The sequence below is a fragment of the Acinetobacter terrae genome (assembly GCF_013004375.1).
GTDB lineage: Bacteria > Pseudomonadota > Gammaproteobacteria > Pseudomonadales > Moraxellaceae > Acinetobacter > Acinetobacter terrae.
The window spans coordinates 57,672-148,653 of the sequence record NZ_JABERI010000002.1; the positions used below are offsets into that span (position 1 = coordinate 57,672).

The window sequence follows — 90,982 nt, forward strand, 5'->3', positions numbered from 1 at the left end:
CTGTTTAATCGCTCAGTGAAAGATTTAACCGAGGCAGACTGGATCGATATCTTGCAATGGCGACACATCGAATCTAAAGAGCAATTATTTGAACAAGTCGCTGTAGGAGACCTACTTCCGCAATTGGTTGCCAATCATCTGTTTGCACAAGGTCAAAGTATCGAGACTCAATCTTCAACCCGCCTGATTCAAGGCACTGAAGGTGTGGATGTCAAATATGCGCATTGCTGCAACCCTGTTCTCGGTGATCCAATTCAAGGACATTTATCGCGTCGTGGATTAATCGTACATCGTGCCCGTTGTCACAACCTTCTACACGAACAACACCAGCATCCAGAAAATATTATGCCTTTGCAGTGGTCCTCTGAAGATACCGATGATATTAGCTTTACCGCCTATTTAAGCATTGATATGGTGATGAATGATGAACAAATTTCCGACCTCATCTACCAATGCCGTAAAGAAAAAACTGGCGTAGAAATGGTGCATAACCATGAAGGGAAAACTTACGTGAATATTGTGGTACATAACCGCAAACAAATTGCTCAAATCATTCGTGATTTACGCATGCATTTTGGTTTCCCGCGCATTACCCGTTTAGCCCAACCGATTAATATTACAGAAGCATCTAAAGCAAGTTAATTCAATCCTATGCAACTTTTTTGAGTGATATACGCTATGATGTATGAAGATGATATAAGGAGAAATCAATGTCCCGCCAAGTAATCCATACGGAAAATGCACCAGCAGCAATTGGTACATATTCTCAAGCGATTTTAGTGGAAAATACACTGTATCTTTCAGGTCAAATTGGCTTAGATCCTTACAGTATGGAATTGGTTGAAGGTATTGAGGCACAAATTCGTCGCGTATTTGATAATTTAAAAGCAGTTTGTGAAGCAGCCGGTGGCTCTTTGGCGGATATCGCAAAACTGAACATTTTCCTCACCGATCTTTCGCATTTCCAGCTGGTGAACCAGATTATGGGCGAATACTTTGCACAACCCTACCCTGCACGCGCAGCATTAGGTGTCGCAAGTCTGCCTAAAGATGCTTTAGTGGAAATGGATGGTGTGGTTATTATTAATAAATAAAATCAAATAGTTAAAAAATTGTCTAAAATACCACCGATCAGGTGGTATTTTTTTATTCAAAAACCCAATGAATAAGAATGATATTTCAAATGAATTTCATTGACAAACGATAATAATTATCAATAATATTACTTATCCTATTTCACTATTGTGGCTAGTTGAAAATGTACGTTTGTTTATGCCGTGGTATTACCGATCAAGATATTAAAGATGCCGTAGCAAATGGCGCTGAAAGCTATCGCGAAATCCGCGACTTACTTGATTTGGGTACCTGCTGTGGCCGCTGTGCGCCAGAAGCGCGCGCCATCATTAGCGAAGAACTTTCAGAAATCGCTGCCCGCATATCAATAGCGGCTTAAATTCTATAGCCATAATAATTAAAGTTTAATGGTCGAAAGATCATCTTCCTCCCCCGCTTATGACTCTAAGCGGGTTTTTCTTATCTATTATTTAATTTAACCTTTAGTCGTTTTGAGTCCGATTTTCATTTGCCGTTCAATAAATTACTCGCCATTATTTTCCGAGTTGTTTAAGATGGTTGTCTAAGATAATTGAAATAATAATTTTTTGATTGCCTGACACATGGTTAAGGCAAAAATTGTTGATGGAGAACTTACAATGAAAGGCAATCGTGATGTGATTAATCAGTTAAATCAGGTGCTTTATCACCAGTTGACTGCCATTAACCAATATTTTCTTCATTCGCGCATGTTTAATCACTGGGGAATTGAGAAACTCGGTTCTGCAGAATACAAAGAATCCATTCGCCAAATGAAAGATGCAGATAAAATCATTGAACGTATTTTATTTCTCGAAGGTCTGCCTAATCTGCAAAATTTAGGCAAGTTGTACATTGGTCAGCATACTGTTGAAGTACTGAATTGTGATGTGCGCAAAGTAAACGAAAATATTGAAGTGATACAAAAAGCTGTCAGCTTAGCTGAGCAGGAAATGGATTATGTGACCCGTGATCTTGTACAGGAAATTCTAGAAAAAGAAGAAGACTATTTGGACTGGACCACGACTCAACTTGATCTTGTGGAAAAAGTCGGTATCGAAAATTACATTCAAAGCCAAATCTAACTCTCTATAAAAAAGCCAGTTAATCAACTGGCTTTTTTAGTTTCAAGCCTTACTTCTCAGAAACCGGTTGTGCCAATGAAGCATAATCCATGTCTACTTTACGTAATATTTTCAACAACCACAGTTGATGTTTGGCTTCTTGCTCATAGCCATTAAAAGCCAGAACTTTGGCATATTTAATCAGATCATATTTGGTCGGATAATTCAGTACCATTTCCCGAATATCTTCTAATTGTTCTGCATTCACTTCACTATATGGATTCATCCGAATCCACTCAATACGCCGGTTAAACTCTTCTAATAGATAAATTTGATCTTGATTGGTGATTTTCTCAGGCATTTGCTCATAACGCATTGATTGATTCAGTTTTGGCACCATCACCGAATAATCTCTGACAATTAAAATCAGTAATACTAAAGAAACCGCATACCCTACCCGCATATAGTTGGGTGAAAGTGTAATGGTTTTAATATTAGCTTGCTGAGATTGAACCAGCCCAATAATAAAACCAAATGGTAACAAGAAATACGCATAGTACTGAGGGAATTCCAGCATTGAATGAATCAACACCGCCCCGATCATTAAAATACCAATCACAGATTCAACCGAATTGACATGCTTATTCAGTTGATAGCCCCAATAGCCAAAATAGGCCAGAAATGGAAGCCCAATAAGTAAGCCATTCCAAAGCACAAAATCCAGAATAAAATTATGTGCACTACGAACCCATACCGGTCCCTGAAAATGCTCACTGACCAGCGTATAAGCGACACTAGTCTGGTTCCAGCCATACCCAAACCATGGACGGTCGATAATGGCATGCAGCATTTGGTTCCAAATGGCTAGACGAGACATATCTCCTGTTGCGCGCGCAATTACATCTTTAGTCTGAGCAATATTTGCATCGGTGATTTGCCCAATTAACTGAGTAACAGCAGGCAATATAAAAATGAAGCCAATGAACAATCCAAACCAAGCTAAAGCGTAATACCATTTTAAGCAGATAAAACCTTTATATTGTTGATAAGCTCCATAAATCAAAATACAGCAACACGCCACCCATGAAGTTCTAGACTGACTTAATGCCAAAGCCAATAACATAATTAAAGAACACAGACAGGTTATCCAGATTTTTAATTTCTGTTTTTCATATAAATACAGACAGCCTAGTAATGACATAACAAAGAAGGTTGCCATATTGTTGGGTTGAGCAAAATTTGCATAGGGACGAACCGCATTTTGCATATTCACCATACCGGGAATATAAGCATCCAGTGTTAACCACTGGCAAATGGCAATAATTCCGGTCAATGTTCCCGTCATTAAAAATACATAGCTTAGTCCAGTAAAAACATCTTCACGATCTATTTTTTCTACCGACAAGTTATAACCAATGACGATGCTCAGCCAAAATCCAAAGACAAATAGCGTACTGGTCAAAGTTTTATCAAAGAAAAATAATTCACCAGCTAAGTATTGAATTAACGGAATAATTGCCAAAAACAATAAAGGCAAACTTAATACAGGCAGTTTAATTTTGTCTTTTAAATAAATTGCAGCTAAGGCAAAAAGGGATAAAAAGGCAAACAGCTCGCCTGTATAAGTGACCCAAGGGCGGTAATGGATAGGGAGGAGCCAACCAAGAGATATAAAAACAGCCGCAATAAGCAATAAGAAAAATTTCATGAATAAATCAGTGAAAATAGAATGGGCATATGATAATAAAAAAGCAGATTAAAAGGTAATCTGCTTTTAAAATGATTCTGAATGAATTAGTGCCAAGGTCTTAAATCAACAATTCCTACCACATCACCCTTATGATCTACAAGTACAGTCATGTCTGCAGCATTTGCTTTCATTGGTAAGAATGCGGTTGCTGGTGGATATTTTGCCAAGATTTTTTCTACATCGGTTTCGTCATTGTACTTCTTTAATAATTCAATTTTTTGTGCCCGTTGTTGCATTTGTTTTTTTGCTTGAACAAAATCAACATAACGTTCTGGACGTTGTGCAAGAGAAATACCACTCAAAACTTCTGCAAACATATCATCATTACGTTGATTAACATTTTTTGCGAAATTGACAGCTACATATTTTGGCTTAAACCACGATACATGTTGAAATGCAGGTTGGGCTTGTTTCAGGTTATCCTGAATAATGTCATTTTTTCGCACTAGCTCAAAACGGTCAACGTTATAAACTAACCATGCTGGGCGACCTTGTTCGATACTATAAATGCCGTAGCAAAGTGCTGCAATTTGAATCGCAATAATAACGGTTAAATCAAATTTAAGCGTTTTTTTGCCTTCTTTATAAACCAATAGACCTAACACTGGCCCAATAATCACATCGACAGTCAGCATCATGAGAAATATTTGCGTCACTCCCACGGCTTTGGCGAGTGGTGAGGAATACCAAATAAAAAATACCAGTCCAATCACCAATAAGGAGATAAAGATGGAAATGGATAAATGGCTGAAGAAAAATTTTAGGCGTTTTGACATTTTTTATATCTACTTCTAATAAATTTCTATTCACAAAAAATTAAAGACTCTTTAATAGAAAATATTTCTATTTGATTCAATAATTCTTTCTGCTCTTCTACTGTTAAAATCTTTTCAGCCGTTTCGTTTATAATTTCGACTATAGTTAATTCAGTATTCTTTAATTTTCGCTGAATACTTACCTGATATTTAATTCTTAGCGCATCAAAGCTCTCGCACTCAAAAGGTATATCCAGCGAAACTTCTTTTACGAAATCATATCTTGATGGAGCTATATTCTCATCTTTTAGGATTTTCCAATTTTCTACAACAATAGCCCCATTCTTATTTTTAAATTTTAACTGTATGGATTGCTCATAAATTTCATTAATACCATTGTGTATAGACATTCAAATTTATCTCATTTGTTTTAAAAAGTTAAATAAAAAAGACTGGCTCACCAGTCTTTTTTATTTAACTTATTATTAACCGCGACAACTTGCTGGCAAGAATTTAACTGGCATTTCTTTACCAGTTTCAGCTGATGGACCACATACCCAACTATTTACTGAGGTATTAAGTGTAGCCTTTGTTAAGGCTGCACTAGCACCCATTGGTGTCATAGTAATCGCTTTACTTGCTGCCCCTTTTAGATCAGATGCACTGGTAGCTGTAACTGTGATTACACCATCTTCATCAGTAGTTACACTTGCTACATATTTAGTCCCTGGAGCTGAGTTTGCATCACCAGTAACACCAATCTCACAGCCAAAACCGTTTTCGTCTGGTAATACTGCAGCAGTTTGATAAGCTTCAGTTACTGCTGTACGACAAGTAGAGCCAGCTAAAACAATCTCAGATACTTTTGCACGAACTGTGTAATCTTGGTAAGCAGGTAGTGCAACAGCAGCCAAAATTCCGATAATCGCGATCACGATCATTAATGAAAACCATTCCATAAGTCACTTTATATGGACATGAATCAAACCATTGAAATATCTTATTTTTCTTAATTTTTCATTTTGTCCATATGGATATTGTTTTAAATAGACAAGTTTTTCCAATTTGTCCATATTAGAAAATGGCTTTTACTCAGTGCGGTAGGACGAATTTTGATAAAGACTGGTTGTGAGATATTTTAAAATTTTGTTAAGCTAAAAACCGGATAAAAAAATCCAGACTCATTTATAAGCCAACTTCTGTATTTCTTCTTTATGTTGACAGATCACATGTCTTGCATGATGCAGAACGCTACATCGAGTCACTTCATCATAGCTAAATTGCATAGGCAAAACTTTTACAGCTGGACGAGGTATTCGTTCGGTTACTTTGAAGTCTTTTAGTTGTTTCATTCTATTATTCCCTCATGGATAAAATCTTCAGCATAGAACAGCATTCTTATTTTCAGATTGCTTTCATCTGCACACAAGGAACCATCACGAAACCAATATAGTTATCTGCTTACGTAACTGCTAATAATTTAGCTTTTATAGTGACAAGCTACTTAAGATATGACATCTCACAAAACCCCAAAAACTGACATTTTTTGTCATTTTATTACATAACTTTACTTTACTGATTTTTAAAATTTTCAATCTCTTAAACAATGTATTGATTTGACATGTAATTATTGGATAATATGCTTTGGCACACTTTGTGCAAACTATAAATTAGCTTACAAAGCTTATAATTAAATTAACAAACATTTGTGGAGAATGTTATGAATGCTCAAAAAGGCTTTACCTTAATCGAGCTGATGATAGTTGTCGCTATTATTGGTATTTTGGCAGCAATTGCGATTCCTGCTTATCAGGATTATACAACTCGGGCTAAAGTTACAGAAGTGATGAATTATGCTGCAGCTGCTAAGTCAGCAGTTAGTGAATGTTTAAGTTCAACAGGTGTTACTACCTCATGTGATACCAATGCTGAAGCTGGATTAGAAGCTGCAACATCTTTGACATCACCATATGTTACAAGTGTTACTGTTGGCACTGGGGGTTCAATTACCGCAGTAGTTAAAGGTACTAATGCTACATCTGGTAATGTTGCTTTGGATGGTGCTAGTCTAGTATTGACTCCCGCTTTGTCAAATGCTGGTGTTGCTTGGACTTGTAAAATATCAAACGTAGCTCTTAATAAATTTGTACCACAAACTTGTCGTTCAACTTAATTGATTTAGTTTGCTAAATTTAATAAAAAATAAAGAGCTATTTATAGCTCTTTATTTTTTAATTTTTAATTTGGGTTTTTCTGTTCATATTAGTTCTAATTTTTATAATGAAGCTCGGCTTCTGGAAATTTTTCTTTTATTAAGTCTAGGGATTTTTAGTGGTTTTGTTAAAAATATAGTTTTTCATAAAATAGAGTATATATTTTTACTGTTCTTTATTTTTTCTATATTTTTTTTAAAGAACCAACCATTTATTTTTTTTGAAATATTATTATTTTACTTATTGTTTAAGGCTTTTTTTGCGCTGAATTATAATTCGAAAATATCAAAAGCTATAATTTTGTTAAGTTTTTTAATTTTTTTGATGTTTCCTGTTTCTATTCTTCATTATCTAAATAGTGGGCTGTATCAAAATTGGTATCCAATGCCATGGAATATTCGTATTTATAACAGTTATTTTTTGATTTTTTCTATTTTTGCTATTTGGTTTTATCTCAAAGAAGATAAATATAAAAATATTTACTTGATTTTTATATTCTTGGCTTTCTTATCTATTCTATTAGATGGTGGCCGTTCAGCTACTTTAGCTTATACAATTTTTATCGTTATAGTTTGTATATTTAATCGTTTAGAACGGTTTAAATTATTGCTTATTTACTGTTCAACATGGTTAGCTTATTTTTCTATTGTCTATTTCTCTAGTCAGTCAGCTTCAACTCTAAGGTCTATAACTAGAGAATCTACAAGCGGACGTTATGAACTGTGGCTAAATGCTTTTCAATGTTGGTTAGAAAACCCAATATTGGGGTGTGGTTTTTACCAATTGGATAAATATCCAAGCTTATCAGCACATCCCCATAATTTATTTGTTCAAATTTTGACTGAAACAGGATTGATTGGATTTATATTTTTAAGTTTTATTATTTTTAAAGTAGTTAAAAATATAAGTTGGAACTTTAAACAAAACTATTTTGTCTTAGCCGCATTGTTTTCAGTAGCTATAGAGCTATCTTTTTCAGGGATTCATATTTACCCTGTGACACAAGTTGCGCTTCTATGGTTATTTGTTTTTCTTCTTAAAAATCCAGAATTCTCTCATGCATCATATTTTAATTATTTGAAAATTAAAAATTCAAAAATAGATAAATTAATTCAATTATTTATTTATTTATTTATATTAATTATATTTATTTACTTATTTATAAATACATCTGTGTTATCAGAAAATTTACCATCTACTCCACCAAGATTTTGGGAATATGGATATCAGTTATTCTAATATAAAATATATGAAAATATTGCTAAGTATCAACTAAAAAGTAAACATGTATTCATTACCAAAACCATTTGAAATCTGCCCAACCCTGCATACGAGCTAGCAATTATTGCACTTTACAAAAAAATAGAAATTACAACTAAACGCGCGATCAAGATTGATTGTCCCGATACTGACCCAAAAAAACTGTTTTATTTTAATGAACTGAAAAAAGAATTAAAAAACAAACATATCGAGATAGAAGCCTTTACCAATTATCAAGCAATAAATGAGCTTAGATGTTTAAATAATAGTATCAAACATTCCCATACTGTAAATGACGAACTAGCTAATTATGCAGGGTGGGAAAAAAACAAACAGCTCTCAGGTTTAAAGGCCGTCCTTATCAGACTAAATCCACTCTGCCAACAGTATTTAGATGAAATACTCAATACTTTTCATAAAAAATATCAAGAATTATCTGATAATGCTGACAACTAATTGTTATTGTCGGGCCAGTATTCAGTGTATAAATTAAATCTTGCTAATCCTAAAAGCCCAATCATCTACTTGATTGAGCCTTTGAACTTTCGATTGCTTAATATACATACTATAGCTAAAATCTAAAGATCGTAGCACAGAAATATTTTTGTAAAATACCATTTTATAAGGTTTCTGGTGTGCTATAAAATTAAGTAATCAGCTATATTACGAACTAGTTTTCTGCCTCAAGTCAAAATTTTCCAGCAACAGAGAATTGCACTTTTCCAGTAGTTTTTCATAATCTTCTTTAAGCTGCTCATAATCTGTTTTAACCGCTTTAGTCTTGCTTTTTGCTTGTTCAATCTGTTGTGCAGGAGAAGGCTCTTCTTGCCCCATTTCCTGCGCAGCTAGCTCAATTTCTTCAACCAATGCAGCATGTCGGCTCTTCTTAATCGAACCCCGTTTACGTCCTGCTTCAAGCGCTACAGTATCATTATTAATCGCAGAACCTTTTGGCAGTGTAGTTGGCCTATTGGCTTTTAAACGCCCTAAAGCGGCATAGTATTCATTTAATGCGCTCATGCTCTAGCTCCCTATATTCACAGTTCGAATTTTTTGAATAGTCTTATTCAACGCCATAATGTCGCTGTCCATCTGCCCGTATAGCAAACTGCCTTGTGCTTGTTTATCTCGGACTCCTTGTATACGCTGAACTGCTTTTTGCATTTTTTCAGTACTGCTAGTATCAAAAACTGCATGGGCACAACTCAGACAGCTCGTAATAGCGGTAAAGGAAATTTTTTCACAAGAATCAGAATTGGTACAGACACCAAAGAGGCTAGGTTTATAGGCAATCTCACCCTTCTTCATGCGCTTAACCGTTTCATCACGGTCTGGAAAGACCTTTAACAATTGCTTGCGGTCTTTTTGCAACTGAAAATACGTTCCTGCACCACCCAGCAAACGGCTAGAAGTATTAATGACCCCTTCTTCAAACTGCGCATAAGAATGCACTAAACGCTGATATTCCAGCTCTTGAATAAATTCTTTTTGACTATCACTGGCTAAAATATTCGGAGAAAATACTGCATTATTTCGGTAATACAAAGTCATCGCTTCGGTTAAATGCTTATATTGAACCGACAGAGAACCTAGTCCGATAATGCCAGAGCGAGCACCATACACCGCCAAAGAACGCCTGAATTGATGTGTACAGATATTCCAGTATTCACCTATTTGACAGTCTTTCTCTTCACGCCAGTTACGGAAACCATCGAATGCTTCTAGCTCTGCTAAATCGCTTTCTTCAATTTTTAATCCATCTCCCAGTGATTGGGAAATGAAGTTTAAATACTTGTTAAAATTTGATTGTATTTTTGTTGGAGCACCTAAAAAATTGGAAATAAAATCTGTTTCACGATCAATATTTCGGTTATTTTTATGTCGCTGCTTTTGTGAATACAAGGTTGGAAATAATGGGTATTCAGCAGGATTAGACAAATCATAATGTGGATTGAGTAAAGCATACATTTCACCAATGCTTTGTGCTGCATTTACACCAAACTGAATATCTTCAAACGTGATCCAATAAGTGGATTTATTACCACCACCATGTAGCTTAGATGTATAACCCATCAACACATGCACACTATGTTCATTGCTTTGAACGGTTTGATAGCAATCATAAGACAGTTGATTCACTTCATTGTCCCGCATGCCCGTGAAGAGGTGAATCCAAAGTTTAGCCATGCCTTGAACGATGGTCATATAGCGAGTGAGGTTGGCATGTTTGTGAATTTGATTATTTTCAAACAGTGTCGTTAAACCCAGTAAATCACGGGCATCGGCAAAACTTATTGCACGTTTTGCACGCTTAAATTCTACAGGCATGAGCGCAAAAGAGGCATCCTGCTGAGTACGTTGGAACCATTGCTTTAAAGCAAGCGTATGCTGATTAAACTCATTCAGTTTTTCCGCCAAACTGTTGATTAGAGCGATATAAATACGCGAAGGAATCAGTTTAGTTTGCGGTCCAACTTTGCTCGACTGCAAACGCAACTGTGCAGCTATTTTTTTTAGATATTCAATGGATTTATACTCATTAAGAGCAGGAATGAGTAATGGATACTGCTGTTGTAAGGCAAAGCAATCAGTTAAAAATGCTTTAATATGGATTGCTTTTTGATAGCTCATGCCAGCATACGCATCATTTACTTTTGATATATAAGCAACATCATCAAATAACTGTTGCAACGTGCAACCATTGCGATAGGCGATGACAGCAAAATGACGCAAAATTGTATGCCGTTGTTCAACACTTTTAATAATCGACTTGCCAGATTTTATATAAAGCAAAGCAAAAATGATTTTTTTCATTTCTGCCCGAATTTGATAGAAGAGAAAATCATCTTCACGCGCATTTTCAAGCCAACTATTAAAATTTAGACGACAATGACACTTAGGTAAATACGGAGAAAGATCCCACACATTATCTGCATAAACTGATAATGTTTCACTGCTCTTCATTCGCGATAATACAAAAGTATTTGGAACAGTTAGCTGATTATTCTGTAGGTTGTACTCATCAGGTAAAAACAGTTCAGCAATACCCAGTGAATACAAATATGAATTAAATGAACTCATTCGATCCACCCCAAATCAATCAATAATTCAAAATGATTCAGCCAATACGTGTCTAAATCACCATTTTCCACTTCTTCCTGAATCGACAAAATGCGATCTTTTAAAGTCTCATAAGTGTTCGACAACTCAGTCAGCACTTCATCAATTCGATGTAAGACAACTCCGAACTGCGACTCCCATTTGATCAAATCAGTCGCTTTTTGTTTGACGTAGCCGAGCAAACTTTTTAGAGATAAAAGCTTGCGCACATCTTCATCATCGGCATGGATTGCATAGTACTGGCAGAACAGGCAATGCTCAAATTGTTGGCAGTTTGGGGCTGGGGCTTGTGTAGTAAAACCCATTGCTTTTTCAGGCTGTAGTATCATGGTAGTGCATGCCCCCACAGGTAAAGTCTGAGCTTCAACAGTTTCATCTAGCATTTGCACAGCAATTCGTTCAATAGTTCGCGTTTTGGCAACTGCAACCTTTCGTAACTCATGAAAGAATTGTGAAATTTGATGACTAGCATCTTTAAATGATGTGCGACTGTAATTCTTGCGAGCTGTATCGAGTGAATGACCCATTTTTTCAGCTTCAAGTAAGAGATCACCATCGCTCAATTCAACATATTGACTGCTTGTATGCTTACGCCACTGTTGTGGCGTAATCCAAATCATTCTTGGGAAAATGCGCTGAAAAAACTTTTTAATTAATTGTAATCTGCCGTAGCTAACAGGTCTCAACTGTTGAATTTCGTTGCGTAACGGAAAGATAAAATCACACGGTTCATCTTGAATATACCATTCACGAAGTTCTAAAATTTGTCTAAAAACAGGCTCAAATTGCACCCCAAATTCAGGCTGAACTTCTTTCCCACCAGCACGACTTTTTGTGCCTGAAAATCTCCGTCCTTGAGTTGAAGGTAGGACTTCCATCGTATCAAGTTGTAACTGCTGGACTGTGTCTAAATTGGCCCCAGTTTGTGCGATAAATAGAAGCATCCCAATAACTAGACCATAGGAGGCGAGTCGCTCTCGCTCCATGTGCCGTTTGTCTTTATTGCGTTGCTGCAATTTATACATCGCTTGATTACGGTTTTCACGTAAACGCTTTCGATGCTCACTATCTTCCTCTAATTCAAAATCAGCCAACATCTTTGATAATGTCGGAATCAAGCTATATTTGGCTAAATAACTCTGCATATCAAACTGGATATGCTGTTTTTCAGTTTGATGATAAAAACCCGAGTAAAAATAGAAGTCTTCTTCATTCACAGATTGAAAATGTGCAGGAAAATCTGCTTCTTGTATCACAATACGATGGATTTCAAGAAAGACATTCAATAAGGTTGCATAAGTTTTTTGATGATCATCTTCGGCTATTGGCAAAACAGGAACATCATAACGCTGAGACTGCACTTGCATCGCTTGACTAACAATATCAATTTCATGACAATCAAATACATATGCTATTAATTTAGCTACATTACGCTGATACTGCTTTGCTGTGTGTGCAGCCAGATTTTCCTCTTCTGTATCGGCAAGCAAAGTGCGATCAACAAGATATTTACAATAGCGACGATAAGCATCGATCACACTGTCTTTATTCGATAAGTCAAAATTTTTCTTTTGACTGTCAATCCAGTCCAAAAAAGCTTTACTTGTGAAGTAAAATAATCCTTTCGATAAGTCTGATCCACCTATTTGCAGCAAATAATCCGTCAAACACTGTAAAAAATAACGCCTTTTTTCATCAAACGATGCAGATAACTCTTGTTCTGATAAAACCTCGCCAGATATTCTTTTACGGTAAAACAGTGTTCCAATATCTAATGTTTTAAAACCAAAAGACGCTGTTTTATCTTTACAGACTAGAACAAGTTGCTCATGTTCAATAATCTGTCTATTTCTATCTGCAATATGCACAAAAATCGGGGAGCGTCTAAAATTCATGACAATTCTCCTACTAAACTGGCAGAAGACATCACGTACTTCATCAAGCTTGATTCATACTCATGCTGAATTTTATTGCGCCATTCTAGTCGTGATTTATAGTTCAAGTACTGTAAAGTGGTACTGATATTGCGATGCCCCATCCTAGCTTGCACATATTCGACAGCTATCATAGCCGAGTGCCCTTCGGGTAAGTGCTGTAACTGGCTTTCCAGTAGATTCATACCAAAGCTGGCACGTAAATCATGGAACTTAAAACTCTGAAATTGCGGATCAATCAGACGAATTTCAGGTAATAATACGACTTTTAAGTAACTGCGTACTGCTTCACCTTCATAGAGTTTAAGCCTTGTCCCAAATGAGTCTGAAGCTTGAATCTTCTCGGTCAGTTCTTGCTGTTCTGCTTTGCTGGTGTAGAAAGGTGTACCAAGCTTGGTGAGAAACACATAATTTTCATCCGAGTCACCATAGTTTGACTTTGCTCTACGCTGACATGCTTGCTCACTATTGATATAAATTTTAAGGTCTTTTGCTAACCAATTCGGAATTAACAACGTGATTGGCTTTTGAAATTTAGTATCAATGCCTGTACCCGCCCCAACTGGCAGACGGATAAAACCCTGACTGTCAGGTTCACGATTAAATAAATATTTAATTCGTAAAGTACAGATTGTTTGTAGGCGAGCACCTGTGAACAATGCCAAATAAAACATCAACTGATATTCTCGTGATGATTTTTGCAGTGCTTTTAATATAACGGCTTGCTCTTCAACGCTGAGTGGACTTAATTCACCACCATCCACAATCGCTTCAGAATTTGGGGCTTTCGCTGGAACATGAATTGCTAGATCATGCGACTTAATAGCCATTTTTCTACGTGCGCCAAATTCATTATCCACAGCAATATATTTATAGACGTCTTGAAATGGAAGTCCATAACATTGATGATCAAGCAAGTCTTCTGTGACAAGAAATCGATAAAAATTCACCACCGCATTAATTCGACCACGCGCAGAACTGGCTGAAATTAGACCTGCATTGGCCTGATCGATAAGGCGAGTACGATATTTAAAAATCGCATTCAGCTGTTTTAGTTTATGAAATTTTAAACAATCGAGCTTTTCATCTTCTAAAAATCGCTGAAAATCAAGCAATTGGTTGGCAATTGAAGCAAATGTTTTAAAATCATACTGCACTGTTTGTTGTAATTTTTTCAGCAGATACAGATTAAAAATTTCCGATGGCTGAGCATCCCCCTGAATAATGATAGGGAATTCTAAAAAGACCTCACCATGCTTTTCGAATTTTGTGTCATTTAAACAACGGGTAACTTCAACCAACTTCAACAACTGAAATTTTGAGACGGTCACAACTTTGGCATTTGACTGGTAGCGTGACTGACCATTTTTAAGTTTAGTGCTCATATGAGCCTCCTGTTTATTAAAAAACAGGCAAAAAGCGACCTTGAGATAGGATTGACAAAAGTGCTCCTATTCATCAAAATACAAATGTCTGGACGCTAATCAAGACATTCATAAAAGCTCATGTTCCCGCATGGGCTTTTATACTTTTTGCCAAATGAAAATAATTACTTTTTATCGATTTACTTTCATACTCCTTCTTTAATACTCTAATTCTGAAGTAAAATTACTCATTGATTGATGTCAATTAAGCAGTTTTTATTAAGAATTTATTAATCTTGAATCTCAATTTCTTTTAAAATTTTTGTTTTGACCCAATTTGAAAAATCTTTCTGTTGCTCAGCAAAAAATAAAAGATCAGCCTCATTTATTCGATTAAAACTTACACTCTTTAATTTTCTTGTATTTTTTTCATATTTTGAATTTATAGCAATTTTTCGCCAATTTGTTTGATCAGCAATTTCATAAGCTAGAGCAAATAAATCATGACCTTCCTCTTTATAAATACACACTTCTTCATTATCAGCAGTAAAAATACGTATTTCATCCATTTCAATTTTTTTATTATCAAATGCAGTAAAGCCAAAAAATATACATACGCCTTTTTTTGAAGTTATGCTGATATTGCCGAAACTTTCTAGAGTATCAGTATGCGATTGATCTAGTAAAATTTCACAGCAAGTCACTCTCCAGCCTGTTTCTGCGTTAAGTTCTTTAACTGACATTGGAGTCATAACACCTTCCAGTTATCGTAATACGATTATTAAGGTATTAAGTTAATATATTTTAATTTTTTTTTCAAGAAGAAATTTAAATTTATAAAGTCGATTTCTTAGTCTTCTTAATTAGATGTAATTTTTAGTATTTTTAAGCTTAAATATCTTTTCTAAATCTCAATTTTTTTTAATTTCAGACGATACAAAAGAATCAGCTCTTACTATGCTGATCAATATATAAGAATAAGAGGAGGTCATAGAAGAGTTATTGGAAGAGGAGAAAATACGTACAAAAGTTTTTTTGCCTATACATATTACTGTAATCAAACAGGAAATCTAACTATTAAAGCTTTTCTAAAATAAATAATAAATGTTAAGTTCTACCTAAATAGCTCTTTATATTCATCTATTCTATAAAATTTTCTCAATCATCGGCATATTCGAATAAGTCCTGCATTGTGCAATCAAAATGTTTACACAGCGTATCTGCAACTGAAAGTTCAATCCTAATAGCACGGTCATAATACAAGCTCGTCAAGGTATTGCGGTTAATGCCAGTCGCATGTGCCACATCACTTAACTTCAAAATTTTGCGCTCACCCATCAAAGCAGACAATCGACATCTAATCATGAAAACCTACAGAATAAATAATTAACCTGCTACAGGTTATTTTAGCTTGATAAATAGCTTTCCACGTGCTAATTTTAACCTACAGAAGGTTATTTTACATGTTAAAAAACAAATTAACATTCTTAAACATCATTATATATTGTTTCTAAGGAAGCTTAGCTATGAATCATTTTTTTTCGCAAAAATTCGCAGTTTCAGAAGAAGTTCGCTCAACAGCCATCGCACTGATCAAAGAGTTTAATATTGACCGTACCTTTAATTTAGCGCTGTTCTTAAATGTAAATCCAAATTTGAATGACCAAGATGCAATTTTAGCGTGGGTCAATCATTTCTCGAAAACCCTACATGATCTCAATGATTTCGGCCTCGTTCGTCGGAACTTTATGAAAAATTTCCCAAAAGTTATGTTTGCTGACTTAAGTGAATAAGCTATAAAAAGGGAGATGACGAACATCTCCCTTAATTTATATTGAGATTACAATTACTGTTTAAGTTCAAATCTTAGAATTAAAACTGGTTAGCATTACTTTTTACCGAATCCAATTTCTCTTTTTTTATAATTCTAAGTATACGAAAAAACATGCCTAACAGAGTTGAACCCTATGCTTTTCAACATCATACGTTGAACCATAACCCCATTCGGCCTTAAGTTCCCCATAATTCAGCTGAGTAGACTGACCACATACATCACAAAGTACATCTGTGATAACTTCGACATGCTATAATTCTTTAATTTCCATATGATTCAGAGTAAATAAATATCCTAAGCTTGATAATTTATTTCAACTGCGCTTGTTTAAATTTTCTATATAAGCCTCGCATTTAGAAAATGAACTAAAATTATATTTTAAAGCAGATATCAATCTGGCCTTTGCATACTCAATATTTTTAATTTCACGCTGCTGAGCAAAGACCTGAATCGCTGGATGTAACTGTTCTGAACAGCTCGCATCATTATTAAAGTATTTTAACATTTTGGTTTCAGCAAAATAAATTGCAGCAAACAATCGTCCATCTTTAAAAACAATAGCCGATGAAGCATCTAAACTGGATACAGACCTACCTTCATAATACAAAGCCTCATTTATTTTCAGTAAATAGCGGACTGAGTAATTTTCAAAATTAGATTGGAATTTTTGATAATCGTGCTTTAACAACTTTTGAAGTTCTGTTTGAATTTTTTGATTCAAAGCAATTTGAGGAACTGATGAAATATCTGAATATTGAACTAAGTCTAAAGCTTGTGTATGAGTAAACGTGGAAAGAAGCAAAAGAAGAGCAAGGTAATATTCATTATTCATATCAAATTTATTATTTTTATGTCCATATAGGCTTACTTATGGATTTTTCATTTTATGTGGACACTTATGGAGTATCAATAAGGGTAAAACCCTTTTGTATAGATTTCATAACATTCTCCACAAATGTTTTTTGTTTATTTATAAGCTTTGTAAAGCTAATTTAGCTTAATTTATAGTTAGCACTAACTGTGCCAAGATCGATTATAATAAAATTAACAGAAAAAACAGCACTTTAAAAAAATAAAATTGTTACAACGTAGTTTTATTGTTTATTTTGGTAAAAAAATGACATTTTTTGTCACTTAGCTACCATTTCCTAGCCCAATATGATTGGCTTATTACTTAATTCATTATGCTGATCCGTTGTTGAGTGCGCATAAAACTCATTTAATACTTCCCCTATGCTAAATACACCTGTCATCACAGCATCTCGATATTGATGTCGTGAAAGTTGCTCAATCATTTTTTGACAAATTTCATCCCAAACTGCTTGTTCCGTTACTTTCCTTATTCCCCGATCAATCACAATTTCTACTTTTCGTTCACATAAATTTAAATATAAAAGTACACCACTATTATATTCCGTATCCCATACCCCTAGTTCAGCGAAGATTTGTTGTGCACGGATACGTGTATTTTGGTTATACGCTTGATTAGCGGGAATACAGCCTTCAATTACGACCTGAATTTCACCCACATGTCCGTGTTCAGCCTCAGTTACAGCTTGGGCAATTACATGTTGATCCTGCTTGGAAAAATAACGTTTAGCCGCAGGCATATAAAGAAAATGCTTTAACCAGCGCTTAAAGCTTGGTTGGTTTACTTCTTCTATTTTAGGTTGCGTGATAATCTCTGTCGTTTCTGTTTTTATTACCATGAGCCTGATGCCCCTCCACCGCCAAAGCCGCCACCGCCGCCACTAAATCCGCCACCCCCACCAAAGCCGCCGCCTCGTCCACCACCGCCTCGACCGGCAGAAGCCAAAAACAGCTGGAAAATGGTTTGTGCAATAGCGGTAATCAATAAAAAGAAAATCCCCCCGCCAATTAATAAACTGGTGACTAATCCTGCACCATTGACCAAACCAGCGACTGTTCCAGCCACCGCCGCCGTCGATGCACTTAGGCCCTTACCGAAAATAAAGGAACCAATAATCCCTGCAATCAAAATAAATAACGCTGTACTAAAGGTTTTTTCTTTGGCTTGTTGTTCATGCAAAGCTTGTTGTTGACGTTCTTTAAGTTCTTCAGCTGCTTTCTGTGCAACTTCGGGATCCATATTTAAAATACGTTCTATTTCAACCAGTCCCGCTTCAATACCTTGTGCATATTGTGCTTGTTTAAAATAAGGTGTGATTTGATTTCGAATAATACGACTTGCCACAATATCAGGGATCACACCTTCCAATCCGTAACCCGTCATAATTTGGATACGACGATCATTCACAGCAATCGCCATCAATAGACCATTATCCTGTTTTGCCGATCCAAGTTGCCATTTTTCAGCAACTCGCATGGCAAAGTCGAAAATATCTTCCTGACCTGTGGTAGGTACAATCACTACACCAATTTGCGCCTTTCCCTGTTCATGCAACTTTAGAATTCGCTGACTGATGGCTTGCTTTTCACTGGCACTTAATAAATTTGCCTGATCAACGACTGGCGCATTTAGCGTGGGTAATCCACGAATAGATTCTCCTTCCGCCATATCATTGGCAATTTGCGGAGATTGAACCGTAGTTTCAGTATTTTCTTGGGGTGCTGTTTGATTTTTAGATGTCTGCTGTTGATCCTTAATGATTTTGCCGACCACTACAGCACCAGTATTCTCATCTGTCGCTGTTGCAACCTCACTCCAAGTCAGGGAACTCATCAGCACACTACAGCCCAATAAAAATACCGTAAGTATTTTTATTGTAGGTGAGATGTATTCTTTATAAGAATCAGACATCAGCAATCCTTATTCAAAAATCAATGAATTAGTCGAAAGATACTTTAGGTGCATTTTGTGCACCTTGCTCTGCACTAAAGTTCGGCTTGGGATTCATCCCAATAACTTTGGCGGTCATCACTTGCGGGAACTGGCGCGAATAAGAGTTAAAGTCTTGGACTGTCGCAATATATCGGTTACGCGCTACTGCAATACGGTTTTCAGTACCTTCAAGTTGTACTTGTAAATCACGGAATTGCTCATTGGCTTTTAAGTCAGGATAATTTTCAGAAACCGCAATTAAACGCGATAATGCACTGGTCATCTGCGCCTGTGCTTCTTGATATTTTTGGAATAAGGCCGGATCTTCCAAGACTTCTTTATCTACTTTTAAGCCTGCGACATTGGCACGTGCTTGAGTGACTTCCGTTAGAACTTTTTCTTCATGTTTGGCATAGCCTTTCACCACATTGACCAAGTTTGGTACAAGGTCTGCACGGCGTTGATATTGATTTTGTACTTCAGACCAAGAGGCTGTCACCGCTTCATCTTTCACCTGTAGCGTGTTATAGCCACAACCGGATAAGGTTAAAGTGCTTACAAGAGCCATAGTGACTAAACTTTTTTTCATTACATTCATATGCCTATATCCTCTATATTTCTTTGTATTTGTTTGAATATTTTTATTGTAAACATATTTGGGCTTAGTTTTGTTTAATTTCAGTACTACAAATCATCCAAATAAAAAAACCCACCGAAGTGGGTTTTTAAATCTCTAACTTCTAAGTTATCGATTAAACATCTAAATATTCAAGGATACCTTCAGCTGCTTCACGACCTTCCCAGATTGCAGTAACCACCAGGTCAGAACCACGAACCATATCACCACCGGCAAAGATTTTCGGATTAGAAGTTTGGAATTTGTATTGTTGCTTTTCAGCTGCAACAACACGACCGGAACCATCCAGACCAATGCTGGCACCAGCAAACCAATCTGCAGGGCTTGCACGGAAACCGAAAGCTAAAAGCACTGCATCAGCAGGTAAAACTTCTTCTGAACCCGGAACTGGTTCTGGGCTACGACGACCACGACTGTCAGGCTCGCCTAATTGTGTAGTGACCACTTTAACGCCAGTGACTTTGCCGTTTTCACCCACAATTTCAATTGGCTGACGGTTGAACATGAAGTCCACACCTTCTTCACGCGCATTTTTCACTTCACGACGTGAACCCGGCATATTTTCTTCATCGCGGCGGTAAGCACATACCACTGATTCTGCACCTTGACGAATTGAAGTACGGTTACAGTCCATCGCAGTGTCACCACCGCCCAGTACAATCACCTTTTTACCTTCAACACTGATGTATTCAGATGCGTCTTTTTCCCAACCTTGAGTGCGGTTCACATTGGCAATCAGGAAATCAAGCGCATCATGAACACCATCCAGGTCTTCACCGGCAAAACCGCCTTTCATGTAGGTGTAAGTTCCCATCCCCATGAACACAGCATCGTAATCAGCAATAAGTTGCTCGATCGTTACATCTGTACCAATTTCAGTATTTAGACGGAATTCAACGCCCATACCTGCAAAAATTTCACGGCGACGCTTCATTACGTCTTTTTCCATCTTGAATTCTGGAATACCGAAAGTCAGCAAACCACCAATTTCAGGACGTTTATCAAATACAACGGGTTTAACACCGTTACGTACCAGAATATCTGCACAGCCTAAACCTGCAGGACCGGCACCAATAATTGCAACTTTTTTATCTGTCCATTTCACATTGGACATATCTGGACGCCAGCCCAAAGCAAAGGCAGTGTCATTGATGTATTTTTCAGCATTACCAATCGTGACCGCACCAAAACCGTCATTTAAGGTACAAGCACCTTCACATAAACGGTCTTGCGGGCATACACGACCACACACTTCTGGCAATGTGTTGGTTTGATGACAAAGTTCAGCTGCCTGGAAAATACGACCTTCAGCAATCAGTTTTAACCAGTTTGGAATGTAGTTATGTACCGGACATTTCCATTCGCAATACGGGTTACCACAACCTAAACAACGGTGCGACTGGTTACTCGCAATTTCCGCTGTAAAAGGTTTATAAATTTCCACAAACTCTGCTTTGCGGACAGTTAGATCTTTTTTCTCTGGATCTTGGCGTGCTACATCCAGGAATTGAAAGTCATTGTTTAGGCGCTCTGCCATGTCTCTCTCCGTGGGCAGGTGCAGGCTGTTTATTTATCAGCTACACCTGCCTATCAAATCTGCAGTAGTGGAATTATTGTGGATCAGCTTTAGTCGTTTTCAAAAGCGTTTGCAAATTAGCAGCTTTTGGTTTTACAAGCCAGAATTTACGGCTGTAAAAATCAAACTCGTTGCGGATCTTGTACGCCCAAGCACTACCTGTCTCTTTAATGTGTTCATCCAAGATACGAAGCAAGAACTCTTGATGTTCTTCCATCACTTCTGTAGAGATACGATTTAACTCGATCAACTCATGGTTATAGTGGTCAACAAAGTCATTATCAAGGTCAAGTACATAAGCAAAACCACCGGTCATACCAGCACCGAAGTTATGACCTACTTTACCCAGTACGGTCACAATACCACCAGTCATATATTCACAACAGTGGTCACCTGCGCCTTCAATCACGGCAAATGCACCCGAGTTACGAACCGCAAAACGTTCGCCTGCAGTACCTGCAGCAAAGATTTTACCGCCAGTTGCACCATACAAGCATGTGTTACCAATGATTGCAGTATTTTGAGTTTGGAACGGCGAACCTTTCGGTGGGAAGATGGAAATACGGCCACCTGCCATACCTTTACCTACGTAATCGTTGGCATCACCTTCAAGTTTGATATGCAAACCACCCGCATTCCAAACACCCAATGACTGACCTGCAGTACCTTTCAAATTCATCACAACAGGATGTGTTTCCATACCCAAGTTGCCATAACGGCGCGCAATTTCACCTGAAATACGTGCACCAATTGAACGGTCACAATTGACCACATTGTAGTTAAACTCACCACTCTTACCCGCTTCAATGGTCGGAAGCATCTCGAGTACCATTTTCTCTGCAAGCAAGCCTTTATCAAATGGCGCATTACCTTGAACTTGGCAATATTGCGCTTTACCTTCAGCAGAAGGATGAGAGGTCAACAATGCACTTAAATCTAGGTGAGCATGTTTATCCGTTTCACCTGGCAATACTTCAAGCAAATCTGTACGACCAATCAAATCTTTCAGGCTTGACACGCCTAAAGCCGCTAACCATTCACGAGTTTCTTCTGCAATAAAGTGGAAGAAGTTAATCAGCATTTCTGGCTCGCCAATATAATGCTCTTGACGTAAATGGTCTTGCTGAGTGGCTACACCAGTTGCACAGTTGTTTAAGTGGCAAATACGCAGGTATTTACAACCCAATGCGATCATTGGAGTAGAACCAAAGCCGAAGCTTTCAGCACCAAGGATAGCTGCTTTAACTACGTCTAGGCCTGTTTTCAAACCACCGTCAGTTTGTACACGTACTTTGCCACGCAGGTCATTTACACGAAGGGCTTGATGCGCTTCAGATAAACCTAACTCCCATGGCGAACCTGCATGGTGAATTGAAGATAATGGAGATGCTGCAGTACCACCATCATAACCTGAAATGGTAATGAAATCGGCATAGGCTTTTGCCACACCAGCAGCAATCGTACCGACACCCGGTTCAGAGACCAGTTTCACCGAAACCATCGCTTGAGGATTGACTTGTTTTAAGTCAAAGATCAATTGTGACAAATCTTCAATTGAGTAAATGTCATGGTGTGGTGGAGGTGAAATAAGAGTCACACCCGGAACTGAATAACGTAAACGTGCAATTAAGCCATTCACTTTACCACCCGGTAACTGACCACCTTCACCCGGTTTCGCACCTTGTGCCACTTTAATCTGCAATACTTCCGCAGAAGTTAGGTACGCTGGTGTAACACCAAAACGACCTGAGGCAATCTGTTTGATTTTCGAGTTACGGATGGTGCCATAACGTGCAGGATCTTCACCGCCCTCACCCGAGTTTGAACGACCACCAATAGTATTCATGGCAATGGCAATCGCTTCATGCGCTTCAGGAGACAACGCACCTAAAGACATCCCGGCAGAGTCGAAACGCGGCAAGATTTCTTCAACGGATTCCACTTGCTCAAGCGCAATTGAATTATCAGTTTTCAGTTTAAATAAATCACGAATCGTGGTAATTGGGCGGTTATTGACCAATTCTGCATATTCTTTAAAGTCAGCATAATCCCCTGATCGTACTGCTTTATGAAGTGAATTGATCACATCCGGGTTAAATGCGTGATATTCCTTATCGAATACAAATTTCAGTAAACCACCCTGATCGATTGGTTTACGTGCTTTCCACGCATTTTCAGCCAATTTTTTAAGATCATTTTCAAGGTCTGCAAATGTTGCACCTTGAATACGGCTTGGCACACCAGTGAAGCATTTATCAACCACTTCATTCGACAAGCCAACGGCTTCGAATAACTGACCACCACGATAAGACGCAACAGTTGAGATACCCATTTTAGAAAGAACTTTGAGCAGGCCTTTCTCAATACCTTTACGGAAGTTAGCTTGGGCATGGATTGGGTCACCCAACAACTCGCCTTTGGCAATCAAGTCATTGATCACGTCATAGGCCAAGTATGGGTAAATCGCAGTGGCACCAAAACCCAGGATCACGGCAAATTGATGTGCATCACGTGCCAAAGCTGTTTCTACAATGATGTTGGCATCAGTACGTAAACCGGCTTGAATCAAGTGATGGTGAACCGCACCTGTTGCCATCAAGGCATTGGCAGGTAAATAACCTTCACGGATTTTCTTATCTGAAAGCACCAGTAAAGTTTTGCCATCACGAACCGCTTGAGCCGCTTCCTCACAGATCCGTGCAATCGCTGCCTGCAAACCTTCGCTTGCCACATAGTTCAAGTCAATGTCAGCAATTTCGTAGCCTTTACGACCCAAAGTACGCATTTGGTGCATTTTTGAGTTTGACAATACAGGGCTTGAAATGATCAGGCGGTCTGCATGTTCAGGGCTTTGTTCAAATACATTTTGCTCACGACCCAAGCAAGTCTCTAAAGACATCACGATCGATTCGCGTAATGGATCGATTGGCGGATTGGTGACTTGCGCGAACTGTTGACGGAAGTAATCGGATACATGACGAACTTGACGAGATAATACTGCCATTGGCGTATCATCCCCCATTGAACCGACTGCTTCCTGACCGCTTTCTGCGATTGGTCGAAGCAACTGATCACGTTCTTCAAACGTCACCATAAACATTTTTTGTGATGCTTTTAAGGCATCGCCTTTTAAGCCTTGATCACATAAATATTCTTCAAGCTCTGGGCTGCCTTGTAGGCGAATTGAGTTTTCACGTAACCATTCACGGTAAGGACGCATTTTTTTCAAATGGTTGCTGACATCTTGAGTATCGAGCAATTTACCAGTGAGGGTATCAATCACCAGGATTTGACCTGGACCAACACGACCTTTAGAAATCACATCTTCAGGTTTATAACCCCAAACACCAATTTCTGATGCAAGCGTGATGTAACCATTTTTAGTAATTACCCAACGTGCAGGACGCAAACCATTACGATCCAGCATACAAATGGCATGACGACCATCTTGAATCACTAGACCTGCAGGACCATCCCATGCTTCCATGTGTTTAGAGTTAAACTCGTAGAATGCACGAAGATCGGCATCTAAAGTTTCAACATTTTGCCAAGCAGGTGGAACCAGCATACGTAGTGCACGGAACAGGTCCATACCACCACCCACCAGAATCTCAAGCATATTATCTAGGCTTGAAGAGTCCGAACCGGTACGGTTTACAATTGGATTGAGCTCAGTTAAACCTGGAAGTAATGGGTTTTCAAATTTTGGCACACGTGCCATTGCCCAGTTGCGGTTTGCAGTAATGGTATTGATTTCACCATTGTGTGCAAGATAACGGAACGGCTGCGCTAAAGGCCAACGTGGTAATGTATTGGTCGAGAAACGCTGATGGAACACCACAATGTGTGATTCCAGACGCGGATCAGCTAAATCTGTATAAAAGTCTGCGATTGCTTCAGGCATCATCAAACCTTTATAGGTGATGACTGTTGAACACAATGTTGTGACATAGAATGAAGAATCATTGCTCAGTAATTGTTCCGCACGACGACGCGCAAGGAATAACTTACGGTTAAATTCAACTTCAGTGACACCCATTGGACAATTGACAATAATTTGTTCAAATGCTGGCATCGATTGAAGTGCAATTTCACCCAAAGCATCGACATTGGTTGGGATCACACGCCAAGCAAGAACTTTTAAGCCTTCAGATTCGATTTCTTTGGCTAAAACCTGTTTTGAATGGGCTGCAATTGCAGGATCAAGATTTAAAAATACAGTACCGACTGCAAACACTTCACTTAAAGTGATGTCACTGAGTTTTTTTGCTTCTTCACGGAAAAATGCTTTTGGCATAGCCAGCAATAAACCACAACCATCCCCTGTCTTGCCATCTGCGGCAATACCACCACGGTGGGTCATACAACTTAAACTATGAATCGCGGTCTTGACCAGATCATGGCTTACATCACCCTGCATATGGGCGATTAAACCGAAACCACAGTTATCTTTAAACTCATCCGGTTGGTATAAACCTTGAGCGGGAGCTACAGTATTAGGCGATGGCATGTGCATAGCGTACCCTTCTTCAACATGGCCCATAAAGCGGGCATCTAACAATCAAATATCTTCTTTGCGATTTAGTCCAATTTACTTACACTCAGATCAAGATTGGGCAGAATCATTTTTCTTCACATACTTAAGATAATCGCATTTCATCTTGCGTGCATGGATCAATTACAAAAAAAATTTACTGATTTTACGCACTCTTTTAAAGCAGGAAAATTCAGCAACTTCGCACAATCATTGAATCTTTTTGCGCCAAAATAGGAACAATAACTCAATTCATGCACCAATAAAGCAAAAATGATGCCAATTAAAGAAAGACAATGCTAAATGTTTTAAATATAGAAATATTAAAGTTTCATCTGCTTCATCTTATTTTCTTGAAACCGTTTTTCGCACTATATTTGTGCATATAGATATTTTTATAACTTAATTTGCTCTATTTTAGTACTCTATTTTTAATTAAATGGATCGCTAATTTCAGTTTCTGCTACTTTATTGCCATTTTTTTTCGGCGCAGACTCAACACCAGAATGAGACTGCTGTACATCCACGACATTACCCTCTTCATCACGACGTGTGACTGTTGTGGTTGTCGTTGCTGCTTTAGGATCAACTACTGGTACAGTCGGTTTGGGTTTAGGTTGAGCCACAAGACTCTCATCAATGCGAGGCAATGGTGCAGACTTTAAATTGACTGCGTATATTTTGCTATTCGACCCCATTTCTTCTGCGCCCATGTCATTGACCAAAGCAGCATAATTTTCAATATCCTGAACTTGAGGTTGAATGGATTTGGGAAACTGGAATGGCAATTGTTGAAGGGCTTGTTTTGCTTGATCGCTATTTCCATAGATGCCATAAAGCAGAACATATTGTTCAATTTGATTTTCACCGCTCAGGCGAATATAGAAAAAGTTCTTACGATCGGACTGTTTTTTTAGAAAACTTCGAATCACATCGTCTTTGGTCGCTCGAAACAGTTCAATCGTGGCCGCATTTTTATTGTCATTAATAAACTTAGTGCCACGAAACTCTGGTTCATAGCTTGCAGTATTGACCACACGCGTAGTCATTTCCAAAGGACGTACTTCTTTCTGAAGTGCACCAAGAAGGTTCGTTGCAGCCACTTTTTCCGGTTGAATTTGCAATTCAGCTTCAGTTTCAGCAGATTTTTCTACTTCTACCAAAGCATCACTGTCTGTAATTGCCCAAAAAACAAGTGCTGCAAACAGACACACCAACCCACACACTAGCCAGATATAGTTTTGAATACGTTGCCATTGTGTACGGATGGTTGCCATGACTTATGCCTTCTCTTGATTCGCCAAAATCGCTTGTTTCATCAATTCCACATCAAATTCTCTGGTAATTACAGCCTGTCCTAAAGATTTCATCAGTACAAGGCGTAACTGTCCATTCAGCACTTTTTTATCATGTGCCATATATGCGAGGAATTCATCAAGTGGAATAGCTGGGCATTTTACGGGTAAATGAGCACGTTGAATGATTTTTTTTGTACGTTCCAAATCTTCAACTGAAATCCAGCCCATACGATGTGACAAGTCAGCCGCCATCACCATACCGGTTGCGACCGCTTCACCGTGTAACCAAACGCCATATCCTAAGTAAGATTCAATCGCATGCCCAAAAGTATGTCCTAAATTAAGTAAAGCGCGCTCACCTTGTTCTTTTTCATCATTGGCAACGATACGTGCTTTATGTGCACATGAACGGTAAACAGCTTCAGCCAGTAACGCTGAATCACGCCCCACCAGGCCATCCATATTTTCTTCGAGCCAAACCAAGAAATCTAGATCGCCCAATAAGGCATATTTAATCACTTCCGCCAAACCTGCTGACAGTTCACGATCAGGCAAAGTGCTTAATTGCGCCATATCTGCCAACACCACTTGTGGCTGCTGGAAAGCACCAATCATGTTTTTACCCAAAGGATGATTAATGCCGGTTTTTCCTCCCACACTCGAATCCACTTGTGAAAGCAGTGTAGTTGGCACTTGAATAAAATACACACCACGTTGAAAACATGCAGATGCAAAGCCAGCCATATCCCCGATCACGCCACCACCCAGAGCTAAAACCGTAGCATCACGATTAAACCCTGCTTCTAATAAAGCATCAAAAATCAAATTTAAATGTTCAATATTTTTATATTTTTCACCATCAGGCAAAATACATGTTGCAACGGTTTTCCCCAAAGCTTCTATTGCAGTCATATAGTGCTCTAAATACAATGGCGCAACCGTGGTATTGGTCACGATCATCACTTGCTTACCTTTGATATAAGGTTCAAGCAAAGATTGCGGATTTAAATCACTACCAATAAAAATAGGATATCGGCGATCGCCGAGTTCAACATGTAAAGTTTGCATGAAATTAAAACCGTTAATTAGACTAAATCTGCTTCTTGAGAAACAATCATATGTAAGATTTTTTGAGCTAAATCACGAGCAGCTCCCTGATTGGTTTCAATAATATAATGCGCAACTTCACGATACAAAGGATCGCGAAGTGCCAATAAATCACGTAACTTTTGTTCAGGATTTTCAACTTGCAATAAAGGACGGTTTTTATCCCGGTAGGTGCGCTGTAATTGAATTTCGACGGGAGTATAGAGATAAACAACGATTCCGCGTTGTTTTAAAAATTCACGATTTGGGGCTTGGGTCACTGCACCACCACCCGTTGCCAGAACCAGTTGTGAACGAGCTGTTAACTCATCGATCACCATTGTTTCACGGTTACGAAATCCCTTTTCACCTTCTTTTTCAAAAATCCAAGGAATTGTCGCCCCTGTTTTCCGTTCAATTTCATGATCACTATCAAGAAACTCACGTCCTAACAGTTCCGCCAAATGTCGACCAACCGTTGTTTTCCCAGCCCCCATTGGCCCTACCAAATAAATATTTGGCAGGGTTTCAAACTCATTGCTTGGCAAGGAGTCACCTATGTGTTTTGTTAAATTCAAAATATATTAATGATTTCTTGAAACACTGTCATTAACAATTCGTGGTGTAACAAAAATCAATAGCTCTCGCTTATTATCAGACTTGATATCTTTACGGAATAAACGACCTACGTAAGGAAGATCCCCTAAGAATGGTACCTTAGTTTGAGCATTACGTGTTTCTTGTTCAAAAATACCACCGAGCACCACAGTCTCTCCATTATCTACCAGGACATTGGTATTGATTTGATTTTTATTAATCGTCAATTGACCGGTCGGTGTCGGATTTCCTGGAGTATCGCTGGTGATGTTGAGTAGCATCTGAACTTTGCCATCAGGTGTAATACTTGGTGTTACATCCAAGCTAAGTACAGCATCAATGAATTCAGTGGTTGAAACTGCATTTGCGCCACCACCTTCTGAGGATTGGTATGGAATCTGTGTACCTGATGAAACTTTAGCCATTTGTTTGTCTGCAGTGAGGACTTTAGGTGTTGAAATCACCTCACCATAACCATCTGCTTGTAATGCAGAAAGTTCTAAATCCAGCATAAAGTCAGATAAGCTGATTAAACCAAAGGCAATACGGCTTGCACCTTGACTAGTTACGCCTAAATCCACATTTAAGTTCTGTGGACGTTGAATCGTATATTTACCGTCATCATCAGGTGTTTTTAAATCCCACAAAGTAGTATCACTACCACCGACCAACAAATCATTATTCTGAGTAATCCCTTGCGACAAGATACCCCACTTCACACCCATCTCTTTACTAAACTCTGTTGAAGCACGAACAATACGGGCTTCAACCATCACTTGTTTAACTGGAATGTCTAGCAAGTCGACCATTTTTCGGACTTTATCAATATTCTGTGCCGTATCATTAATAATCAGTGTATTGGTACGTGCATCAGCGGATATCGTTCCACGTGAGCTTAATAAACTTTCACTAGAATTATTATTGTTACTACTATTCCCAGAATTACCATTACTTGAAGATTTCGTTTGTGTAATCAGTTTTTCAATATCAGCAACCTTTGCATAGCTTAATTGCATATACTCTGTCTGTATTGGCGCCAATTTTACACTTTGCTCTATCGCCTTCGCCTGCTCTTCTTCTGCTTTAATTAATTCCGAAACAGGTGCAATCCAGATTACATTACCATTACGGCGTTTATCTAAATTCTTGGTTTTTAGAATAATATCTAATGCCTGATCCCAAGGTACATCCTTTAAGCGTAAAGTAATATTGCCTTGTACCGTATCAGCAGTCACCATATTGATTTCAGTGAAGTCTGCCAATAATTGAAGCACACGACGTACTTCAATATCCTGAAAATCTAGAGAAATCTTTTTACCGGTATAACTATTCGCTGCTTTCGGTTTAAGCGGATTTTTATCTTCAGGTCGTTTTAAACTGATGGTAAGCTTATTGTCCGCCTGATATGCCATATATTCATAGCTGCCAGAAGTCTGAATGGTAATTACACCATTTCCACCATTATTATTTGCATCAATCGTAGAAACTGGCGTTGCAAAATCATTTACATTTAAACGACGAGCCAAGTGTGCAGGAACTTTACTGCCTAAAGTTCGTACGACAACTTTACTGCCTTGCTGCTGCACATCAATCTGTGTGTTTGTGCCAAGCAAATCAATAACAACCTGCCCTTCACCCTGACCACCACGCTGAAAACCAATATTGGAAATTCCTTGGGTAGATCTTTGCGCAACTACCTGCTGAGGTGCAAATGCATTACCCGCAGCAGAATTAATTTTTAAAATAAAAGTATTGCCTTCTACGCGTGTGGTAAAGGCACCGGCATCCGCTAAATTCACCGTTAAACGTGAACGTTGTGCATCAGAACTTACATCAACAGAACTGGCTTCTTTGGTGGCAACTGCAATGCTATTTTGCTTTAAATTTTGCTGTGCTTTATCAAAATCCAGAATCAGACGTGATGGCTGTTCTAATTGATAGGCTTGCGGCTGTGGAGGCAAGCCGTTAAACATGACACGGATTTCTGTACCCTGACCTGCAACTTGCATAGGCACAATATTGGTAATACTGACTTGTGCATTGGCAACTTGCATTACTGCGATTGCAACAGCACCCATAGAAAATTGACGGAACAAATGGTTCATTGTATTGCCATCCCCAAATATAAAATCTTTCAAACTGTTATTCATTTTTATTCCTTTAAACTTAAGGCGCTGGTCCAATTAATATCAGACTTCTTGGACGCTCTACATATCCTTCCCGTCCATCTGGAATAATTTCCACGAGATCGATTTGTGTTGGCGTGATATTCACCACACGGCCATGATTCACACCCATGTAGCTACCACGTTGTACGCGCTCTATTTCGCCATCTGGGGTTTGAATTAATGCCAGGATCTGCCCAGACTGACTACGCATACTTCCCTTCATATTCAAGGATTCGATGGCATAACTTTCTAAAGGTTGCAGTTGACGTGACAAGTTAGGATAGACACGTTTTCCTGCCATAATTCTCAATTCAGCCGCGAGTGAACTCGGTAAAAAAGGGCTTTTCAGTTGATGGGCTGCATAGTCAAATGTTGGCACAGGTGGGAAAACCGGTGCCGGTTCGATAGGCAATGGCGCTTGATTACGAATACTTGCCATTTGCTCGTTGACCGCATCAATACGAGAATCACACCCTACCAATAACAAGCCTAATACCAGGCTTAAAGTCATTTTTTCTATTTTCATTACTGTGCCCCCCCAGCTGTAGCAGTTGCATTCGCATCTGCTGCTTGAGTATCCGTAGCACCGATATAACGATAGGTTTTGGCTTTCACGTTATAGGTAATTTGAGGAATATCGGTTTTTTTCTCTTTATTTTCCGTACCCGTGATATCAAAATCATGCAAAGTGACAATACGCGGAAGTGCTGCAATACCACTGACAAAAGAACCAAAGGCATGATAATCACCGGTTGCTTCCATAGAAATGGGCTGCTCAATAAAGAACTCTTGCTTAATTTCATTTTCCAAACGAATATTTTTAAATTTCAGACCAGAATTCACGCCACTGACGTTGATATCTTCAACCAATCCGGGAATTTCAGTTTCTTTAGGCAATTGTTCCAGTTGCTGATTAAAATTCGCTTCCATTTCTTGTAACTGCGCTTGCAACTGTTGCAAATTACGCAGCTTGGAATCTTTTTCACGAAATTCATTGAGTAAATTTTGCTCTTGAGCACTGGCATTGGAAATTGCGTCTATTTGACCTTTAATCAGCGCAAAATAACCCAGAATACCAATCATCATCATAATTAAAATCCAACAAGTGATTTTAACCGATAATGGCCAGCTCCCATAGTTATTCATATCCAAGGTATTGAACTGCTGAAGAAACTTATCTAAGGTCATCTTCTTTTTGTGTGTAGCAACACCTTCATTTGGATTTAATTCATCAAATTCATCGAGACTCATTGTGCTGCCCCCACTGTTGAATTAGCTGTATTTTGTGCTGCTTCGGGTGTAGTAGGTTGTGCAATTTCATCCAAGTCAGCAGTAATGACGAATGAACCATAACCTTCTTCAACACGTGGAACTACAGAACTAGGCGCCTTATCTTTCTTCTCTTCAACAGCTAAAAAAGAATTCATAAATGCGTTTCTATACCAGGCTGATGCTTCCAAACTACGCAAGAACTCTGCAACCGTGTTCGGGCTTTCCGCTTTACCTTCAATGGTAAATTTATCCCCTGTACGGACAAATTTGGTAATGTACAAATTACTTGGCGTAACGCGTACCATTTCATCAATCAGGCGAACCGCAATCGGGCGTTGTCCTTGCAACCCTTGAATCAACTTCATGCGCTCAACAATGGCATTACGCTGCGCTTCCAAACCTTCTAGGGATTTCAATTGCACATCAAGGTTTTGATTGGTACTGGTAATCAGTTGATTCGCTTGCTCTTGATCTTCAAGTTTATGGTCATAGTAAAACCATGCCAATGCGACCGCTAAAGCCCCGATTAATGCCACCCCAATACAAATTGTAATAAATTCTTTTTTTCGTTTCTCTCTTAGCTCATCACGCCAAGGGAGCAGGTTAATTCTCGCCATTAATCAAAACTCCTCAATGCCAAACCACATGCCACCATGAGTGAGGAAGCATCATTCTCTATCTTTTTAATATCAATTTGTGGAGAAAAGCCCATTTGTAAAAATGGGTTGGCAATAGTCACACGATAACCAAGTTTTTGTTGGAGTAGCTTCGCGAGCCCCGGAATATTGGCATTACCTCCTGCCAATAAAATATGATCGATCTCATTAAATTGTGAAGATGAGAAAAAGAACTGTAATGATCTTGCTGCTTGTTGAACCACTGCTTCCAAGAAAGGTTCTAAAACTTCAACATCATAATCATCAGGTAATGAACGACTTTTCTTTGCACGGCCGGCTTCTTCAAAAGACAGACCATAGCGATTTTGAATTTCTTGAGTGAGCTGCTTCCCACCAAACACCTGCTCACGCGTATAAATCACCTTATTGTTTTGCATCACAGATAAGGTCGTCATGGTATGACCAATATCTAAAATACCTACAGTATTCACACCCATAGGTAAAGTATCGGAAAACACTTGATATGCATTTTCGATAGCAAAACTTTCAACATCAGCAGTTTTTGGTGTTAAGCCAGCAAGCTCTAAGACTTCAGAACGCGCTTCTACATTTTCAACACGGGTCGCAACCAAAAGCACATTCACCCGATTCGGGTTTGCCAAACGCTCCGGCAACACCTCAAAATCAAGACTCGCTTCATCTAATGGGAAAGGAATATATTGCTCAGCATCCATACGAATTTGAACTTCACGTTCATCGTCCGTCATATCCGCATCCATCTCAATCGTTTTGGTAATCACCATTGAAGTCGGAATTGCAAGTGCTACGGCTGTGGATTGGGTATTTGCCAGATTGAGTGCTCGCTCTAATGCATCCCCTACCGCCTCTGGATTCAATATATTTTTTTCGACAACACTACCTTCAGGTAAAGGCACCAGCGCATAGCTTTCAACCCAATACCTGTTACCGCTTTTAACAGAAAGTTCTAACAACTTAACAGAAGTAGAACTAATATCTACTCCAATTAACCCCTTATTCGGCTTACGATATAACCTGAGCACTATATAATTCCTATTATTTTTTTATCCCCAATAAAAGTAACCTACTAATCAGTGTTGGTCTATAATTTTATACAGATACAATAACGCATCTAACAATCTGTATGTGTAAAGGCTATACTGACCGCCAATTAGTTTGCCATTAGCTCTTATTAAAACTTACTTGTTATGAAAAAGCTATCTCGTTCGGGCCATGTTCATCCATTTTTTTTGATCATAATTATAGCCTTGGTCGCAATTCCGATGGGATTCTATGGCATGTATCTCTATATTGCCCCATCTTTACCTAAAATGACCACTTTAAAAAAGGCGCCGTTATTAAAACCTTTGCAGGTGTATAGTGCTGATAATGAGCTTATTGCAGAGTATGGTGGCAAGTTATCTGTCCCTGTAGAATACAAACAAATTCCAAAACCATTTATCTCTGCCTTCCTTGCAGCGGAGGATTCATCCTTCTTTGAGCATAGCGGTATTAGCTTTAAAGGCTTAGGACGAGCGGTCAGTGAAACCATCACGGGATCAAATGTGCAAACCGGTGGTTCAACCATCACCATGCAGGTGGCAAAAAATTATTATTTAAGCCCTGAACGTACCCTCAAACGCAAACTGACTGAAATTTTCCTTGCGCGTAAAATAGAACAGAATCTAACCAAAGAAGAAATTCTAACTCTCTATGTGAATAAGATTTTCTTGGGAAAAAATGCCTACGGTATTGCTGCAGCAGCGAAAATTTATTACAACAAAAATCTGGATCAGCTGAGTATTGCTCAAATGGCGATGATTTCTGGTCTGCCGAAAGCACCATCTAAATATAATCCTGTAGTCAACCCAACACGCGCGTTGGAACGTCGAAACTGGATTCTTGGACGTATGCTGCAATTGGGTTATATCAACCAGTCACAGTATCAAAAAGCCATTGCTGAACCCGTCAACCTCGATATGCCAGACCGAGGTATTAACAATAAATTCCCATATGTCGGGGAAATGGTACGCTCGGAACTGGTTGAAAAATTTGGTGAACAAGCCATTGATTCTGGTTATAAAGTTTATACAACTGTCGATAGCAAACGCCAAGCCTATGCAGAACAGGCGGTGCAAGAAGGTTTAGAGGCTTACGACCGTCGCCATGGTTGGCGCGGTGCTGAAGCAAACGACAAACCACTTACTGAATTCAGTGCTTATGCAAACACTTATCCCGCAAAAGTTATTAAAGTAAATAGCAATTCCTTTGATGCACTGATGCAAGATGGCTCTACCGTGACTGTGCCTTGGTCAGGGATGTCTTGGGCTTATCCTTATAGAAATGCCAACAGTGTCGGCCCTGCTCCACGTCAAGCTTCTCAAATTGTTAAAGTTAAAGATATTATTCGATTACGTCCCAATGACAACAAAACCTCATGGGCGCTTGTTCAAATCCCCAAGGCTCAAGGTCAACTGATTGCAATCAACCCAAACAACGGTGCCATTGAAGCCGTTGTTGGGGGATATAATTTTTATCAATCTAAATTTAATCGTGCGCTACAAGGCTGGCGCCAACCGGGTTCAACCATTAAACCGTTTGTTTATGCTTTGGCCCTCGAACGTGGCATGACGCCTTATAGCATGGTCAATGACAGCCCCATTACGATTGGCAAATGGTCACCGAAGAACTCGGATGGTCGTTATTTAGGAATGATTCCTTTACGTCGTGCCTTGTACTTATCACGAAATACCGTTTCTGTGCGATTGTTACAAACTGTCGGGATTGAACGTACGCGACAATTATTCATGGATTTTGGTCTACACGAAGATCAAATCCCGCGTAACTACACCATTGCTCTAGGTACACCACAAGTTCTCCCAATTCAAATGGCAACCGGTTATGCAACCTTTGCCAATGGTGGTTACCGCATTCAACCACATTTTATTGATCGTATTGAAGATGCTTATGGCAAAGTCATTTACCAAAGCAATCCAGAATACGCATGTATTTCTTGTATCAATCAAAATGATGCAGAACTGGAATCAGCTGAACCAGTGACTCCAGATGACGAAGTGATTGAAGTCACCAATCAAACCTTGCAAGCAGAAAAAGAACTGGCGCAACTGCAATTAGATGAGTCAAAAAGTCAATATCGCCAAGCACAGCGGATTTTAAAATCCAGCTCTGCTTATGATATGGCCAACATTCTGCGTGATGTAATTCAACAGGGTACAGGTCGTGCAGCACTTAAAATTGGTCGTGGCGATATTGGCGGTAAAACAGGTACCACCAATGATGCTAAAGATGCCTGGTTTGCCGGATTCAATGGCAAGCTAGTGACTGTGGCATGGGTCGGTTTCGACCAACCCACCACACTCGGTCGTCGTGAATATGGTGGTGTTGCAGCTTTACCGATCTGGACCAATTTTATGGGTAATGCCTTAAAAGGCACGCCAGCGGCATGGGTTCATTTCGATAAAAATGCTAAAGCACCGACCAACCACACCCAGACTGTAACTATTGGTGAACCTGTCAGAGAGGATCGCTCTTCTCCACCATTGGCTCGCCCATTGTATCGTCCAGCACCTGTTGCCCCAACACGTGCACCTGAACGTGACTTTGATGACCTGCCTGGAGAAGAAATACAAGCTCCAGATAATGCGGACTCTTCAAATACGCAAAACCAAAATAATAAACCAGATGCACTTGAACGTTTAATTGATGTATTTGAATAAAGTCATAAAAAGCCCTCAAATGAGGGCTTTTTATTTGGCTTATTTCTTTTTAAACAAATAAATTTGGAACTGCCCTTTCAATTCGAATTGCTCATTCTGCTCTAGCGCCTGACGACGTTCTGGCTTGGCTTTATAAGCATACGGCGTCATCGCAATCAGGTTTTTCAAGTCCGCCTGTTGCACAGTAAAAGGCGCATCAACAACACTTTCCTCTACCAATTCAAAGGCATCTGCCAATTGATCAACAAACTTATGCGGTTCATGGGGGGTTACTTCTTCAAACAATGCCTCTCGCATCGCATACAAGTGTTCAGTCGCAGGTGTCACGACCATTAAATATGCATGAGGCTTAAGTACACGTAATATTTCCTGCTTTGGAATAGGACTAAACAAACTGGTACACAAGTCAATCGAAGCATCCAGTACTGGTAAGGTTGCCCCTGTTCCCACCACCCAGGTCACTTTTTTATTCAACTTAGCCGCAACCTGTACTGCATTTTTAGCAATATCCACACCCACACATTGCAGCACTTCAGCTTGCATGGCATTAGTGTAATAGCCTTCACCACAGCCAATATCGAGCAGGTTTTCAATACTTAATTCACGAATTTTTTCGACCACTGCTTTTTGCAAAGGTGCATAGAACCCAGCACTTAAAAATGCACGGCGCGCCTGTACCGATTCCACAGTATCACCCGGGTTTTTACTGTGTTTATGCTGTACCACATGCAAATTGACATAACCCTGTTTTGCCACGTCATAACTGTGGTTATTAGTGCAGTGCCATGTTTTCTCGGTCAGTTTCAGTGCTTCATGACATACAGGACACATCAGCAGATTCATATTTTTCTCCAGTGCCTGAAATCAGGCGTTAAAAAAGCCGGCAGATGTGGGAGCAAATGCCGGCTTTTTCGAATATTTGCTTAACGCAATTTTAAGGTCATTAAGCCTAAAACTACCAGCATAATCGTGATAATCCAGAAACGAATCACCACCTGGGTTTCACGCCAGCCTTTTTTCTCGTAATGGTGATGTAAAGGTGCCATCAGGAATACACGTTTGTTACGCATACGCAGTGAACCAATTTGCAGGAATACAGAAATAGCTTCGACCACAAACACACCGCCCATAATCGCAAAAACGATTTCCTGACGAACCATCACTGCAATCGTCCCCAGCATCGCCCCCAAAGATAATGCACCGACATCACCCATGAATACTTGAGCTGGATGTGCGTTATACCAAAGGAAGGCCAAGCCCGCACCAATCATTGCAGCGCAGATCACCACGAGTTCAGATGAATATTTCACATAAGGCATGTGCAGATAATTGGCAAAACGCACATCACCAGCAAGGTAAGCAAATACACCCAAACCTGCTGCAACAAGGACGATTGGCATAATCGCCAAACCATCCAGACCATCAGTCAAGTTAACGGCATTCGATGCACCGTTAATCACCAGATAAGTAAAGATAATAAAACCAATACCCAGTGGAATGGCTGAAAAAGGAATACTGATGTTTTTAAAGAATGGAATCAACAGATCAAGCATATTCGCAGTATGCACAGGATTGGCCTGTTGAGTCGCAATCACATACAACGCAATACCTGCACCTAACGATCCGACAGAAGTCCAGAAGAATTTTTTCTTCGCAGGCAAGCCGGCATTGTCTTTATAACGGACTTTAATCCAGTCATCTGCCCAGCCTACAGCACCGAAGATCACCATCACCGCAAGTACAATCCAGACATAGGGATTAGATAAATCAGCCCAAAGCAAGGTTGAAATACCAATCGAAAGTAGGATCAATACCCCCCCCATGGTTGGAGTACCCATTTTCTTGGCATGACCTTCAGGAGCAAACGAACTGACTGCTTGGCCATATTTGAGTGCTTGTAGCTTACGGATCATCACCGGACCCAAGACCAGTCCAATGGTCAATGCGGTTAAGACACTGAGCAAAGCACGTAATGTTAAATAACGAACCACCTGGAACGAGCTGTTGTAGCCCGCCAGTTGTTCAAATAGCCATAACAGCATTAAAGTTTCTCCATCAAATCAGCCATCAATGTTTCCATATGGGTATAACGAGAACCTTTGAACAGGAAACTCATGGATTGAGGTTGATGTGTTTCAATTAGACTCAGTAAGAAAGGCAAAGCTTGCTCCTGGGTCAGGAAAGCCTGCATTTTTTTACCATATTGGGTACTGCGCGCGCCTTCTTGAGTGGCAGGTGAAAACTCACCCACAGCCACCACAAAATTGACACCGGTCGCAACCAGATCCCGACCCAACATATAGTGTTGTTGTGCCGCACTTGCCCCCAACTCACCAATATCACCGATCACCATCACTTTCACCCCATCTTGCTGAGCAAGCACTTCAGCTGCTGCACGCATCGAGGTTGGATTGGCATTGTAAGTATCATCAATAAATAAATGGTTTTTAGCGGGAATAAAATTCAAGCGACCTTTGGCACCGGTCGCCTGCTCTAAACCTGTCACAATATCATCCAGAGCAACACCAATCGCGAGTGCAAAAGCAGCCGCGGCAGTGGCGTTTTGAACATTATGTTCACCAGCAAACGGCAGATTCACCTGACGAACACCTTGCGATGTGTTTAATGTGAATGTAGATGATTGCGGATGCAATTCAATTTCTGTGGCAAAAACATCACCATTTTCACCAAAGCTTAATACCTGTTCGGTTTGTACAGCTTGACGAATTGGTTCTGCGAAATCATCTGCAGCAGGAACAATCGAGGTACCGGTTTTGGCAATATGTGCATAAATTTCAGCTTTAGCCCGGCGGATGCCATCGCGTCCGCCAAATTCACCCAAATGCGCAGTACCAATATTAATGATCCCTGCCACATGCGGTTGAACCAGATTTGAAGTGTAATCAATTTCACCCTGATGACTCGCACCGAGTTCCATCACCGCATATTGATGTTCAGCTCGAAGCTCTAACAACATCACCGGCACACCCAAATCATTATTTAAGTTTCCACGAGTAATCAACGTGGGTGCCAAGCGCGATAAAATACTACCGAGCATTTCTTTGGTGGTGGTTTTACCGCTACTGCCGGTCAGTGCAATCACTTTCACTTGTGAGTTTTGTGCGCGGCGATAAGCCCCCAAATGACCAAGGGCTAAACGCGTGTCTTCAACCACGAGTTGACAAATATCTGCATCCACCGGATGACTGACAATGGCAATTTCACAACCATTTTCCGCAACTTGAGCAACAAAATCATGTGCATCAAAGCGTTCACCTTGCAGCGCTAAAAAAGCATCGGCTTTTTCAGCATCACGTGAATCTGTCAAAATCCGTTTAATGTTGCCTTGAGGCACTTTCTCATTCAACCAGTAACCTTGAGTGGTATCCGCAAGCTGCTCAGCTGTCCACGGCTCTAAAGGCACTGTACTGGTAGTCGATGTATGCATTGTTGTTTCCTATTGAGCCGGATAAGCTGAATCTGGGGTGTGATGCTGGGTATCGATGGCCGATTGCACTTCGACCACATCGTCAAACCAATGACGCACGCCGTCAATTTCTTGATAATTTTCATGACCTTTACCGGCAATGACTACAATATCGCCTGCCTGGGCTTTTTGCACGGCAAATTTAATCGCTTCACGGCGGTCATGAATTTCATGCACCGCATGGACTGAAAAATCGATACCCGCTTTCATGTCAGCAAAGATTTGTTCTGGATTTTCGGTACGTGGATTATCTGAGGTAATCAACGCAATATCAGCACCATTGAGTGCCGCTTGAGTCATCAGTGGACGTTTGCCACGATCACGATCGCCACCACAACCAAACACAGCCCATAACTGATTGGATACATGACGTTTTAAGGTTTTCAGCACCTGAATTAAGGCATCAGGAGTATGGGCATAATCCACCACAAATAACCGGTCGGCATCACGGATTACCTGCATACGCCCCGGTGCACCTTTCAATTGCGCTACGGTTGAAATCAGTGTTGCAAGATCAAAACCGGCTTGTTCCGCAGTCACCAAACTTGCCACCAGGTTTTCTACATTAAAATGACCAAGCAATGGACTCTGAACTTCAAACTCACCTTGTTTGGTGATCAATTTAAAGTTTGCGCCATTCAAACTATATTGAATATCTTCAACCTGATAATCCGCAGTTTGCGTGGTTGAATAGGTCAGGATTTTCGGTTGCGCAGGATTGGCTTTTGCAGCATCGATCATGACTTTGGCATGCTCATCATCGATATTGATAATCGCCACTTTTAAACTCGGGAATTTAAATAAGCGCGACTTGGCTTCAGCATAGGCTTCAAGCGTACCGTGATAGTCCAGATGATCACGGCTTAAATTACTATAGGCCGCAATTTCAATATCGCAGCCATTCAAACGACCTTGTTCCAAACCATGGGAACTGGCTTCAATCGTGGCGAATTCTGCACCTTGTTGTGCATAGTCATGCAAGGCATTTTGCAGATGCAATGCATCGAGTGTGGTATGCGAAGATGCTTCAAGGTTCGGTAAAATTCCGTTACCCGTGGTTCCCATTACTGCACATTTTTTTCCTTGCAGCATCAATAACTCAGCAACAAGTCGTGAAATGGTGGTTTTACCATTGGTACCAGTAACCGCAAGAATTCGTGCGGCTTGTACGGGCTGAGTCGCTTGTAAATATTGCTTTTGCCATTGTCCCATCACATGACGGACATTTGGCACCACGACACTATTTTCCAAACCCAAATCGGCTTCACTGACCACAGCCAAGGCACCGTTTGCCAAAGCTGACTGTGCAAACTGCAAGGTTTTTTCAGGCTGAGAAAAACTATTCAGGGCAATAAAAATTTGCCCTGGCTCAACTTTACGACTATCTAAACCAAAGCCACTGAATGGCTTTGTCATCCATCCAGTGATTTTTTCAGCGGTGTAGAGATCTTGAAATGTAATGGACATTCATCACCTATTACTGGATTTTGGGAGTATCTAAAGGTTTATCTAAAGGCACGTTCATTAAACGTAGCGATTCTTGCATTACGCGTGCGAATACAGGGGCGGATACCGTACCCCCATAGTAAGAGCCTTGAGGATTTTCCACCACGACAATCATGGCCAAACGCGGATCACTCACAGGCGCGACACCGGCAAATAAAGCACGATATTCGCTGGTTGAATAACCTTTACGGTCAGCACGTAGCTTATGTGCGGTACCAGTTTTACCGGCCACACGATAGCCCGGAATAGTGGCACGTGTAGCAGTTCCGCCTGGCAATGTCGCTGTTTCCATCATCAACAGCACTTGATCGGCAATTTTTGCATCAACGATTTGCTCACCCTTCGGAGGTTGCTCTAATTTATATAAACTTAAAGGAACCTTGACGCCTTTATTAGCAAGCATGGCATAGGCATCAGCAATTTGCAGCACTGTCGCATTCAGGCCATAACCATAAGCCATGGTTCCCACTTCAGAGACATTCCATTTGCTTGGTGGCAAGATTAAGCCTCCACTTTCACCCGGGAATTTTACTGCTGAACGCTGACCCATTCCTACACGCTTATAAAAAGTAGGTAAGGTGGCATAAGGCAAGGACAATGCAAGTTTAGCAACACCAACGTTAGATGATTTCTGGATGATGCCACCCAAAGTCAGCACACCATAGTTATGGGTATCACGAATGGTATGGTTACCAATACGCATACTTCCCGGTGAAGTATTCACCACTGAATTTGTAGTGTATTTACCACTTTCCAGAGCCATCGCCACAGTCAAGGGTTTCATGGTCGAACCCGGTTCAAATGAATCCACTGCACCACGGTTACGCATGGCATCTTTATTGCCTAAACTTTTTTTATCATTCGGGTTGTAAGATGGCCAACTGGTCATTGCCAGAATTTCACCTGTTTTGATATCTACTGCTATGGCAGTGGCTGAACGGGCATTATTAGCTACTCCGGCAGCAGTCAATTCACGGTACATAATATATTGCAGACGTGAATCAATACTTAAGGTGATATTTTCTCCGGCTTCAACTTCTTTAATCACTTCCGGATCTTTGAAACGATTACCTTTTTTATCCCGTACCACTTGTTGTGCGCCATCATGACCTGATAAAGCAGTATTCATCTGCATTTCCAGACCTTCGATCCCGATCCCTTCACTATTGGTTAAGCCAATAATCTGCGCATTTGGCTGCGGTTGAGGATAGTAACGTTTATAGTTTTTCTCGGTATAAACCGCTTGAAACTCGCGTTTGGCAATCAGTTCAGCTTGCTGCGGTGGAATTTCTTTTTGCAGAACCAGATAACGTGAACGAGGTTTCTCGTTCATTTTCTTTTTCAACTCGGCACGATCAATGCCAACCGCATCGGCAAGTTCGTCCAAGTTTAAGTTTTTATCCGGTAATTGACGTTTTAATTTACGGTTATTTGGATCTTTAGCCAGTTCGGCAGTAATGTCATCGAACTGTTTTTTAGTTTCGAAATAGTCGCGCGGATCAATCACCACTTTCATGACTGGTGTACTAATCGCCAAGGGCACACCATGACGATCATAAATCACGCCACGCATCGCCTTGACTTTTTCGGTTCTTAAAATGTTGGCATTGGCTTTGTTTTGTAAAAAGTCTTTGTTGATGACCTGCACATAAAATGCACGACCCACTAAAGCTAAAAAGCAGAGTAAAACCACACTCCACATCAGATAAAAACGCCACATATCCACGCTAAGGGTGTTTTTATCGGTCACAGACTGCTGTTTTTTACGCACTTGCTTATTTCTCTTGTCCACCATATTACAGCTAGCCTTATTTTTTATCTTCTGAAGTCATTGGTAAAGAAATTACAACCGTCTGCGCTGCAGGGGGCGAGTACATTCGCAATTGGGTCACAGCGCGTGTGCCAATTTGCGCTGTTGCACCGAAGGTTTGCTGCTCGATGAGCAAACGCCCCCACTCTGCATTCAGGTCATCCCTTTCCCGGTTAAAGGCACTTAATTCGCGGTAATCATGACGATATTCAAAGACTTGAAATACCACCATGATTGCGCTAAAAAAGACCAAGACCAGTAAAACGACATAACTGATGAATTTTTTCATCGGCAAGTTATCTGTTTTCTTTTCAACAACTTCAGTTTTCATTATTCGCCTTTCGAAGCTAAGCGTTCTGCAACTCTAAGCCATGCACTACGTGAACGAAAATTGGCTTTAATCTCTTCTTCACTGGCACGCACTCGGGAAATTTTCTTTAATCGACGGGTATCTTCCCGTTCTTGTGGCATGCCCCAACTGGTATCTTCCGCTAAAGTCGATTCTTTTTGAATAAATTGTTTAATTAAACGGTCTTCTAGCGAGTGGAAACTAATGACCGCTAAACGCCCCCCAGTTTTTAGCACATCCACTGCTTGCGGCAAGAATGCTTCAATATCTTCTAATTCTTTATTAATGGCAATACGGATGCCCTGAAAAGTTCGTGTTGCTGCATGTTTATTTTTTTCCCATTTCGGATGGGCAACTTTCACAATTTCAGCAAGTTGTGCTGTCGTTTCGATATAGCCCGCAGCTTTAATGGCTTTGGCAATACGACGGCTATAACGTTCTTCACCATATTTAAAAATAACATTGGCCAAGGCTTCTTCTTCAATATTCACCAGCCATTCAGCCGCAGTTGGACCTTTTGAATTATCCATCCGCATATCCAGTGGACCATCTTTCATAAAGCTAAAACCACGTTCAGCCTGATCGAGTTGTGGAGATGACACCCCTAAATCTGCCATCACGCCATCGACCAAACCAATACCACGTGCTTCAAGTTCTTGTTTTAAGTCTGCAAAACTGGCATGAATAATTTTAAAACGTGAATCTTCTTGTTCCAGTATGGCCGCAGTTTCCAGCGCTTGTGGATCTTTATCAAACCCATATACACGTGCATTTTCATCTAATTTAGAAAGCAATAAACGGGTATGACCACCTCGGCCAAAGGTACCATCTACATAAATCCCTGTATTTCGATCTGCCAATAAGGCATCAACAGTTTCGTGAAGTAATACAGAAATATGCGACATAAGGATTCAATCAGAACTATGAAAAATGTAACTGCACATTATTACCTTGTTTTGACAAAGCTCCAAACGACTTTTTGTAGGGAAATATTACTTTCCATAGAGAAAACCGTTTCTGAATTTATTCAACTCAGATTTAGCTCATATTTCATGTGCTTTTATATCATTTTAAAGCTCACCACTTATCCTGATTCTTTATTAAAATAAAGTTCTCTACAAAGATTAAGAAAAGAAAATTTATTTTTTGATTCAAAATTTTATTTAAAAACACATCTTATCAGAAATAAAAAAGCCCCCAGTCAGGAGGCTTTTTAAATCATAAATCAATCCGTTATTTACGGGTATTGTAAATCTGATCAAAAGTCGCACCATTCACAAAATGAGTTTTTTGTGCCTGAGCCCAGCCACCAAATACTTCATCAATGGTGAAAGTTTTAAGTTTAGGGAATTGAGCAGAATATTTAGCTAACACTTCCGGGTTACGTGGACGGTAGAAATATTTTGCTGCCATGTCTTGACCCAATGGTGAATACAAGTAATTGATATAGCCTTTGGCTAACCACTTGTTACCATCTTTTTCGACATTTTTATCCACGATTGCCACTGAAGGTTCAGTTAAAATTGACATTGATGGATAGATAATATCGAACTTGTTTTTACCCATGGTCTTTTGAGTCACCAGAGCTTCATTTTCCCAAGTCAACAACACATCACCAATGCCACGTTCAGCAAATGTCGTCATCGATGCACGCGCAGCAGAATCCATCACTTTTACGTTGTGGTACATTTTACCGACAAAGTCTTTGGCTGTAGCATCACTACCACCGGGTTGTTTAAGTGCATAACCCCAAGCGGATAAATATACCCAACGTGGTAAACCGCCGGTTTTTGGATTTGGGGTAATAATTTGTACGCCCGGTTTAGTTAAGTCAGACCAGTCTTTAATATGCTTTGGATTGCCTTTACGCACCATAAATACGATGGTAGAGGTATAAGGTGCAGAGTTATGCGGGAACTCTTTTTGCCAACCCGGCTGAATTTGGCCTGATTTAACAATTTCTTCAATATCGTTGGCCAAGGCCAAGGTCACCACATCAGCTTTTAAGCCATCCACGACTGAACGCGCTTGTTTACCTGAACCACCGTGCGACTGTTTGAAATTTACAGTATGACCGGTACGTTGTTTCCAGTAAGCACCAAATGATTTATTGAATTCATCGTAAAATTCACGGGTTGCATCATAAGATACATTTAAAAATTCACGATCAGCTGCCTGAGCAGTTGTTGCAGTAAAAGCAATGCCGGTTGCCAGCAATGCCGCACTGAATAACGCTTTAAATTGAGTTTTCATTACAGTACAGACAAGTTATCTTCATTACTGCTAAATATATGAAATAAAATCATAAATCGCAATTGATGCATACAATTTTAAACCTAACCCATACACTGCTATTTACTTTAAACAATTGTTTTATTTACAAATAATAAATTAAATCCTTTATCACAATGATATACCTTTTTATGCTTTGCATATGCAAGAAACGAATATCTTCTAATATTCGTTTCTTTTCATTCACCTAAATAACCCCTTACTCAATTACTTTTTTTCAGCATAAATTTGGTCGAAAATTGCACCATTCACAAAGTGGGTTTTCTGTGCTTTTGCCCAACCACCAAAAACATCTCCGATGGTAAACAATTTAATTTTTGGAAATTGTGCCGCATACTTTGCTGCAATTTGCGGATTACGTGGACGGAAGAAATACTGTGCTGCCAAATCCTGCCCTTTTGGTGAATATAGATAGTTGAGATAACCTTTGGCTAAATTGCGGTTGCCATCTTTATCCACGTTTTTATCGACAATTGCCACAGAAGGCTCTGCCAGAATTGAAATTGAAGGATAAACAATCTGGTATTTATCTTTACCCAAACCTTGAGTTGCCAGTAAGGCTTCATTCTCCCAAGACAACAACACATCACCAATACCGCGTTCAGCAAAAGTGGTTAAAGAACCGCGTGCACCTGAATCGAGTACTTTTACGTTCTGATAAAGTTTTTTCACCAACTCTTTGGCTTTGGCATCGTTACCGCCCGGTTGTTTCAGCGCATAGCCCCAAGCTGAAAGATAAATCCAACGTGGCGCGCCACCAGTTTTTGGATTTGGCGTGATAATTTCTACACCTGACTTGGTTAAATCATTCCAGTCTTTAATACTTTTAGGATTGCCTTTGCGCACCAGAAACACCACGGTTGAGGTATAGGGTGCGGAATTATTCGGGAACTGTTTTTGCCAGTTTTTATTGATTAGACCTGCATTTACAATTTCTTCAATATCATTGGCTAAGGCCAAGGTCACCACATCGGCTTGTAAACCGTCAATCACTGAGCGCGCTTGCTTACCCGAGCCACCATGTGATTGTTTAAAGTTCACTTCTTGTCCAGTGCGCTGTTTCCAGAATTCACCAAAGGCCTGATTATATTCTTGGTAAAATTCGCGCGTTGGATCATACGACACATTGAGAAAATCTTTTGCGGCGAAGCTATGTGAAGTAATTCCCCCTAATACCGCAAGAATTGTAGATGCTATTATTTTTTTCATGTGCTTTAAGCTCATACTTAATTGATTAAAGCACTATATAAAGCTAAAATATTTTTAACAATCATATGGTTATATTGTTTTATTGATTAAAAATCAGTTTTAGAGATATCCACTAAAATGCTTTTCTATGCATTTTTACCACTGAAAGACTCACAAACCGATGTAAATCTTCATCTTTCGCTCAATCTCCATGCTATCTCCATAGTTGTTTGATACAAAGTGACTACATTGAATTAGTTCTTTATCATTTTGTAAAAAAGTGTGACCTAGTTCTACTTTTATATTTTTTTATGTGTTTAAATGGTTATCACTAGAATAGAAAAACAATATCTAGAGAATTCCAGCACCAGTAAGGGGGATGTGGAAATGAAATTTACACCGGTTATAACAGCATTGAGTTTAAGTCTAACTTTAGGGTTTATGGCTCAAATTGGACACGCAGCTGCCATTAAAGCCATAGATACCAAAATCAGTCTTTTACCTGAAAAATCATCACTGATTGAAAAAGCATTGCAACAACACAAACAAGGTTCAAATACTTTTCATAATGACAATGATTTAAAAGTCCTTACTGAAATTAAAGTTGCACCGACACAAAGCTTTTTTGCCTCTCAAAATCAAAAATTTACTCGTTTTGTACAAGTGTTTTTCCCACAAAATAATTCTTAACCTAATACCGAACTTCTTGCCCCTTTAAGAAGTTTAGACCAAGCCTAATCATCTCAATGTTGAATTTAACATTAAGTGATTAGGCTTTTTCGTTATAATACTTTCCATTCACATTCTGAAAAATATTGATTATGACTGTTCGTACTCGTATTGCCCCTTCTCCTACAGGCTTCCCACATGTAGGCACTGCATATATTGCCTTGTTCAACTTATGTTTTGCTAAACAGCATGGTGGTGAATTTATTCTTCGTATTGAAGACACCGATCAACTTCGTTCAACCCCTGAATCTGAAAAAATGATTTTAGATTCATTACGTTGGTTAGGTTTGAATTGGTCAGAAGGTCCCGATATTGGTGGTCCACATGCACCATATCGCCAATCGGAACGTATGGGCATCTATAAACAATATGCTTTAGAACTTGTTGAAAAAGGTCATGCATTCTACTGCTTCGCAACAAGTGAAGAATTGGATCAAATGCGTGCTGAACAGCAAGCCCGCGGTGAAAGCCCGCGTTATGACGGTCGTGGTTTACTTTTATCTCAAGAAGAAGTTCAATGTCGTTTAGCTGCAGGCGAAGCACACGTAATTCGTATGAAAGTGCCTGCTGAAGGCAGTTGCAAATTTGACGATATGCTGCGTGGCGAAGTGGAAATTCCATGGGCACAAGTCGATATGCAAATTTTGCTTAAAACGGATGGCTTGCCAACTTACCATTTGGCCAATGTGGTCGATGACCATTTAATGGAAATTACCCACGTGATTCGTGGTGAAGAATGGATTCCATCGGCACCTAAACACCAATTGTTATACCAATACTTTGGTTGGGATATGCCTGTGCTTTGCCACATGCCATTATTACGTAATCCAGATAAATCAAAATTATCGAAACGTAAAAATCCAACCTCAATCAACTATTACAAAGATATCGGTGTACTTCCAGAAGCGTTATTGAACTATTTAGGTCGTATGGGCTGGTCTATGCCGGATGAAAGTGAAAAATTCACTTTGGCAGAAATGATTGAACATTTCGACATTAAGCGCGTATCCCTTGGTGGTCCAATCTTTGATGTAGAAAAGCTCAACTGGCTAAATGGTCAATGGATTAAAGCGCTCTCTCCTGCTGAATTATTAAATACACTGTTGGCTTGGAAATCAGACCGTAAGACTTTGGAAGATATTGCTGCTGCAATTCAACCGCGTATCAACTTGTTGTCTGAAGCGGTGAATTGGGCAGGTTTCTACTTCAACCAGTTCCCACAACTTTCAAAAGAACAGTTTGAAAGCAAGAAATTGTCTGAAGAACAAGTTCGTCAAAGCTTACAATTTGCAATTTGGCGTTTAGAAAGCTTATTCACCTGGAATAACGACACGGTTAGTCAAACACTGATGGATTTAGCGACACAAATGGAAGTGAAGTTACGTGACTTCATGCCAACCTTCTTTATTGCCATTGCCGGTTCGACCAGTTCAACGCCTGTAATGCAGTCTATGGTAACGATTGGTCCTGACTTAACCTTTGCTCGTTTACGTCATGCGCTTGAAATTGTCGGTGGTCCGAGTAAAAAAGAAGCAAAAGTTTGGGAAAAACTCAATGAAAGCTTAAAATTGCCGAAAAATGACGCAGTTGATGAAGCATAATTGATTTTATAGTTGACGTATGAGCGCAATGCCCCTAATATTGCGCTCACACAGACTGGGGGTTATAGCTCAGTTGGTAGAGCGCTACAATGGCATTGTAGAGGTCAGGAGTTCGATCCTCCTTGACTCCACCAAGTTATTTGTTTTACCTGTGTTGCCTCGATAAGTCCCTATCGTCTAGAGGCCTAGGACATCGCCCTTTCACGGCGGTAACCGGGGTTCGAATCCCCGTAGGGACGCCAAATTCAAAAAAGCCACTGACCTATTCAGTGGCTTTTTATTGTCTAACTTTTTTATTCACGGTATTTTATTAGCGGTATTTTTGCTTTCCGTGACATTCAGATTAGAATAACCTATAGATTAGAATTCTGGAGTTGTAATGCAATACCGTTGCCCAAAATGCCAAAGCCCTAAAATTATGCCTATTGCACAATCCGGCGGACCTGCGGCACGACCAGTGGTACCTAAAAGCTTAGTCTTGTTAATTCCTGCTGTTTTCATCTTATTGCTGTTGGTTTTAATTAGTATTGCCATGTGGATTTTTGGTGATGGTGCAGGAACAACATTACAATCTGCAACTGTGGTGGTATTTGTGCTGTGTCTGATTGCAGGCTTTATGTTTTACCGCGACCTACCCGACTTTAAAATTTCGATGCAAGGCTTTATGCAGTCGCAAAAGAAATGGAAATGTCGCGAGTGCCACCACGAGTGGGAAATTTAAAATAAAATTCATTTCACATCAGCTCCATGTTCAGTCTCGGTGCTGATGTGAATCTTCATCATGATGATGTGGATGTTTTTGTTGATGATCATCCGGCTGACAATGTGAATGCGCAAGACATTCATCCTCTTCAATCTGTAGCGTCATTTCAGTAATGCCATGGATATGGCTTAACATTTCCAAAGCCTGCTGATACAACGCATTACGATCCGCCTGGGGTGCATATAAATGCACAGTCAGATGTATATTCTTTGAAGTAATCGCCCAAACCTTGAGTTGATGAATGCTTTCAACATCTTTCAACCCAAGAAGATCATTACGTAATTTTTCAATATCAATTTCTTCAGGCACACCTTCAAGCAAAATATTGATGCTTTGTTTCAGTAAAATCCACGTTCTAGGTAACACCCAAAACCCGATCAGCACGGCAATTAAGGTATCTATCCAAACCCAGTGAGTAAAATAAATAATCACTGCCCCAATAAACACACCCACAGAACCCAAAGCATCACTCAAAACCTCTAAGTACGCCCCTTTTACATTCAAACTTTCTTGGCTGCTTGAAAATAGAATTTTCATCGAAATCAGATTAATGATCAGACCAATAATCGCGACAATCATCATGCCCAAACTTTGAATTTCAGGCGGATTTGAAAAACGCTGATAGGCTTCATACAGAATATACATCGCCACTACAAACAGCATAGATGCATTAAACAGAGCTGCTAAAATCTCAAAGCGCTGATAGCCGAAAGTGCGCTTATCATCGGCAGGAAGTTTACCTATTTTTATGGCAACAAGCGCTATGGCAAGCGCAGCAGCATCGGTAAACATGTGGGCTGCATCAGAGAGTAAAGCCAAACTTTGCGTAATAAAGCCTGCTATCACTTCTACAATTAAAAATGTGGTGGTCAGCACTAAGGCAAAGGTTAATTTTTTGGCATTATTTTCGCTCACAACAGCATGACTATGATCATGCCCGTGATGTCCATTCATTGCAGACTCCCATTTTATTTCTCTTTATATAAATAATTTATCCATAAAAAATAGAGAAATACTATAATTTTTTAGCACTCTTCAAATATAAATCAACTTAATGAGCAAGATCGCATAAATTCAAGAGTTAGTAAGAAATTCTGTATAAAATATGAAAACTATTCACCTTTATTTACATTAATAATCAACATCAAAGCCTTTTTAATTTTTTTTAAATAACAAAAAAATTCAATTACTTACAAATTGTTTGTACTTTAAAATAAAAAAAATCATTTCGTTAAAATGATTAGATTATGATAATCTGATGCAGGAGAAAGGGGTTGATTATGATCGTGAATAAGATAAAAAAGATTGTAGACGCTTTGCTTAGTCCTTCAGATCAACATTTGCAAGGAATGCAAAATATAAGAACAGATGAGGCAAATTTGGAGTTTGAACAGGCACAATGTTTTGAGCAGCTTGCGATTGAACATCATTTAACGTGTGATAATGATCAATCCTCTTATAACAATCGAAATGCAATATGGAACTTTTTAAGTGCTGCCTTAAAAGGCCATAGTGATGCGCAATATAAACTAGGTGTATGTTATCTTCATGGGCAATTAGGCCTAGATAAAAACTACACACATGCAGAAGAATGGCTAACAAAAGCAGCTAAGCAAGACCATAGTGATGCACAATATAAACTAGGTATATGTTATCTTCATGGACAATCAGGCCTAGATAAAAACTACACACATGCAGAAGAATGGCTAAAAAAAGCGGCTAAGCAAGGACATCATGAAGCACAAATGACCTTAGAAAAAGCATATAGCCAATTAGCTTTTTCCTAAAAATTTCCAATAAAAAACCAGCCCGGAGGCTGGTTTTTTAATCACACAAAAACAAGCAATTAAACGCCGATTTTTTTGTATTTAGAACGCTTTTGTACAGCAGCATCACCCAAACGTGACTGGCGATATGCTTCATATTCAGCATAGTTACCCGCGTAGAATTCAGGCTGTTCATTTTCAAATGACAAGATGTGTGTCGCAATACGGTCCAGGAACCAACGGTCATGCGATACCACCATTACCGTACCCGGGAATACAAGAATTGCATCCTCAAGCGCACGTAAAGTTTCGATATCCAAGTCGTTCGATGGTTCATCGAGCAAGATTACGTTCGCGCCTTGCTGCAAGACTTTTGCAAGTTGCAGACGGTTACGCTCACCACCAGACAAGCTGCCAACACGTTTTTGCTGATCTTGACCTTTAAAGTTGAAACGACCGATATAAGCACGTGATGCAATTTCGTAATCGCCCACTTTCAAGATATCAAGACCGCCAGAAATTTCTTCCCAAACGGTTTTATTGTCATCCAAAGTATCACGTAACTGACCCACGTAAGCCACTTTAACGGATTCACCCAGAGTTACCGTACCGGTATCTGGTTGTTGCTCGCCCGTCATCATACGAAACAGTGTCGTTTTACCTGCACCGTTAGGACCAACAATACCCACAATCGCAGTTGGTGGCACAGAGAAGGTTAAGTTCTCATACAGCAAACGACCATCAAATGATTTACTGATCCCTTCAACATCTACAACCTTGTTGCCTAAGCGTGGACCAGGTGGAATGTAGATTTCAGAGGTTTCATTACGTTGCTGGAACTCTTTAGAGTTAAGCTCTTCAAAACGCTCCATACGCGCTTTGTTTTTCTTTTGTTGACCTTTAGCATTAGAACGAACCCATTCAAGTTCTTTCTTCAATGCTTTAGCAAAAGATTCTTCCTGTTTGTTCTCTTGCTCTAAGCGGGCATTTTTCTGTTCCAACCAAGAAGAATAGTTACCTTGGTAAGGAATACCATGTCCACGGTCAAGCTCCAGAATCCACTCGGCCACGTTATCCAAGAAATAACGGTCATGCGTAATCGCAACAATAGTACCCGCGAAGTCTTTCAAGAAACGTTCTAACCAGGTTACAGATTCTGCATCCAAATGGTTCGTCGGTTCATCAAGAAGCAACATGTCAGGTTTAGAAAGCAATAAACGACAAAGTGCTACACGGCGACGTTCACCACCTGAAAGCAAGTTTACGTCTGCATCCCAAGCTGGAAGGTTTAATGCAGCTGCTGCCTGATCCATTTGGTTGCTTAAGTTATGCGCATCCCAAGTCTGGATAATCGCTTCTAATTTCTCTTGTTCTTTTGCAAGTGCATCAAAGTCAGCATCTTCTGCTGCATATTCTGCAAATACTTCATCAAGACGCGCCAAAGCATCCAATGGTTCACGCAAACCATCTTCAACGTTACCACGAACATCTTTATTTGGATCTAATGGTGGTTCTTGCTCAAGATAACCGATTTTAATACCCGGTTGAGCACGCGCTTCACCTGAGAAATCTTTATCTACGCCCGCCATAATACGAAGCAAGGTAGATTTACCTGCACCGTTTAAACCAAGCACACCAATTTTTGCGCCTGGGAAAAATGATAAAGAGATGTCTTTCAGGATTTCGCGCTTAGGCGGAACCATCTTCGACACACGGTTCATCGTGTAAATATATTGGGCCACGTAGGACTCCTCTATAGAAAAAACAACATTCGCATAGCAATAATATTATGCGAACAAATAATTGCCGGCATTATACGATGAAAGTGCCGAAAAAATAAGGCATAGCTTCCATCTTCAATAGAATGTTACAACTCAGGACACGTTTATTTTTTAAACATATTCATCCACAGTTAATTTTGTTCAGCTTGCACTGAAAATTAACATTCATATGAATATTTAAGATAACAATTTCATTTAAATAGCGCTTTGACTTATATAAGAAAATGCTAAACTGGATCAATATTTAACTCACGAAGATGATGTAAACATGACCTATAAAGATGAAACCCTGGCCATTCATGCCGGTTATAGCCCAGACCCAACAACAAAAGCCGTGGCTGTACCTATTTATCAAACTACATCTTATGCCTTTGACAATACTCAACATGGGGCCGATTTGTTCGATTTAAAGGTTCAAGGGAATATCTATACCCGTATTATGAACCCGACAACAGCTGTCTTAGAGCAACGTCTGGCTGCGCTTGAAGGCGGTATTGGCGCATTGGCTTTAGCTTCGGGCATGTCAGCTATTACCTATTCCATTCAGACCATTGCCGAAGCGGGTGACAATATTGCCTCTGTTTCCACTTTATATGGCGGAACTTACAACTTGTTTGCACACACCTTGCCAAAACAAGGCATTGAAGTGCGTTTCTTCGATTATCAAGATCCTGAAGCACTACGAGGCTTGATTGATGACAAAACCAAACTGGTGTTTGTGGAATCGATTGGTAATCCACTTGGCAATATCATCGACCTAGAAGCGATTTCGAAAATTGCCCATGAATATGGTGTACCCGTTATTGTCGATAATACGGTTGCCACCCCTGCTCTATTGAAACCCTTTGAACATGGGGCAGACATTGTGGTGCACTCACTAACTAAATATATTGGCGGTCACGGCAACTCGATTGGCGGTGCCATTGTTGATAGCGGCAAATTCCCTTGGGGCAAATATCCTGAACGTTTCAAAGTCTTGAATACGCCTGATCCTAGTTATCATGGTGTCAACTATGTTGAAGCTTTAGGTGCAGCGGCTTATATCGCACGTGCGCGTGTGGTGCCATTACGCAATACCGGTGCAGCGATTAGCCCACTGAGCGTATTCCTGATTCTGCAAGGTTTAGAAACTTTAAATTTACGTATGGAACGCCATACTGAAAATGCGCAAAAAGTGGCTGAATATTTACAGCAGCATCCAAAAGTGAAATGGGTCAATTATGCCGGCTTAAAAGATCATCCACAGCATGCTTTGGCGCAAAAATATGTGAAAGGTAAACCATCTGCGATTCTGTCTTTTGGCGTACAAGATGGTCTTGAAGGAGGCACTCGCTTTATTGATGCGTTGCAACTGTTCACCCGTCTGGTGAATATTGGTGATGCAAAAAGCCTCGCCTGCCACCCTGCTACCACCACCCATCGTCAGCTCAATGAAGAAGAACTAAAGTCTGCTGGAGTCAGTACTGACATGGTGCGCTTATCGGTTGGGATTGAGCATATTGATGATTTGATTGCAGATTTAGAACAGGCACTGGCTCAAGTTTAATTTTTTGCAAGCTACTTTAAATTAAACCTTCTTCCTCATCAGGAAGAAGGTTTTTATTTCTTAAATACTTTGTGCTTATTTCTCTTGGCTTTGTTTTGAATTCGTGGTAAAAATTAAGTTATAAGAAGAATGAAAATAGAGCAATTACTCTAATTATATTTGTAAATTCAACAACTTATTTATAGATTTTTTTTAAACTTTGGTTATCATAACCGAGATGAGAAGAGCTCAATTCCCCAATATTTTGAGCCAAATAATCAACTACAAAAAACATAATCTAGAATTTTGTTCTATTTAAATCAGGAAAAAAACAGCGTGAATTCAAGACTAGAGAAACTCTTTCGCAACCGAGTCAACGGTAAAGTGGTTTTAATTACAGGTGCATCCAGTGGTATTGGCTTAACTGCTGCACATAAACTTGCCGATGCAGGCGCACATGTTTTATTGGTTGCACGTACCAAAGAAACATTAGATCAAGTTAAACAAGAAATTGAAGCAAAAGGTGGACAGGCTTCAGTGTTTCCATGTGATTTAAATAACATGGAATCGATTGATGAAGTCTCTAAACAAATTTTAGCATCTGTCGATCATATTGATATTTTAATTAATAATGCAGGACGTTCTATTCGTCGTGCGGTACATGAATCATCAGATCGTTTTCATGATTTTGAACGCACAATGCAGCTGAATTACTTCGGTGCCATCCGTTTGGTGATGAATATTCTCCCGCAGATGATGGTTCGTCGCGATGGTCATATCATTAATATCAGCTCGATTGGTGTATTGGCCAATGCAACACGTTTTTCAGCTTACGTCGCATCTAAAGCTGCACTGGATGCATTCAGCCGTTGTCTGTCTGCCGAAGTTCATTCGCATAAAATTGCGATTACTTCAGTTTACATGCCATTGGTACGCACTCCGATGATTGCGCCAACCAAAATTTATAAATATGTACCAACACTTTCTCCTGAACAGGCGGCAGATTTAATTGCATATGCAATTGTGAAACGTCCGAAGAAAGTGGCGACCCACTTAGGTCGTTTGGCATCGATCACCTACTCTATCGCACCAGATATCAATAATAAATTGATGTCGATTGGTTATAACCTGTTCCCAAGCTCTTCTGCTTCGGTAGGTCAACCACAGAAACTGAATTGGGTTCAAAAAGCATATGCTCGTTTGTTCCCGGGTGAACATTGGTAAAATTGTGCAATATTAAGCCAGTCATTAGACTGGCTTTTTTATGTTATAAACACACATCATTTTTTTGTTTTTAGATTTTTATGCGGATCGCTGCTGTTATTTTTCAATATGCCTGTTTTGCTTTTGCCCTTTTCCTTTGCTACCAAATAGCGACTTCTATCTATCTACAAGATTATAAATTGATGGATATAGTCAGTGATGTCGGTAGTATTTTAATTTGTATTGATTTGGCTATGTTCTTGCATTTCAACAAGTCGATGGCATCGATAAAAATGAAAGGAACTTCTCAACAGTCTCCTGTGCAAGTTTCAACAGTAGAAAAAGTGAGTCGTAAATTGGGGCATTTAGGCATCATGCTAATTATTTGCAGTTGGATTGTGCCAAAGCTTGCATAAAAAAACCTCCCATTAGGGAGGTTTTTTAAATCTTAAAGAACTCTAAAAATTATTTAGAACCTTTAATCCCTGCTTGTAATAACAATGTACCCAAACCACCAATTTTTTGCTCTTGTGGCTTAGCAGATTGAGGTTTTTTGCCTTGTGGTCGATCACCCTGAGGACGAGCATTTTGCGGACGCTTCGCTTGTGGCTTACGTTCCCCACGTTGTTCAGTTTGCTCACGGCGTGGCTGACGTGGAGCTTTCGCTGGTGCTTCTGAACCTTCAGGACGCATCGACAAATTGACACGGTTACGTTCAGCATCCACTTGTAATACACGTACTTGAACGATTTGACCTGGTTTCACCACTTTATGCGGATCCGCTACAAATTCATTGGCAAGTTCAGAAATATGTACCAAACCGTCTTGATGTACGCCGACATCAACGAATGCACCGAAGTTGGTGACATTAGTGATCACGCCTTCTAGCTGCATGCCTTCAGTCAATTGTGATACTTCAGTAATGTCTTCAAGGAATTTTGCAGTACGGAATTCTGGACGTGGGTCACGACCTGGTTTTTCAAGTTCGCTAAGTACGTCTTGAATGGTAGGCAGACCAAACTTGTCATCGGCAAATTCTTCTGCATTCACCTGGCGAATGATTTCAGAATTACCAATAATATCTTTTACAGTCGTTGCTTTTGCTTCAACAATTTTGCTCACCAAAGCATAGCTTTCAGGGTGAACTGCAGACGCATCCAATGGTTCAGAACCATCTTGAATACGCAAGAAACCAGCCGCCTGTTCAAACGTACGCTCACCTAAACGAGGTACATTTTTCAAGGCTTGACGGTTGTCAAAACGACCATTTTCTTTACGGTATTCAAAAATCTGTTGTGCAATCGATTTATTCAAACCTGCGATATACGACAGAATTGCAGGAGATGCTGTATTTACATCCACACCGACCGAGTTCACACAGTCTTCAACCACAGCTTCAAGCGTTTTCGCCAAACCTGTTTGATTCACGTCATGTTGATATTGACCTACACCAATCGACTTAGGATCAATTTTCACAAGTTCAGCCAATGGATCTTGTAAACGACGTGCAATCGATACTGCACCACGAATTGAAACGTCTAGCTCTGGCAATTCTTGCGAAGCCAATTCAGATGCTGAATAAACCGATGCACCCGCTTCAGATACTGAAACACGTGTAAGGTTCAAGTCTGCGTTTGCAGCCATCATTTCCGCAACAACGGCTTCAGTTTCACGGCTAGCTGTGCCATTACCAATCGCAATTAAATCGACATTGAATTCACGGCAAAGACGTGCAAGTTCAGCAATTGAACCTTCTTTGTCTTCTTTTGGCGCAAATGGGTAAATGGTGCTATGGGCAACCACATCACCAGAAGCATTCACTACAGCCAGTTTCACACCAGTACGGATACCAGGATCAACACCCAAAGTCGTACGCGCGCCTGCAGGTGCAGAAAGCAATAAATGACGCAAGTTTTCAGCAAATACATCCATTGCTTCAGCTTCAGCGCTAAGACGTTTTTCAGTCAGTAATGAATGTTCGATTTGTGGACGGACTTTACCTAACCAGAACAGTTTAGCGGTTTGTTTTAAGTAATCTGCACGCGCTTGTGGTTGAACCGAATCAAGATTGTATTCAGTTTCAATACGCGCCAATAGTGCGTCATCTTCACCATCAACCTTTAAGCCCAATACGTTTTCTTGACGACCACGTAACATTGCAAGCAAGCGATGTGAAGCTACTTTATTGAAGTTTTCAGAAAAATCGAAGTAATCGCGGAATTTCTTGCCGACTTCTTTTTTCTCTTCACTTGCAACTGCGCTTTTTAAAACAGCGGTTTTAGCAAAGGTCGCTTTTAATTCTGTAGTCAAAGCAATGTTTTGCGCCCAATCATCAATCAGAATGTGTTGGATCGCATCAAGCTGACTTTCCACATCTGGATAATCTTCATGGCTAAAACTAGCTAAAGCTTCAGTTGGATCAACCTGCTCTGCAAAGATTTTTGCCGCGATTGGACCCAAGCCTGCTTCTTTGGCTTTAAATGACTTGCTGGTACGTTTTGGACGATACGGTGCGTAAAGTTCTTCTAAAGCATTCTTGGTTTCAGCAGCGTTTACGCGGTTCAGTAAATCATCTGACAATTTATTTTGTTCTTTCAGAGATTCAATAACTTTTTCACGGCGCTCAAATAAATCGCGTAAATACGATAAACGCGTGTCGAGTTGGCGTAACTGCGTATCGTCTAAGCCCTGAGTTACCTCTTTACGGTAACGTGCAATAAATGGAACGCTTGCACCTTCATCAATCAGCTTGATGGCAGCTTCTACTTGATTTGGACGTACGGCAATTTCTTTTGCTAACTGCTGAACTAAGTCAGTCATCGTGTTTGATCCCACAAGGATAAGTACTAAATGGCATGATTATAAAGACCAAGACCATAAAATCCACAATTGTTTTTATTAAATTTATAAGTGGTCAATATTGCCAATTCATGTCATTTTCATAATTCCCTACAAAATTAAGTGATAAGTCGTTTTTTAATCTACATATTAAGCGAGATTCACTATAATTTAGATGTATACATTTGGTATCTATGTCTTGATTTTACCTGCTATATTTGTTGCTTTAGAGCATAGTAAACAGATACAAATGAATCGTATACTCAAGGCTATCCGAACTTTTGTTTACGATGACAATAAAGAATAAAGGAGCACATCATGAGTTTAGTTGTACCTGCTGAAAAAACAGATCCAGTACAAAACGAAACTGATCGCGTCGAACGCATTCTCGTTGTAGATGATGATGTGCGTTTACGTACGTTATTACAGCGCTTTCTAGAAGATAAAGGCTTCGTGGTCAAAACTGCACACGACGCAACACAAATGGATCGTTTATTACAGCGCGAACTTTTCTCTCTGATCGTGCTCGATTTCATGCTTCCGGTTGAAGATGGCTTAAGTATTTGCCGCCGTTTACGCCAGTCGAATATCGACACACCGATTATCATGTTGACTGCACGTGGCAGCGACTCTGACCGTATTGCAGGGCTTGAAGCCGGTGCAGATGACTACTTGCCAAAACCATTTAATCCAAATGAGCTATTAGCGCGTATTCGTGCAGTACTACGTCGTCAAGTACGCGAAGTTCCAGGTGCACCGAGTCAGCACATGGAAGTTGTGAGCTTTGGTCCATGGTCGCTTGATTTATCAACACGTACCCTTACTCGTGAAGGTCAAGTGGTTACCCTCACTACAGGTGAGTTCGCCGTGCTTAAGGCCTTGGTTCAACATCCGCGTGAACCTTTGACTCGTGATAAATTGATGAACCTTGCGCGTGGTCGTGAATGGGGTGCGATGGAACGCTCTATTGATGTTCAGGTGTCTCGTTTACGTCGTCTGGTTGAAGAGAACCCTGCCCGCGCGCGTTATATCCAAACTGTTTGGGGCGTAGGTTATGTTTTTGTTCCAGATGGTGCAGAATAAAAACGCTCAACGCGGATAATTCTTCGCGATATTAATTATCCCTAAAAGCCATTCGCTGCTGTTTGAGCCCGCCCTTCTTTAAAAGCTCGCATGCAAATGCGCGAGTTCAGCGAATGGCAAAGTTTTTACTTGCGTAACAGTGTTACTCATTTTTTCAAAAAAAGTAACATAAGAAGCTCCTTCCATCGAAGGTACAGGCAGTAAGATTCCACCGCGAATATTATTACTGTTCAATTTAAAAAAATACCTACAGGAAGCTGGTGTGAAACTCGAACCCATCGACCCACAGAAATTTACTGATTACGAAGCTTATTCGGAAAAGAAGCGAACTCGCTCGGACCGCTTTTTTGACAAGATCAAGCCACGTTCTGCTGCAATGCGTACCACAGTGCTCGTGTTATTCATTGTATTCTTCAGTTTATTTATGTCGTTATGGTTCTTTTGGCGCACCCTATATCTTCCAGAAATTCAGCAACACGCCCGCTATTTAGGGGTTGAACTAGAAATTATCAACAATCCTGATTTACGTATTTTTCATAATGATGCCGAAGTGGATGTCGACACCTGGCTCAAAAACCGTGTTGGAATTGAATACATTACCGATCCCAAAGACTACCCAAGTGTTCGTGACAAAGTCATTGCCGAGTTTTTTACCAATCAAATTGAAAAAAAGCTGGCCAAAGAACTGAAAGTTGAAGATGTGACAGTTTATTTCCAATTTAAACCGAGTCCGCGTATTTGGATTCAAACACCGGAAATGAATGGTCATTGGGTACGTGAACCCTTAAAAACTTATGCCAATTATAGTCCTGAACTGGTCTTTGGGTGGTTACTCGGTGTGCCCCTTATTGCCGCTGCCATCATTTTGACCCTTGTTCGCCAGTTAAATCGTCCCTTACGTCGTCTACAAAATGCGGCAAATAACTATAGTAAAACCGGTTCTGCACCTTATCTGGAAACTAATCATGGCCCTCAAGAAATTCGCGAAGTAAACCAAGCCTTTAATCATATGATTTATACGCTGGATCAGGCTGAACGTGACCGCCGTATTATGCTGGCAGGAATTTCACATGACTTGCGTACCCCATTGACCCGGATTCGTTTAAGCGCCGAAATGATGCCCGATGAAGACTTTCTTAAAGAAGGCTTGATTTATGATGTCGAAGATATGGATGCGATTCTTGATCAGTTCATCTCATACATGCGAGATGGCTCAGATGAGGAGCTGCAAGACACTGACATTAATATGCTATTACAGGAATTAGTGATCCAGTTCAAACCATTAGATATCCGTTTTAAAGTCCAAGATGTTCCGGTCATTCAGGCACGTAGCCAGTCTTTAAAACGAATGATTGGCAATTTAATCAATAATTCGAAACGCTATGGTGCTGAACCCATCGAATTATCCGCGAAAGTTGAAAATGACCATATTTTTATTACCGTCGCAGACAATGGTGAAGGCATTCCGGAAGATCAAATTGAAGACTTGATGCAACCCTTTGTTCGAGGCAATGAAGCGCGTACGGTACAAGGCAGTGGTTTGGGTTTAGCCATTGTGAAACGTATTGTCGACATGCATCAAGGGCAACTTACGATTCACAATCGCCCTCAAGGTGGTTTAGAAGTACTTATTTGTTTACCTATACTTCACGATGAAATTGAGGAAGATGTACCCCACAGTGCCTTAGGAAAAATTAAACAAACATTCAGTGGGCATTTTTAAGGTCTGATTAATTAATGAACAAACAGTTTTGCTTAACTATTAGACCATTGTTTTTTACATCATTAAAATCAACACATTAAAAACCATAAAAAATCGTTATACCCACATTTTTTCAAAAAATTAGACCTTAGCCTAACAGGCATGCACAATTCCTTTTTAGGGCGGTACAATCCGTCTAGTTTTGAACAAGAATTGAGCGTAAACCATGTCTTTAGATCGTATTCGTTTAGCGTCACTTCATGACAAAGTCATGAGCGCAGAACAAGCTGCTACTTTTATCCAAGATGGTATGACTGTAGGTATGAGTGGATTTACTCGTGCAGGTGAGGCAAAAGCTGTTCCTTTAGCACTTGTAAAACAAGCTCACAGTAATCCTTTGAAAATTACTTTAATTACTGGCGCCAGTCTTGGTAACGACTTAGATAAAAAATTAACTGAAGCTGGTGTTCTTGCTCGCCGTTTACCTTTCCAAGTAGATAACACTTTACGTAAAGCCATCAACAAAGGCGAAGTAATGTTCATTGATCAGCATTTGTCTGAAACCGTTGAACAAATGCGTAACCTTCAGCTTAAAAAACCGGATATTGCAATCATTGAAGCAGTTGCGATTACTGAAGATGGCGGCATTATTCCAACCACGTCTGTGGGTAACTCTGCAAGCTTTGCCATTTTTGCTGAAAAAGTAATTATCGAAATTAACACCAATTTAAGCCCTGCTTTTGAAGGCTTACACGATATTTATATCCCGACTTATCGTCCAACACGTCAAGCAATTCCATTGACTCAAGTCGATGAACGTATTGGTACGCATGCGATCAATATCGATCCATCTAAAATTGCAGGGATCGTATTTAACAACGAATACCACGATTCTCCATCAACTGTGACTGAGCCAGATGATGAAACTCAAGGAATTGCAAACCACTTGATCAATTTCTTTGAACAAGAAGTTGCTGAAGGTCGTTTACCTAAAGATCTTGGCCCATTACAAGCAGGTATTGGTTCTATTGCCAATGCCGTATTGACCGGTCTTAAAGAATCTAACTTTGAAGATTTGGTGATGTATTCAGAAGTACTACAAGACTGTACTTTCGAATTGATCGATGCAGGTAAAATGAAGTTTGCATCAGGTTCTTCAATTACTCTTTCTGCTAAATATGGCGAAAAAGTATTTAACAACCTTGAAGCATACAAAGACAAACTTGTACTTCGTCCACAAGAAATTTCAAACCACCCTGAATTGGTTCGTCGTTTAGGGATTATCGGCATCAACACTGCGCTCGAGTTTGATATTTACGGTAACGTAAACTCAACTCACGTTTGCGGTACTAAAATGATGAACGGTATCGGTGGTTCAGGTGACTTCGCACGTAATGCTCACTTGGCTATTTTTGTGACCAAGTCGATTGCAAAAGGTGGCGACATCTCTTCAATCGTGCCAATGGCGTCACACGTAGACCATTCTGAACATGATGTTGATATTCTTGTGACTGAACAAGGTCTAGCAGACTTACGCGGTTTAGCGCCACGTGAACGTGCTCGTGCAATCATCGACAACTGTGCTCACCCAATGTACCGTGATGCATTGAACGATTACTTTGACCGTTCATGTGCAAAAGGCGGCCATACTCCTCACCTTCTTCGTGAAGCGCTTTCATGGCACGCTAACTTTGAAGAAACTGGTCATATGCTTGCAGCTCAACCAGAAGCTAAAATTGCTTAATTGAATGCATTATAAAAAACGCCCCGAGGGGCGTTTTTTTATGAGCACGTTTTAATCAAATTTAATCTGATCAGCGATCGCATTACCCATCTCTCTGAGACCATTAATGGTTAATGAAAACTCAAGGATTCCTATACTCACAACATCACGATTGATCTGAAAAACTGTAGCCCCCGTTCATTAGTATAAAATATATTGCTGAGCTGATTTAAATCTCCACTGATTTCTCGATCAACCCATTGATTCAAGACTTCAATTGTTTTATATCCATATAAACGATGCGGATCCGTCGCAGTCTGTATTGAGTCGTCTTGACCTGCTTGTTATCTTTTAGACAGATCAAAGACGTGGTTTGCCTTTTTTGTGATTTCGGCAAAACGTTTATACATTGCTGCTGAACAGGCAGGTTTATAATTTGGAGTTCATTGGCATCTATTTTGAAATATTAAATTTAATCCTGATCTATTCGGGATGAATACAAACTCAAATGCTATAAACGCTGTTCAACTGCTTTTCGATTTTGCTTTTTAATTTTTTCCATTTCTGCATTTAACTGCAACACTTCCTGATACAAGGCATTAAATTGCTTTAAGGGCTTATCCTCATAAAACATAAAGGTTTTGTTCTTTTTCTGCCATTTATTATTTTTCAGAATTTCAAACAAAGCATCAGCTTTAGTTAACATTTGCAATTCCAAAGCAAATAAAGCATGGGTTTTATCACTGTCACGACTTTCGCGTAAGCTATCCGTTAATTGATGCCGCAGATTGGCTTTAATGGATAAATGTTTGGCTCTTGCCAAGGTATCTTCTTCACGTTGCTGGGTTTGTTGTTGATACTGGGAAGTAAGTAGATGTGCCTGTTTCAGCATCTGTTCCGTTTCTACATACTTCTGTTTACGGTCTTGATCTAAGCGGTCGATATTTAAAAACTCATCCCAATGGATTGCTTTAAGCGCTCGTAAATATTCATTTCTGGCTTCAGCATTTTGAATCATCTGACTCAGGACAAAGTCCGCCATCACTTTATAATCGCCTTGTAAACGGTTATCTGACACATTGATATCAATCGGTTCAGACCAGTCTTGGGCTTGCTCATAAATGAGTTCTGCTTTTTCATACAATACAGTTTGGTAGGTCTTGAGTTGGCTCAAGTCATTTTGTTGTACCGAATATTGATAAAACATCCAGCCAAATACGGCACATGTCGCCAATCCTAAGATGAGAAAAATCCTTGGCATGCGAAACTCCCCTCTACTGACTTTTCAATAGCATAACCCGATTCAGAACTATGCTGGTTATTTATTCAGCTAAAACATATCAAGTTTTTCTAGCACGATGCAGTTTTAATTCAATTTTCATGCTTTAAATTTCTATCCGAACCCCCATCAATATAGGCAATAAAAGATTCGAGATTTCTCATGCGCGTAGATATTTGGTCAGATGTGGTTTGCCCATTTTGTTATATTGGTAAAAAACGTCTTGAAGCTGCTGCTGAACAAGCCGGTTTAGAACTTGAAGTTCATTGGCATAGTTATGAACTTGATCCAGAAGCGCCAGTCCGTCAGGAAGTTTCAAACTCTGAACGTCTTGCACAAAAATATGGACGCACCGTTGCAGACGTTGAAGAGATGCAACGTAATATTGCCGCTATGGCAGCTGAAGAAGGCATCCAATTCAATTGGGAAAATGCCAACTCGGGTAACACCTTTAATGCACATCGCATTATTCACCTAGCTCAAAGTAAAGGCTTGGGTTCAGAAGCCAAAGAAGCATTTTTCTACAGTTATATGACTCAAGGTTTACCAATTGGCGAACGTGAAACGATTGAAGACGTTGCTGCACGAATTGGCTTAAATCCAGTTGAAGTGGAGGATGTTTTAAATTCAGAAGAATATGCAGACTTTGTCAAATTTGATGAAGATGTGGCACGAGATCAATTAAAAGTGACCGGCGTACCGTTCTTTGTCTTTGATCAACGCATTGCATTAGCTGGCGCACAACCGCGTGAAGTATTTTTACAAGTCTTTGCAAAGGCTTTAGAAGCACCGCAACCAGCGAATATTAAAGCTGAAGATGCGGCGATCTGTAAAGATGACCTCTGTGAGGTTCCAGAGAAATAATTCTATTTCATTATTAATGACATAGATTTACTGCAACTGGTCATAAAAAATCCCCGAATCAGGGGATTTTTTTATTTTACAATTCATCAATCTAGTCGACCAAGAAACTAATTTTTAAATTCACGCGATACTCAGTAATTTTATTGTCCTTAATCACTACTTTTTGCTCATTGATCCATGCACCTTGCACATTTTTTATTGTTTCCGTTACTTTGTGAATGCCGGTTTGAATTGCATCTTCAAAACTTTTATTACTGCTTGAATTAACCTCAACTACTTTTGCAATAGCCATTGTTTAAACCTCAAATTTTATTCTTGTGAGGTCTGATCATAGGGTATTTTTTAAACAAAAATCCTTGTTTTAACATTACACCGCAAAAACTTACACGTAAGACACAATATCGCTGCCTCCTATTTACCTCTTACAAAACACAACTTATATATACAAGGCTTTGACACAATCAGATGCACAATTCGCTAGGCTGATATGCGGAACATTTAAGTTCTGAATCATGAAACTTAAAGAGGTAAATATGAACACTGAAACTCAAGATGCTGCTGTTGATTCTACCCCTAGACAGCGCTCAAACATCAAATCACCTTTTTCTCCTACGGTCACAGGTGCATTAATTGGTGCTGTTGCGGGTAGTGTATTACCTGTTTTTGGTACCGTGAGTGGCGCTATTATTGGTGGTATTTCTGGTAAAGTTTACGAGAAAAAATGCAAAAGCAAGTGCCAAAGTAAATGTCATAAAAATTGATAATTTTTTATATTTCTAAATAACTTAAGACAGATTGTTAAAACACAATCTGTCTTAGAGTAAAAACTCTAAACATATGATTTATATAATAATTTAAACTTACCATTCATCTTTTTTTCACCCTTTAGCACTTACTTAATCTGATCATTATTTGATATTATTTACATGAAATTTGTTTTATTTCTCTCCCTTGCCCATCTTTCTTGGGCATCCTTTCACCTAAAGGAAATGATCATGAACGCTATTAAATCTTTTTTGGCTATCGCTGTTGTGGCTTTTTCTGCAAATGTATCTGCTCAAATTGTTTTTGTTCCAGATTTTCCTGTTAAAAAAGCAGTTACAACTGTAAAAGCCGACCAAAAAGTATCGGCTTTGGAAGCTGTAACTCAAGATAAAGCTGCCTGTGAAAAAGTAGCCTAATAAGTTACCTTATTCCATTAAAAAAACAGACTGATCTAACTCAGTCTGTTTTTTATGGTGAAAAAATCATTTTATTTACTCTCATCCTATTCAGGATTGACACAAGATTTTAACTATAAATTAATATATTTATTTTTAATATGATGAAAAATTAAACGATAAATCACGATCTATTTTCCAACTCTAGCCTCAAAAAATTTGAATGTTTTTTATCTAAAATCTACATTTTTTGCTCTTTATGTCTATAAATGCTCAAAACATGACAATATTTCTTCATGCTTTTTCTTTTTAAATCCATATAATCAAAGCATTAAATTAGTAATTTCATTGAATGAAACCATTTTCTTATGCAAGAACTTCAAGCGCTGATTCAAGGTAAAATTCCCCCACAAACAATCAACATAGATCGTTTGATTTTGCTGGCTGAACAACACCCCAAACCCACGTCTGCAGAATATAAATTACTTGAACTTGCTATTAATATTGTATTGGCAAGTTATCTAGAAAAAGCACAAAAACATCTCTAGAGGTCAGTTTATGAATGCCTTAGAAAAAGCGCTGCTGATTAAAGAATTACATCATTTGCTAGATGATTTGGAACATCGCTCTTTATCTTTTTTTGAAATTGCAAAATCAAAATCACGTTTAATCGAAATTTTTCGCTTATGTGATGAACCGATTTTTAAAAAACAAATTTTGAAATTTAAGTCCCAAACTCAACCTGAGAAAGCCGCAACAGATTTCGCTGATCACACGCTATTTAAACTTTCTTATCGTGGTCTTTTTCGACAGGATCGTGATTTACAGCAGGCGCTATACAAAAATGCTGAATCAGGTTGGGCCATTTTGTATCGCCCTGCACAAGGTTGGCAAATCTGGTTAATTCCAGCTCCAAACCGCAGCGCATTGATCAGTAATTGGGGGAATCTAGATGACATTTATCACTGGATGCTAGAACAGCAACAACGCTATAGCTGCTTAAAAACTGACGATGAATTAAAACAAAAACCGGTCCTTTTAGAACAACCCATTACCCCTACTTTAACCGAGACCGAGACCGAGACAAATTTGAATCTGTCTACACCGGCTATACAAGAACAAAATCAAGTCAATCCGCCAGGTTTGATCAAGTCACAAGTTGATAACCTTCATGCTCCTGAGCCTACAACCACCCTAGATTCACGGGTACAGCAAGGTGATGCGCACGTTATTAATGAACTGCCACAAATATTAGAGGATGATCAACAGGCAATTCCTGCAATAACAGCTCAAGCTCCCCTTAGAGCTCAAAAAATTACCAGAAAGGATTTTCCTCAAAGCTTAGAACTCAACCAACATATTGCACATATTCATCCTCTTCATGAAGAAAATGCTTCTGCACAAGCGTTATATATTTTAGAAATCCCAAGCCTTCCAGAAATTTCTCAACATCTCGATTTGCTCATACATGCTTCAAATTTACAGAATTGGCAACAATGCCCAATTTATCTGGCTGAACAAATCAATGCACAAGGTTGTTTCATTAAATATTTAGCGTTATTGGCTGCAGAGAATCAAGGACAAGCAATTCATTTAATGAATGGCTTTACTGAGCAATCCCAACATCATATCGCTGCGATTAAAGAAATTTCCTGGGAAAATTTTGCAGAAAACTTTACTGATTTTGAAGCTCTTTTTTATAGCTATACACAAAAAGCAGCTTTAATTTGGACGAGTGAAAGCTATACCCCTTTTATTCCTGCACAGCTTTTTCAAACACAAAAATTTATTCAATTTGAGGAAAGTCCTGCTGACTTTAAGACACCGCTGCTTTTATTAAAAGACAGACAAAAAATTCGGGTTATTCATGGGCAGAAACGCTTAAGGCTGTCCCGGACTGAATCGGCTTATCCTTATTTTTTATTAGAACGTCACCACGGTGTAAGCTGGCAATTGATTCAGAATATTATTACCCAGCTGAAATCTCCAATCGACTGTTATCAACTATATGAGGCAATTCAAAAGCATATTTCAGATTAAGTTTTATTTTTTTGTAGCCAGAGCTTGCTTTTTAGTCGTAATTTTTACAAGACTATCAAATGATCAGAAATATAAGAGCAAGGATATGCCAAAAAAGAAAATAACTTTATCAAAATCCCTCTTATTTATACTGGTATCTGGGATTATGAACGTTTCAAATGGATCTGAAACCTCAGAACAAGTCACTGATTCACCCCCGAGTTCATTATCGACTAAGGATGAAGACTATAATTTGCTTTATCAAATTCCAAATTGGATTGATGCTCTACCGACATTTTTGCCACAACAGTCGAATGAAGCTATTGTTCCACCCATCTTGCAAACTGCGGATCAAACTTGGTTAGACCGCAACCAGCTTAAAGTTCGAAACTGGGCAGATAATACCTCGCATAAAATTGACAATTGGTTCGGCAAAACAGATCCAGAAAAACCGGCATCGGCGACATTACGCGTAATCGTGGATAATCGTTGGAATAAACATGATGACTATGAAATTAAACCGCGTATTCGCGGCAGAATTAAACTTCCAACTTTAGAGCGTAAAGTGAGTGTCGTTTTTGGTGATGATTCTTTAGATAATGAACTGGATAATAATATTGCCATTACCGATGAAAATCCAGGCAATAGCGATGATAAAACCATAGACCGACAACGTACCCGTGAAAATAACAGTTCTTTTGCATTTCGCTGGTCAGATTTTTCTAAATATATCCCTTTTGAAACTGACTTAGATTTGGGAGTTCGTTCAGGAGATGATGTGTATCTCCGTCTAAAAGCATCCAAGGATTGGAAACTGGAGAATGATTTCAGTTTTCATGCTGAACAAATTTATCGCTATGGCATTGATAGTAAAAATTACTTAAGAACGAACACGGAACTCACCCATGCTCGGCCTAATCAGGCATTTTTATCCAATCAATTCAGTTTGACTTACGCCGATGATCAAGATGATGATTTAACCTGGGATAACAACCTGTTTAGACAGCATCAGTTTTTCCATGAAAACACCTTTAGTTATGGTATTTATACCGGTGGTTTTTTCAATAATAATGACTTACGTTTAAATAGCTGGGGGCCCTTCGTTTCTTGGCGCCAACCTTTATGGCGTGAATGGTTTTATGTCCAGGGCAATTTAAATTATGTTAATAATCATCGGGATGATCGTAGTCATTTCATTGGTGCATCGGTACGTTTGGAAGCATTATTTTAATCTTCTTTGTGGATAACCGGTACTTTCCCACAGCTATAATATTCAATAAAAAACCTCCCGAAGGAGGTTTTTTTGCTTAACGAGGAAAGGACTTATTTCAACAACAAACTGTTAATACGTTTTACATATTCAGCCGGGTCATCGGGTAAGCCACCTTCTGCAATCACTGCCTGATCGAAGATTACATTGGCCAGATCATCAAACTGAGTCGAGCCTTCCAGTTTTTTTACCAAAGGATGTTCTGGGTTAATTTCCAGAATCGGTTTACTTTCTGGCACAGCCTGACCCGCTTGTTTTAACATACGAATCAATTGTGGAGAAAGCTCACCTTCACCCGTCACCAAACATGCCGGTGAATCAACCAAACGTGTGGTTACACGCACTTCTTTGGTTTTGGCTTTCAGTGAATCTGACAATTTTTCAACGATTGGTTTAAATTGTTCAGCGGCTGCTTCAAGTGCTTTCTTCTCCTCAGCATCTTGCAAATCACCTAAGTCTACTGCACCTTTAGCCACATTTTGCATAGGTATACCATCAAACTCATTGACGAATTCCATCGCCCATTCATCCACACGGTCCGCCATCAAGAGCACTTCAATGCCTTTTTTCTTGAACAGTTCCAGTTGTGGTGAGTTTTTCGCAGCACTTAGACTATCGGCAGTCACGTAATAAATGGCTTTTTGCCCTTCTTTCATTCGTGCTTTGTAATCTGCCAATGAAGTGGCAATCTCATCATTGGTCGATGTAGAGAAACGTAATAATTTTAAAATACGTTCGCGGTTGCCAAAGTCTTCGCCCAAACCTTCTTTAATCACTGAACCAAATTCAGCATAGAACTGTTTGAATTTCTCTTGGTCTTTTTCATCTTCCGACTTCGCCAAGCTATCCAGCATGGTCAAAATACGGCGGGTATTGCCTTCGCGAATGGTTTTAACATCACGACTTTCTTGTAGCAGTTCACGGCTGACATTGAGTGGAAGATCAGCACTATCGACAACACCCTGCACAAAACGCAAATAGTTTGGAATCAGATTATCCGCTTCATCCATAATGAACACGCGTTTTACATACAACTTGATGCCCGCTTTCGCTTCACGCGTGAAAATATTGTGCGGCGCTTTGCTTGGTACATACAATAATTGGGTATATTCGGTGCTACCTTCAACACGATTGTGTGCCCAAGCCAATGGTGCTTCAAAGTCGTGGCTTAAGTTCTTATAAAACTCAATGTATTGCTCGTCAGTGATCTCATTTTTATTTCGAGTCCAAAGTGCACTTGCTGAGTTAATCGCTTCCCATTCATCTGTTTTGACCATCTGACCGGCTTTAGGTTCTTCACCTTCAACAGCTTCTTCTTGCTGCCAGACTTCCTTTTGCATTTCAATCGGCAAGCTAATGTGGTCAGAATATTTATTGATGATTTGCTTAACTTTATAAGACTCTAAATACTCAAGTGCATTATCACGTAAATGTAAAATAATATCTGTTCCACGTGAAGCCTTGGTGATTTGTTCAACTTCAAAATCACCTGTACCCTCACTAGTCCAACGTACACCATCAGTAGCATCTGCCGCAGCATGACGCGATTCAACAGTAATTTTTTCGGCAACAATAAAGCCTGAATAGAAACCAACACCAAATTGACCAATCAATTGTGCATCCGCTTTCTGATCACCTGACAGTCTAGACATAAAATCTTTGGTACCAGACTTAGCAATCGTACCTAAATTATCAATGGCTTCTTGTTGGCTTAAACCAATGCCGTTGTCTGAAATGGTGATGGTTTTATTGTCTTTATCTAGAGTGACACGAACATGCAGTTCAGGATCATTTTCATAATATTCAGGATGATTGATTCCTTCAAAACGCAACTTATCACATGCATCAGATGCATTCGAAATTAGTTCGCGTAAGAAAATTTCCGGATTTGAATAAAGTGAATGCGTCACCAAATGTAAAAGTTGGGCTACTTCCGCTTGGAAACTATGTTTTTGTGTACTTTGTTCGCTCATCAGTCGCTCCTTAAATTCATTAAACACTTTTTATTGAATGCTTAATGAATGGAGTGACTTGAGAAATTTTCAATAGGGAGTGATAAATTTTTCTTAAAAAGGACCTTGTTTATAAACACGATCCATATACAGATCCAGTTTTTGTTGGCGCATTTTATATACTTCGATTAAACAACGGCTCGAGTTTCCACATTGATCACGTAATTGTAGCCACTTTAGCTGCTCATCCTGAATAACACCTCGAGTCCCCATAGGCACTAAGCGCTTAACAATATTGTAAGTGGTTGCCATTTTCACGTCGGCATCATTTACAGCACGATGCTCACAAATGGCATGTTCTGTTTGTGTTCGGGCATGATCACAATTGAAACTTGCTGCATAAACAGACCCACTAAATAGGCTAAAAAAGACCACACTGTATAAATTGAATAATTTCATGATTTATTTTCTCTTTTTAGCTTATTGTCTATAACCAACTTAAACAAAATCTTGATCATTAAGTAGTATCAAAGTGCTCAATCTATGTGATTTATTGTAAGTTTTCCATTAAAAAACCCCATCTATAAAGATGAGGTTCCTTTGCGCTAATTTTTATTTTTATCTTAGAATTTGTAGCTATAACCGATTGTATAAACCCAAGGATTTACTTCAAGATCACCAATAGCATTGCCATTTAATTCAAGCTCAGATTTCACATCCGCATAACGTACATCAGCAAAAACACCCCAGTTTTTAGCATCAGCTGGTTGGAAGTTGAGACCTACTTGACCTGCTACGCCATAGCCGACATCAGCATTTAATTTTGCCCCATCAATCACAATTTCCTCATCCCAAGGAATAACTACAGTTGCACCGACACCTACATAAGGAGTGAAACCAGTTGAGTTTTTGAAATTGTATTTTGCGGTAATTGTTGGTGGTAAATGCTTGAATGAAGCAATTTTTGCACCGTTTGATGTTACATCGTGTTTAAAAGGAGTTGCCAGCAATAATTCAGCCGAAAAATTATCATTAAAGAAATATTCTACCGAGGGCGTAAAACCATATTCTTGGGAAGCTTTTACATTTGTAAATGCACCGTCCGCCAGTACATTACTGTCTTCTGACGGTGCTAAAGAACTGGCACCCACTTTAACCTGCCACTGACCTGCCATTGCAGAAGCAGACATTCCCAATAATGTAATAAGAGCAACTTGTTTTAACATTTTAAATACCCCATGGAAGAATAATAACAACAAAATAAAACATTAATTAATAATAAACACGAGACAAATTAATATGCAATAGCTATTAATTAATAATAATTATATTTATTTTTAAGCAATTGATAATATTAAATATTTATTTTAAATAGACTAACTTGGTTGGTTTTAAATACCAACCAAGTTAATCAAGTTTATTATTATATTCCGAGTATATTAATCAGGTTTATTATATTAAGTATTTAAAAGATTCATTTTAAATACATCTATTAATATTATACATAAAATAAAATCAAACTAAATAAAAATATTAATTTGAATTAAAGAACCATTGCGGCAACCCATCCAAATACCAATAAAGGAATATTAAAATGGATAAATGTTGGAACAACCGTATCCCAGATATGATCATGTTGACCATCTACCCCCAAACCTGCAGTTGGTCCTAAGGTTGAATCAGATGCTGGAGAACCTGCATCACCTAATGCTGCTGCCGTACCAATCAGTGCTACAGTGGCTAATGGAGAGAAGCCAAATTGCACGCAAAGAGGTACATAAATCACAGCTAAAACCGGCACACTTGAGAAAGAAGAACCAATCCCAATCGTCACAAACAAGCCAATAAATAGCATCAGGAATGCAGCTAAGGCCTTGTTGTCACCAATGAGATGGACCACGCCATTGACCAGACTATTGATGTCACCGGTATGGGTCATCACTGAAGCAAAACCGGCGGCTGAAATCATGATAAAGCCGACCAATGCCATCATGCGCATGCCTTGTACAAAGACATCATCGGCATCTTGCCATTTGAAAATTCCTGCACCTGAAAGCACGGCAAAACCAACTAAACCACCCAAGATCATTGAACCTGAATACAATTGGGCAACCAAAGTCAAAGCTATCGCCAGCAATGCCATAAAAATGGTTTTTTTCGCAATCACAGGGACTTGTGCAGCTTCTTGCTGTAGTTCCTTCGCATCCGCTTCTAAATTCACTTCACCTGCACGAATAGGCTTGTCTAAATCAATCGTAGTCACACGTGCGACAGTGCGATCGATATAATGACGTGGTTTACGATAGCTTATGAATACCGCAGTAAGCGTACCTATCAGCATACCAATCACAGGAATTGCCATACCCATCGGCATCATCCAACGATCCACATGCAAATCGTAAGCAGCACCCACTTTATTGATATTGCCCATCAAAATTTGTTCAAGGAAGATGGCACCGAAGCCGACAGGAAGGAAGATATAAGTTCCGACTAAACCCATAGTCAGCACACAAGCCGCTGCACGACGGTCTAGATTCATGTGATTCATCACTTTTAATAAAGGAGGAACCAAGACCGGAATGAAGGCAATATGCACAGGAATTAAGTTTTGAGAGAAAATCGCAGCAATCAGTAAAATACTTAAAAGTAGATATTTCACTTTTTTGGCTCTTTGATGGCTCGCTTCTGCACCCAACAAGCCAATTAACTTATGTGCTAAAAGATCAGGCAAACCCGATTTTGACAAAGCTAAGGCAAAAGCACCCAATACTGCATAAGCGAGGGCAACTTCTGCCCCGTCACCCAGACCTGCATTAAATGCAGCTACGGTATCTGACAAACTTAGTCCTGCAACCAAGCCACCAATAATCGCTGAAATGACCAAAGTCAAAACAACAGAAACTCGTGCCAGTGAGAGAATAAACATCACGGCAATCGCAATTACTACTGCATTCATGGAAATTTTTAGGAAGATGAAAAGCCGATATTTTAGCAGATCCAACCCATTGAAACTGTAAATTGATTGCTTTTATCCAGCATCAACTTTTTCATTTAAATACATGTAATTAAATACAAGTAAATAGATTTAAATCTGTTCCAGTGCAAAGCTCCGGATATAATCTGCAACCAATTTGGGTTGGCTTAATATTGCCCAATGATTGGCATCGACATCGACACGCTGAAAACTTTCAGCCCATTTTGGCATTTCATCAATCAGTTCAGGACTGACAAAATTGTCTCGTTTCAACACAATCCCTTGTACTGGACAAACTGCAAAACGCTGACGTGGCCGAGTTAAGCGTGGCAGAAAATTGGCACGATATAGCCCGATTCCATGTTTCCCATCTGACGAGATATGGGGATTTAAAGGCAAGTTTTTTTTGTGCTCTAACTTTTCAAGCACTTTGCCCCATTTTTCAGGACTGAAAAAATTCCATACCGTAGGTGCCAGTAATGGCAGTTGAAATACTGCGATATACCAAGACTTGGTGAGTTGCTTAAAGAATTTGCTCTTGTGCTGTTTAAACTGATTACGCATCCAAAATGCAGCGTGGTCTAAACACGGCCCTGAAATCGTACTATAAGATAAAATTCGTGTTTTAAATTTAGCTTCTGTGACTGATTCCCAAGACTGAATAGAACCCCAATCATGCGCTGCCAAATGAAAAGGTCGATCTTTTAATACAGCATTGATTACACTTTCTAAATCTAAAGATAACTGTTCTAAGCGGTAGTCACGAATACGTGTTGGAATGGAAGACTGCCCCGCTCCGCGTACATCATAAGTGACAATATAAAAATTCTGGATAAGTTCCTGAATAACCGGTTCCCATACTTCTTGATTATCAGGATAACCATGCACCAAAACTAAAGCCGGTTTTTCCTCACTCCCCCACGTTTTCACATAGAGACGCTGTTGATCTTGGGTGGTTACCCATTGGGTTTTCGCTTGCATAATCTTTTCTCATTTTTTATTGACTATTTATCTTAATGATTGGGCAACCTGATCAATGCCTCAATTTTAGTTCTGCTCTAGTATGGTCTGGGTCGCCATAAAAAAAATTGACCCATATGAGCCTTTTAAAAAAACTACAGACAATACCTGCGATCTCTAAATTTATGATGAATCGTTATGCACCTTATCGTGGTGCAGACATTGAGATTGAAAAAATGGATCTGGCAAATTATCACATTCGCGTGAAAATGCCTTTAACGCGTAAAAATCAAAATGTTGTTGGGGTGCATTTTGGAGGAAGCTTGTATTCCATGGTCGATCCTTTTTTTATGCTTTTACTGATGCATCATCTCGGATCAAAATATATCGTCTGGGATAAATCGGCTAATATTAATTTTCTATCTCCAGGACGCAACACCGTCTATGCCGATATTCGCTTAGATGCCGCTGAAATAGCACATATTAAAGAGCTAACCGACAATTACGTGCCTGTACATCCCAGATACACAGTCAATATTTTTGATGATGCGGGCATCCGCATTGCAGAAGTTGAAAAAATGGTCTATATCCGTAGAAAAAATCCCAAACCAGCCACTCGACAATAAAAAAGCGCCTGTTGATCAAGCGCTTTTACTTAAATTAAGACGTTGAATTAACGTTTTTTCTGTTCAATGGCAGCTCCGGCACCGCCACCAATTGCGCCACCAATGGCAGCACCCGCATTACCACCTATCACGCTCTTACCGACCGCAGAACCAATGGCACCGCCTACACCACTATAAACTGCATTACGGTTAGAACCACCTTGGGTTTTACTACCGACCGCTGCGCCTGCACCACCACCGACTGCTGCACCAACGCCACCGCCGACTTTATTACCTACACCGCCACCGACTGCACCACCAAGTGCTGCTGCGCCGACTCTCTGTTCCCTTGGGGACATACTGTCACAACCCGCCAACATGAAAGTAGACATGGTCACAACCGCCATTACGCTCATTAACTTTTTCATGGGATTTCCCCTTGTTCTCACTCTTCTTAGCTTAAGCTTAATTTGTGGAGAGTAATAAACGGGAAATGTTACCCATTAGCACTGAAATGCTGCATTTTGTAAAAAGTCCTGAAACATTTCACAGATTTTTTAACTTAGGTTTATTCGTTCTCACTCAGCACCACAATATCGCGTGTAGTCACGCCATTTCCAGTCAAAACAGCAGGCAACGTTTTACTGTTATCTTCTAAATTCTTTTTTGACCCAGCTTTACAGTACGATGAATAAGCTCTTGCCCTTGTTTAAACTCGACACCTTCTGCATCATTTTTTTTGGTTCGTGAAAGTATTTTTCCATCTTGCTTTATCGTGGTATTCAATTCAATTTTTGAGGTCGGAACAATGATTCCGCCTTTTTGAATCACAAGAATAGAAAGTTACGTTTCATAAAATTGCGTTTGCTTATCTTCTAAATGTACTTCATGCGCAATAATATCTTCACCCTTATTTGGTCACTTCAAAAATTGTGGCATCGACATTACGATCGGATTCTTGTCCTGCGACTCGAAGACGAATTACTTCAGTCTTTAATATCGGAACAACGACTTTACCTTCTACCACAATGCTATTTGGCATTGGTGCAGCAATAACAACAACAGAAATAGATAAAAGTGAAAGTACTAAAAGGTGCCGGGTCAGTTCCATAAGTTTGCCCCATTATTTCAAGTTTATAAATTCAATAAATTTTCAATTGTTCTGTTTTAAGATAGGAAATTATAGAACTTGAGGAAAGCGTTAATTTTCATTAATTCGAGACAAAAAAAGACGCCCGAAGGCGCCTTTTTTATCAGTCATTTAACGTCGAATTAGAATTCTTGGTTAAATGCTTGGCTTAATGCTTGGTCTACATCAGAGAAGTCATTTACAAGCTCATGCTCTGCAGCTTCAGCTTCTTGACGACGACGTTCTAAATGATAAGCAAGACCAGTACCTGCAGGAATCAAACGACCCACAACTACGTTCTCTTTCAGACCGCGTAAATCATCTTCTTTACCTGTTACAGCAGCTTCAGTTAACACACGAGTTGTTTCCTGGAACGATGCAGCAGAGATGAACGAGTCAGTAGAAAGCGATGCTTTGGTAATACCCATCAATTGACGTTCATACTTCGCAGGGAACTTGTTCTGAGCAAGTACAGCTTGGTTTTCAGCAACCATGCGGATGTAATCCACTTGTTCGCCTTTAATGAAGCTGGTATCACCACCATCAGTGATTTCAACTTTACGCAACATTTGACGCACAATAACTTCAATGTGCTTGTCGTTGATTTTTACACCTTGCAGACGGTAAACGTCCTGAACTTCGTTCACGATGTAGTTAGTCAACGCCACTTCACCTTTCAGACGTAAGATGTCATGTGGGTTTTGTGGACCGTCAGAAACTGTTTCACCACGGTTTACATGTTCGCCTTCGTACACGTTAATGGTACGCCATTTCGGAATCAACTCTTCGTAAATTTCAGAGCCGTCGTCTGGAGTAATCACTAAACGGTTTTTACCTTTAGTCTCTTTACCAAAGCTTACAACACCTGAAATTTCAGCCAGGATTGCATGTTCTTTCGGTTTACGTGCTTCGAACAAGTCAGCTACACGCGGCAGACCACCGGTAATATCACGAGTACGTGAAGTTTCTTGTGGTACACGACCAATAACGTCACCAACACCGATTGTTTCGCCATCACGGACAGAAAGAATCGTGTTTTGTGGCAAGAAGTAGAACTGTTCACCACCATCCACTGTATCTAACACAACAGCAGGACGTAGATCTTTACCTGACGCAGGACGTGAAGTCACTGGCAAGATTTCGATCGTCGTCATACCTGTTGCATCATCAGTTTTCGATGTAACAGTTACGCCATCAGCGATTTGGCTGAAACGTACTTTACCTGCAACTTCGGTAACAAGTGGATGTGTATGCGGATCCCAAGTTGCAACGATACCGCCAGCTGCTACTGCTTCGCCATCTTTCAGTACGATAGACGCACCGTATGGGATTTTGTAGCGTTCGCGTTCACGACCTAAGTCATCCGCAATACCGATTTCACCTGAACGAGAAGTCGATACCAAGTGACCTTTGGCATGTTGTACAGTTTTCACATTATGGAAACGTACAGTACCTTTGTTACGTACTTGAACACTGTTTGCAGCAGAAGTTCGGCTTGCAGCACCACCCACGTGGAATGTACGCATGGTTAACTGGGTACCCGGTTCACCAATTGATTGCGCAGCCATAACACCTACAGACTCACCAGGATTTACCTGATGACCACGTGCAAGGTCACGACCATAACATTTCGCACATACACCGAAAGTAGATTCACAAGAAACTACTGAGCGTACTTTAACTTCGTCGACACCCGCTTCTTCAATGAAGGCAGCAAGTTTTTCATCAATAAGCGTATTACGTGGAAGAATGACTTCGTCAGAACCAACACGTTTCACATCTTCAGCAACAACACGACCCAATACTCGAGCACCAAGGTTCTCGATGACATCACCACCCTGAATGAATGGAGTCATTACAAGACCGCTTAAAGTACCGCAATCAGGTTCAGTAATTACCAAATCCTGCGCTACGTCTACTAGACGACGAGTCAAGTAACCAGAGTTTGCTGTTTTAAGTGCTGTATCGGCCAAACCTTTACGCGCACCGTGTGTTGAGATGAAGTACTGAAGTACTGTCAAACCTTCACGGAAGTTTGCTTTAATCGGGGTTTCGATGATCGAACCATCCGGTTTCGCCATCAAACCACGCATACCAGCAAGCTGACGAATCTGAGCTGCCGAACCACGGGCACCAGAGTCAGACATCATGTAAATACTGTTGAATGATTTTTGCTTCTCATCTTCACCCTGTTTATTTTTAACAGTGGTGAAAGACAAGTTGTCCATCATCGCTTTCGCTACTTGGTCATTGGTACGCGCCCAAATATCGACAACTTTGTTATAACGTTCACCGGCAGTTACGAAACCTTGTTCAAACTGTTGTTCAATTTCACGAACTTCAGTTTCTGCTTTTTCGATAATCGTATATTTAGTTGGTGGAATAAGCATATCTTCCATACCAACAGATACACCAGAGCGAGTCGCTTGACGGAAGCCCAAGTACATCAACTGGTCAGCAAAGATAACGGTATCTTTAAGACCCAATTTACGGTAGCAAGAGTTAATTAATTTTGAGATGTTCTTTTTCGTCATCTCAACGTTAATTTGCTGGAAGTCCATACCTTCAGGAACAACTTCCCAAAGTAAGCAACGACCTGGAGTCGTATCAACAATAATGGTTTGCTGTTCGCGGTTACCATCTTCATCAATTACAGTCTGGTGTACACGTGCTTTTACGCGAGCGTGCAAGTTCACTTGACCGGTAGCCAATGCACGGTTTACTTCGTCAGTATCCGCAAACACCATGCCTTCACCTTTGGCATTGATCGCATCACGCGTGATGTAATACAAGCCCAAGACAACGTCCTGAGACGGTACGATGATTGGTTCACCGTTCGCTGGAGACAAGATGTTGTTTGTAGACATCATTAACGCACGAGCTTCTAACTGAGCTTCGATTGTTAATGGAACGTGTACCGCCATTTGGTCACCGTCGAAGTCGGCGTTGAACGCAGCACATACGAGTGGGTGTAGACGGATCGCTTTACCTTCAATCAGGGTCGGTTCAAATGCTTGAAGACCCAAACGGTGAAGTGTAGGCGCACGGTTCAACATCACTGGATGTTGACGAATCACGTGAGCAAGAACGTCCCAAACTTCTGGAGTTTCGCGTTCAACCATTTTCTTCGCAGCTTTAATGGTTGTTGCTTGACCAGACGCTTGCAGTTTCGCAAAGATAAATGGTTTGAATAATTCAAGTGCCATTTTCTTAGGAAGACCACATTGGTGCAAACGTAAAGTCGGACCTACAGTAATAACTGAACGACCTGAATAGTCGACACGTTTACCCAATAAGTTTTGACGGAAACGACCTTGTTTACCTTTGATCATGTCTGCCAAAGATTTAAGAGGACGTTTGTTTGAACCAGTGATTGCACGACCACGACGACCATTATCAAGCAATGCATCTACAGACTCTTGCAACATACGTTTTTCGTTACGTACGATGATGTCTGGAGCTGAAAGGTCAAGAAGACGTTTCAAACGGTTGTTACGGTTGATCACACGACGGTAAAGATCGTTCAAGTCAGAAGTCGCGAAACGACCACCTTCAAGAGGAACTAACGGACGAAGATCTGGTGGAAGTACTGGAAGTACAGTCAACACCATCCATTCAGGCTTGTTGTTCGAATCGTTGAACGCTTCCATCAACTTCAAACGTTTAGACGCTTTCTTAAGCTTCGTTTCTGAAGTTGTTTGTGGAATTTCTTCACGAAGGCGCGCAATTTCAGCTTCAAGATCGATGTCTTTCAACAAATCCTGAATCGCTTCTGCACCCATTTTCGCGCTGAATTCATCACCGTGTTCTTCTAACGCTGTGAAGTATTCTTCATCGTTAAGAAGTTGGTATTTCTCCATTGGAGTCATACCCGGATCTGTTACAACGTAAGATTCGAAATACAATACACGTTCGATATCACGTAAAGTCATGTCTAAAAGAAGACCGATACGGGATGGTAATGATTTCAAGAACCAGATGTGCGCAACTGGTGAAGCAAGGTCAATATGACCCATACGTTCACGACGTACTTTAGCAGTCGTTACTTCAACGCCACATTTTTCACAAATGACGCCTTTGTATTTCATACGCTTGTATTTACCACACAAGCATTCGTAATCTTTTACTGGACCAAAGATTTTGGCACAGAATAAACCATCACGTTCTGGTTTGAACGTACGATAGTTAATTGTCTCAGGTTTTTTAACTTCACCGTGAGACCATGACTTAATCATTTCTGGTGACGCAAGACCAATGCGGATGCGATCAAACTCTACTGGAGCATGACCGTCTGAATCCGTCTTTTTGCGCATGATATCGAGCAAGTCTTTCAATTTTTTTCTCCGTGTGTCGAGGAGTTTTTCTCCTCCCCGACTGGGTCACAAATATTGTTTTTTAACTGATTTAATCCCCTTCAACGCCCTTTGTTGCGAAGCGATACTTCTCAGGGGGAAAACTCCTCAAAACAAGAGGAGCAAATCCCCCCTTTGATAAAGGGGGTTGGGGGGATTGAATGGTTACTTAGTCACCATTTTTCAGTTCAATGTTGATACCTAAAGAACGGATCTCTTTGGTCAATACGTTGAACGATTCAGGCATGCCCGGATCCATATGATGGTTACCATCGACAATGTTCTTGTAGATGCGAGTACGGCCTTCAACGTCATCCGACTTAACAGTAAGCATTTCTTGAAGCGTATAAGCTGCGCCATATGCTTCAAGCGCCCAGACTTCCATCTCACCGAAACGCTGACCACCGAATTGAGCTTTACCGCCCAATGGTTGTTGAGTCACAAGTGAGTAAGAACCTGTAGAACGCGCATGCATCTTGTCATCAACCAAGTGATTCAGTTTCAACATGTACATGTAACCTACAGTTACTGGACGGTCAAAACGCTCACCTGTACGTCCGTCAAACAATACGGTTTGACCAGAACGTGGAATGTCTGCAAGTTCAAGCAACTCTTTGATTTGGCCTTCGTCAGCACCATCAAATACAGGAGTTGCTAAAGGAATACCTTTACGCAAGTTTTTAGAAAGCGCCAAGATTTCATCATCAGTCAAGCTATCAAGATCTTCTTGCTCGCCACCAACTTTGTTATAAATCTTGTCTAAGAAGATACGCAGTTCAGCAATGGTACGCTGTTCTTGCAACATCTTGTCGATTTTATCGCCAAGACCTTTTGCAGCCATACCCAAGTGAGTTTCAAGAATCTGACCCACGTTCATACGTGAAGGTACACCCAGTGGGTTCAACACGATATCAACAGGTACACCGTTAGCATCATGCGGCATGTCTTCTACTGGCAAGATGTTAGATACAACACCCTTGTTACCATGACGACCCGCCATTTTATCACCCGGTTGGATGCGACGTTTTACAGCCAAGTAAACTTTAACAACTTTCAATACGCCAGTTGTCAGTTCATCACCTGTAGAAAGTTTGCGTTTTTTCTCTGCAAATTTCTCGTCAATCTCAATGCCCTTCTCTTTCAAGAATACTTGAATTTGAGTTAAGCGTTCAGCAATGCCTTCATCAACAGGTTGAATTTCAAGTAGATCAACAAGCTCTAAACCAGATAACACATCTTCTGAAAGTTTGTCACCGCGTTTAGTTGTACCACCACCATTCGATTCTTGACCTTTCAACAAGCGAATAATACGTTCACGTGCTGCTTCTTCGAAGATTTTGAATTCTTCTTTCAAGTCTTTACGATAAGCATCCAATTGCGCTTTTTCAATTGCTTGAGCACGTTCGTCTTTTTCAAGACCGTCACGTGTAAACACTTGAACGTCAATCACTGTACCTTTAACGCCTGAAGACACGCGTAATGATGAGTCTTTAACGTCAGCTGCTTTTTCACCGAAAATTGCGCGAAGCAATTTTTCTTCCGGTGTTAACTGGGTTTCACCTTTAGGCGTTACTTTACCTACAAGGATGTCACCGGCAGTCACTTCAGCACCGATATAAACGATACCTGATTCATCAAGCTTAGAAAGTGCAGCTTCACCCACGTTTGGAATGTCGGCAGTAATTTCTTCAGCACCCAATTTCGTATCACGTGCAACACATGACAATTCTTGGATATGAATCGATGTTAAACGGTCTTCTTGAAGTACACGCTCAGATAACAAGATCGAGTCTTCGTAGTTGTAACCGTTCCACGTCATGAACGCTACACGCATGTTTTGACCAAGCGCTAATTCACCACCGTCAGTCGATGGACCATCAGCCAATACGTCGCCACGACCCACTTTATCACCAAGGTTCACAAGAACTTTCTGGTTAATACAAGTATTTTGGTTCGAACGTGTATATTTGATCAGGTTGTAGATATCTACACCTGCTTCACCGGCGATCATTTCTTCTTCGTTTACACGAATAACAACACGTGACGCATCAACAAACTCGATACGGCCGCCACGTTTTGCAAGAACACATACACCAGAGTCATGCGCTACGTTTGCTTCCATACCGGTACCGACAAGTGGTTTGTCAGCAATCAGCGTAGGTACAGCCTGACGTTGCATGTTTGAACCCATCAACGCACGGTTGGCGTCATCGTGTTCAAGGAATGGAATAAGTGATGCTGCAACAGATACAATCTGCTGAGCAGATACATCCATATGCGTTACTTTTTCAGGAGGCATACGTACGAAGTCACCTTGGTGACGAACAGATACGAAGTCTTCTGTTAATTTACCGTCTTTATCTACGCCAGAATCGGCCTGTGCAATCACAGTACCTACTTCTTCAATCGCAGATAAATACTCAACGTCATCTGTTACGCGGCCATCAATAACTTTGCGGTATGGTGTTTCCAAGAAACCGAAGTTATTACATTTTGCATAAACCGAAAGTGAGTTGATCAAACCAATGTTTGGTCCCTCAGGAGTCTCAATTGGACACACACGACCGTAGTGAGTTTGATGTACGTCACGTACTTCAAAGCCTGCACGTTCACGAGTCAAACCGCCGGGTCCAAGCGCCGATACACGACGTTTATGTGTAATTTCAGACAATGGATTATTTTGGTCCATGAACTGAGACAACTGGCTTGAACCAAAGAATTCTTTGATTGCAGCAGCAACTGGTTTCGCATTGATTAAATCTTGCGGAGACAAGTTGTCTGTTTCAGCTTGGCTTAAACGCTCTTTAACAGCACGTTCTACGCGAACTAAACCAACACGGAATTGGTTTTCTGTCATTTCACCGACTGAACGTACGCGACGGTTACCCAAGTGATCGATATCGTCGACTTCACCTTTACCGTTACGAATTTCAACAAGTGTTTTTAGAACGTCTGTGATATCTGAATTTGAAAGAATACCTTCAACTTCACGAGACTTCTGATCTGTACCGACTTCGTAAGGACGACCCAAACGACGGTTGAACTTCATGCGGCCGACTGGAGACAAGTCATAACGTTCAGAAGAGAAGAACAAGTTGTTGAATAAGTTTTCAGCAGCTTCTTTTGTTGGTGGCTCACCTGGACGCATTACTTTGTAGATTTCTACAAGTGCTTCTTCACGACCTGAAGTCGTATCTGCACGTAAAGAATCCGCAACGAAAGAACCACGATCGATATCATTGGTGAACAAAATATTGAACTGCTTAACGCCGCCTTCTGCAATCTTCACCATGATCTCATGGCTCAATACGGTGTTTGCAGCAATAACATCACCATCTTTTAATGGGATGTCTTCAGCAGTAATACGTTCGTACAAGTACTCGTCAGGAACAGAAAGCTTGGTTAAGCCAGATGCTTCCATTTGACGTACATGACGTGCATTAATACGTTTACCTTGCTCAACAATCGCTTTGCCGTCAGCATCAAGAATGTCGAATTGAGCCATTTCACCGCGCAGGCGTTCAGGCACAAGGTCAATTTGGTAGCTACCCATGTCAAGATAGACAGGGACTTTTTCATAGAACATGTCTAGGACTTGTTCGTTGCTATAACCTAATGCACGAAGTACAACAGTCGCGAGTAATTTACGACGACGGTCAATACGTACAAAGACAAGGTCTTTTGCATCGAATTCAAAATCTAACCATGAACCACGGTAAGGAATGATACGTGCTGAATAAAGAACTTTACCGCTAGAGTGAGTTTTGCCTTTATCGTGGTCAAAGAATACACCTGGTGAACGATGTAATTGAGACACAATTACACGCTCAGTACCATTAATGACAAAGGTACCATTTTCGGTCATGAGCGGCATTTCGCCCATGTACACTTCTTGTTCACGTACGTCTTTTATTGATTTAGTTTCGCGATCTTTGATGATCAAACGAATTTTTACGCGCATTGGTGCCGCATAAGTCGAACCACGTAAAATACATTCACGCACATCAAACTCAGGCTTACCAAGACTATACTCAACAAATTCTAAAGCAGCATTGCCAGAATAACTTTCAATAGGAAAAACTGAACGAAATGCGGCTTGGAGACCGATATCTTCGCGGTTTTTTGGAGTTTTGCCATCTTGTAGGAATGTTCTGTACGAGTCGACTTGAATCGAAAGCAAGTACGGAGCATCCATGACGCTAGGCAATTTACCAAAATTCTTACGGATCCGTTTCTTTTCGGTATATGAGTATGCCATCTGGAGTCCTCGGAAAGTAAACTAAGCCCGCCTGCAGAACGAGCCTAGAAGGAATTACACAGGCCGATATGGCCACCACTTTTTACAAATGCTGCAATTTTTAGTGGTATTAAAACGCTTAGCAATATTTTCAAATATGATAAATATTGGTAAACATTTGATTTTATTGATTTATTATAATAATTGACGGTTTTTACATCAATCAAACAAAAATCGAGCCGATTATTGTAACGCAAAAAGGCTGATGACCCAAGAGCCATCAGCCAAATTTCGGGATCAATTTAAAAATTGACCCCTGGTACCATTACTTAACAGTAATTGTAGCACCAGTAGTTTCAAGCTTAGCTTTAAGTTCAGCAGCTTCTTCTTTAGAAACGCCTTCTTTAAGGATAGCTGGAGCGCTTTCAACCATGTCTTTAGCTTCTTTCAAGCCAAGACCAGTAACTTCACGAACTGCTTTAATTACAGCAACTTTGTTCGCGCCGAAAGAAGTCAATTCAACATTGAATTCTGATTGCTCTTCAGCAGCAGCAGCAGCAGGACCTGCAGCTACAGCAACTGCAGCAGCAGATACATTGAATTTTTCTTCGAAAGCAGAAATAAGTTCTACAAGCTCAAGAACAGTTTTTTCAGCAACTGCGTTTAGGATTTCTTCGTTTGTTAAAGCCATGAGAGTAACTCCAAATGGGTATTGAATGGTGTGAAAGTGAATTTAAGCTTCTGTAACTTCTGTAACTTCTGGAGCTTCGTTTTTCTCTTGAAGCGCTGTAAGTAAGCGACCCAATTTCGAAATAGGAGCTTGAAGAACAGAGGCAAGCATAGTAAGCGCTTTTTCTTGGTTCGGAAGGTTCGCGATAACGCTAATTTCTTCACCTTGATAAAGTTTGCCATCAAATGCAGCAGCTTTAAGTTCAAATGCTTTGTTAGTTTTCGCAAATTCTTCGAACAAACGAGCAGCAGCGCCCATGTCGTCTTCAGAAGTAGAGAAAGCTAAGATTGTTGGACCAACGAGGTTGTCATTCAAGATATTGAATTGAGTATCTTGAAGAGCGCGTTTCGCCAAAGTATTACGTACAACGCGTGTAGCAACACCTAGTTTACGAGCTTCAACACGAAGAGCAGTTAATTGCCCAACAGTTAAACCTTGGTAGTCAGCAACAACAGCAGCAAATGCAGTAGAAGCAACTTCAGTTACTTCAGCTACGATCTGTTTTTTGCCTTCGATAAGAAGAGCCATTGTAAAACCTCCTAACGGTGATTTATGTGCTTACGCGAAGCACACTCCCAATTCGTTAATCCATCACTGGACTAACACGCGGAGGATGAACAAATCACACCACCGCGTCTACTCGGACTGGACTTTTAAGAAGTGAATTCCGAAGAACTCCCCTCGCCCGAGGTCTTTGACGCTGATAAACAAATATTTATCAATTCAAAGTTTGCCTAAGTTCGCAAGTGAACCAAAACTGGTTTCTCTTGCGTAAAATTTGAAGCAGTGCTTCAAATTTTACTCAGGGCTTTAAAATTCTGTAATAAGTCGAGACTTATTTAGAAACGTTTGCCACATCAACAACAAGACCAGGACCCATAGTTGAGCTCAAAGTGATCTTTTGGATGTAGATACCTTTAGAAGTAGCAGGTTTTGCTTTCTTAAGGTCAGCTACAAGAGCTTCAAGGTTTTGACGGATCGCAGCAGCATCAAAGCCAACTTGACCAATCGCAGCATGGATAATACCCGCTTTGTCTACACGGTAACGTGCTTGACCAGCTTTAGCGTTTTTAACAGCGTTAGCTACGTCAGGAGTTACAGTACCCACTTTAGGGTTAGGCATTAAGCCACGTGGACCAAGGATCGTACCCAACTTACCAACAACGCGCATTGCATCTGGAGCAGCAATTACTACGTCGAAGTCTAAGTTACCAGCTTGAATGCTTTCAGCAAGATCTTCAAAACCAACGATGTCCGCGCCTTCAGCTTTAGCAGCTTCAGCAGCAGCGCCTTGAGCAAACACAGCAACACGTACAGTTTTACCAGTACCTGCAGGAAGTGTAGTCGCGCCACGAACAACTTGGTCAGATTTACGAGGGTCAACACCAAGGTTTACTGAAACATCCAAAGATTCTTTGAATTTAACAGCAGGAATAGTGTTAAGAACTTGTACTGCTTCTTCCAAAGTGTAAACTTTGTTCGCTTCAACAGCAGCAGCGATGGCTTTTTGACGTTTAGTTAATTTAGCCATGTCTTATAGCTCCACTTCCAAGCCCATAGAACGCGCAGAACCAGCAATGGTACGTACACGTGCGTCTAAATCAGCACCAGTTAAATCTGGTTCTTTAGTAGTCGCAATTTCTTCTAATTGAGCGCGAGTCAACTTACCAACTTTAGTTTTGTTAGGTACAGCTGAACCCTTTTGAATACCAGCAGCTTTCTTAAGAAGAATAGCAGCAGGCGGAGTTTTCATAATGAATGTGAACGACTTATCGTTGTACACAGTAATCACTACAGGAATTGGTAGACCAGCTTCAACTTTTTGTGTAGCAGCATTGAATTCTTTACAGAATGCCATGATGTTAACACCACGTTGACCTAGTGCAGGACCAATCGGTGGAGATGGATTCGCTTTACCAGCTGGAACTTGCAGCTTGATATAGCCGTCAATCTTCTTAGCCATTTCAAATTACCTCTGGGTGCAAACGCCGATGAAGGCTCCCCAATGATTTCAAGTAACGATAACCGTTACAACAACAATGCCCAATCCATAACAAATCGGGCGTTTTCCAACCAACTTAAATTAGTTCGCTTTTTCGACTTGGCGAAATTCGAGCTCAACTTGAGTTGGTCGATTGAATACATTAATTGTCAACGTTAAACGTGACTTCTCGTATTGAACTTCTTCCACCACGCCTTTAAAGTCGGTGAATGGACCATCAATAACAAGTAATTCTTCGCCTGGTTCAAACATCGTCTTAGGACGAGGTGCTTCACCAGTATTGCGTACACGCGCAAGAATCGCATCAGCTTCTTTTTGCGTAATGGGTGCAGGTTTTTCTGCAGTACCACCGATGAAACCTAATACTTTTGGACATTCTTTAACAATGTGCCAAGTATCATCGTTCATTTCCATTTCAACTAATACATAGCCAGGAAAGAATTTACGCTCTGATTTACGCTTCTTACCATCCTTCATTTCTACGACTTCTTCAGTCGGAACGAGGACTTCACCAAAGCTATCGGCTACAGCGCTACGCTGGATTCGATCATTAAGCGAGCGTAACACCTGTTTTTCATAACCTGAATAGGCATGAATAATGTACCAACGTTTCATAGCTCTCTTACCCGATAATAAACTTCATTAACCAGCCTAAAATGTAATCAAAACACCATAAAACAATGGAAGCGATTACAACAACTGCAAGAACATGCCAAGATGTGGTCACTGTTTCTTGCTTGGTCGGCCAAGTCACACGACGTAACTCGATTCGTGCATCTCTCAATAAACGAACAAAGCCTTTGCCTTGATGGGTGGCGTATAATAAACCTAAAGCCACTACGATACAAGCCAAAATCACAGCAACGCGCACACCAACATTATTCGCAGGCGCCCAATATGCTGGCAAATACTGACCCGCCATGGCCGCACCAACTAATAAAATCAATGCGATAACCCATAGAACTATATCTAAAGGAGACCCAGAATTAACAACTTCAGCAGGATTATTTCTTTGTGGAATTGGCGCTTCGCTTAATGCGTCACGCGATTTATCATTCGACATTTTTGTACTCGTCGTAGGCTTCGCGACTTATTATATGACAATTTAACCAGCATCAAGTTTTTTTTTAAAAAAATGGCAGGCCAGGAGGGACTCGAACCCCCAACATTCGGTTTTGGAGACCGACGCTCTACCAATTGAACTACTGACCTATAATACAAATCGGGAACCAGAGCCCCCGACCTGTAATTTCAACTTATCGTATTATGCAGTTACTTTAGCAACAACACCAGCACCAACTGTACGACCACCTTCACGGATCGCAAAACGTAGACCTGGGTCCATTGCGATTGGGTGAATTAGTTCTACTGACA

At 40.0% G+C, this 90,982-nt stretch carries 79 protein-coding genes and 3 tRNA genes (1 of these 82 running past the window's edge); 27 read left to right on the forward strand and 55 right to left on the reverse strand.

The features are described 5' to 3' along the window. The 4 genes from HLH14_RS02080 to bfr form a co-directional block, all read left to right on the forward strand. A protein-coding gene (locus HLH14_RS02080) for a RelA/SpoT family protein (protein WP_171532554.1) crosses the window boundary here: on the forward strand, window positions 1–642 show its 3' end. The gene continues 1,464 nt to the left of window position 1, outside the view; 642 of the gene's 2,106 nt are visible here — the last part of the coding sequence; its start codon lies off the left edge, out of view; the stop codon is at window positions 640–642. A 68-nt stretch (window positions 643–710) separates the two neighbouring features. Then, window positions 711–1,094, forward strand: coding sequence for a RidA family protein (locus HLH14_RS02085; protein WP_067726797.1), 384 nt, complete (start codon window positions 711–713; stop codon window positions 1,092–1,094). 164 nt (window positions 1,095–1,258) lie between these two features. Beyond that, a complete protein-coding gene (locus HLH14_RS02090; protein WP_131268380.1) occupies window positions 1,259–1,453 on the forward strand; it encodes a bacterioferritin-associated ferredoxin in 195 nt (64 codons plus the stop codon). 259 nt (window positions 1,454–1,712) lie between these two features. Continuing rightward, window positions 1,713–2,177: a heteropolymeric bacterioferritin subunit Bfr gene (gene bfr, locus HLH14_RS02095; RefSeq protein WP_067726798.1), complete on the forward strand. Its 465-nt coding sequence runs from the start codon at window positions 1,713–1,715 to the stop codon at window positions 2,175–2,177. Window positions 2,178–2,226: 49 nt separating this feature from the next. Here the strand turns inward: bfr and HLH14_RS02100 are convergent, their stop codons facing one another. The 4 genes from HLH14_RS02100 to HLH14_RS02115 form a co-directional block, all read right to left on the reverse strand. Beyond that, the gene (locus HLH14_RS02100; protein WP_171532555.1) at window positions 2,227–3,864 is read right to left on the reverse strand and encodes a PglL family O-oligosaccharyltransferase; all 1,638 of its coding nucleotides are present in this window, start codon (window positions 3,862–3,864) and stop codon (window positions 2,227–2,229) included. An 86-nt stretch (window positions 3,865–3,950) separates the two neighbouring features. After that, window positions 3,951–4,682: a TfpX/TfpZ family type IV pilin accessory protein gene (gene tfpZ, locus HLH14_RS02105; RefSeq protein WP_171532556.1), complete on the reverse strand. Its 732-nt coding sequence runs from the start codon at window positions 4,680–4,682 to the stop codon at window positions 3,951–3,953. 26 nt (window positions 4,683–4,708) lie between these two features. Then, window positions 4,709–5,071, reverse strand: coding sequence for a hypothetical protein (locus tag HLH14_RS02110; RefSeq protein ID WP_171532557.1), 363 nt, complete (start codon window positions 5,069–5,071; stop codon window positions 4,709–4,711). Between the two features lie 75 nt (window positions 5,072–5,146). Further along, on the reverse strand, window positions 5,147–5,620 hold the full coding sequence (locus HLH14_RS02115) for a pilin (protein WP_235940450.1): 474 nt from the start codon (window positions 5,618–5,620) through the stop codon (window positions 5,147–5,149). A 761-nt stretch (window positions 5,621–6,381) separates the two neighbouring features. Here HLH14_RS02115 and HLH14_RS02120 point away from each other — a divergent pair. Together HLH14_RS02120 and HLH14_RS02125 are read left to right on the forward strand one after the other, a co-directional pair. Beyond that, window positions 6,382–6,834 carry a pilin gene (locus tag HLH14_RS02120; RefSeq protein WP_171532558.1) on the forward strand — a complete coding sequence of 151 codons (453 nt, stop codon included), beginning with the start codon at window positions 6,382–6,384 and terminating at the stop codon, window positions 6,832–6,834. 10 nt (window positions 6,835–6,844) lie between these two features. Then, window positions 6,845–8,113: an O-antigen ligase family protein gene (locus HLH14_RS02125; protein WP_171532559.1), complete on the forward strand. Its 1,269-nt coding sequence runs from the start codon at window positions 6,845–6,847 to the stop codon at window positions 8,111–8,113. Window positions 8,114–8,797: 684 nt separating this feature from the next. On the opposite strand, the gene HLH14_RS02130 is transcribed toward HLH14_RS02125, so the two are convergent. The 6 genes from HLH14_RS02130 to HLH14_RS02155 all read right to left on the reverse strand — a co-directional run bounded on the left by HLH14_RS02130 (window position 8,798) and on the right by HLH14_RS02155 (window position 15,917). Next, a complete protein-coding gene (locus HLH14_RS02130) occupies window positions 8,798–9,154 on the reverse strand; it encodes a hypothetical protein (protein WP_171532560.1) in 357 nt (118 codons plus the stop codon). Window positions 9,155–9,157: 3 nt separating this feature from the next. After that, window positions 9,158–11,215: a hypothetical protein gene (locus HLH14_RS02135; RefSeq protein WP_171532561.1), complete on the reverse strand. Its 2,058-nt coding sequence runs from the start codon at window positions 11,213–11,215 to the stop codon at window positions 9,158–9,160. Continuing rightward, window positions 11,212–13,149, reverse strand: coding sequence for a hypothetical protein (locus HLH14_RS02140; protein WP_171532562.1), 1,938 nt, complete (start codon window positions 13,147–13,149; stop codon window positions 11,212–11,214). The genes HLH14_RS02135 and HLH14_RS02140 overlap by 4 nt, the downstream gene beginning before the upstream one ends. Next, window positions 13,146–14,573 carry a tyrosine-type recombinase/integrase gene (locus tag HLH14_RS02145; RefSeq protein WP_171532563.1) on the reverse strand — a complete coding sequence of 476 codons (1,428 nt, stop codon included), beginning with the start codon at window positions 14,571–14,573 and terminating at the stop codon, window positions 13,146–13,148. Before HLH14_RS02145 ends, HLH14_RS02140 begins: the two co-directional genes overlap by 4 nt. 269 nt (window positions 14,574–14,842) lie before the next feature. Beyond that, window positions 14,843–15,304: a hypothetical protein gene (locus HLH14_RS02150; protein WP_171532564.1), complete on the reverse strand. Its 462-nt coding sequence runs from the start codon at window positions 15,302–15,304 to the stop codon at window positions 14,843–14,845. A 406-nt stretch (window positions 15,305–15,710) separates the two neighbouring features. Next, window positions 15,711–15,917: a helix-turn-helix domain-containing protein gene (locus HLH14_RS02155; RefSeq protein ID WP_171532565.1), complete on the reverse strand. Its 207-nt coding sequence runs from the start codon at window positions 15,915–15,917 to the stop codon at window positions 15,711–15,713. A 161-nt stretch (window positions 15,918–16,078) separates the two neighbouring features. Between HLH14_RS02155 and HLH14_RS02160 the strand changes: the two genes are divergently transcribed. Next, a complete protein-coding gene (locus HLH14_RS02160; RefSeq protein ID WP_171532566.1) occupies window positions 16,079–16,345 on the forward strand; it encodes a hypothetical protein in 267 nt (88 codons plus the stop codon). Between the two features lie 354 nt (window positions 16,346–16,699). On the opposite strand, the gene HLH14_RS02165 is transcribed toward HLH14_RS02160, so the two are convergent. The 14 genes from HLH14_RS02165 to HLH14_RS02230 form a co-directional block, all read right to left on the reverse strand. Further along, window positions 16,700–17,218 carry a hypothetical protein gene (locus tag HLH14_RS02165; protein ID WP_171532567.1) on the reverse strand — a complete coding sequence of 173 codons (519 nt, stop codon included), beginning with the start codon at window positions 17,216–17,218 and terminating at the stop codon, window positions 16,700–16,702. A gap of 316 nt (window positions 17,219–17,534) precedes the next feature. Further along, complete coding sequence (locus tag HLH14_RS02170) at window positions 17,535–18,095, reverse strand: TPM domain-containing protein (RefSeq protein ID WP_171532568.1); 561 nt, start codon at window positions 18,093–18,095, stop codon at window positions 17,535–17,537. Then, entirely contained in the window at window positions 18,089–19,168 is a 1,080-nt protein-coding gene (locus HLH14_RS02175) for a TPM domain-containing protein (RefSeq protein WP_067726810.1), read from the reverse strand. The genes HLH14_RS02170 and HLH14_RS02175 overlap by 7 nt, the downstream gene beginning before the upstream one ends. 28 nt (window positions 19,169–19,196) lie before the next feature. Beyond that, entirely contained in the window at window positions 19,197–19,787 is a 591-nt protein-coding gene (locus tag HLH14_RS02180) for a LemA family protein (protein ID WP_067726812.1), read from the reverse strand. A 154-nt stretch (window positions 19,788–19,941) separates the two neighbouring features. After that, window positions 19,942–21,363 (reverse strand): FAD-dependent oxidoreductase, encoded by a 1,422-nt coding sequence (locus HLH14_RS02185; RefSeq protein WP_171532569.1) that lies wholly within the window; start codon window positions 21,361–21,363, stop codon window positions 19,942–19,944. A gap of 73 nt (window positions 21,364–21,436) precedes the next feature. Then, entirely contained in the window at window positions 21,437–25,912 is a 4,476-nt protein-coding gene (gltB, locus tag HLH14_RS02190) for a glutamate synthase large subunit (RefSeq protein WP_171532570.1), read from the reverse strand. A 455-nt stretch (window positions 25,913–26,367) separates the two neighbouring features. After that, window positions 26,368–27,213 carry a hypothetical protein gene (locus tag HLH14_RS02195; RefSeq protein ID WP_171532571.1) on the reverse strand — a complete coding sequence of 282 codons (846 nt, stop codon included), beginning with the start codon at window positions 27,211–27,213 and terminating at the stop codon, window positions 26,368–26,370. 3 nt (window positions 27,214–27,216) lie between these two features. Continuing rightward, window positions 27,217–28,302 carry a 3-dehydroquinate synthase gene (gene aroB / locus HLH14_RS02200; RefSeq protein WP_171532572.1) on the reverse strand — a complete coding sequence of 362 codons (1,086 nt, stop codon included), beginning with the start codon at window positions 28,300–28,302 and terminating at the stop codon, window positions 27,217–27,219. 17 nt (window positions 28,303–28,319) lie between these two features. Beyond that, complete coding sequence (aroK, locus tag HLH14_RS02205; RefSeq protein ID WP_067726822.1) at window positions 28,320–28,868, reverse strand: shikimate kinase AroK; 549 nt, start codon at window positions 28,866–28,868, stop codon at window positions 28,320–28,322. 36 nt (window positions 28,869–28,904) lie between these two features. Continuing rightward, entirely contained in the window at window positions 28,905–31,022 is a 2,118-nt protein-coding gene (gene pilQ / locus HLH14_RS02210; RefSeq protein WP_171532603.1) for a type IV pilus secretin PilQ family protein, read from the reverse strand. Window positions 31,023–31,083: 61 nt separating this feature from the next. Beyond that, window positions 31,084–31,611 carry a pilus assembly protein PilP gene (locus tag HLH14_RS02215; protein ID WP_067726826.1) on the reverse strand — a complete coding sequence of 176 codons (528 nt, stop codon included), beginning with the start codon at window positions 31,609–31,611 and terminating at the stop codon, window positions 31,084–31,086. After that, on the reverse strand, window positions 31,611–32,336 hold the full coding sequence (locus tag HLH14_RS02220; protein WP_171532573.1) for a type IV pilus inner membrane component PilO: 726 nt from the start codon (window positions 32,334–32,336) through the stop codon (window positions 31,611–31,613). The genes HLH14_RS02215 and HLH14_RS02220 overlap by 1 nt, the downstream gene beginning before the upstream one ends. Next, the gene (locus HLH14_RS02225; protein ID WP_086194195.1) at window positions 32,333–32,974 is read right to left on the reverse strand and encodes a PilN domain-containing protein; all 642 of its coding nucleotides are present in this window, start codon (window positions 32,972–32,974) and stop codon (window positions 32,333–32,335) included. The genes HLH14_RS02220 and HLH14_RS02225 overlap by 4 nt, the downstream gene beginning before the upstream one ends. Next, complete coding sequence (locus HLH14_RS02230; protein ID WP_328703807.1) at window positions 32,974–34,035, reverse strand: pilus assembly protein PilM; 1,062 nt, start codon at window positions 34,033–34,035, stop codon at window positions 32,974–32,976. Before HLH14_RS02230 ends, HLH14_RS02225 begins: the two co-directional genes overlap by 1 nt. 165 nt (window positions 34,036–34,200) lie before the next feature. Here HLH14_RS02230 and ponA point away from each other — a divergent pair, with 165 nt between their 5' ends. After that, complete coding sequence (gene ponA / locus HLH14_RS02235; protein ID WP_171532574.1) at window positions 34,201–36,729, forward strand: penicillin-binding protein PBP1a; 2,529 nt, start codon at window positions 34,201–34,203, stop codon at window positions 36,727–36,729. 39 nt (window positions 36,730–36,768) lie between these two features. Here ponA and HLH14_RS02240 read toward each other — a convergent pair whose 3' ends face one another. From HLH14_RS02240 to HLH14_RS02280, 9 genes are all read right to left on the reverse strand, one after another. Beyond that, window positions 36,769–37,572 (reverse strand): putative RNA methyltransferase, encoded by an 804-nt coding sequence (locus HLH14_RS02240; RefSeq protein ID WP_171532575.1) that lies wholly within the window; start codon window positions 37,570–37,572, stop codon window positions 36,769–36,771. An 80-nt stretch (window positions 37,573–37,652) separates the two neighbouring features. Next, window positions 37,653–38,771, reverse strand: coding sequence for a phospho-N-acetylmuramoyl-pentapeptide-transferase (gene mraY / locus HLH14_RS02245; protein WP_067726838.1), 1,119 nt, complete (start codon window positions 38,769–38,771; stop codon window positions 37,653–37,655). Next, a complete protein-coding gene (locus HLH14_RS02250; protein ID WP_171532576.1) occupies window positions 38,771–40,177 on the reverse strand; it encodes a UDP-N-acetylmuramoyl-tripeptide--D-alanyl-D-alanine ligase in 1,407 nt (468 codons plus the stop codon). Before HLH14_RS02250 ends, mraY begins: the two co-directional genes overlap by 1 nt. 9 nt (window positions 40,178–40,186) lie before the next feature. Further along, window positions 40,187–41,683, reverse strand: a complete 1,497-nt coding sequence (locus HLH14_RS02255) for a UDP-N-acetylmuramoyl-L-alanyl-D-glutamate--2,6-diaminopimelate ligase (RefSeq protein ID WP_171532577.1) — start codon at window positions 41,681–41,683, stop codon at window positions 40,187–40,189. Window positions 41,684–41,693: 10 nt separating this feature from the next. Then, entirely contained in the window at window positions 41,694–43,517 is a 1,824-nt protein-coding gene (ftsI, locus tag HLH14_RS02260; RefSeq protein ID WP_067726844.1) for a penicillin-binding protein PBP3, read from the reverse strand. A 13-nt stretch (window positions 43,518–43,530) separates the two neighbouring features. Further along, window positions 43,531–43,863, reverse strand: coding sequence for a cell division protein FtsL (gene ftsL / locus HLH14_RS02265; RefSeq protein WP_067726846.1), 333 nt, complete (start codon window positions 43,861–43,863; stop codon window positions 43,531–43,533). Beyond that, the gene (gene rsmH / locus HLH14_RS02270) at window positions 43,863–44,786 is read right to left on the reverse strand and encodes a 16S rRNA (cytosine(1402)-N(4))-methyltransferase RsmH (RefSeq protein ID WP_131270819.1); all 924 of its coding nucleotides are present in this window, start codon (window positions 44,784–44,786) and stop codon (window positions 43,863–43,865) included. The genes ftsL and rsmH overlap by 1 nt, the downstream gene beginning before the upstream one ends. Window positions 44,787–45,114: 328 nt before the next feature. Next, complete coding sequence (locus HLH14_RS02275; protein WP_171532578.1) at window positions 45,115–46,134, reverse strand: sulfate ABC transporter substrate-binding protein; 1,020 nt, start codon at window positions 46,132–46,134, stop codon at window positions 45,115–45,117. 246 nt (window positions 46,135–46,380) lie between these two features. After that, on the reverse strand, window positions 46,381–47,397 hold the full coding sequence (locus tag HLH14_RS02280) for a sulfate ABC transporter substrate-binding protein (protein WP_268916038.1): 1,017 nt from the start codon (window positions 47,395–47,397) through the stop codon (window positions 46,381–46,383). A 351-nt stretch (window positions 47,398–47,748) separates the two neighbouring features. On the opposite strand from HLH14_RS02280, the gene HLH14_RS02285 reads away from it, so the two are divergent. The 5 genes from HLH14_RS02285 (at window position 47,749) to HLH14_RS02305 (ending at window position 50,412) form a co-directional block, all read left to right on the forward strand. Then, complete coding sequence (locus HLH14_RS02285) at window positions 47,749–48,051, forward strand: hypothetical protein (RefSeq protein ID WP_067726854.1); 303 nt, start codon at window positions 47,749–47,751, stop codon at window positions 48,049–48,051. 131 nt (window positions 48,052–48,182) lie between these two features. Next, on the forward strand, window positions 48,183–49,691 hold the full coding sequence (gene gltX / locus HLH14_RS02290; RefSeq protein ID WP_171532580.1) for a glutamate--tRNA ligase: 1,509 nt from the start codon (window positions 48,183–48,185) through the stop codon (window positions 49,689–49,691). Between the two features lie 58 nt (window positions 49,692–49,749). After that, window positions 49,750–49,825: transfer RNA gene (locus tag HLH14_RS02295), tRNA-Ala, on the forward strand. Window positions 49,826–49,857: 32 nt separating this feature from the next. Continuing rightward, window positions 49,858–49,933, forward strand: a tRNA-Glu gene (locus tag HLH14_RS02300). Between the two features lie 137 nt (window positions 49,934–50,070). Next, the gene (locus HLH14_RS02305) at window positions 50,071–50,412 is read left to right on the forward strand and encodes a hypothetical protein (RefSeq protein ID WP_131270823.1); all 342 of its coding nucleotides are present in this window, start codon (window positions 50,071–50,073) and stop codon (window positions 50,410–50,412) included. 30 nt (window positions 50,413–50,442) lie between these two features. On the opposite strand, the gene HLH14_RS02310 is transcribed toward HLH14_RS02305, so the two are convergent. Beyond that, window positions 50,443–51,408, reverse strand: a complete 966-nt coding sequence (locus HLH14_RS02310; protein ID WP_171532581.1) for a cation diffusion facilitator family transporter — start codon at window positions 51,406–51,408, stop codon at window positions 50,443–50,445. 326 nt (window positions 51,409–51,734) lie between these two features. Here HLH14_RS02310 and HLH14_RS02315 point away from each other — a divergent pair, with 326 nt between their 5' ends. After that, a complete protein-coding gene (locus HLH14_RS02315; protein WP_086194206.1) occupies window positions 51,735–52,241 on the forward strand; it encodes a tetratricopeptide repeat protein in 507 nt (168 codons plus the stop codon). A 59-nt stretch (window positions 52,242–52,300) separates the two neighbouring features. Here the strand turns inward: HLH14_RS02315 and ettA are convergent, their stop codons facing one another. Continuing rightward, complete coding sequence (gene ettA / locus HLH14_RS02320; protein ID WP_086194207.1) at window positions 52,301–53,962, reverse strand: energy-dependent translational throttle protein EttA; 1,662 nt, start codon at window positions 53,960–53,962, stop codon at window positions 52,301–52,303. A gap of 307 nt (window positions 53,963–54,269) precedes the next feature. Here ettA and HLH14_RS02325 point away from each other — a divergent pair, with 307 nt between their 5' ends. The 3 genes from HLH14_RS02325 to HLH14_RS02335 all read left to right on the forward strand — a co-directional run bounded on the left by HLH14_RS02325 (window position 54,270) and on the right by HLH14_RS02335 (window position 57,145). Then, window positions 54,270–55,547 carry an O-acetylhomoserine aminocarboxypropyltransferase/cysteine synthase family protein gene (locus HLH14_RS02325; RefSeq protein WP_171532582.1) on the forward strand — a complete coding sequence of 426 codons (1,278 nt, stop codon included), beginning with the start codon at window positions 54,270–54,272 and terminating at the stop codon, window positions 55,545–55,547. A 315-nt stretch (window positions 55,548–55,862) separates the two neighbouring features. Further along, window positions 55,863–56,750 carry an SDR family NAD(P)-dependent oxidoreductase gene (locus tag HLH14_RS02330; RefSeq protein WP_067726868.1) on the forward strand — a complete coding sequence of 296 codons (888 nt, stop codon included), beginning with the start codon at window positions 55,863–55,865 and terminating at the stop codon, window positions 56,748–56,750. A 182-nt stretch (window positions 56,751–56,932) separates the two neighbouring features. Then, window positions 56,933–57,145, forward strand: a complete 213-nt coding sequence (locus HLH14_RS02335; RefSeq protein ID WP_235940451.1) for a hypothetical protein — start codon at window positions 56,933–56,935, stop codon at window positions 57,143–57,145. Window positions 57,146–57,194: 49 nt separating this feature from the next. On the opposite strand, the gene HLH14_RS02340 is transcribed toward HLH14_RS02335, so the two are convergent. Continuing rightward, window positions 57,195–59,549, reverse strand: a complete 2,355-nt coding sequence (locus tag HLH14_RS02340; RefSeq protein WP_171532584.1) for a Tex family protein — start codon at window positions 59,547–59,549, stop codon at window positions 57,195–57,197. A gap of 336 nt (window positions 59,550–59,885) precedes the next feature. Here HLH14_RS02340 and ompR point away from each other — a divergent pair, with 336 nt between their 5' ends. The 3 genes from ompR to HLH14_RS02355 all read left to right on the forward strand — a co-directional run bounded on the left by ompR (window position 59,886) and on the right by HLH14_RS02355 (window position 64,096). Continuing rightward, window positions 59,886–60,650: an osmolarity response regulator transcription factor OmpR gene (ompR, locus tag HLH14_RS02345; RefSeq protein WP_067726874.1), complete on the forward strand. Its 765-nt coding sequence runs from the start codon at window positions 59,886–59,888 to the stop codon at window positions 60,648–60,650. Window positions 60,651–60,912: 262 nt separating this feature from the next. Further along, a complete protein-coding gene (locus tag HLH14_RS02350; protein WP_171532585.1) occupies window positions 60,913–62,373 on the forward strand; it encodes an ATP-binding protein in 1,461 nt (486 codons plus the stop codon). A gap of 205 nt (window positions 62,374–62,578) precedes the next feature. After that, window positions 62,579–64,096, forward strand: a complete 1,518-nt coding sequence (locus HLH14_RS02355) for an acetyl-CoA hydrolase/transferase family protein (RefSeq protein ID WP_067726878.1) — start codon at window positions 62,579–62,581, stop codon at window positions 64,094–64,096. Between the two features lie 490 nt (window positions 64,097–64,586). Here HLH14_RS02355 and HLH14_RS02360 read toward each other — a convergent pair whose 3' ends face one another. Continuing rightward, window positions 64,587–65,336 carry a hypothetical protein gene (locus HLH14_RS02360; RefSeq protein ID WP_171532586.1) on the reverse strand — a complete coding sequence of 250 codons (750 nt, stop codon included), beginning with the start codon at window positions 65,334–65,336 and terminating at the stop codon, window positions 64,587–64,589. 180 nt (window positions 65,337–65,516) lie between these two features. On the opposite strand from HLH14_RS02360, the gene HLH14_RS02365 reads away from it, so the two are divergent. Continuing rightward, window positions 65,517–66,218: a DsbA family oxidoreductase gene (locus tag HLH14_RS02365; RefSeq protein WP_171532587.1), complete on the forward strand. Its 702-nt coding sequence runs from the start codon at window positions 65,517–65,519 to the stop codon at window positions 66,216–66,218. 91 nt (window positions 66,219–66,309) lie between these two features. Here HLH14_RS02365 and HLH14_RS02370 read toward each other — a convergent pair whose 3' ends face one another. Beyond that, a complete protein-coding gene (locus HLH14_RS02370; protein ID WP_067726883.1) occupies window positions 66,310–66,510 on the reverse strand; it encodes a dodecin family protein in 201 nt (66 codons plus the stop codon). A gap of 241 nt (window positions 66,511–66,751) precedes the next feature. On the opposite strand from HLH14_RS02370, the gene HLH14_RS02375 reads away from it, so the two are divergent. From HLH14_RS02375 to HLH14_RS02395, 5 genes are all read left to right on the forward strand, one after another. Further along, window positions 66,752–66,979, forward strand: coding sequence for a glycine zipper domain-containing protein (locus HLH14_RS02375; RefSeq protein WP_067726885.1), 228 nt, complete (start codon window positions 66,752–66,754; stop codon window positions 66,977–66,979). A gap of 234 nt (window positions 66,980–67,213) precedes the next feature. Continuing rightward, a complete protein-coding gene (locus tag HLH14_RS02380) occupies window positions 67,214–67,399 on the forward strand; it encodes a hypothetical protein (protein WP_171532588.1) in 186 nt (61 codons plus the stop codon). A gap of 347 nt (window positions 67,400–67,746) precedes the next feature. Then, complete coding sequence (locus HLH14_RS02385; protein ID WP_171532589.1) at window positions 67,747–67,926, forward strand: hypothetical protein; 180 nt, start codon at window positions 67,747–67,749, stop codon at window positions 67,924–67,926. A 10-nt stretch (window positions 67,927–67,936) separates the two neighbouring features. Next, window positions 67,937–69,418, forward strand: a complete 1,482-nt coding sequence (locus tag HLH14_RS02390) for a hypothetical protein (RefSeq protein ID WP_171532590.1) — start codon at window positions 67,937–67,939, stop codon at window positions 69,416–69,418. 145 nt (window positions 69,419–69,563) lie between these two features. Next, on the forward strand, window positions 69,564–70,628 hold the full coding sequence (locus HLH14_RS02395) for a hypothetical protein (RefSeq protein WP_235940452.1): 1,065 nt from the start codon (window positions 69,564–69,566) through the stop codon (window positions 70,626–70,628). A gap of 92 nt (window positions 70,629–70,720) precedes the next feature. Here HLH14_RS02395 and htpG read toward each other — a convergent pair whose 3' ends face one another. The 5 genes from htpG to HLH14_RS02420 form a co-directional block, all read right to left on the reverse strand. Then, window positions 70,721–72,640, reverse strand: a complete 1,920-nt coding sequence (gene htpG, locus HLH14_RS02400; protein WP_171532592.1) for a molecular chaperone HtpG — start codon at window positions 72,638–72,640, stop codon at window positions 70,721–70,723. A gap of 93 nt (window positions 72,641–72,733) precedes the next feature. Continuing rightward, a complete protein-coding gene (locus HLH14_RS02405) occupies window positions 72,734–73,078 on the reverse strand; it encodes a lysozyme inhibitor LprI family protein (protein WP_086194220.1) in 345 nt (114 codons plus the stop codon). Between the two features lie 164 nt (window positions 73,079–73,242). Beyond that, the gene (locus HLH14_RS02410) at window positions 73,243–73,845 is read right to left on the reverse strand and encodes an OmpW/AlkL family protein (RefSeq protein WP_171532593.1); all 603 of its coding nucleotides are present in this window, start codon (window positions 73,843–73,845) and stop codon (window positions 73,243–73,245) included. A 317-nt stretch (window positions 73,846–74,162) separates the two neighbouring features. Next, a complete protein-coding gene (locus tag HLH14_RS02415) occupies window positions 74,163–75,575 on the reverse strand; it encodes a Na+/H+ antiporter family protein (protein WP_171532594.1) in 1,413 nt (470 codons plus the stop codon). 129 nt (window positions 75,576–75,704) lie between these two features. Beyond that, window positions 75,705–76,574, reverse strand: coding sequence for an alpha/beta fold hydrolase (locus HLH14_RS02420; protein ID WP_171532595.1), 870 nt, complete (start codon window positions 76,572–76,574; stop codon window positions 75,705–75,707). Between the two features lie 116 nt (window positions 76,575–76,690). On the opposite strand from HLH14_RS02420, the gene HLH14_RS02425 reads away from it, so the two are divergent. Further along, a complete protein-coding gene (locus tag HLH14_RS02425) occupies window positions 76,691–77,179 on the forward strand; it encodes a DUF4442 domain-containing protein (RefSeq protein WP_171532596.1) in 489 nt (162 codons plus the stop codon). A 47-nt stretch (window positions 77,180–77,226) separates the two neighbouring features. Here HLH14_RS02425 and HLH14_RS02430 read toward each other — a convergent pair whose 3' ends face one another. The 12 genes from HLH14_RS02430 to HLH14_RS02485 all read right to left on the reverse strand — a co-directional run. Continuing rightward, window positions 77,227–77,586: a DNA transfer protein p32 gene (locus tag HLH14_RS02430; protein WP_171532597.1), complete on the reverse strand. Its 360-nt coding sequence runs from the start codon at window positions 77,584–77,586 to the stop codon at window positions 77,227–77,229. A 482-nt stretch (window positions 77,587–78,068) separates the two neighbouring features. Next, window positions 78,069–78,269, reverse strand: a complete 201-nt coding sequence (locus HLH14_RS15905) for a hypothetical protein (protein ID WP_235940453.1) — start codon at window positions 78,267–78,269, stop codon at window positions 78,069–78,071. A gap of 161 nt (window positions 78,270–78,430) precedes the next feature. Further along, on the reverse strand, window positions 78,431–82,621 hold the full coding sequence (gene rpoC, locus HLH14_RS02440; RefSeq protein WP_067726908.1) for a DNA-directed RNA polymerase subunit beta': 4,191 nt from the start codon (window positions 82,619–82,621) through the stop codon (window positions 78,431–78,433). A gap of 187 nt (window positions 82,622–82,808) precedes the next feature. Beyond that, window positions 82,809–86,897, reverse strand: a complete 4,089-nt coding sequence (gene rpoB / locus HLH14_RS02445) for a DNA-directed RNA polymerase subunit beta (RefSeq protein WP_086194226.1) — start codon at window positions 86,895–86,897, stop codon at window positions 82,809–82,811. Between the two features lie 304 nt (window positions 86,898–87,201). Then, entirely contained in the window at window positions 87,202–87,567 is a 366-nt protein-coding gene (gene rplL / locus HLH14_RS02450) for a 50S ribosomal protein L7/L12 (protein ID WP_067726912.1), read from the reverse strand. Between the two features lie 42 nt (window positions 87,568–87,609). Continuing rightward, complete coding sequence (rplJ, locus tag HLH14_RS02455; protein WP_067726914.1) at window positions 87,610–88,134, reverse strand: 50S ribosomal protein L10; 525 nt, start codon at window positions 88,132–88,134, stop codon at window positions 87,610–87,612. Between the two features lie 307 nt (window positions 88,135–88,441). Then, a complete protein-coding gene (gene rplA, locus HLH14_RS02460) occupies window positions 88,442–89,137 on the reverse strand; it encodes a 50S ribosomal protein L1 (protein WP_067726916.1) in 696 nt (231 codons plus the stop codon). A gap of 3 nt (window positions 89,138–89,140) precedes the next feature. After that, the gene (gene rplK, locus HLH14_RS02465) at window positions 89,141–89,569 is read right to left on the reverse strand and encodes a 50S ribosomal protein L11 (RefSeq protein ID WP_004868049.1); all 429 of its coding nucleotides are present in this window, start codon (window positions 89,567–89,569) and stop codon (window positions 89,141–89,143) included. Window positions 89,570–89,689: 120 nt separating this feature from the next. Further along, window positions 89,690–90,223: a transcription termination/antitermination protein NusG gene (gene nusG / locus HLH14_RS02470; RefSeq protein WP_067726918.1), complete on the reverse strand. Its 534-nt coding sequence runs from the start codon at window positions 90,221–90,223 to the stop codon at window positions 89,690–89,692. A 7-nt stretch (window positions 90,224–90,230) separates the two neighbouring features. After that, complete coding sequence (gene secE, locus HLH14_RS02475) at window positions 90,231–90,671, reverse strand: preprotein translocase subunit SecE (RefSeq protein WP_171532598.1); 441 nt, start codon at window positions 90,669–90,671, stop codon at window positions 90,231–90,233. 73 nt (window positions 90,672–90,744) lie between these two features. Next, a tRNA-Trp gene (locus HLH14_RS02480) sits at window positions 90,745–90,820 on the reverse strand. Between the two features lie 52 nt (window positions 90,821–90,872). Then, the coding region (locus HLH14_RS02485) for an EF-Tu C-terminal domain-related protein (RefSeq protein WP_079275949.1) at window positions 90,873–90,982 on the reverse strand (110 nt) is incomplete at its 5' end.

What these genes read in the sequence shown, in the direction of transcription:
- HLH14_RS02085 (WP_067726797.1), top strand. Translation starts at nt 711, where the DNA reads ATGTCCCGCCAAGTAATCCATACGGAAAATGCACCAGCAGCAATTGGT.
- HLH14_RS02090 (WP_131268380.1), top strand. Translation starts at nt 1,259, where the DNA reads ATGTACGTTTGTTTATGCCGTGGTATTACCGATCAAGATATTAAAGAT.
- bfr (WP_067726798.1), top strand. Translation starts at nt 1,713, where the DNA reads ATGAAAGGCAATCGTGATGTGATTAATCAGTTAAATCAGGTGCTTTAT.
- HLH14_RS02100 (WP_171532555.1), bottom strand. Translation starts at nt 3,864, where the DNA reads ATGAAATTTTTCTTATTGCTTATTGCGGCTGTTTTTATATCTCTTGGT.
- tfpZ (WP_171532556.1), bottom strand. Translation starts at nt 4,682, where the DNA reads ATGTCAAAACGCCTAAAATTTTTCTTCAGCCATTTATCCATTTCCATC.
- HLH14_RS02110 (WP_171532557.1), bottom strand. Translation starts at nt 5,071, where the DNA reads ATGTCTATACACAATGGTATTAATGAAATTTATGAGCAATCCATACAG.
- HLH14_RS02115 (WP_235940450.1), bottom strand. Translation starts at nt 5,620, where the DNA reads ATGGAATGGTTTTCATTAATGATCGTGATCGCGATTATCGGAATTTTG.
- HLH14_RS02120 (WP_171532558.1), top strand. Translation starts at nt 6,382, where the DNA reads ATGAATGCTCAAAAAGGCTTTACCTTAATCGAGCTGATGATAGTTGTC.
- HLH14_RS02130 (WP_171532560.1), bottom strand. Translation starts at nt 9,154, where the DNA reads ATGAGCGCATTAAATGAATACTATGCCGCTTTAGGGCGTTTAAAAGCC.
- HLH14_RS02135 (WP_171532561.1), bottom strand. Translation starts at nt 11,215, where the DNA reads ATGAGTTCATTTAATTCATATTTGTATTCACTGGGTATTGCTGAACTG.
- HLH14_RS02140 (WP_171532562.1), bottom strand. Translation starts at nt 13,149, where the DNA reads ATGAATTTTAGACGCTCCCCGATTTTTGTGCATATTGCAGATAGAAAT.
- HLH14_RS02145 (WP_171532563.1), bottom strand. Translation starts at nt 14,573, where the DNA reads ATGAGCACTAAACTTAAAAATGGTCAGTCACGCTACCAGTCAAATGCC.
- HLH14_RS02150 (WP_171532564.1), bottom strand. Translation starts at nt 15,304, where the DNA reads ATGACTCCAATGTCAGTTAAAGAACTTAACGCAGAAACAGGCTGGAGA.
- HLH14_RS02155 (WP_171532565.1), bottom strand. Translation starts at nt 15,917, where the DNA reads ATGATTAGATGTCGATTGTCTGCTTTGATGGGTGAGCGCAAAATTTTG.
- HLH14_RS02160 (WP_171532566.1), top strand. Translation starts at nt 16,079, where the DNA reads ATGAATCATTTTTTTTCGCAAAAATTCGCAGTTTCAGAAGAAGTTCGC.
- HLH14_RS02165 (WP_171532567.1), bottom strand. Translation starts at nt 17,218, where the DNA reads ATGAATAATGAATATTACCTTGCTCTTCTTTTGCTTCTTTCCACGTTT.
- HLH14_RS02170 (WP_171532568.1), bottom strand. Translation starts at nt 18,095, where the DNA reads ATGGTAATAAAAACAGAAACGACAGAGATTATCACGCAACCTAAAATA.
- HLH14_RS02175 (WP_067726810.1), bottom strand. Translation starts at nt 19,168, where the DNA reads ATGTCTGATTCTTATAAAGAATACATCTCACCTACAATAAAAATACTT.
- HLH14_RS02180 (WP_067726812.1), bottom strand. Translation starts at nt 19,787, where the DNA reads ATGAATGTAATGAAAAAAAGTTTAGTCACTATGGCTCTTGTAAGCACT.
- HLH14_RS02185 (WP_171532569.1), bottom strand. Translation starts at nt 21,363, where the DNA reads ATGGCAGAGCGCCTAAACAATGACTTTCAATTCCTGGATGTAGCACGC.
- gltB (WP_171532570.1), bottom strand. Translation starts at nt 25,912, where the DNA reads ATGCCATCGCCTAATACTGTAGCTCCCGCTCAAGGTTTATACCAACCG.
- HLH14_RS02195 (WP_171532571.1), bottom strand. Translation starts at nt 27,213, where the DNA reads ATGGCAACCATCCGTACACAATGGCAACGTATTCAAAACTATATCTGG.
- aroB (WP_171532572.1), bottom strand. Translation starts at nt 28,302, where the DNA reads ATGCAAACTTTACATGTTGAACTCGGCGATCGCCGATATCCTATTTTT.
- pilQ (WP_171532603.1), bottom strand. Translation starts at nt 31,022, where the DNA reads ATGAACCATTTGTTCCGTCAATTTTCTATGGGTGCTGTTGCAATCGCA.
- HLH14_RS02215 (WP_067726826.1), bottom strand. Translation starts at nt 31,611, where the DNA reads ATGAAAATAGAAAAAATGACTTTAAGCCTGGTATTAGGCTTGTTATTG.
- HLH14_RS02220 (WP_171532573.1), bottom strand. Translation starts at nt 32,336, where the DNA reads ATGAGTCTCGATGAATTTGATGAATTAAATCCAAATGAAGGTGTTGCT.
- HLH14_RS02225 (WP_086194195.1), bottom strand. Translation starts at nt 32,974, where the DNA reads ATGGCGAGAATTAACCTGCTCCCTTGGCGTGATGAGCTAAGAGAGAAA.
- ponA (WP_171532574.1), top strand. Translation starts at nt 34,201, where the DNA reads ATGAAAAAGCTATCTCGTTCGGGCCATGTTCATCCATTTTTTTTGATC.
- HLH14_RS02240 (WP_171532575.1), bottom strand. Translation starts at nt 37,572, where the DNA reads ATGAATCTGCTGATGTGTCCTGTATGTCATGAAGCACTGAAACTGACC.
- mraY (WP_067726838.1), bottom strand. Translation starts at nt 38,771, where the DNA reads ATGCTGTTATGGCTATTTGAACAACTGGCGGGCTACAACAGCTCGTTC.
- HLH14_RS02250 (WP_171532576.1), bottom strand. Translation starts at nt 40,177, where the DNA reads ATGCATACATCGACTACCAGTACAGTGCCTTTAGAGCCGTGGACAGCT.
- HLH14_RS02255 (WP_171532577.1), bottom strand. Translation starts at nt 41,683, where the DNA reads ATGTCCATTACATTTCAAGATCTCTACACCGCTGAAAAAATCACTGGA.
- ftsI (WP_067726844.1), bottom strand. Translation starts at nt 43,517, where the DNA reads ATGGTGGACAAGAGAAATAAGCAAGTGCGTAAAAAACAGCAGTCTGTG.
- ftsL (WP_067726846.1), bottom strand. Translation starts at nt 43,863, where the DNA reads ATGAAAACTGAAGTTGTTGAAAAGAAAACAGATAACTTGCCGATGAAA.
- rsmH (WP_131270819.1), bottom strand. Translation starts at nt 44,786, where the DNA reads ATGTCGCATATTTCTGTATTACTTCACGAAACTGTTGATGCCTTATTG.
- HLH14_RS02275 (WP_171532578.1), bottom strand. Translation starts at nt 46,134, where the DNA reads ATGAAAACTCAATTTAAAGCGTTATTCAGTGCGGCATTGCTGGCAACC.
- HLH14_RS02280 (WP_268916038.1), bottom strand. Translation starts at nt 47,397, where the DNA reads ATGAGCTTAAAGCACATGAAAAAAATAATAGCATCTACAATTCTTGCG.
- HLH14_RS02285 (WP_067726854.1), top strand. Translation starts at nt 47,749, where the DNA reads ATGAAATTTACACCGGTTATAACAGCATTGAGTTTAAGTCTAACTTTA.
- gltX (WP_171532580.1), top strand. Translation starts at nt 48,183, where the DNA reads ATGACTGTTCGTACTCGTATTGCCCCTTCTCCTACAGGCTTCCCACAT.
- HLH14_RS02305 (WP_131270823.1), top strand. Translation starts at nt 50,071, where the DNA reads ATGCAATACCGTTGCCCAAAATGCCAAAGCCCTAAAATTATGCCTATT.
- HLH14_RS02310 (WP_171532581.1), bottom strand. Translation starts at nt 51,408, where the DNA reads ATGAATGGACATCACGGGCATGATCATAGTCATGCTGTTGTGAGCGAA.
- HLH14_RS02315 (WP_086194206.1), top strand. Translation starts at nt 51,735, where the DNA reads ATGATCGTGAATAAGATAAAAAAGATTGTAGACGCTTTGCTTAGTCCT.
- HLH14_RS02325 (WP_171532582.1), top strand. Translation starts at nt 54,270, where the DNA reads ATGACCTATAAAGATGAAACCCTGGCCATTCATGCCGGTTATAGCCCA.
- HLH14_RS02335 (WP_235940451.1), top strand. Translation starts at nt 56,933, where the DNA reads ATGGATATAGTCAGTGATGTCGGTAGTATTTTAATTTGTATTGATTTG.
- HLH14_RS02340 (WP_171532584.1), bottom strand. Translation starts at nt 59,549, where the DNA reads ATGACTGACTTAGTTCAGCAGTTAGCAAAAGAAATTGCCGTACGTCCA.
- ompR (WP_067726874.1), top strand. Translation starts at nt 59,886, where the DNA reads ATGAGTTTAGTTGTACCTGCTGAAAAAACAGATCCAGTACAAAACGAA.
- HLH14_RS02355 (WP_067726878.1), top strand. Translation starts at nt 62,579, where the DNA reads ATGTCTTTAGATCGTATTCGTTTAGCGTCACTTCATGACAAAGTCATG.
- HLH14_RS02360 (WP_171532586.1), bottom strand. Translation starts at nt 65,336, where the DNA reads ATGCCAAGGATTTTTCTCATCTTAGGATTGGCGACATGTGCCGTATTT.
- HLH14_RS02365 (WP_171532587.1), top strand. Translation starts at nt 65,517, where the DNA reads ATGCGCGTAGATATTTGGTCAGATGTGGTTTGCCCATTTTGTTATATT.
- HLH14_RS02370 (WP_067726883.1), bottom strand. Translation starts at nt 66,510, where the DNA reads ATGGCTATTGCAAAAGTAGTTGAGGTTAATTCAAGCAGTAATAAAAGT.
- HLH14_RS02375 (WP_067726885.1), top strand. Translation starts at nt 66,752, where the DNA reads ATGAACACTGAAACTCAAGATGCTGCTGTTGATTCTACCCCTAGACAG.
- HLH14_RS02380 (WP_171532588.1), top strand. Translation starts at nt 67,214, where the DNA reads ATGAACGCTATTAAATCTTTTTTGGCTATCGCTGTTGTGGCTTTTTCT.
- HLH14_RS02385 (WP_171532589.1), top strand. Translation starts at nt 67,747, where the DNA reads ATGCAAGAACTTCAAGCGCTGATTCAAGGTAAAATTCCCCCACAAACA.
- HLH14_RS02390 (WP_171532590.1), top strand. Translation starts at nt 67,937, where the DNA reads ATGAATGCCTTAGAAAAAGCGCTGCTGATTAAAGAATTACATCATTTG.
- HLH14_RS02395 (WP_235940452.1), top strand. Translation starts at nt 69,564, where the DNA reads ATGAACGTTTCAAATGGATCTGAAACCTCAGAACAAGTCACTGATTCA.
- htpG (WP_171532592.1), bottom strand. Translation starts at nt 72,640, where the DNA reads ATGAGCGAACAAAGTACACAAAAACATAGTTTCCAAGCGGAAGTAGCC.
- HLH14_RS02405 (WP_086194220.1), bottom strand. Translation starts at nt 73,078, where the DNA reads ATGAAATTATTCAATTTATACAGTGTGGTCTTTTTTAGCCTATTTAGT.
- HLH14_RS02410 (WP_171532593.1), bottom strand. Translation starts at nt 73,845, where the DNA reads ATGTTAAAACAAGTTGCTCTTATTACATTATTGGGAATGTCTGCTTCT.
- HLH14_RS02415 (WP_171532594.1), bottom strand. Translation starts at nt 75,575, where the DNA reads ATGAATGCAGTAGTAATTGCGATTGCCGTGATGTTTATTCTCTCACTG.
- HLH14_RS02420 (WP_171532595.1), bottom strand. Translation starts at nt 76,574, where the DNA reads ATGCAAGCGAAAACCCAATGGGTAACCACCCAAGATCAACAGCGTCTC.
- HLH14_RS02425 (WP_171532596.1), top strand. Translation starts at nt 76,691, where the DNA reads ATGAGCCTTTTAAAAAAACTACAGACAATACCTGCGATCTCTAAATTT.
- HLH14_RS02430 (WP_171532597.1), bottom strand. Translation starts at nt 77,586, where the DNA reads ATGAAAAAGTTAATGAGCGTAATGGCGGTTGTGACCATGTCTACTTTC.
- HLH14_RS15905 (WP_235940453.1), bottom strand. Translation starts at nt 78,269, where the DNA reads ATGGAACTGACCCGGCACCTTTTAGTACTTTCACTTTTATCTATTTCT.
- rpoB (WP_086194226.1), bottom strand. Translation starts at nt 86,897, where the DNA reads ATGGCATACTCATATACCGAAAAGAAACGGATCCGTAAGAATTTTGGT.
- rplL (WP_067726912.1), bottom strand. Translation starts at nt 87,567, where the DNA reads ATGGCTTTAACAAACGAAGAAATCCTAAACGCAGTTGCTGAAAAAACT.
- rplJ (WP_067726914.1), bottom strand. Translation starts at nt 88,134, where the DNA reads ATGGCTCTTCTTATCGAAGGCAAAAAACAGATCGTAGCTGAAGTAACT.
- rplA (WP_067726916.1), bottom strand. Translation starts at nt 89,137, where the DNA reads ATGGCTAAATTAACTAAACGTCAAAAAGCCATCGCTGCTGCTGTTGAA.
- rplK (WP_004868049.1), bottom strand. Translation starts at nt 89,569, where the DNA reads ATGGCTAAGAAGATTGACGGCTATATCAAGCTGCAAGTTCCAGCTGGT.
- nusG (WP_067726918.1), bottom strand. Translation starts at nt 90,223, where the DNA reads ATGAAACGTTGGTACATTATTCATGCCTATTCAGGTTATGAAAAACAG.
- secE (WP_171532598.1), bottom strand. Translation starts at nt 90,671, where the DNA reads ATGTCGAATGATAAATCGCGTGACGCATTAAGCGAAGCGCCAATTCCA.